General features: G+C 63.5%; 112 protein-coding genes (1 of these 112 cut by a window edge). 49 read left to right on the plus strand and 63 right to left on the minus strand.

Going from position 1 to position 112,267, the window contains the following annotated elements; genetic code table 11:
• Positions 1-106 precede the first annotated feature (106 nt).
• Positions 107-619 (plus strand): hypothetical protein, encoded by a 513-nt coding sequence (locus tag GC1_RS12710; RefSeq protein WP_152612388.1) that lies wholly within the window; start codon positions 107-109, stop codon positions 617-619.
• A 92-nt stretch (positions 620-711) separates the two neighbouring features.
• On the opposite strand, the gene GC1_RS12715 is transcribed toward GC1_RS12710, so the two are convergent.
• Positions 712-1,281: a hypothetical protein gene (locus GC1_RS12715; protein WP_019295917.1), complete on the minus strand. Its 570-nt coding sequence runs from the start codon at positions 1,279-1,281 to the stop codon at positions 712-714.
• 455 nt (positions 1,282-1,736) lie between these two features.
• Here GC1_RS12715 and infC point away from each other — a divergent pair, with 455 nt between their 5' ends.
• Together infC and GC1_RS22965 are read left to right on the plus strand one after the other, a co-directional pair.
• Complete coding sequence (gene infC, locus GC1_RS12720; protein ID WP_337589023.1) at positions 1,737-2,198, plus strand: translation initiation factor IF-3; 462 nt, start codon at positions 1,737-1,739, stop codon at positions 2,196-2,198.
• A gap of 130 nt (positions 2,199-2,328) precedes the next feature.
• Entirely contained in the window at positions 2,329-2,967 is a 639-nt protein-coding gene (locus GC1_RS22965) for a methyl-accepting chemotaxis protein (protein WP_019295919.1), read from the plus strand.
• A 55-nt stretch (positions 2,968-3,022) separates the two neighbouring features.
• Here the strand turns inward: GC1_RS22965 and GC1_RS12730 are convergent, their stop codons facing one another.
• From GC1_RS12730 to GC1_RS12760, 7 genes are all read right to left on the minus strand, one after another.
• The gene (locus GC1_RS12730) at positions 3,023-3,811 is read right to left on the minus strand and encodes an FAD binding domain-containing protein (RefSeq protein ID WP_019295920.1); all 789 of its coding nucleotides are present in this window, start codon (positions 3,809-3,811) and stop codon (positions 3,023-3,025) included.
• 86 nt (positions 3,812-3,897) lie between these two features.
• The gene (locus GC1_RS12735; RefSeq protein WP_019295921.1) at positions 3,898-6,261 is read right to left on the minus strand and encodes a xanthine dehydrogenase family protein molybdopterin-binding subunit; all 2,364 of its coding nucleotides are present in this window, start codon (positions 6,259-6,261) and stop codon (positions 3,898-3,900) included.
• 97 nt (positions 6,262-6,358) lie between these two features.
• Positions 6,359-6,844, minus strand: a complete 486-nt coding sequence (locus GC1_RS12740; protein ID WP_019295922.1) for a (2Fe-2S)-binding protein — start codon at positions 6,842-6,844, stop codon at positions 6,359-6,361.
• A gap of 163 nt (positions 6,845-7,007) precedes the next feature.
• Positions 7,008-8,009: a molybdopterin-binding protein gene (locus GC1_RS12745; protein ID WP_019295923.1), complete on the minus strand. Its 1,002-nt coding sequence runs from the start codon at positions 8,007-8,009 to the stop codon at positions 7,008-7,010.
• Positions 8,006-8,986, minus strand: coding sequence for an XdhC family protein (locus GC1_RS12750; RefSeq protein WP_019295924.1), 981 nt, complete (start codon positions 8,984-8,986; stop codon positions 8,006-8,008). The genes GC1_RS12745 and GC1_RS12750 overlap by 4 nt, the downstream gene beginning before the upstream one ends.
• A 77-nt stretch (positions 8,987-9,063) precedes the next feature.
• Positions 9,064-10,314 (minus strand): vWA domain-containing protein, encoded by a 1,251-nt coding sequence (locus tag GC1_RS12755; RefSeq protein WP_019295925.1) that lies wholly within the window; start codon positions 10,312-10,314, stop codon positions 9,064-9,066.
• Positions 10,315-10,375: 61 nt separating this feature from the next.
• Positions 10,376-11,281, minus strand: a complete 906-nt coding sequence (locus GC1_RS12760; RefSeq protein WP_019295926.1) for an AAA family ATPase — start codon at positions 11,279-11,281, stop codon at positions 10,376-10,378.
• Positions 11,282-11,498: 217 nt separating this feature from the next.
• Here GC1_RS12760 and GC1_RS12765 point away from each other — a divergent pair, with 217 nt between their 5' ends.
• The 9 genes from GC1_RS12765 to GC1_RS12805 all read left to right on the plus strand — a co-directional run bounded on the left by GC1_RS12765 (position 11,499) and on the right by GC1_RS12805 (position 21,143).
• On the plus strand, positions 11,499-12,560 hold the full coding sequence (locus GC1_RS12765; protein ID WP_019295927.1) for a glycosyltransferase family 2 protein: 1,062 nt from the start codon (positions 11,499-11,501) through the stop codon (positions 12,558-12,560).
• A gap of 161 nt (positions 12,561-12,721) precedes the next feature.
• A complete protein-coding gene (locus tag GC1_RS12770; protein ID WP_019295928.1) occupies positions 12,722-13,678 on the plus strand; it encodes a hypothetical protein in 957 nt (318 codons plus the stop codon).
• Between the two features lie 64 nt (positions 13,679-13,742).
• On the plus strand, positions 13,743-14,786 hold the full coding sequence (gene pyrC / locus GC1_RS12775) for a dihydroorotase (protein ID WP_019295929.1): 1,044 nt from the start codon (positions 13,743-13,745) through the stop codon (positions 14,784-14,786).
• A gap of 69 nt (positions 14,787-14,855) precedes the next feature.
• Positions 14,856-15,533, plus strand: coding sequence for an orotate phosphoribosyltransferase (locus tag GC1_RS12780; protein WP_019295930.1), 678 nt, complete (start codon positions 14,856-14,858; stop codon positions 15,531-15,533).
• Between the two features lie 334 nt (positions 15,534-15,867).
• Positions 15,868-17,406 carry a replicative DNA helicase gene (locus tag GC1_RS12785; RefSeq protein ID WP_019295931.1) on the plus strand — a complete coding sequence of 513 codons (1,539 nt, stop codon included), beginning with the start codon at positions 15,868-15,870 and terminating at the stop codon, positions 17,404-17,406.
• Positions 17,407-17,482: 76 nt separating this feature from the next.
• Positions 17,483-18,475 carry an agmatine deiminase family protein gene (locus GC1_RS12790; RefSeq protein ID WP_237754594.1) on the plus strand — a complete coding sequence of 331 codons (993 nt, stop codon included), beginning with the start codon at positions 17,483-17,485 and terminating at the stop codon, positions 18,473-18,475.
• A 108-nt stretch (positions 18,476-18,583) separates the two neighbouring features.
• A complete protein-coding gene (gene alr, locus GC1_RS12795; RefSeq protein ID WP_019295933.1) occupies positions 18,584-19,621 on the plus strand; it encodes an alanine racemase in 1,038 nt (345 codons plus the stop codon).
• Complete coding sequence (locus GC1_RS12800; protein WP_019295934.1) at positions 19,618-20,400, plus strand: MlaE family ABC transporter permease; 783 nt, start codon at positions 19,618-19,620, stop codon at positions 20,398-20,400. Before alr ends, GC1_RS12800 begins: the two co-directional genes overlap by 4 nt.
• Positions 20,397-21,143 carry an ABC transporter ATP-binding protein gene (locus tag GC1_RS12805; RefSeq protein WP_019295935.1) on the plus strand — a complete coding sequence of 249 codons (747 nt, stop codon included), beginning with the start codon at positions 20,397-20,399 and terminating at the stop codon, positions 21,141-21,143. The genes GC1_RS12800 and GC1_RS12805 overlap by 4 nt, the downstream gene beginning before the upstream one ends.
• Positions 21,144-21,151: 8 nt before the next feature.
• Here the strand turns inward: GC1_RS12805 and GC1_RS22465 are convergent, their stop codons facing one another.
• Positions 21,152-21,775: a hypothetical protein gene (locus GC1_RS22465; protein WP_152612387.1), complete on the minus strand. Its 624-nt coding sequence runs from the start codon at positions 21,773-21,775 to the stop codon at positions 21,152-21,154.
• A gap of 151 nt (positions 21,776-21,926) precedes the next feature.
• Between GC1_RS22465 and GC1_RS12810 the strand changes: the two genes are divergently transcribed.
• From GC1_RS12810 to GC1_RS12830, 5 genes are all read left to right on the plus strand, one after another.
• Positions 21,927-22,376: a paraquat-inducible protein A gene (locus GC1_RS12810; protein WP_019295937.1), complete on the plus strand. Its 450-nt coding sequence runs from the start codon at positions 21,927-21,929 to the stop codon at positions 22,374-22,376.
• Between the two features lie 146 nt (positions 22,377-22,522).
• Positions 22,523-23,305 (plus strand): hypothetical protein, encoded by a 783-nt coding sequence (locus tag GC1_RS12815; RefSeq protein ID WP_019295938.1) that lies wholly within the window; start codon positions 22,523-22,525, stop codon positions 23,303-23,305.
• Between the two features lie 162 nt (positions 23,306-23,467).
• Positions 23,468-24,829, plus strand: coding sequence for a DNA repair protein RadA (radA, locus tag GC1_RS12820; RefSeq protein WP_019295939.1), 1,362 nt, complete (start codon positions 23,468-23,470; stop codon positions 24,827-24,829).
• 42 nt (positions 24,830-24,871) lie between these two features.
• Positions 24,872-25,426 (plus strand): CvpA family protein, encoded by a 555-nt coding sequence (locus GC1_RS12825; protein ID WP_019295940.1) that lies wholly within the window; start codon positions 24,872-24,874, stop codon positions 25,424-25,426.
• 387 nt (positions 25,427-25,813) lie between these two features.
• On the plus strand, positions 25,814-26,494 hold the full coding sequence (locus GC1_RS12830) for a Hint domain-containing protein (RefSeq protein WP_019295941.1): 681 nt from the start codon (positions 25,814-25,816) through the stop codon (positions 26,492-26,494).
• A gap of 135 nt (positions 26,495-26,629) precedes the next feature.
• Here GC1_RS12830 and GC1_RS12835 read toward each other — a convergent pair whose 3' ends face one another.
• Positions 26,630-27,046, minus strand: coding sequence for a VOC family protein (locus tag GC1_RS12835; RefSeq protein WP_029204790.1), 417 nt, complete (start codon positions 27,044-27,046; stop codon positions 26,630-26,632).
• A 450-nt stretch (positions 27,047-27,496) separates the two neighbouring features.
• Here GC1_RS12835 and purF point away from each other — a divergent pair, with 450 nt between their 5' ends.
• From purF to GC1_RS12870, 7 genes are all read left to right on the plus strand, one after another.
• Positions 27,497-29,017, plus strand: a complete 1,521-nt coding sequence (purF, locus tag GC1_RS12840; RefSeq protein ID WP_019295943.1) for an amidophosphoribosyltransferase — start codon at positions 27,497-27,499, stop codon at positions 29,015-29,017.
• Positions 29,018-29,171: 154 nt separating this feature from the next.
• A complete protein-coding gene (locus tag GC1_RS12845; RefSeq protein WP_036761944.1) occupies positions 29,172-29,714 on the plus strand; it encodes a DUF2199 domain-containing protein in 543 nt (180 codons plus the stop codon).
• A 156-nt stretch (positions 29,715-29,870) separates the two neighbouring features.
• Positions 29,871-30,131, plus strand: a complete 261-nt coding sequence (locus GC1_RS12850) for a hypothetical protein (protein WP_019295945.1) — start codon at positions 29,871-29,873, stop codon at positions 30,129-30,131.
• A gap of 112 nt (positions 30,132-30,243) precedes the next feature.
• Positions 30,244-30,891, plus strand: a complete 648-nt coding sequence (locus tag GC1_RS12855; protein WP_019295946.1) for an SDR family NAD(P)-dependent oxidoreductase — start codon at positions 30,244-30,246, stop codon at positions 30,889-30,891.
• 237 nt (positions 30,892-31,128) lie between these two features.
• Complete coding sequence (gene surE / locus GC1_RS12860; RefSeq protein WP_019295947.1) at positions 31,129-31,923, plus strand: 5'/3'-nucleotidase SurE; 795 nt, start codon at positions 31,129-31,131, stop codon at positions 31,921-31,923.
• A complete protein-coding gene (locus GC1_RS12865; protein WP_019295948.1) occupies positions 31,920-32,567 on the plus strand; it encodes a protein-L-isoaspartate(D-aspartate) O-methyltransferase in 648 nt (215 codons plus the stop codon). Before surE ends, GC1_RS12865 begins: the two co-directional genes overlap by 4 nt.
• A 102-nt stretch (positions 32,568-32,669) precedes the next feature.
• Positions 32,670-33,920, plus strand: coding sequence for a M23 family metallopeptidase (locus GC1_RS12870; protein WP_019295949.1), 1,251 nt, complete (start codon positions 32,670-32,672; stop codon positions 33,918-33,920).
• Between the two features lie 269 nt (positions 33,921-34,189).
• On the opposite strand, the gene GC1_RS12875 is transcribed toward GC1_RS12870, so the two are convergent.
• Positions 34,190-35,032, minus strand: a complete 843-nt coding sequence (locus GC1_RS12875) for an ATP-binding protein (protein ID WP_019295950.1) — start codon at positions 35,030-35,032, stop codon at positions 34,190-34,192.
• Positions 35,033-35,159: 127 nt separating this feature from the next.
• Between GC1_RS12875 and GC1_RS12880 the strand changes: the two genes are divergently transcribed.
• Positions 35,160-36,323: an adenylate/guanylate cyclase domain-containing protein gene (locus tag GC1_RS12880; protein ID WP_152612386.1), complete on the plus strand. Its 1,164-nt coding sequence runs from the start codon at positions 35,160-35,162 to the stop codon at positions 36,321-36,323.
• A gap of 67 nt (positions 36,324-36,390) precedes the next feature.
• Here GC1_RS12880 and GC1_RS12885 read toward each other — a convergent pair whose 3' ends face one another.
• The 5 genes from GC1_RS12885 to GC1_RS12900 all read right to left on the minus strand — a co-directional run bounded on the left by GC1_RS12885 (position 36,391) and on the right by GC1_RS12900 (position 39,583).
• Complete coding sequence (locus GC1_RS12885) at positions 36,391-37,032, minus strand: hypothetical protein (RefSeq protein ID WP_019295952.1); 642 nt, start codon at positions 37,030-37,032, stop codon at positions 36,391-36,393.
• 288 nt (positions 37,033-37,320) lie between these two features.
• On the minus strand, positions 37,321-37,557 hold the full coding sequence (locus GC1_RS22470) for a hypothetical protein (protein WP_152614073.1): 237 nt from the start codon (positions 37,555-37,557) through the stop codon (positions 37,321-37,323).
• Positions 37,558-37,997: 440 nt separating this feature from the next.
• A complete protein-coding gene (tatC, locus tag GC1_RS12890; RefSeq protein WP_019295953.1) occupies positions 37,998-38,888 on the minus strand; it encodes a twin-arginine translocase subunit TatC in 891 nt (296 codons plus the stop codon).
• Positions 38,885-39,361, minus strand: coding sequence for a Sec-independent protein translocase protein TatB (gene tatB, locus GC1_RS12895; protein ID WP_019295954.1), 477 nt, complete (start codon positions 39,359-39,361; stop codon positions 38,885-38,887). Before tatB ends, tatC begins: the two co-directional genes overlap by 4 nt.
• A 6-nt stretch (positions 39,362-39,367) precedes the next feature.
• Positions 39,368-39,583, minus strand: a complete 216-nt coding sequence (locus GC1_RS12900; protein WP_019295955.1) for a twin-arginine translocase TatA/TatE family subunit — start codon at positions 39,581-39,583, stop codon at positions 39,368-39,370.
• 226 nt (positions 39,584-39,809) lie between these two features.
• Between GC1_RS12900 and GC1_RS12905 the strand changes: the two genes are divergently transcribed.
• Entirely contained in the window at positions 39,810-40,118 is a 309-nt protein-coding gene (locus GC1_RS12905) for a hypothetical protein (protein ID WP_019295956.1), read from the plus strand.
• Positions 40,119-40,219: 101 nt separating this feature from the next.
• Positions 40,220-40,894 carry a helix-turn-helix transcriptional regulator gene (locus tag GC1_RS12910; RefSeq protein ID WP_019295957.1) on the plus strand — a complete coding sequence of 225 codons (675 nt, stop codon included), beginning with the start codon at positions 40,220-40,222 and terminating at the stop codon, positions 40,892-40,894.
• Positions 40,895-40,958: 64 nt separating this feature from the next.
• Here the strand turns inward: GC1_RS12910 and GC1_RS12915 are convergent, their stop codons facing one another.
• The 5 genes from GC1_RS12915 to GC1_RS12935 form a co-directional block, all read right to left on the minus strand.
• The gene (locus GC1_RS12915; protein WP_019295958.1) at positions 40,959-41,810 is read right to left on the minus strand and encodes a GNAT family N-acetyltransferase; all 852 of its coding nucleotides are present in this window, start codon (positions 41,808-41,810) and stop codon (positions 40,959-40,961) included.
• Positions 41,811-41,852: 42 nt separating this feature from the next.
• Positions 41,853-42,959 (minus strand): ABC transporter ATP-binding protein, encoded by a 1,107-nt coding sequence (locus GC1_RS12920; RefSeq protein WP_019295959.1) that lies wholly within the window; start codon positions 42,957-42,959, stop codon positions 41,853-41,855.
• Positions 42,960-43,180: 221 nt separating this feature from the next.
• Positions 43,181-44,230, minus strand: a complete 1,050-nt coding sequence (locus GC1_RS12925) for a methyltransferase domain-containing protein (protein ID WP_019295960.1) — start codon at positions 44,228-44,230, stop codon at positions 43,181-43,183.
• Positions 44,231-44,433: 203 nt separating this feature from the next.
• Positions 44,434-45,558, minus strand: coding sequence for a hypothetical protein (locus GC1_RS12930; RefSeq protein WP_019295961.1), 1,125 nt, complete (start codon positions 45,556-45,558; stop codon positions 44,434-44,436).
• Positions 45,559-45,571: 13 nt separating this feature from the next.
• Positions 45,572-46,351 carry an SDR family oxidoreductase gene (locus tag GC1_RS12935; protein WP_019295962.1) on the minus strand — a complete coding sequence of 260 codons (780 nt, stop codon included), beginning with the start codon at positions 46,349-46,351 and terminating at the stop codon, positions 45,572-45,574.
• 205 nt (positions 46,352-46,556) lie between these two features.
• Here GC1_RS12935 and GC1_RS12940 point away from each other — a divergent pair, with 205 nt between their 5' ends.
• The 4 genes from GC1_RS12940 (at position 46,557) to GC1_RS12955 (ending at position 51,038) form a co-directional block, all read left to right on the plus strand.
• Entirely contained in the window at positions 46,557-47,570 is a 1,014-nt protein-coding gene (locus GC1_RS12940; protein WP_029204793.1) for a Hint domain-containing protein, read from the plus strand.
• A gap of 151 nt (positions 47,571-47,721) precedes the next feature.
• Positions 47,722-48,561 (plus strand): glycosyl hydrolase, encoded by an 840-nt coding sequence (locus GC1_RS12945; protein WP_152612385.1) that lies wholly within the window; start codon positions 47,722-47,724, stop codon positions 48,559-48,561.
• A gap of 236 nt (positions 48,562-48,797) precedes the next feature.
• Positions 48,798-50,600: a CHASE domain-containing protein gene (locus GC1_RS12950; protein WP_019295965.1), complete on the plus strand. Its 1,803-nt coding sequence runs from the start codon at positions 48,798-48,800 to the stop codon at positions 50,598-50,600.
• A 15-nt stretch (positions 50,601-50,615) separates the two neighbouring features.
• Complete coding sequence (locus GC1_RS12955) at positions 50,616-51,038, plus strand: response regulator (RefSeq protein ID WP_019295966.1); 423 nt, start codon at positions 50,616-50,618, stop codon at positions 51,036-51,038.
• Positions 51,039-51,208: 170 nt separating this feature from the next.
• Here GC1_RS12955 and GC1_RS12960 read toward each other — a convergent pair whose 3' ends face one another.
• The gene (locus tag GC1_RS12960) at positions 51,209-51,751 is read right to left on the minus strand and encodes a winged helix-turn-helix transcriptional regulator (RefSeq protein WP_019295967.1); all 543 of its coding nucleotides are present in this window, start codon (positions 51,749-51,751) and stop codon (positions 51,209-51,211) included.
• Between the two features lie 39 nt (positions 51,752-51,790).
• Here GC1_RS12960 and GC1_RS12965 point away from each other — a divergent pair, with 39 nt between their 5' ends.
• Positions 51,791-52,171: a VOC family protein gene (locus tag GC1_RS12965; RefSeq protein ID WP_019295968.1), complete on the plus strand. Its 381-nt coding sequence runs from the start codon at positions 51,791-51,793 to the stop codon at positions 52,169-52,171.
• Between the two features lie 263 nt (positions 52,172-52,434).
• Here GC1_RS12965 and GC1_RS21955 read toward each other — a convergent pair whose 3' ends face one another.
• Both GC1_RS21955 and GC1_RS12975 read right to left on the minus strand, forming a co-directional pair.
• On the minus strand, positions 52,435-52,770 hold the full coding sequence (locus GC1_RS21955; protein WP_019295969.1) for a BrnA antitoxin family protein: 336 nt from the start codon (positions 52,768-52,770) through the stop codon (positions 52,435-52,437).
• A 240-nt stretch (positions 52,771-53,010) separates the two neighbouring features.
• On the minus strand, positions 53,011-54,618 hold the full coding sequence (locus GC1_RS12975) for an ATP-binding protein (protein ID WP_019295970.1): 1,608 nt from the start codon (positions 54,616-54,618) through the stop codon (positions 53,011-53,013).
• A gap of 186 nt (positions 54,619-54,804) precedes the next feature.
• On the opposite strand from GC1_RS12975, the gene GC1_RS12980 reads away from it, so the two are divergent.
• From GC1_RS12980 to GC1_RS13000, 5 genes are all read left to right on the plus strand, one after another.
• The gene (locus GC1_RS12980) at positions 54,805-56,412 is read left to right on the plus strand and encodes a peptide chain release factor 3 (RefSeq protein WP_029204794.1); all 1,608 of its coding nucleotides are present in this window, start codon (positions 54,805-54,807) and stop codon (positions 56,410-56,412) included.
• Positions 56,413-56,450: 38 nt separating this feature from the next.
• A complete protein-coding gene (locus tag GC1_RS12985) occupies positions 56,451-57,206 on the plus strand; it encodes a hypothetical protein (RefSeq protein WP_019295972.1) in 756 nt (251 codons plus the stop codon).
• Positions 57,196-58,137, plus strand: coding sequence for a glycosyltransferase family 2 protein (locus GC1_RS12990; RefSeq protein ID WP_019295973.1), 942 nt, complete (start codon positions 57,196-57,198; stop codon positions 58,135-58,137). The genes GC1_RS12985 and GC1_RS12990 overlap by 11 nt, the downstream gene beginning before the upstream one ends.
• 183 nt (positions 58,138-58,320) lie before the next feature.
• Entirely contained in the window at positions 58,321-59,724 is a 1,404-nt protein-coding gene (locus tag GC1_RS12995) for a DEAD/DEAH box helicase (protein WP_029204795.1), read from the plus strand.
• A 204-nt stretch (positions 59,725-59,928) separates the two neighbouring features.
• The gene (locus tag GC1_RS13000; protein WP_029204796.1) at positions 59,929-60,108 is read left to right on the plus strand and encodes an RSP_7527 family protein; all 180 of its coding nucleotides are present in this window, start codon (positions 59,929-59,931) and stop codon (positions 60,106-60,108) included.
• A gap of 207 nt (positions 60,109-60,315) precedes the next feature.
• Here the strand turns inward: GC1_RS13000 and GC1_RS13005 are convergent, their stop codons facing one another.
• The 30 genes from GC1_RS13005 to GC1_RS13150 form a co-directional block, all read right to left on the minus strand.
• Entirely contained in the window at positions 60,316-61,983 is a 1,668-nt protein-coding gene (locus tag GC1_RS13005; protein WP_019295976.1) for a ribonuclease J, read from the minus strand.
• Positions 61,980-62,762 (minus strand): type III pantothenate kinase, encoded by a 783-nt coding sequence (locus GC1_RS13010; protein WP_019295977.1) that lies wholly within the window; start codon positions 62,760-62,762, stop codon positions 61,980-61,982. Before GC1_RS13010 ends, GC1_RS13005 begins: the two co-directional genes overlap by 4 nt.
• Before the next feature lie 12 nt (positions 62,763-62,774).
• Positions 62,775-63,521 carry a biotin--[acetyl-CoA-carboxylase] ligase gene (locus GC1_RS13015; protein ID WP_019295978.1) on the minus strand — a complete coding sequence of 249 codons (747 nt, stop codon included), beginning with the start codon at positions 63,519-63,521 and terminating at the stop codon, positions 62,775-62,777.
• A gap of 68 nt (positions 63,522-63,589) precedes the next feature.
• A complete protein-coding gene (gene nuoN, locus GC1_RS13020; protein WP_019295979.1) occupies positions 63,590-65,029 on the minus strand; it encodes an NADH-quinone oxidoreductase subunit NuoN in 1,440 nt (479 codons plus the stop codon).
• 15 nt (positions 65,030-65,044) lie between these two features.
• The gene (locus GC1_RS13025) at positions 65,045-66,595 is read right to left on the minus strand and encodes an NADH-quinone oxidoreductase subunit M (protein WP_019295980.1); all 1,551 of its coding nucleotides are present in this window, start codon (positions 66,593-66,595) and stop codon (positions 65,045-65,047) included.
• On the minus strand, positions 66,595-68,727 hold the full coding sequence (gene nuoL / locus GC1_RS13030) for an NADH-quinone oxidoreductase subunit L (protein WP_019295981.1): 2,133 nt from the start codon (positions 68,725-68,727) through the stop codon (positions 66,595-66,597). The genes GC1_RS13025 and nuoL overlap by 1 nt, the downstream gene beginning before the upstream one ends.
• 6 nt (positions 68,728-68,733) lie before the next feature.
• Positions 68,734-69,039 carry an NADH-quinone oxidoreductase subunit NuoK gene (gene nuoK / locus GC1_RS13035; protein ID WP_008553673.1) on the minus strand — a complete coding sequence of 102 codons (306 nt, stop codon included), beginning with the start codon at positions 69,037-69,039 and terminating at the stop codon, positions 68,734-68,736.
• On the minus strand, positions 69,036-69,476 hold the full coding sequence (locus GC1_RS22475; protein ID WP_152612384.1) for a hypothetical protein: 441 nt from the start codon (positions 69,474-69,476) through the stop codon (positions 69,036-69,038). Before GC1_RS22475 ends, nuoK begins: the two co-directional genes overlap by 4 nt.
• 5 nt (positions 69,477-69,481) lie before the next feature.
• Entirely contained in the window at positions 69,482-70,084 is a 603-nt protein-coding gene (locus GC1_RS13045) for an NADH-quinone oxidoreductase subunit J (RefSeq protein WP_019295983.1), read from the minus strand.
• Positions 70,081-70,512, minus strand: coding sequence for a carboxymuconolactone decarboxylase family protein (locus tag GC1_RS13050; RefSeq protein WP_019295984.1), 432 nt, complete (start codon positions 70,510-70,512; stop codon positions 70,081-70,083). Before GC1_RS13050 ends, GC1_RS13045 begins: the two co-directional genes overlap by 4 nt.
• On the minus strand, positions 70,509-71,003 hold the full coding sequence (nuoI, locus tag GC1_RS13055) for an NADH-quinone oxidoreductase subunit NuoI (RefSeq protein ID WP_019295985.1): 495 nt from the start codon (positions 71,001-71,003) through the stop codon (positions 70,509-70,511). Before nuoI ends, GC1_RS13050 begins: the two co-directional genes overlap by 4 nt.
• Positions 71,004-71,006: 3 nt before the next feature.
• Positions 71,007-72,044: an NADH-quinone oxidoreductase subunit NuoH gene (gene nuoH, locus GC1_RS13060; protein ID WP_019295986.1), complete on the minus strand. Its 1,038-nt coding sequence runs from the start codon at positions 72,042-72,044 to the stop codon at positions 71,007-71,009.
• Positions 72,045-72,050: 6 nt separating this feature from the next.
• Positions 72,051-72,437 carry a hypothetical protein gene (locus GC1_RS13065; protein WP_019295987.1) on the minus strand — a complete coding sequence of 129 codons (387 nt, stop codon included), beginning with the start codon at positions 72,435-72,437 and terminating at the stop codon, positions 72,051-72,053.
• On the minus strand, positions 72,434-74,458 hold the full coding sequence (gene nuoG, locus GC1_RS13070; RefSeq protein WP_019295988.1) for an NADH-quinone oxidoreductase subunit NuoG: 2,025 nt from the start codon (positions 74,456-74,458) through the stop codon (positions 72,434-72,436). The genes GC1_RS13065 and nuoG overlap by 4 nt, the downstream gene beginning before the upstream one ends.
• Positions 74,459-74,461: 3 nt before the next feature.
• A complete protein-coding gene (locus tag GC1_RS13075) occupies positions 74,462-74,866 on the minus strand; it encodes a DUF5333 domain-containing protein (protein WP_029204797.1) in 405 nt (134 codons plus the stop codon).
• Positions 74,867-74,967: 101 nt separating this feature from the next.
• Positions 74,968-75,327, minus strand: coding sequence for a hypothetical protein (locus tag GC1_RS13080; protein WP_237754595.1), 360 nt, complete (start codon positions 75,325-75,327; stop codon positions 74,968-74,970).
• Positions 75,328-75,329: 2 nt separating this feature from the next.
• A complete protein-coding gene (locus tag GC1_RS13085; RefSeq protein ID WP_019295991.1) occupies positions 75,330-75,746 on the minus strand; it encodes an MAPEG family protein in 417 nt (138 codons plus the stop codon).
• 3 nt (positions 75,747-75,749) lie between these two features.
• The gene (gene nuoF / locus GC1_RS13090) at positions 75,750-77,048 is read right to left on the minus strand and encodes an NADH-quinone oxidoreductase subunit NuoF (protein ID WP_019295992.1); all 1,299 of its coding nucleotides are present in this window, start codon (positions 77,046-77,048) and stop codon (positions 75,750-75,752) included.
• Between the two features lie 6 nt (positions 77,049-77,054).
• Positions 77,055-77,282 (minus strand): DUF5337 domain-containing protein, encoded by a 228-nt coding sequence (locus GC1_RS13095; protein ID WP_019295993.1) that lies wholly within the window; start codon positions 77,280-77,282, stop codon positions 77,055-77,057.
• A gap of 44 nt (positions 77,283-77,326) precedes the next feature.
• Positions 77,327-78,508 (minus strand): NADH-quinone oxidoreductase subunit E, encoded by a 1,182-nt coding sequence (locus GC1_RS13100; RefSeq protein ID WP_019295994.1) that lies wholly within the window; start codon positions 78,506-78,508, stop codon positions 77,327-77,329.
• A complete protein-coding gene (locus GC1_RS13105; RefSeq protein WP_193386823.1) occupies positions 78,508-79,731 on the minus strand; it encodes an NADH-quinone oxidoreductase subunit D in 1,224 nt (407 codons plus the stop codon). The genes GC1_RS13100 and GC1_RS13105 overlap by 1 nt, the downstream gene beginning before the upstream one ends.
• Positions 79,731-80,336: an NADH-quinone oxidoreductase subunit C gene (locus tag GC1_RS13110; protein ID WP_019295996.1), complete on the minus strand. Its 606-nt coding sequence runs from the start codon at positions 80,334-80,336 to the stop codon at positions 79,731-79,733. Before GC1_RS13110 ends, GC1_RS13105 begins: the two co-directional genes overlap by 1 nt.
• Positions 80,337-80,354: 18 nt before the next feature.
• Positions 80,355-80,888, minus strand: a complete 534-nt coding sequence (locus tag GC1_RS13115) for a NuoB/complex I 20 kDa subunit family protein (protein ID WP_019295997.1) — start codon at positions 80,886-80,888, stop codon at positions 80,355-80,357.
• On the minus strand, positions 80,879-81,244 hold the full coding sequence (locus GC1_RS13120; protein ID WP_019295998.1) for an NADH-quinone oxidoreductase subunit A: 366 nt from the start codon (positions 81,242-81,244) through the stop codon (positions 80,879-80,881). The genes GC1_RS13115 and GC1_RS13120 overlap by 10 nt, the downstream gene beginning before the upstream one ends.
• 233 nt (positions 81,245-81,477) lie before the next feature.
• Positions 81,478-82,260, minus strand: coding sequence for a crotonase/enoyl-CoA hydratase family protein (locus GC1_RS13125; RefSeq protein ID WP_019295999.1), 783 nt, complete (start codon positions 82,258-82,260; stop codon positions 81,478-81,480).
• A gap of 20 nt (positions 82,261-82,280) precedes the next feature.
• A complete protein-coding gene (locus tag GC1_RS13130) occupies positions 82,281-83,138 on the minus strand; it encodes a hydroxymethylglutaryl-CoA lyase (protein WP_019296000.1) in 858 nt (285 codons plus the stop codon).
• 78 nt (positions 83,139-83,216) lie between these two features.
• Positions 83,217-85,154 (minus strand): acetyl-CoA carboxylase biotin carboxylase subunit, encoded by a 1,938-nt coding sequence (locus tag GC1_RS13135; RefSeq protein WP_019296001.1) that lies wholly within the window; start codon positions 85,152-85,154, stop codon positions 83,217-83,219.
• A 9-nt stretch (positions 85,155-85,163) separates the two neighbouring features.
• Positions 85,164-86,768: a carboxyl transferase domain-containing protein gene (locus GC1_RS13140; RefSeq protein WP_019296002.1), complete on the minus strand. Its 1,605-nt coding sequence runs from the start codon at positions 86,766-86,768 to the stop codon at positions 85,164-85,166.
• A 100-nt stretch (positions 86,769-86,868) separates the two neighbouring features.
• Positions 86,869-87,372 carry a hypothetical protein gene (locus tag GC1_RS13145; RefSeq protein WP_019296003.1) on the minus strand — a complete coding sequence of 168 codons (504 nt, stop codon included), beginning with the start codon at positions 87,370-87,372 and terminating at the stop codon, positions 86,869-86,871.
• Positions 87,372-88,898: an AMP-binding protein gene (locus tag GC1_RS13150; RefSeq protein ID WP_029204799.1), complete on the minus strand. Its 1,527-nt coding sequence runs from the start codon at positions 88,896-88,898 to the stop codon at positions 87,372-87,374. The genes GC1_RS13145 and GC1_RS13150 overlap by 1 nt, the downstream gene beginning before the upstream one ends.
• A gap of 149 nt (positions 88,899-89,047) precedes the next feature.
• Between GC1_RS13150 and GC1_RS13155 the strand changes: the two genes are divergently transcribed.
• On the plus strand, positions 89,048-89,650 hold the full coding sequence (locus GC1_RS13155; RefSeq protein WP_019296005.1) for an OmpW/AlkL family protein: 603 nt from the start codon (positions 89,048-89,050) through the stop codon (positions 89,648-89,650).
• A gap of 96 nt (positions 89,651-89,746) precedes the next feature.
• Here GC1_RS13155 and GC1_RS13160 read toward each other — a convergent pair whose 3' ends face one another.
• The gene (locus GC1_RS13160) at positions 89,747-90,907 is read right to left on the minus strand and encodes an isovaleryl-CoA dehydrogenase (RefSeq protein ID WP_019296006.1); all 1,161 of its coding nucleotides are present in this window, start codon (positions 90,905-90,907) and stop codon (positions 89,747-89,749) included.
• Positions 90,908-91,211: 304 nt separating this feature from the next.
• On the opposite strand from GC1_RS13160, the gene GC1_RS13165 reads away from it, so the two are divergent.
• A complete protein-coding gene (locus GC1_RS13165; protein WP_019296007.1) occupies positions 91,212-91,670 on the plus strand; it encodes a CreA family protein in 459 nt (152 codons plus the stop codon).
• On the opposite strand, the gene GC1_RS13170 is transcribed toward GC1_RS13165, so the two are convergent.
• Together GC1_RS13170 and GC1_RS13175 are read right to left on the minus strand one after the other, a co-directional pair.
• The gene (locus GC1_RS13170) at positions 91,658-92,851 is read right to left on the minus strand and encodes a DegT/DnrJ/EryC1/StrS family aminotransferase (protein ID WP_019296008.1); all 1,194 of its coding nucleotides are present in this window, start codon (positions 92,849-92,851) and stop codon (positions 91,658-91,660) included. The two genes, GC1_RS13165 and GC1_RS13170, sit on opposite strands and share 13 nt — an antisense overlap.
• Before the next feature lie 79 nt (positions 92,852-92,930).
• Complete coding sequence (locus GC1_RS13175; protein ID WP_019296009.1) at positions 92,931-93,593, minus strand: HAD-IA family hydrolase; 663 nt, start codon at positions 93,591-93,593, stop codon at positions 92,931-92,933.
• Positions 93,594-93,724: 131 nt separating this feature from the next.
• Between GC1_RS13175 and glmU the strand changes: the two genes are divergently transcribed.
• The 4 genes from glmU to GC1_RS13195 are packed head-to-tail and all read left to right on the plus strand — an operon-like array spanning position 93,725 to position 98,147.
• On the plus strand, positions 93,725-95,080 hold the full coding sequence (glmU, locus tag GC1_RS13180) for a bifunctional UDP-N-acetylglucosamine diphosphorylase/glucosamine-1-phosphate N-acetyltransferase GlmU (RefSeq protein ID WP_019296010.1): 1,356 nt from the start codon (positions 93,725-93,727) through the stop codon (positions 95,078-95,080).
• Positions 95,080-96,903 carry a glutamine--fructose-6-phosphate transaminase (isomerizing) gene (glmS, locus tag GC1_RS13185; protein ID WP_019296011.1) on the plus strand — a complete coding sequence of 608 codons (1,824 nt, stop codon included), beginning with the start codon at positions 95,080-95,082 and terminating at the stop codon, positions 96,901-96,903. Before glmU ends, glmS begins: the two co-directional genes overlap by 1 nt.
• A 3-nt stretch (positions 96,904-96,906) precedes the next feature.
• Positions 96,907-97,449 (plus strand): pyridoxamine 5'-phosphate oxidase family protein, encoded by a 543-nt coding sequence (locus GC1_RS13190; protein ID WP_019296012.1) that lies wholly within the window; start codon positions 96,907-96,909, stop codon positions 97,447-97,449.
• 17 nt (positions 97,450-97,466) lie between these two features.
• Positions 97,467-98,147 carry a DNA alkylation repair protein gene (locus GC1_RS13195; protein WP_019296013.1) on the plus strand — a complete coding sequence of 227 codons (681 nt, stop codon included), beginning with the start codon at positions 97,467-97,469 and terminating at the stop codon, positions 98,145-98,147.
• Positions 98,148-98,231: 84 nt separating this feature from the next.
• Here the strand turns inward: GC1_RS13195 and GC1_RS13200 are convergent, their stop codons facing one another.
• A complete protein-coding gene (locus GC1_RS13200; protein ID WP_019296014.1) occupies positions 98,232-98,684 on the minus strand; it encodes a hypothetical protein in 453 nt (150 codons plus the stop codon).
• Between the two features lie 91 nt (positions 98,685-98,775).
• Between GC1_RS13200 and moaA the strand changes: the two genes are divergently transcribed.
• From moaA to GC1_RS13215, 3 genes are read left to right on the plus strand one after another with little or no spacing between them, the layout of a single operon-like run.
• Positions 98,776-99,786, plus strand: a complete 1,011-nt coding sequence (gene moaA, locus GC1_RS13205) for a GTP 3',8-cyclase MoaA (RefSeq protein ID WP_019296015.1) — start codon at positions 98,776-98,778, stop codon at positions 99,784-99,786.
• Position 99,787: 1 nt separating this feature from the next.
• Entirely contained in the window at positions 99,788-101,095 is a 1,308-nt protein-coding gene (locus tag GC1_RS13210) for a 3-deoxy-D-manno-octulosonic acid transferase (protein ID WP_019296016.1), read from the plus strand.
• Positions 101,095-102,153, plus strand: coding sequence for a glycosyltransferase family 4 protein (locus GC1_RS13215; protein ID WP_019296017.1), 1,059 nt, complete (start codon positions 101,095-101,097; stop codon positions 102,151-102,153). The genes GC1_RS13210 and GC1_RS13215 overlap by 1 nt, the downstream gene beginning before the upstream one ends.
• Before the next feature lie 95 nt (positions 102,154-102,248).
• Here GC1_RS13215 and GC1_RS13220 read toward each other — a convergent pair whose 3' ends face one another.
• The 4 genes from GC1_RS13220 to GC1_RS13235 form a co-directional block, all read right to left on the minus strand.
• Entirely contained in the window at positions 102,249-103,412 is a 1,164-nt protein-coding gene (locus GC1_RS13220) for a M20 aminoacylase family protein (RefSeq protein ID WP_019296018.1), read from the minus strand.
• A 33-nt stretch (positions 103,413-103,445) separates the two neighbouring features.
• Positions 103,446-104,612, minus strand: a complete 1,167-nt coding sequence (locus GC1_RS13225; RefSeq protein WP_019296019.1) for a M20 aminoacylase family protein — start codon at positions 104,610-104,612, stop codon at positions 103,446-103,448.
• A gap of 196 nt (positions 104,613-104,808) precedes the next feature.
• A complete protein-coding gene (gene argE / locus GC1_RS13230; RefSeq protein WP_019296020.1) occupies positions 104,809-105,990 on the minus strand; it encodes an acetylornithine deacetylase in 1,182 nt (393 codons plus the stop codon).
• Positions 105,991-105,992: 2 nt separating this feature from the next.
• Complete coding sequence (locus GC1_RS13235) at positions 105,993-107,813, minus strand: ABC transporter ATP-binding protein (protein WP_019296021.1); 1,821 nt, start codon at positions 107,811-107,813, stop codon at positions 105,993-105,995.
• Positions 107,814-108,151: 338 nt separating this feature from the next.
• On the opposite strand from GC1_RS13235, the gene GC1_RS13240 reads away from it, so the two are divergent.
• The 3 genes from GC1_RS13240 to GC1_RS13250 all read left to right on the plus strand — a co-directional run bounded on the left by GC1_RS13240 (position 108,152) and on the right by GC1_RS13250 (position 111,973).
• Positions 108,152-109,855, plus strand: a complete 1,704-nt coding sequence (locus tag GC1_RS13240; protein ID WP_019296022.1) for a peptide ABC transporter substrate-binding protein — start codon at positions 108,152-108,154, stop codon at positions 109,853-109,855.
• Between the two features lie 146 nt (positions 109,856-110,001).
• Positions 110,002-111,009 carry an ABC transporter permease gene (locus GC1_RS13245; RefSeq protein WP_019296023.1) on the plus strand — a complete coding sequence of 336 codons (1,008 nt, stop codon included), beginning with the start codon at positions 110,002-110,004 and terminating at the stop codon, positions 111,007-111,009.
• Positions 111,002-111,973, plus strand: coding sequence for an ABC transporter permease (locus tag GC1_RS13250; RefSeq protein ID WP_019296024.1), 972 nt, complete (start codon positions 111,002-111,004; stop codon positions 111,971-111,973). The genes GC1_RS13245 and GC1_RS13250 overlap by 8 nt, the downstream gene beginning before the upstream one ends.
• 70 nt (positions 111,974-112,043) lie before the next feature.
• Here the strand turns inward: GC1_RS13250 and GC1_RS13255 are convergent, their stop codons facing one another.
• Positions 112,044-112,267, minus strand: partial view of a DUF3422 family protein gene (locus GC1_RS13255; RefSeq protein WP_019296025.1) — the 3' portion only. The gene runs 1,057 nt beyond the window's last position; only the last 224 of its 1,281 coding nucleotides appear in the window; its start codon lies off the right edge, out of view — the gene reads right to left on this strand; its stop codon occupies positions 112,044-112,046.

A 112,267-nucleotide genomic window follows, 5' to 3' on the forward strand; every position in this document is an offset into this window, starting at 1 on the left:
CCGAATTTTGACACTGTTTTGACGGGAGGCTGCCGCCTCCCGTTTATCTTTTGTTGGTGATGAATCGGTAATTCTGCTGCTGAGATCCAGAATGGAGCAACAGCAGATGCACAACGAAACGGCCCCCGGGCAGGCGCCCGTCTTCCAGTCCGTCAGAACCGAAGCAGGCAAGGCCCGCGTCCGCGCCGCGCTGTCCGGCTTCCAGAACCGCCCCGACCCGGTGCAGCCGCCGCTGCAGGACAGGATTGCCGCCATCAAGGCCCGGTTTGATCTGCGTGCCATGACACCGCAGGACATCGACCTGATGTTCGAAGCGCTGGTGCAGGAAGGCCAGCCGATGACCGCGCCGATGCTGCTTTTGAATTCGATGGGCGACCGTTTCCGCAGCCATCTGGCCGGCCTCACCGGCAAGGACTACGACGGCGGCAAGGCGCTGGACCTGATCGCGGTGGCGCAGCTGCAGATCCAGCGCGCCCGCAAGCAAGGCGGCGCCAGCGGCGGCTGGGAGAGCTTCCTGACGTTCCTGGTGCCGCAATCGCCCTCTGAACAGCCCGCAGCCCAAGCCCCGCTGGAGCACATGGCGCGCCTTGCCCAGCAGGCGCAGGCGCGGCCGCACTGACCGGCCGCCGCGGCGCGGTTGAACCGGACAATCAAAAAAGGCGGCCCGGGTTCCCCAGCCGCCTGTTTTTGTCCCCGCCTTGGCGGAGGCTATCAGTCGCTGCCGGTTGCCGTGGTGTCAGCCGCACCGGTTTCGCCAGCGCCGGACTGGTTCAGCAGTTCCTCAGCGGCAGTGTTTGCGCTGTCCAGCGCTCCGGTGGCAGTGTCCTGTGCCGCCTCAGCAGCATCTGCAGCCGCATCCGCCGCGCTGTCTGCCGCGCCTGTTGCAGTTTCTGCAGCGCTGTCAACCGCTGTGGCTGCTGCATCTGCTGCGGTGCCGGTGGCCTCGCCAGCCGCATCGGACGCGCTGTCCAGCGCATCGCCGACGGTTTCCGTCACCGCGCCGGCGGCCTCGTTTACCGCATCCTGCGCCGCTTCAACCGCGTCGCCTGCTGCCTCGGCGCCAGACTCGACGGCTTCTTCCACTGCCTCAGCCGCGTCCTGGGCGGCGTCTTCTGCCGCTGCCGCCGGTTCTTCCGAAGTCACCGGGTCGGTGCTGCTTTGCTCTTCCTGCACCGCAGGCGCCTCAGCCGGGGCGGGCTCCTGCGCGTCCTGGCCGCTCACCAGCAGATAGGCAACCACCGCTGCGGCACCCAGGCCCAGCACGATCAACAACTGTTTCATAGGTCTCTCCTCACTCCTGCCGGCCCGTCCGGGGCCGGGCCGCGCCACGCGCGGCATCTGCCTGCCAGATGGCAATGCACGGGGCACAGCTCAAGGGGGAAGTTTGGCACATATGCATCACGGGCGGCGCCGCGCCGCCCGGCCGCGCCAAACTGGCGGAACCCCGCCGCAATTGCGGTTTTTCAGACGGTTGCGCCGCCCGCTTCACCTGCAATCCGGACCAGTTTCGCTTCTGTTTTCCGGGCCTTTTGCAACATGCGGCCTTGAAATGCGGCTTTCCTGCCGCCATACCGCCCATAACGCTTGAATCACAGACGCGGGGGCAGTAGCGTTCCCGCACTTTTTGCAATGACAGAAGGATCGCAGTCATAGCCCGCAGACCTCATAACGCGCCGCCGCAACGAGACACCGGCCCGCGCGTCAACGAAAAAATCCGCGCCCCCGAAATCCGCCTGATCGGCGCCGATGGCGAAAACGTCGGGGTTGTGCACCCGGCAAAAGCCATGGACATGGCGGCAGAGGCCGGACTTGATCTGGTTGAAATCTCGCCCAACGCCAATCCGCCCGTGTGCAAGATCATGGACTTTGGCAAGTTCAAATACGAACAGCAGAAGCGCGAGAGCGAAGCCCGCAAGAAGCAGAAGATCATCGAGGTCAAAGAGGTCAAGTTCCGTCCCAACACGGACACCCATGACTACGATGTGAAGATGCGCAATGTCGTGAAGTTCCTGGAGAACGGCGACAAGGTTAAAGTCACCCTGCGTTTCCGCGGCCGCGAAATGGCGCACCAGAACCTCGGCCGCGAGCTTCTGGAGCGGGTTGCCGAGGACACCAAGGAGATCGGCAAGGTCGAGAACTTCCCCAAGATGGAAGGCCGCCAGATGATCATGCTGATCGGGCCGCTCGCCAAGAAATAAGCCGGTGCACCGCTGACGCCAGGCACAGCCCCGCAGGCCGCCGCCTGCGGGGCTTTTTTTGTCTGCTTCGGTTAGCGCTGCCTTAACGCCTGCCCGCTATACAGGTGCCATCTCCAGTGAAGGCAGACGCATGACCAGCTTGACCGACGTTCAGAACACCGCCTTCATGGCCATTGGCCCCAGCCGGATTGCCGCGCTGTCGCTGCTGGCGCTGGCGCAGGCGCCGGAGGGTGCGGACAGCTCCAATGCAGAGGATGTGCTGGACCTGTCGGTGCGGCGTATCTGCGCCGCTTGCGATATGCTCGGCGGCGGGCTGGATGCCCTGCTGGCGGACTGCGCCTATACTCTTCCGGCGGAGCTTGAGGGCAAGCGCCAGTCCTGCCTGGAGTTGCTGGAACCGCTCCACAGTGCGGCCGGCCAGGCTGACGGCGCCGTACTGGCGCACGTTCGCAATGTGCCGGATCTGGCCGCCCTTTGCCTTTACCGGCTGGAACCGGCGGTCTCGGACTTTCTCAAGGACATGGTGCAGACCCTGCGCGAGGCGCAGCAGCAGCGCGAGGAAGAGCGTGACGCACAGATGCGCGCGACCATCGCCACTGCCGAAGGGGTTGGCAAGAACATCAAGTTCATCTCCTTCAACGCCTCGATCGAGGCGGCGCGGATCGGCGAAATGGGCAAGGGCTTTGCCGTCATTGCCACCGAGATCCGCGAACTGTCCGGCAAGACTCAGAACCTGCTGGAAGAAATGTCCGGCTATCTGAAGCACTGACACGGGAACAGGCACCGGTAACCGGCGCCTGCGCATGTCTTTAGCTTGCGGCGGTTCAGCCCGCTGCGGCCACCGCGCGTTTTGCCATCACCCCAACCAGATGGGCGCGGTATTCCTTGGTGCCATGCAGATCACCGATCATGCCGCCGGCATCCACACTCAGCCCGTCCAGCGCGTCCGGTGCGAAATTGGCATCCAGCGCCGCCTCGGCCTCATGCCAGCGGAACACGCCCTCCTCTGACGCGCCGGTGACAGCCACCCGGACGCCCGCCGCATATTTCGCCGCAAAGACGCCCACCAGGGCAAACCGCGATGCGGGCTGCAGGAACTTCTGGTAATTGGCCTTTTCCGGCACCGGGAAGCGCACTGCGGTGATGATCTCGCCGTCTTCCAGCGCAGTCTCGAACAGGCCGCGGAAATAGTCATCGGCAGTGATCTCGCGGGCGTTGGTGACGATGGTCGCACCGCTGCCCAGCGCCGCCGCCGGATAACAGGCCGCCGGGTCGTTGTTGGCCAGCGAACCGCCGATGGTGCCGCGGTTCCTGACCGCCGGGTCCCCAATATGGCTGGCCAGTTCCGCCAGCGCCGGATAGCTGTCCGCCGCGGCAGCGGCCACTTCTGCATGGGTGACTGCGCCGCCAATGGTCAGCATGCCGCCATTGTCACTCAGCTCCTTCAGCTGCGGAATGCCGCTGAGGGAGACCAGTTTCGACGGCATCGCCAGCCGCTGTTTCAGCGTCGGGATCAGCGTCTGCCCGCCGCCCAGCGCCTGCGCGTCCTCATCCGCCAGCGCGGCAACCGCCTCTGCAACGGTTGAGGGCTTCTCGAATTCGAATTCATACATTTCGTATCCTTTCTGAAAACCGGCCCGCCGGCTTTCATCTTTCCGAAAATACTCCGGGGGTATGGGGGCAGCGCCCCCATGAGCCCTTACCCGTTCATCGCCGCCCAGACCCGAGCAGGCGACAGCGGCATGTCAATGTGGGCCACGTTCTTGCCGCCCGACTGCAGCGCGTCGATCACCGCGTTGACCACCGCTGGCGGTGATCCGATGGCGCCGGCCTCACCGCAGCCCTTCACGCCCAATGGGTTATGGGTGCAGGGGGTCTGGCAGGAATGGTCCACCTGGTAGAACGGCACGTCATCGGCCCGGGGCATGGCGTAATCCATGAAGGAGGCCGACAAGAGCTGGCCGTCCTCGTCATAGGCGGCGTTCTCCAGCAGCGCCTGGCCAATGCCCTGCCCCAGCCCGCCATGGACCTGACCGTCAACGATCATCGGGTTGATGATATTGCCGAAATCGTCCGCCGCCGCGAACCGTTCGATGCTGACCTTGCCGGTGTCGGGGTCCACCTCCACCTCGCAGGCATAGGCGCCAGCCGGATAGGTGAAGTTCGCCGGGTCATAGAACGCGGTCTCCTCCAGCCCCGGCTCCAGCTCCTCCAGCGGGTAGTTGTGAGGGACATAGGCGGTCAAGCAGACATCGCCCCAGGCCACCGACTTGTCGGTACCTGCAACGGTGAACTGGCCGTCCTTCAGCTCGATATCGGCGTCCGAGGCCTCCATCAGATGGGCAGCGATCTTCTTGGCCTTACTGATGATCTTCTCGGTCGCCCGCACCATGGCCGAGCCGCAAACCGCAATGGAGCGCGAGCCGTAGGTGCCCATGCCGAACGGCACCCGGCCGGTGTCGCCATGCACGATATCGACCATGCTCTCATCAATGCCGATCATGTCGGCGACAACCTGCGGGAAGGAGGTTTCATGCCCCTGCCCGTGGGAATGCGCGCCGACCATGACACTGATGGAGCCGGTAGCGTTCACCCGCACGGTAGCGGCATCATAAAGCCCCGCCCGGGCGCCCAGCATGCCCACGATGTTGGAGGGAGCGATGCCGCAGGCCTCAATATAGCAGTTGATGCCAAAGCCGCGCAGCTTGCCGTTTTTCTCGCTTTCGGCGCGGCGGGCGGCGAAGCCTGCCACATCGGCGACCTGCTCCAGCTTGTCCATCGTCGCCGCGTAATCGCCGGTGTCGTAGGTCAGCGCCACCGGGGTTTCATAGGGGAACTCGGTGATGAAGTTCTGGCGGCGCAGGGCAATCGGGTCGGCGCCCAGCTCGCGCGCGGCCTTGTCGATCACCCGCTCCAGCTGATAGGTCGCCTCCGGCCGGCCGGCACCGCGGTAGGCATCCACCGGCACCGTGTTTGTGAAGACCGTTTTCACGTTCACCTGCACGATGGGCGTCTTGTAGTTTCCGGCCATCAGGGTGCCATGCAGGTAGCTGGGCACCGAGGTGGAGAAGGTCGAGAGATACGCGCCCATATTGGCCATCGTGTTGGTGCGCAGCGCGGTGAAGTTGTTGTCAGCATCCAGCGCCAGCTCAATCTTCGTCACATGATCGCGGCCATGGGCGTCGGAGATGAACGCCTCTGCCCGGGTCGAGGTCCATTTCACTGCCCGGCCGCAGGCCTTGGCGGCAAAGGTGCAGAAGGCTTCCTCGGCATAGTGGAAGATCTTGGAGCCGAAGCCGCCGCCCACGTCCGGCGCGATCACCCGCACCTTGTGCTCCGGCAAGCCCAGCACAAAGGCGCACATCAGCAGGCGGATCACATGCGGGTTCTGGCTGGTGGTGTAGAGCGTGTGCTCATCCGTGGCGCGGCTGTAATCGCCGATGGCCACGCGCGGCTCCATCGGGTTGGCGACCAGACGGTTGTTGACCAGTTCCAGCGTGGTCACATGGGCGGCACTGTCAAAGGCCGCCTGCACCGCGTCGTCGTCGGGATTGCCGAACACCCAGTCATAACAGAGGTTTGAGGTCAGGTCCTCATGCACCTTAGGGGCATCTTCTGCCAAGGCCGCCGCCATGTTGACCACCGCGGGCTTGTCGCTCAGATCCAGCTCAATCGCTTCCGCCGCATCGCGGGCCTGTTCCAGCGTGCCGGCAACCACTGCGGCAACAATCTCACCCACGTGGCGGATCGTATCATGCGCGATGATCGGGTGGCGCGGCTCCTGCTGCGGGTTGCCGTGGCGGTCGGTCACGCCCCAGCCGCAGGGGATGCCGCCCACCTCGGCGAAATCGGCGCCGGTGAAGATCTTCACCACGCCGGGCATCGCCTCAGCCGCGGATGTGTCGATGGAATTGATGGTCGCATGGGCCACATCGGCGCGCAGGAAATGCACATGGGCCTGGCCGTTCACGTTGATGTCGTCGGTATAGTTCCCGGCTCCTGTCAGGAACCGCACGTCCTCGCGCCGCTTGGGGCTGGCGCCGATGCCGTTATCCTTGGGCATGTCTGGTCTTCCTCCCTGGAGGGTGCTGCCGTGGCGCACCTCTTTGTCAGTCACTCCTTGTTCAGCTCAGGCCGGGTACCGGCCTGGGGTCGTCCGGTTATTCCGCCGCTATGCTTGAGACATCCTGTCCCGAGGCCGCCATGATCGCCTTGACGATATTATGGTAGCCGGTGCAGCGGCACAGGTTGCCTTCCAAGTAGTCGCGGATCTCCGCCTCTGTGGGCTTGGGGTTGTCCTTCAGGAGCGCTGCTGCCGACATCACCATGCCCGGCGTGCAGAAGCCGCATTGCAGCCCGTGATGGTCCTGAAACGCCTGCTGGATGGTGTTCAAAGAGCCGTCGGCATTGGCCTGGCCTTCGATGGTGGCAACCTCGGCGCCTTCGGCCTCTTGCGCCAGCATGGTGCAGGCTTTCACCGCCTTGCCATCCACATGCACCACGCAGGCGCCGCACTGGCTGGTGTCGCAGCCCACGTGGGTGCCCGTGAGCCCCAGCTGCTCGCGCAGGAATGATGACAGCAGCGTGCGCCCTTCAACGTCGCCGCTGGCAGCCTTGCCGTTCACGGTCATGGAGACCTTGGCCATAGTACCCTCCCTTTAGCTTGTTTTTGTCTGGCTGGGGGGAGTTAAGCACGCCGCCAGCCTTCCGCGAAGTGTTTTCCGGCGGGGGAACTACGCAAATTCGCGTCAGCAGGGCTTACCCATGGTTGTGACCTTGCGTCACAAATCCCGCGCCGCAGCGCCGCATTCAGCCTTCTGCATCGCGGCGCGGCATCGGGCGGGTGGGAATTTCCTTGAGCAGCCCGCCGACGCCCATGGCGGCGATATCGGCGGAGCTGACAGGCAGTCCGCAGACGATCCGCTCAAGCACCCAATCGGCACCATTCAGCGCCGGCGAACGTGCACAGCCCGGCAGGCCGATCACCGGCTTGTCCTCGTATGCGCCCAGGAACAGCAGGTTGCCGGGGTCCACGGGCATGCCGAAACGAGTCACCGTGCCGCCTGCCTGCCGCAGCCCCTGCGGCGCGACGTCGTGAGGGTCGGAGGTGGCGGAGCCGGTGAGGATCAGCACCAGTTGCCCAGGTGCCTGGGTGATGGCCTCCGCCAGCGTGTCCTCCTGGTGCGGCACCACTACGCGCGGCGACAGGGAGATCCCCATCCGGTGCAGGCGGCCCGCCATCGCGGCGCGGCCCTTATCCGGCGGGGTGTCTTCCGTGACTGCCGTTTCTATCAGCGTGGCGGAAGACAGGACCGGCGGCAGCACCCGGATCGCATCCCCTGCCCCCTCGCTGGCACGGCGGATGGCGTCGGCCGGCACGCCATAAGAGATGATCTTGATCGTGGCCAGCATGCCGCGCGCATCGGCCCGGTGATAGTCCGGTACGGTGGCAACGGTGATCATCGGATCAACTGCGTTGACCCCCTCCAGCTTGTCCCGGTTCAGCCGCACCAGCCCGGCGCCAGTGGCATAGAGGTTCACCCTCCCCGTGCCGGCGCCGGAAATCCGGATGCCCTGCGCGGACGGGTCCGGCACCAGTGCGTTTGCCAGCGCCTCTGCTGCCGCATCCTCGTGCAGGTCGGCAGGGTCGAGCCGGGCAACGGTCAGGGTGTCATGTCCCGCGGCAGAAAGGTCCGCGAGGTCGTCTGCGCTCAGCACCGTGCCCTTGGCGATCTTGCCGTTGGCGCCCTGCAGGGAATGCGCGAGGATGGCGCCCTGCGCGTCATCCAAGGGGACCGGGCCAAACCTCATGGCTGCTTGCCGCGCAGAACGGCGGTCATTTCCGACAGGATCGAAACGGCAATTTCCGCCGGGCTGGCGGCACCGATGTCGAGGCCGATGGGGCCGTGGATGCGGTTGATCTGGTCTTCATTGAACCCGGCCTCCTGCATCCGCGCCACACGGGCGGCATGGGTCTTCTTGCTGCCCAGCGCGCCGATATAGAACACATCAGCGCTGAGAGCTGCCTCCAGCGCCGGGTCGTCCAGTTTCGGGTCGTGGGTCAGGAGCACCAGCGCGGTGCGGGTGTCCAGCCCCAGCTTTGCGACCGCCTCATCCGGCCAGTCGTCCATCAGGGTTTCGCCGGGGAAACGCTCAGGAGAAGCGAAGGCCGCGCGGGGGTCGATGATAACCGGATCATAACCTGCAATCCGCGCCATCGGCACCAGCGCCTGGGTGATGTGGACTGCGCCCACTGCCACCAGCCGCAGGGGCGGGTTGTGGACCGCCACGAAGGTCTCGCCTTCGTCTTCCAGCCCGGAGCGGTCCATGCGCATGCGGTCCGGGTATTCTGTGCGGGTGAGATGGCGGGCGCCGGAGGCGAGGTTCACCTCATAGGCAACAGGGGTGCGGCTGGCGCGGGCCGCCACCAGCTCCTCCAGAATTTCCACCGGCAGGGCAGAGCCCACCGGCTCCACCAGCACCTTGATGGTGCCGCCGCAGGCGAGGCCGACGGCAAAGGCGTCCTCGTCGCTGACGCCGAATTCCAAGAGCCGGTGCTGGCCGTCCTGCAGCGCCTCCAGCGCCTCAACCACCACCGCGCCCTCGACGCAGCCGCCGGAGACCGAGCCCTCGATCTGCCCCTCCCCGGACACAACCAGCTGCGACCCGGTGCGCCGCGGGGCAGAACCCCAGGTCTGCACCACGGTGGCCAGCGCAGCGCCGGTGCCGGAACGGTGCCAGTCCAGCGCGGTTTCCGGGGCGTGCTCAAAGGGGGTCATGATCTGCATCGGCGGGCCTTCCGGTGTCGGGTGGGTTTGCGTTCAAACATCGGCGCTTGCGGCGCTGGTTTCAAGCGGCATGCGTCTCAGAGCATCCCCATCAGCCGCGCCTTTTCACCCGCATCAGAGGGGCTGGAGATCACCTGCGCCAGATCCTGCAGCGAGGCGATGGAATGGCCGGCGCGGAAGCTGTCCGTGTAGGGCAGCATCGCACGGATGCCCTGCGCCTTGGGGGCAAAGCCGTCCCAGCGCAGCAAAGGGTTCAGCCAGATCAGGCGGCGCGACGACAGCTGCAGGCGCTGCATTTCGCGTGAAAGGCCCTCGGGGTCGCCGCGGTCCAGCCCGTCGGTGATCAGCAGCACCACTGCGCCCTGCCCCATGACGCGCCGCGACCAGTCGCGGTTGAAGGCATGCAGGCAATCGCCGATCCGAGTGCCGCCCTCCCAGTCCTGCGCCTCTGCCCCCGCTGCGGCCAGCGCCGCGTCCACATCGCGCTGCTGCAGATGCCGGGTGATGTTGGTCAGGCGGGTGCCGAAGGTGAAGCCGTGTACCCGTGCCCAGCCCTGCCCCTTTGCATTTGCCGCGGCGTGCAGGAAATGCAGGATGATGCGGCTGTACTGGCTCATCGAGCCGGAGATGTCGCAGAGCACCACCAGATTGGGCCAGCGGATGCGGCGCTTGGCGCGGGCGATCTGCTGCAGATCGCCGCCCTGCCGCGCCGCATTGCGTAAGGTGCGGCGCCAGTCGGCCCGCTGCCCGCGCGGCGCGGCCATCAGGCGGCGGGACTGGATCGGCGTCACCGGCAATTTCAGCTGCGCCAGAATGCGCTTGGCGGCGGCAATCTCTGCCGTGCTCATCTGTTCGAAGTCCAGCGCCCTGAGGCGTTCCTCCGCCGACATGGTGCGGGAGGCGTCGATCTCAATCTCCGTTCCTTCCGGCTCTGCTTCCGGGAGGTCCGGCTGCTCCAGCATGCCGTCCAGCAGCGCCTCGGCGGCGCGTTTTTCGGCGGGCTTTGCGGGCCGCTCCTCCTGCACGCCGCGGATGGCGGGCAGCATCGCGGCCATCATCTGCTCCAGATACCGCGGATCACGCCAGAACAGGCGGAAGACCTGGGCAAACACCACCCGCTGTTCCGGCTTGGTGACGAAACAGGCGTGCAAGGCCCAGTAGAAGTCCTGGCGGCTGGTGAAGCCCGCAGCCGCCACCGCGCGCACCGCATCCAGCACCCGGCCTGGACCAACAGGCAGCCCGGCCTTACGCAGGGCGCGGGCGAAATGGGTGATGTTGCGGAGCAGCTTGGGGTCGTCCGGCAGGGTGAGCGGCGGGTAGTCAGGCACTAGCGCGTTTCATGGGGGCGCTGCCCCCATACCCCCGGAGTATTTCCGCAAAGATGAAGCATCAGGCCGCGTCCAGGCTGGCCTTGGCCTCATCAAGGATGCGCTTGGCCTCGGAGCCGTGCAGGCGGGCGATGTCGTCCTGGTATTTCAGGATGGCGCCGAGGGTGTCGGCGATCACCTCGGGGCTGAGGGCGATGACGTCGAGCGCCAGGAGGCAATTGGCCCAGTCGATGGTTTCCGCGACGCCCGGTTTCTTGAACAGATCTTCGGTGCGCAGCGATTGCACGAAGGCGACGATCTCGCGGCTGAGCTGTTCGCTGGCCTCGGGCGCGCGGGCGTACAGGATGTCAAGCTCGCGCTGGAAATCGGGGTAGTCGACCCAATGGTAGAGGCAGCGGCGTTTGAGGGCGTCATGCACCTCGCGCGTGCGGTTTGAGGTGAGGATGACGATCGGCGGCTCCGGCGCCTGGATGGTGCCGAGTTCCGGGATAGTAACCTGAAAGTCGCTGAGCGCCTCCAGAAGGAAAGCCTCGAACGGTTCGTCAGTGCGGTCCAGCTCGTCGATCAGCAGGACGGGGGCGCCGTGTTCGTCCGGGCGCATCGCCTGCAACAGCGGGCGTTCGATCAGGTAATCGGCGGAGAACAACTCATTCTGAAGCGCGGCGCGGTCGGCGCTGCCAGCGGCCTCGGCGGTGCGGATGGCGACCATCTGGGCGGCGAAGTTCCATTCATAGACGGCGCTGGCGGCATCCAGACCTTCGTAGCATTGCAGGCGGATCAGACGGCGGCCGAGGCTGGCGGCCAGCGCCTTGGCGATCTCGGTCTTGCCGGTGCCGGCCTCACCCTCCAGGAACAGCGGGCGGCCCAGTTTCAGCGACAGGAAGACCACGGTGGCCAGCGCCCGGCCGCAAACGTAGCCCTGCTGCGACAGCAGCTCTTGCACCTGTTCGATGGATTGTGCCTGCATGCGGAGCCTCCCCTAACCCCGCCCAACAGGCCATGGGCGGGCGCATCGGTCAAGCGGTGGCTGGCCGCGACGCTGCGGCCCTGCAGTGGCACGCAAAGGTTTGTATCGCTGCCGCCTTCGGGTAAGACTGGCGGCAAAGCAAAGAAGGCTGAGGCATGAGCAAGACCCCCTACATGCGGTTTCAACCGGCAGCGCTGCGCTGCGGGCGGGTGTGACGATGCGGGTGCTCGCGGTCCTTTGCGTGCGCAACGAGGGTGCGTTCCTGCTGGAATGGCTGGCCCATTACCGCGCCGCCGGCTTCACCGATTTCCTGGTGTTTTCCAACGATTGCCAGGACGGCACGGATCACATGCTGGACCGTCTGGAGGCAATGGGTCAGCTGGCGCATGTGCGCAACGAAGGGCCATATGGCCGCGAGGGCATTCAGTTCACTGCGCTGAAGATGGCCGATAAGCATCCGCTGATGAAGGCCGCGGATTGGGTGCTGGTCGCGGATATTGACGAGTTTCCCTGCATCAGGACCGGCGATGGCACGGTGGCGGACCTGCTGGCGGCGCTGCCGGATGCGGATGCCATCACCCTCACGTGGCGGCTGTTCGGCAATGGCGGTGTGGTGCAGTTCGAGGACCGACCGGTGACGGAGCAGTTCACGTGCTGCGCACCCGAGGTGATCCACTGGCCCTGGCGGGCGGTGATGTTCAAGACGCTTTACCGCAACAACGGCACCTATGGAAAATGCGGTGTGCACCGGCCCCGCAGCATCCGCGACAAGGCGCGGCTGGAGCGTTACCGCTGGTTCGATTGCGAAGGGCGCGAGCTGGGCGGGGACTTCAAGACCAAGCGGCTGTTTTCCGATTACGGCCAGCCGAATTACCGCCTGGCGCAGCTGAACCATTACCCTTTGGGTGCGATGGAGAGTTATGTGCTGAAGGCGGACCGCGGCCGGGTGAACCGGCAGGCGCGGCTGGGCATGGATTACTGGGTGGAGCGCAACTATGCGGCCTGTGAAGACCACTCGATAGCCCGTTATGCGCCCGCACGCGCGGCACTGCAGGCGGAGCTGATGGCAGACGCGGACCTGGCCCGGTTGCACGGCGCTGCGGTGGCCTGGCGCAAGGCCCGGTTCAAGGAACTGATGCTGGCGGAGGAAAACCGGGCGCTGTTTGCCCGCCTGCTGATGACACCGCCTGCGCGGGTGCTGACGGCGGCGGAGGGCGCGGAGATGCGCCGCTTTGCGATGCTGGGGCTGGCGGCGGAAAGCGGAAAACTGCAGGATTGAGGTCGCAGTTACGGGCCAGGCAAGCGGGCAAATGCCCGCCGATAGCCCGGTCCCAGACAGCAAAGCGGCCCTAGTTTTTCCAATTTTAGCCTTATTTGTCACCTAACCGTAAATTAACAAATCCGCCGTTAGGCGTACCGGGGGTATCAAAGGTGGCTGTAATGCAGGACGGACTCGAAAATCTGGATGAGGACCTCTCCGGTCTGAAACCGCCGCAATGGAAGGCCCGGATGGCGGCGCTGGCGGAAGAGCATGGCATGTATCAGCCGCTGGGCGACAAGCATTTCGCCACCTTCATCGACCAGGGCAACACCCTTCTGGTGACGTTTGAGACCATGCAGGGCATCCACAACCTGTCGGATCAGGCGCAGCCCTTGGGCTTTGATCTGGTGAAGAACCTGGGCTGGTCGCATATGTGCGTGGTCTCTGACGGCGACACCTGGTTCCGCGAGGGGCGCATTTACGGCTTTTTCGACCAGCTGATCGACGACGGGTTCTTTGATGAATTCGACAATGTGATCTTCTACGGCGCAGGCCCCTGCGGCTATGCGGCGGCGGCCTATTCGGTGGCTTCGCCCGGTGCCACCGTGGTGGCGGTTCAGCCGCAGGCGACGCTGGATCCGCGGATGACCGAATGGGACGACCGTTTCACCGAGAACCGGCGGCTGTCCTTCACCGACCGCTACGGCTATGCGCCGGACATGCTGGATGCGGCGGGCCAGGCCTTTGTGATCTATGACCCTTATGAGCGGCTGGACGCGATGCATGGGGCGCTGTTTGCCCGCAAGAACGTGACCCGGCTGCGGGCCACCAATATGGGCGGCGCGGTGCAGACCCGGCTGATCGAGATGGAGATGCTTTATCACATCCTGTCGCTGGCGGGCAGCGGCAAGCTGACGGACGCCGCTTTCTACAAGCTGTTCAGAAGCCGCCGCAACAACTCCTTCTTCCTGCGCAACCTCCTGGGGCGGCTGGAGCGGGAGGACCGCGGGGTGCTGATGGCGCTGCTGTGCCGCAATGTGACTGAGCGGATGCGGGCACCGCGGTTCCGCCGCCGCCTGGAAGAGATGAAGAAGCGCGCCGAGAGCGGTGAATTCAGGATCCCGGAAAAACGCTGAGCGGGCGGCGGGCGGGCGCATTCAGCCGCTTTGTTTCCCCGCCGCCATGTGCTAACGCACGCGCATGACCCAGACGCTGACCATCCCCCGCCCCGATGACTGGCACCTGCACCTGCGCGACGGCGCCATGCTGCAGGCCGTGCTGCCCGAAACCGCCCGCCATTTCGGCCGCGCGATCATCATGCCGAATCTGGTGCCGCCGGTGGTGACCGGGGACCAGGCCGCGGCCTACCGCGACCGCATTCTGGCAGCGCTGCCGGAAGGCATGGCGTTTGAACCGCTGATGACGCTGTACCTGACCGAGGACACCGACCCGGCGGATGTCGCCGCGGCCCATGCCAGCGGGCTGGTGAAGGCGGTGAAGCTCTATCCGGCGGGCGCGACCACCAATTCGGCCTCCGGCGTGACCAATTTCGACAATGTCCGCGCGGTGCTGGAGAAAATGGCCGAGATCGGCCTGCCGCTGTGCACCCACGGCGAGGTGACCGACCACGACATCGACATCTTCGACCGCGAGGCGGTGTTCATCGACCGGGTGCTGGACCCGATCCGCACCTCCACCCCCGGCCTGCGCGTGGTGATGGAGCATATCACCACCAAGAACGCTGCTGATTACGTGGCAAGCCAGGACAAGGACCTGGGCGCGACGATCACCACGCACCACCTGATCATCAACCGCAACCACATCCTGGTGGGCGGCATCAAGCCGCATTACTACTGTCTGCCGGTGGCCAAGCGCGAGGAGCACCGTTTGGCGCTGCGGGCCGCTGCGACCTCGGGCGACAAACGCTATTTCCTCGGCACCGACTCGGCGCCGCACACCGACCCCAACAAGGAAAGCGCCTGCGGCTGTGCCGGCTGTTTCACCGCCACCAACACCATGTCCCTCTTGGCGCATGTGTTCGAGGAAGAGGGCGCGCTGGACAAGCTGGCGGGCTTTGCCTCGGAAAACGGTCCGGCGTTCTATGGCCTGCCGGTGAGCGGCGAGACGCTGACGCTGACCAAGGGTGAGGCGCCGGTGGCTTTCCCGGAGAAAATCGAGAGCGGCGACGGGCCGGTTACGGTGTTTGATCCGGGCTTCCCGGTCTATTGGACCGCCGGCGGCTGAGCCGTAAATTTCTTCGAAGAAATTTGCTAGGAAAATTCGAATTTTCCTGGCGCCTGAAAGGACCCGACCATGATCCCCACCTCATACCCCTCCCGTGAAGAAATCGCCCGCCTGTCGGCCCGGATGCTGCTGGAAATCGGCGCGGTGAACTTCAATACGGATGAGCCTTACACGCTGGCCTCCGGCCTGCCCTCGCCCAGCTACATTGACTGCCGCAAGCTGATCTCCTTTCCGCGCATCCGCACCACGCTGATGGATTTCCTCACCGTGACCGTGATGCGCAACGCAGGGTTCGAGGCGTTTGATAATATTGCGGGCGGTGAGACGGCCGGCATTCCCTTTGGCGCGCTGGTGGCCGAGCGCATGGCGCTGCCGATGACCTATGTGCGCAAGAAACCCAAGGGGTATGGCCGCAATGCCCGCATCGAAGGGGTGATGACCGAGGACCAGCGCGTGCTGCTGGTGGAGGACATGACCACCGACGGCGGTTCCAAACTGTCCTTTGTCGATGCGATCCGCGAAACCGGCGCCTCCTGCGGCCATACCGCGGTGATCTTCTATTACGACATCTTCCCCGAAACCACCAAACGCCTGGGCGACCACGGTGTTGAGCTGCACTACCTGTGCACCTGGTGGGATGTTCTGGCCGAAGCCAAGGCGCAGAAGAGCTTCAGCGAGGAGACGCTGGCCGAAGTGGAGAAGTTCTTGAAAGACCCGCGCGCCTGGCAGGAAGCCCATAAAGCGTAAAGCAGATCAACGGCTTCGGTGGGCGGGCAGTTTGCCCTGCATTCCGAGGCCGGATGCCGCACAGGCGGACATTCGCCTTACGCAAGGGAAAGCGTTACAGGCCGGGCTGTGGACAAGCCCGGCTCGAATCGCTTCCCGCGCAGGTTGAAGCGCAGATCTTGGGGCCTTCCCAGGCAGCACCGCATCATGTAGCCTGGATAGGACAGGCTTACTGGCCTTTTATGGTAAACGGCCCACAAACCCTGCGGCTTTATCCACAGGGAATCCACAGAGATTCCCAGATAGGAGAACCCCGCGCGGCACCGTATAAGCGGGCCGAGTGACGAGAGCAGTGATGAACGAGATTACCCCTTTCGACGGCGATATGCCGCCCCCCGCCCCGATGCCGGAGCATCTGCCGGCCCCCGCGCAAGCGGACCAGGCGATGCCGGACAACGAGCTGCCGCATTCGGTGGAGGCGGAACAGCAGCTCTTGGGCGCGATCCTGACCAACAACGAGGTCTACGACAAGATCGCACTGATCATCGACTCGTCGCATTTCTATGACCCGGTCCATGCCCGCATCTATGAGGTTGCGGCTGCGCGGATCTCCAAGAACGCGCTGGCCTCGCCAGTGACGCTGAAGGCGTTTCTGGAGGACCACGAGGGGCTGAAGGAACTGGGCGGGCCGGCCTATCTGGCCAAGCTTGCGGGCGCGTCGATCTCTGCCTTTGCGGTGCGGGATTACGCGCAGATGATTTACGACCTGGCAATCCGGCGCGAGCTGATTGCCCTGGGTCAGTCGATTGCAGAAAAGGCGCGCCGCGTTGACGTGGCATCAGAACCTAAAGAGCAGATCGTTGAGGCAGAGCAGTCGCTTTACCAGCTGGCAGAGCAGGGCCAGACGGAAAGCGGTTTCAAGTCATTCCTGAAGGCCGTCACAGAAGCGGTCAATGTGACCAACGAGGCGTATCAGCGGGGTGGCGGAATGGCCGGCATCTCGACGGGCCTGATGGACCTCGATAAGCAACTTGGCGGCCTGCATCCCTCGGACCTTCTTATCCTCGCAGGCCGCCCCTCTATGGGGAAAACGTCGCTGGCGACCAACATCGCCTTCAACGTTGCCAAGGCCTATAAACGCGGGGTGAAACCCGACGGATCGGAAGGCGCGCTGGACGGCGGCGTGGTGGGGTTCTTCAGCCTCGAGATGAGCGCCGAGCAGCTGGCCGGGCGTATTCTGGCGGAAGCGTCTGAGATCTCATCGCACAAGATCCGCCAGGGCGACATGACCGAAAGCGAATTCCGCCGCTTTGTGCAGGCGGCCAAGGATCTGGAAAGCTGCCCGCTGTTCATTGATGACACGCCCGCGATCCCGATCTCGCAGCTGGCCGCGCGCGCCCGCCGCCTGAAGCGGACCCACGGGCTGGACCTGCTGGTGATCGACTATCTGCAGCTCTGCCGCGGCATGTCGGACAACCGGGTGAACGAGATCGCCGAAATCTCGATGGGGATGAAGGCGATTGCCAAGGAATTGAACATCCCGGTGATCGCGCTGTCGCAGCTGTCGCGTCAGGTGGAAAACCGCGAAGACAAACGCCCGCAGCTGTCGGACCTGCGGGAATCGGGCTCGATCGAACAGGACGCCGACGTGGTGATGTTCGTGTTCCGCGAGGAATACTACAAGGAACGGGAAAAGCCCGGCGACCACGAGCTGGAAAAGATGGAAGAGTGGAAGCAGGCGATGGAACGGCTGCACGCCAAGGCCGAGGTCATCGTCGGCAAGCAGCGTCACGGTCCAATCGGCACGGTGGAGCTGTCGTTTGAGGCGCAATTCACCCGCTTCGGCAACCTCGCCAAGGCCTGGCAGCAGGGGCATGAGGACGGCGGCTATTGACCGCCGCCGGTTTCTGGCCGGTTCAATGGCCGGTGCGGCGGGCGCCGGCGTACTGACCATTGCGGGAGGTCCGGGTATGGCACAGGACGGGTTCCGGGTGCCGCCCGAAGAAGCGCCGCATCAGCTGACCTTCATGCAATGGCCGGTGACGCCGCAGGTCTATGGCACCGGGCGCTACCGCAAGCAGGTGCAGAAGCAGATCGCGCGGATTGCCAATTCGGTGGCGGCGTTTGAGCCGGTGGTGATGCTGGCCGCGCCAGAGGAACACGCACGCGCCCGGCGCAAGCTGTCCAGCAATGTGGAGTTGTGGGACATTCCGGCAGACGACCTGTGGTGCCGCGACTCCGGGCCGCTGTTCGCGCGCGACGGGCGCGGGCAGCTCTCTTTGCGGCAGCTGAATTTCAACGGCTGGGGCCGCTACCATCTGCCCAATGACGAACGCATCGCTGCACGGGTGGCGGAACGGCTGGGCTTGCCGCTGTTTGACAGCGGCATCAGGGGCGAGGCCGGCGGGGCGGAGGCGGACGGCCATGGCCTGTTGATGGCGAACGAAAGCAGCTGGGTGAACAAGAACCGCAATCCCGGTCTGAGCCGCGATCAGATCGAACGGGCGCTGCTGGCCGCCTATGGCGCCGACCGGATGATCTGGGGCAAGGGCGTCAAGGGCCAGGATGTGACCGATGACCACATCGACGGACTGGCCCGCTTTTCCGGCGGGGGCCGCGTGCTGATGATGCTGGCAGAGGCACCTGTGCCGGATGATCCCTTTGATGCCTCGGCCCGGCGGTTGCAGCAGCGCTTGCAGGAGGCGGGCCTTCAGGTGGACACCCTGCCCTGGCCCGAGGCCGGGCGGATCAGGGACGTGAACAGCCAGTGCAGTTACGTGAACTATTACGTCTGCAACGGCGGAGTGATTGCTCCTGAAAGCGGCGACAAACGCACCGATGCGCTGGCGGCAGAGATGCTGCGCCGCCACTACCCCGGGCGTGAGCTGGTGATGCTGGACGCCGATCTGCTGGCAGAGCTGGGCGGCGGCATCCACTGCGCCACTCAGCAGATGCCTGCCTGAGCTGCTCGGAGCCCTTTGTTCCGGTGAATGCGGCACGCTGCTGCCGGTTTGCCCCTTTGCGGCAGATTTCCCCCTTGACGTGCAGCCTGCCCATGTCATGAACACGCCATGAGCACGGCAAAACTGACAATCAACCTGGATGCGCTGGTCACCAACTGGCGGAATCTGGATGCGCTGACGGGCTGCGAGACTGCAGCCGTGGTGAAGGCGAACGGGTACGGCCTGGATGCAGGCCGGGTGGGCAAGGCGCTGGCCAAGGCGGGCGCCCGCAACTTCTTTGTGGCGGCAGCCGAGGAAGGCGGCGCGCTGCGCCGTGCGCTGGGGCCTGGCCCCGGCATCTCGGTGTTCTCTGGCCACATGGAGGGCGATGCGAAGCTGCTCAAAGATTTCCAGCTGACGCCGATGCTGAACTCGCTGGATCAGATGCTGCGCCATTTCGAGACGCTGCCGGGCCATCCCTTTGGCGTGCAGCTGGACAGCGGCATGAACCGGCTGGGGATGGAGCATGGCGAATGGGCTGCGGTGGCAGAGATCGCCCTGGGCCAGAACCCGGTGCTGTTGATGTCGCATCTGGCCTGCGCCGATGAGCCTTCGCACGAAATGAACGCGCAGCAGCTCACGGCCTTCCGCGAGATGACCGACGGGCTGGAGGTGCCGCGCTCGCTGGCCGCCACTGGCGGTATGCTGCTCGGCAAGGACTATCACTTTGACCTCTGCCGCCCCGGCGTCGGGCTTTATGGCGGGCTGCCGTTCTCGGACGCGGTGCCGGTGGTGCAACTGGATCTGCCTGTCATTCAGGTGCGCGATATGGAAGTGGGCGAAAGCGCGGGCTACGGCAATGCCTGGACTGCCCAGCGCCCCAGCCGGATCGCCACTGTGGCCGCCGGCTATGCCGACGGGCTGCACCGGGCGATGGGCAAGGGCGGCATTCATGTCTATGCGGGCGAGACCCCCTGCCCCGTTGTGGGCCGCGTCTCAATGGATCTGATCACCGTGGATGTGACTGACCTGGCCGAAGTGCCGGACGCGCTGGCAATCCTCAACGAGCATCAGACCGTGGACATGCTGGCCGATGCGGCCGGCACAATCGGATATGAGATCCTGACGTCTTCGGGCCACCGTTCGGCGAGGACTTACCTGGGATGAATCCAATAGCACTCCTGGCCCGGCTGGGCCGCACCGCTTTGGCCGGGATGTCAGCGGTTGGCCGCGCGGCGCTGTTTGCGCTGTCTGCCTTCAGCCACATGATCCGCCCGCCCTATTACCCGCGCGAGTTCTTTCAGGCGCTGCTGAACGTCGGCTGGCTGTCGCTGCCGGTTGTGGGCCTGACCGCGATTTTCACCGGCGGTGCGCTGGCGCTGCAGATTTACGCGGGCGGCGCCCGTTTCAATGCTGAGGCCGTGGTGCCGCAGATCGTCGCCATCGGCATGGTGCGCGAGCTTGGCCCGGTACTGGTCGGGCTGATGATCGCAGCACGGGTGACCTCCTCCATCGCCGCCGAGATCGCCACTATGAAGGTGACCGAACAGATCGACGCGCTGGTGACGCTCTCCACCCATCCGATGAAATACCTGGTGGCGCCGCGGGTGCTGGCGGCGCTGATCACGGTGCCGGTGCTGGTCGGTGTCGGCGACATCATCGGCATCATGGGCGGCTACACCGTGGCGGTGCAGAACCTCGGCTTCAACCCGGCGGCCTACCTCAAGAACACGGTCGACTTCCTGGAAGCGCTCGACATCATCTCCTCGCTGGTCAAGGGTGCCGCCTTTGGCACCATCGCGGCGATGATGGGCTGCTATTACGGCATGCAGTCAGGCCGCGGCGCCCAAGGCGTGGGCCGCGCCACCAAGGGGTCGGTGGAATCCGCTGCCGTCCTGATCCTGGCCGCCAACTTTGTCCTCACAGGGGTGTTCTTCTCGCTATGATCCGCATGGAAAACGTCCACAAGGCCTTTGGCGACAACCGCGTGCTGAACGGCATGAACCTGGAAATCGCCAAGGGCACCTCGATGGTGATCATCGGCGGCTCCGGCACCGGCAAATCGGTGGCGCTGAAAAGCATTCTGGGGCTGATCCAGCCGGACTCAGGCCAGATCTATGTCGATGGCAAGCCTGCCGGATCGGGCGACCGGGATAAGTTCCTGGCCCGCTTTGGCATGCTGTTTCAGGGCGGCGCGCTGTTTGACAGCTTGCCGGTCTGGCAGAACGTCGCCTTCCGCCTGTTGCGCGGCGCGCTGAAACGCCCGCAGGAGGAAGCCCGCGAGATCGCCATCGAGAAGCTGCGCCGGGTGGGTCTGCGCTCCGCAGTGGCCGACCTCTTCCCCTCGGAACTGTCGGGCGGCATGCAGAAACGCGTCGGCCTCGCCCGCGCGATTGCGGCAGAGCCTGAGATCATCTTTTTCGATGAGCCGACCACCGGCCTCGACCCGATCATGTCGGGCGTCATCAACGACCTGATCCGCGAGATCGTGGTGGAGATGGGTGCCACAGCCATGACCATCACCCACGACATGACCTCGGTCCGTGCCATCGCCGACAATGTGGCGATGCTGCACGGCGGAGTGATCCAATGGACCGGCCCGGTGGCCGAGATGGACGCCTCGGGCGATCCCTACATGGAGCAGTTCATCCACGGCCGCGCGGAGGGACCGATCGAGGCGGTGCGGTGAAGGAGATTTTAGTTTGGACAACTATAGGTGATCGAAGCATCTGTGCCGTAATTCGTTCCAGTCAGAATCAAAGAACAGGTATTCTCACCGCTCATAAATGGCAGCGATTGCCCTAATTGCAATTGCTGATTGGTTGCTCCTCCAGTCACCGTGAGCCTCGCATAGTCTGTACTAACGGTACCGACTGCCACAAACACTTTCCCAGGCACTAGAGCCTTCGATGTGTATTGAGGAATGAGAACTTCTCCAAGTTTTTCAAAGTCGCTAGAAATTATTGCGGACAACTCTTCACGCTCTGATCTCACCTGTGCAAGCTCTGCCTGAACTTCGCTAAGTTGCTGTCTAAGGTCGGCCGCGGCCCCCTGTTGGTGCGCGACTTCTTCTTCCAGTGTGCGCAAAGACACCAGCAACTCTTCTTTCTCGCCAAGGGAACTATCGAGTTCCAACAAGCGAGAAAGAAATGATCTGCTATCAATACCGTTAGCCTTCTTTTCGGCGTCCAACAGTTTTTCAAGGGCGGAAACTTTCGAAGACGACGTGTCTTGGCCTAGCTTATACCCTCCAGCTAAAGCTGCTGGGATCACGACAACAAGTGTCGCTATGAATGTCCCGACCCAGAATTTTGTATCCACTGTAGCCTTCCTCTTTCAAACTTGGTTGCGATGAGTACTATCTTCAAACATTTCAAAACAACATGCCGCACCGCAAATCCAGGCCGTTTCCCCTTTCAAATCCGGCACTAAACACACAAGTCTTGGCGGAACCGCATAAAACCGAGCCGCCATGACCCTCCGCCTCCTCACCCTGTCGCTCCTGATCCTCTACCCTGTCGCCTGGTTTGCGCCCCTGATGCGGGCGGGGCTGCTGCCCATTTTCGGCCTCAGCGAGATCTCGGTGATCACGGGCCTGCAAAGCCTTTGGGGCAGCGACGCGGTGCTGGCGCTGATCGTCACCTTCTTTGCGATCTTCGCCCCCTACCTCAAGACCATCGGCACCGCGCTGGTGCAGTGGGATCTGATGGACGCGCGGGTGCAGAAGGTGCTGCATGTGCTGGGCAAGCTGGCGATGGCCGATATCTTCCTGATCGCGCTTTACATCACCCTGGCCAAGGGCATTGGCCTGGCGACCATCGAGACCGCCTGGGGGCTTTACATGTTCACCGCCTGCATTCTGGCCTCGATCGTGCTGGGGATGCTGACAGAGCGTGCCGCCAAGGGGCAGCAGGCCGGGTAAGCGCTTGATCCGGCGGCAAACCGCCCCATTTCATAAAGCCGGATAAGTGAAACCATTTCGATGGGACCGGCACGCTGCGCCCTGACCGGGCATTCCCCCTGCCCCGCCGGCCCCGCGTCTGCACGTGTATCTGCTGGAGGGGGCCCATGGCCGGCATTCAATCCATCCTGTTCACCGCTCAGACCGCCTTGATGCGGCTTTCGTTCCTGATGATCTGCCTGGGGGCCGCGGCGGCGCTGACGGCCACGGTACTGGCCGCTCTGGGCATATGGCCCTGGCTGTCGCTGCAGGCGGGCCTCGGCGCGGACATCCATCCGCAGGCCGGCATGATGGCGCAGATCGCGCTGACCGCACTGGCGGTGATGCTGGTGTTCTTTCTGCCCGCCAACGGGCGGGTCCTGGCGCTGGAGCACTCGCACCGGCGCTTTGCCCTGAATATGGAGGACGTCAAGCAGGCCTATCAGCTGGCCCACGCGGGCGACCGTGCCGGGGTGTTCACCCTGGCCTCCGAATTTGACGCGGTGAAGGAACGGCTGGCGTTTCTGCGCGACCACCCGGATCTGCAGGGGCTGGAGCCGGATGTGCTGGAGACAGCCGCGCAGATGAGCCAGGTGAGCCGTGAACTGGCAGAGACCTATTCCGATGCCAAGGTGGCCCGCGCCCGCATGTTCCTGAAACAGCGGCAGGAGGAGCTGGAAACCTTCAAGGCGCGGCTGGAGGATGCCCAGATCATCATGCATGAGCTGCGCCAGTGGACCCGCGACGTGGAGATCGAGGAAAGCATCGCCAAGTCGCATCTGGGCCGGCTGCGCGGCGAGCTGTTCGAACTGCTGCCGGAACTGTCGGCGCAATTGCAGGGGCAGCCCGACGGATCGGACCCCGAAGGCGGCAGCGTGGTGCCGATCCAGCCGCCGCGGCGTGCCGATTGACGCGCCGCTAAGGGCTCTGCCCCCGGTGTATAATGGGCCAGAAAGAAACCGCTTCTTTCTGGTTGCAAATCCCCCGGAGCGCGAGGCAGCGCCTCGCATCCTGCCAGAGCCACGCGCGACACCTCTTGAACAAAAGGGAAACATCTGCCACTGGTCAGAGCCATGGCAAAAACATCTTTCTCCTGCTCCGCCTGCGGGGCCAGCTTTTCGAAATGGTCGGGCCGCTGCGAGGGCTGCGGCGAGTGGAACACCATCAGCGAGGATCAGGGACTGTCCTCCGGCCCCGCCAAGAAGTCGCTGGGCGTCAAGCGCGGCCGCACCATCCAGCTGACCGATCTGTCCACCCGGGAAACCCCGCCGCCGCGCGCCTGCTGCGGCGTCGGTGAGCTGGACCGGGTGCTGGGCGGCGGGCTTGTTGCGGCCTCGGCCATTCTGGTGGGCGGCGATCCGGGCATCGGCAAATCCACCCTGCTGCTGCAGGCGGCGGCGCGGTTTGCCCAGGCCGGCGTCAAGACCGTCTATGTCAGCGGCGAGGAGGCCTCTGCCCAGGTGCGGATGCGGGCGCAGCGGCTGGGGCTGGCGGATGCGCCGGTGCAGCTGGCGGCGGAAACCAACCTGCGCGACATCCTCACCACGCTGGAAGCGGAAAGGCCGCAGCTGGCCATTATCGATTCCATCCAGACCATGTGGGCGGATCATGTGGACAGCGCGCCCGGCTCCGTCAGCCAGGTGCGCGCCGCCGCGCATGAGCTGACAACCTTTGCCAAGCGGCACGGGATTTCCATTATTATGGTTGGCCATGTCACCAAGGAGGGCCAGATCGCAGGCCCCCGTGTGGTGGAGCATATGGTCGACACCGTGCTGTATTTCGAGGGTGAGCGCGGCCATCAGTTCCGCATCCTGCGCGCGGTCAAGAACCGCTTTGGCCCGGCGGATGAGATCGGCGTCTTCGAGATGACCGGCAGCGGTCTCAGCGAGGTGATCAACCCCTCTGCCCTGTTCCTTTCGGAACGCGGCGAGCCCTCGCCCGGGTCGGTGGTCTTTGCGGGGATCGAAGGAACCCGGCCGGTGCTGGTGGAGATGCAGGCGCTGATTGCGCCCTCACCGCATTCGCAGCCCCGCCGCGCTGTGGTCGGCTGGGACTCGTCGCGTCTGGCGATGATACTGGCCGTTCTGGAAGCGCGCTGCGGCATCCCCTTTGCCGGGCTGGACGTCTATCTGAACGTGGCGGGCGGCATGAAGATCTCCGAACCCGCCGCCGACCTTGCGGTGGCGGCAGCGCTGCTGAGTGCGCGGGAAGACGTCGCCCTGCCCGCCGATACGGTGGTTTTCGGAGAAATTTCGCTATCCGGCGCCCTTCGCCCGGCGCCGCAGACCGAAAACAGGTTGAAAGAGGCGCAAAAACTTGGTTTCACGGCGGCGATTGCCCCCGGCGGCAGCAAAACCGTGTCCGTGAACGGCCTGAATTTGCGAAAATCAGGCGATCTGGCAGGTTTTGTTGGCGAATTCTTCGGGGCCGGTTAAAGATGCAAAAAATTTGAGATCGCAGGCAAACGGGCGAGGGACATGGAAGGTTTCACAATTATCGACGGGGTCGTGGCCCTGGTCATCGTGGTATCGGCACTGCTGGCCTATTCGCGCGGTTTTGTGCGCGAGGCGATGGCGATTGCCGGCTGGATCGCCGCGGGTGTGCTGGCCTTCATCTTTGCGCCGCAGGTCGAGCCGCTGATGGCAGAGATCCCGGTGGTGGGCGAATTCATCGCCGACAGCTGCGAATTGTCGATCATCGCCGCCTTTGCCGCAGTCTTTGCACTGGCGCTGATTGTGGTCTCCTTCTTCACGCCGCTGTTCTCCACCCTGGTGCAGCGCTCTGCGCTTGGCGGGTTGGACCAGGGCGCGGGCTTCTTCTTCGGCGTGCTGCGCGGCATTCTTCTGATTGCGATTGCCTTCTTCCTCTATGACGTGGTGATGACCGGGCAGTCCTTTACCATTGTTGACGAAAGCCGCTCTGCCGAGGTGTTCGCGCGCATGACCGGCAAGATCGAGGAGCGCAATCCGGAGCAGGCTCTGGGCTGGGTGACCGAGCAATATGAAGCGCTGATCGGTACTTGCGGCCAGTAATTCCAAGGGATTACCACCATCAGGCAGAAACGCGGGCGCCCAAGGGGCGCCCGTTTTGCTTGAATTTCAATGCGTTCACACAGTTATCCACAGGATGACGGGTTCAGCCGTTAACACCGCAAATTCACATTAACACTTTGTTAACCAAAGAGAATCGGGCTCCGGAGGCCGTTTGAGCGCGTCTCAAAAATTGCGTCAAACCTTAATAAATCCTCAGCCTGCACCGTGAAAAGGTTAACAATACCCCTGAAAAAGCGGCTTTTGTCCCCAAAAAATCGCGTCATCCCGAAATGCGACGCAAGCCTGCCCCAATTTGGTCCCAATTCGGGGGCCACATGGCTTCAACGGCAAAACGCCGGGACGAAGACGCTCAGAAGGGACACCAAAATGCAGCTGGATCACACCACAGATTTCGCCGACTACCTGCCGGTTGATGTTCTGCTGCTGACCAATCCCCTGCCGCAGTCCGTGAAGCCGGCGCCCAAGCGCGCCCGCATCCGCAGCGGCGGCTTCCTGCCTGATACGCTGGTGGAGACCGAAGAGGGCTTCAAGCAGGCCCGCGACGTCAAGCCCGGCGACATGGTGTTCACCTTTGACGGCGGCGCCCAGGAAGTGAAAGCGGTGAAGCACGCGGTGCCGCGCCTGACCACCCTGATGCACATCCCGGCTGGCGCCCTGGGCAATGACACCGACCTGATGCTGCCGTCGGACCAGAAAGTGGCGCTGGAGATGGACACCGCGGAACGCCTGTTCGGCCTGCCGGTTGTCGTCGCCAAGCTGATCGCCCTGGCCGGCTACAAGGGTATTACCGCAGCCGCGCCGGAACGCCTGGGCCGCATCCATTTCGAATTCGCAGAAGAAGAGCTGGTCTGGGCCGAAAGCGGCATGCTGCTGCCCGCCGGTGACGCCGCTGAGGACTCCGCCTTCCACCAGCTGTCGCTGACCGAGACCCGCCAGGTGCTGGCCAGCGATGACGGCCGCGCGCTGTCGCAGACCGGCATGGGCGAGATTGACGCCCGCCTGCCCAGCCCGCTGGACAACCTTCTGGACCGCATCCTCGCGGCCTGATCACACCCAACGATATTCCTCCCCCCCTCGGGCCCGCCATCGTGCGGGCCTATTCTTTGGTTTCGGATTGGGGCTGGAACTGCCGCATATGCTCCGACTATTCCACGCAGCACATGCTACTTGAAAGAATTTTCCCTACCCGTCCCGTCCCGGTTCGTCCGGGTTGCTGGAGAACAAAGCGATCTTGTTGCCTTGAGGGTCGCGAAGATAGCCGACATAGAAACGAGGCCCATAGGAGGCGCGAAAGCCCGGCTGGCCCTCGTCGGAGCCGCCAGCGGCAAGCGCGGCGGCGTGAAGCTTGCGGACCTGGTTCTGACTGCGGGCTTCAAAGGCGACCATGGATCCGTTGCCAGCGGAGGCCCGACGCCCATCGAAGGGCGGTTTGACGTAGTAATCAGGTTGGGCCGGGGGCCGGCCCGGCTTTGCTGGCAGCGTGTAGCTCAGCCCGGCAGGCCCCTCCTCCAGCGCGTAGCCAAGGGCTGGCAGGATGGCCGAATAAAACTCTTTTGCGCGCGCGATGTCATCCGCGCCAACTGTGACATAAGCAATCATGACTTGAGTGTCCTTCGGGAAACCGGTCCATTCAAGCAGTATTCCCGCCGTTTTGCCGCCCGCCTTTGATCCGGCGCGATGAATTGCCTGGTGCTCACCCGGCAGCCGCAACTCCCCATTGGCAACAGCCTTCAAGGCGAGCCGCCGCGCCATTTGTGATCCTGTGATGACAGCAGCCGCGAAAGCCTCTATGTGAGGGCGCGAACAGGAAACGGATTCGGAGCCACACCGCCTTGCCGCTGCTGCAGACGCTGCCCGCCTGCCCTTGTGGACCTGACCCGATGCGCGCGGCGCCGGGGAGCAGGGCTGCAACCGGCCATCAGGCTCCGGACGTTTTGCCGGCAAGCTGCTTTGGTGTCTCCGGAATGGCGCGGGCGCGGAAAAATGCGCTAGACTGCCGGCCAAGCCGCTTCCATCAGCCATCGGACTAATCGGGATTGGAGCCAGCCAATGTGCGGGATTTTGGGGATCGCAAGCCGGGACACAGAAGTCTTTGCAGAGATATATGACGGGCTTCTGATGCTGCAGCACCGCGGCCAAGACGCCTCGGGCATCGTGACCTACACCGGCGAGTTCTTCCGCGAGCGCAAGGCAAACGGTCTGGTCAAGGATGTGTTCGGGCCGTCAGATGCGGAAACCCTGACCGGACGCGTCGGCATGGGCCATGTGCGCTACCCCACCGCAGGTTCCCTCAGCGCGGCAGAGGCTCAGCCGTTCTTTGTGAACGCGCCTTATGGCATCTACCTGGTCCACAACGGCAATATCACCAACACCGCCGAGCAGCGCGAGAAGGTGACCGGCAAATACAGCCGCCATTTGCGCACGACTTCCGATTCCGAAATCCTGCTGAACGTCCTGGCCGACAAGGTCGCAGATGCGATCAAGGTCAACGGCAACGCCGAGCCGATCCGCAACATCTTTGCCGGCGTGAAGATGACCATGGAGCGGGTGCAGGGTGCCTATTCGGTGCTGTGCATGATTGCCGGTGTCGGCATGCTGGCCTTCCGCGACCCCCACGGCATCCGGCCGCTGTCGCTGGGCAAACGCCCGGCACAGGGCGATGGTGACGACTACTGCATTGCTTCCGAAGATGTGGCCTTTGGCATCAACGGCTTCGAGAAAGTCCGCGATGTGAAAGCCGGCGAGGCGGTGCTGATCGACCTCGATGGCAACCTGCATACCTTCCAGGCGGTTGAGGGCAAGCTGACCCCCTGCATCTTTGAATACGTTTACCTGGCGCGCCCCGACTCGATGATGGACGGCGTCTCGGTCTACAAGACCCAGCTGCGCATGGGCCAGGCGCTGGCAAAGCAAATTCAGGACTCGGGGCTGGAAATCGACAGCATCATCCCGGTACCTGATTCGGCACGGCCCGTGGCGCTGGAAGTCGCCAACTCCACCGGCATCCGCTACCGCGAGGGGCTGGTGAAGAACCGCTACGTCGGCCGCACCTTTATCATGCCGGGCCAGGCCGAGCGGCAGAAATCGGTGCGCCGCAAGCTCAACGCGATCCCGCTGGAGTTCAAGGACCGCAACGTGCTGCTGATCGACGATTCCATCGTGCGCGGCAACACCATCAAGAAGATCGTGCAGATGTGCCGCGAGGCCGGCGCCAAGAAGGTCTATATCGCCTCCGCCTCGCCGCCGGTGGTTTACCCGAATGTCTATGGCATCGACATGCCGACCAAGCATGAGCTGATCGCAAACGGCCTCAGCATCGAGGAAATCCGCGAGGAACTGGGCGCCGACGCGCTGTTCTACCAGAAGCTCGAAGACCTGATCTGGGCGGCGCAGGAAGGCAACCCGGACATCCAGGGCTTTGACTGCTCCTGCTTTGACGGCAACTACATCACCGGCGTCACCGACGAATATCTGGACGCGCTGGAAGGCAGCAGCCGGGTCAGTGCCAAGATCAAGGACATGCCCGCACCGGGCGCGTCGTGGAACGCCTCCAAGCTGGCCACCGGCTGAGGCGAGCACCCTGCCCCACCAGGGGTTTGAACTTTGGCCCGCATCCGTCTATGAGGGCCCGGAACTTTGCGTGGGGAGGCGCTGGCCATGACGGCCCGCGCCTTTTCCTATGCTCCTGACGAAAGGCCGCCCCTTGGACGCGCATCTTGCCCGCATGCTGACCTCCCCGCGCCAGTGCCGCTGCTGCGGCGCGACGTTTGCGCAGCTGCTCAGCCTCAGCTGCGACCGGCCCGATATCTGTTCCGAGGATCTGGAGGTGGAGGACAACTCTGCCGTCCTCGCCACCCGCGGCGATATCCTGACCGAGGATTTCTGCCGCCTTGGCGATCTGCGCTTTGTCCGCGCAGTGCTGGCAATCCCGCTGTCCGGCACAAGGGGCGAGGAGTTCATCCTGGGCACCTGGGCCAGCATCAGCCGCGATGACTTTGACGCCTATCTCGACCTTTTTGAGATGCGCGAGACCGACAAGCTGGGCGACCGGCCGGCCTGGCTGGCCAATGCGATCCCGCCGGATATGCCGATGCCCGCGGGCTGCATGCTGGAAATGCGCCCCGGCGGCCAGTACCCGGAACTGAAGGTCACCGAGCAGAACCACCCGCTCTACCCGCTGCAGAAGGACGGCGCGGAGCTGGAGGAGCTGCTGGAGCTGCTCTATGCCTACGGGCACGACCTGCCGTCGCTGGTTTATGACGCCTGAGGCATGACGAAGGGGCCGCTGCAAGCAGCCTGACGCGGGGTCATCGGCGGTCCTCCTCTCAGCCGGCTGCAGCTTTCCGCCGAGGACCGTTTTGCCTGCTTGAAACACCTGCGCCGGCACGCCAGATGCCATCCGGATCAATTAAGGACGGACAAAATGGCGAACGAGCAGACTTCCGCCAAAGTGGCGGGGCTGGCAACCCAGCCCAATGCGGTGAACCGCAGCAACCTGAGCCTGCTGGGCGTTTACGGGCCGGAAAACAGCATGAGCGCGCTGATCCGCCTGCCCTCTGGCCGCACCCGCGAAGTCAAGCGCGGCACCAAGCTGTCGCAGGGCCAGATCATTGCCATCGACGCCCACGGCCTGGTGCTGAACCAGCGCGGCGAAACCAGGCGCCTGGTGATGCCGGGCAGCTAGGCCAGCGGCCCGCCCAAATTTCTTCCAAGAAATTTGCCAAGGATTTTCGAAAATCCCTGGCGCTGCCTTCCGCCTCTTGACCTGCCCGCGCGGGCGGCCCAAGAAGGCGGCCATGACAGACAAAATCGCTCTCATCACCGGTGCATCGCGCGGCTTGGGCAATGCCCTCGCCGAGGCGCTTGCGCCCACCCATCACATCGTTGCCGTCGCCCGCACCACCGGCGCGCTGGAAGAGCTGGATGACCGCATCAAGGCGGCAGGCGGCTCTGCCACCCTGGCGCCGATGGACATCACCGTACCGGAGGCGATGGCGACGCTCTGCCGCGGCATCCATGACCGCTGGGGCAAGCTGGACCTGTGGCTGCACACCGCAATCCATGCCACCGCCCTGTGCCCGGCGCCCTCGGTTGCCGCCAAGGACTGGACCAAGGCCCTCGCGATCAATGCCACGGCCACCTCGGTTCTGATCCCCTATGTGGCGCCGCTCCTGGGCCAATCGGGCCGCGCGGTGTTCTTTGACGACCCTAAGGCGGGCGAGAAGTTCTACGGCACCTACGGCGCCACCAAGGCGGCGCAGATGGCGCTGGCCCGCAGCTGGCAGGCCGAGACGGAGCGCACCGGCCCCAAGGTCAAGATCCTGGAGCCGCAGCCGATGGCCACAGCCCTGCGCGCCCGTTTCCATCCGGGCGAGGACCGCGATGCGCTGACCCCGATCCAGGACGAGGCCGCACGCCTGCTGCCGCTGATCCTGGCGGACTGACCTCCGAGACCGGCCCGCGCCGCGCATCCGCGCGGCGCTTGGCCCAAGGCTTTGGACGGCATCTTTGATGCAGCCCAAGGGCGCGGGAGCCCGCCGAGCCCCGCCCGGCCATCCCGCCTGTTGCCTCCCTGCCCCGCTTTGCCGCGGATCCGGCTTCTCCCTGCGAAAACCTTGCTCCGTTCGGATGCAGGTCCTATTCAATCGAAAACCCGGTTGAAGACGGCAGGCAGGCTTTTCATGCGCATTCTGATCACCAACGACGACGGCATCAGTGCCGAGGGGCTCAAGGTTCTGGACGCCATTGCCCATGAGGTCGCAGGCCCCGAAGGCGAGGTCTGGACCGTGGCGCCCGCGTTTGAACAGTCCGGCGTCGGCCATTGCATCAGCTACACCCGCCCCACCATGCTGAGCCAGCTGGGCGCGCGCCGCTTTGCCGCCGAAGGCTCGCCCGCCGACTGCGTGCTGGCGGGCATTCATGTGGCGATGCAGGGGGCAAGGCCGGATCTGGTGCTGTCAGGCGTGAACCGCGGCAACAACTCCGCTGAAAACGCGCTGTATTCCGGCACTCTGGGCGGCGCGATGGAAGCGGCGCTGCAGGGCATCCCGGCAATGGCGCTGTCGCAGTATTACGGCCCAGCCAACCGCGAGACAGACAATCCGTTTGAGGCCTCTGCCGTGCATGGCGCTGCATTGGTGAAAAAGATCCTGGCAGCCCAGCCGCAGGACAATCAGGATTACCGGCTGTTTTACAACATCAACTTCCCGCCGGTCCCGGCCGCGGACGTGAAGGGCGCCCGCGTCGCACCGCAGGGAGTCCGCCCTGGCACCCATTTCTCCGCCGAGGAGCAGCTGTCGCCCACCGGGCGGCGGTACCTGTGGATCCGCGGCGGCAACCAGCATGTGGAGACCGCACCCGGCTCTGATGCGGCAGTGAACCTGGACGGCTACATCTCCGTCACTCCGATGCGCGCCGATCTGACCGCGCGGGACGCTATGGAGGCGCTGAAAGCGATCGAGGGCCCCGGCGCATGAGCGGGCCCGACGCGCAAACCAAGATGCAGTTCGTCTACTCCGTGCGCTCGCGCGGGGTGACCGACCAGAAGGTGCTGGAGGCGATCGAACAGATCGACCGCGGGCTTTTCGTGCGCGGCATCTTCTCGGAACGCGCCTATGAGGACGTACCGCTGCCGATTGCCTGCGGCCAGACCATTTCGCAGCCCTCGGTGGTGGGCATGATGACACAGGCGCTGCAGATCTCCCCCCGCGACACCGTGCTGGAGGTCGGCACCGGTTCCGGCTACCAGGCGGCGATCCTGTCGAAACTGGCGCGCCGGGTCTATACCATCGACCGCCACGCCCGGCTTGTGCGCGAAGCGCGGGCGGTGTTTGAGCAGCTGCAGCTGGCCAATGTGACCTCGCTGGTGGGCGACGGCAGCCACGGGCTCAGCGAACAGGCACCCTTTGACCGCATCATCGTGACGGCGGCTGCCGAAGATCCGCCCGGACCGCTTCTGGCGCAGCTCAAGACGGGCGGCATCATGGTGCTGCCGGTGGGCCAGTCTGACCACGTCCAGACCCTGATCCGGGTGCGTAAGACCGAGGACGGGCTGGAGTATGACGAATTGCGCCCGGTGCGCTTTGTTCCGCTGCTTGAGGGCCTGGGGAAAGACACGTAAACTGGCGGCGGATTTCAGCCGAGCCGCAAATGGCATCGGCTATAGTGATTGACGCGAGAGAATCCCCGCGAAAAAGGGGATGCGTGTTTTGAGGAGAGCGAAATGACCCGGATCCCCCCCGCCCGGACCATGTTCCGCGGCCTGTCCCATACGGTACTGCCCCGGGCCCGGATGCTGGCCCTGCTGCCGCTGGCCGGTGTGCTGGCGGCCTGCCAGAGCCCGCTGGACTACGACCTGCGCGGCCAGATCGGTGCCTTCAACACCGCAGGTGCCGCGCAATCAGCCACGGCGAACCGCCCCGCGCCCGACTCCCGCGGGCTGATCTCCTACCCGTCTTACCAGGTGGCCGTCGCCCAGCGCGGCGACACTGTGGGGGATGTGGCTGCCCGCATCGGCCTGCCTGCCGACGAGGTTGCACGCTTTAACGGCATGGAGACTGGCGACAAGATGCGCCAGGGCGAGGTTCTGGCGCTGCCGCGCCGCGCGCCGGGCAGCGTGCCGGGAAATGCCACGCCGGGTTCGGTCGATATCGCCAGCCTTGCAGGCCAGGCCATCGACACCGCGCCGCTGACCTCCCCCAATGCAGGCTCGGTGACCACCACCGAAATCCAGCCCGCCCCCAAACCGCAGCCCGCCGCGGTGCAGGCCGGCCCGGAACCGGTGCGCCACAAGGTGAAGCGCGGCGAAACCGCTTATACCATTTCGCGGCTCTATCAGGTGCCGGTGAAGTCGCTGGCAGAGTGGAACGGCCTCGGCAGCGATTTTGCAGTGCGTGAGGGCCAGTACCTGCTGATCCCCCTGAAAGAGCAGCCCGCCGCCGAGGTGACGCCTGCCGCTGCAGCAGCCCCCGTGGTGGTGACTGAGCCGGGCGCCGGATCGGAGACTCCGGTACCGCCCAGCGCCAGCAAGCCGCTGCCGGAGGAAAAGGTCGAGCCCGCCGCAGTGAAGCCCGCCGCGGAAACCCTGCCCAAGCCGGAACTGCCTGAACCGACCCGCAGCAGCAGCGCGGCGATGGCCTATCCGGTGCAGGGCAAGATCATCAAGACCTATTCCAAGGGCCGCAATGACGGCATCGACATTGCGGCCGCCGCTGGTGCGCCAGTCAACGCGGCCGAGGCCGGCACGGTGGCGGCGATCACCAAGGATTCCAACAATGTGCCGATCGTGGTTATCCGGCACAGCCAGAAGCTGCTGACGGTCTATCAGAACGTCGGCAACATCACCGTCAAGAAAGGCGACAGTGTGGTCCGCGGCCAGCGCATCGCCTCGCTGCGCGGCGGCGACGATGCCTATGTGCATTTCGAAGTGCGTGACGGGTTCGAGAGCATCGACCCGCTGAGCTACCTGAACTAACATCATTAACACGTTGTTAACAAACAAAAGCCCGGCTGATTGGCCGGGCTTTTCTGTTTCAGGGAGGTCCAAAGCCCGGAGACAAGGCGAAGCCGCCGGGCCAGCGCCTGCCCGCCCCATCGGGCTGGCGCTTTGAAGAGGTCAGTGTTCCCTAGGTAACTTTTACGGAGGTTGCAGGCATAAACTGCCCTGCACAGGCGTTGCAGCGCCACCCCGCGGGCAGTCGCTGGCCCGGCTTCCGCATGTGCTTGCAGAGGCGTTTCAGAGCCTCAGCGCAGGCTTACCCCGTGCCGTCCGGCCAAATCGGTGAAGAACTGCCAGGCCACCCGGCCCGAGCGCGCGCCGCGGGTGGCCTGCCATTCAACCGCCTCGGCACGCAACTCCTCTGCCTCCACCTCAACGCCATAGGCCGCGCAATAGCCCTCGATCATCGCCAGGTATTCGTCCTGATCGCAGGGGTGGAAGCCCAGCCAAAGCCCGAAGCGGTCCGACAGAGAGACCTTCTCCTCCACCGCTTCCGACGGGTTGATGGCGCTGGAGCGCTCGTTTTCGATCATGTCCCGCGGCATCAGGTGGCGGCGGTTGGAAGTGGCATAGAACACCACGTTTTCCGGCCGCCCCTCGATGCCGCCGTCCAGCACCGCCTTGAGGCTCTTGTAGTGCTGATCGTCATGGCTGAACGACAGGTCATCGCAGAACAGGATGAACCGGTGCTCAGAGCCGCGCAGGTGCCCCAGCAGCCGCGCCACCGAGGGCAGATCCTCGCGCTGCAGCTCCACCAGTTTCAACTGCGGGTGGTCCCCTGCCAGCGCCCCGTGCACGGCTTTCACCAGGCTCGACTTGCCCATCCCCCGCGCGCCCCACAGCAGCGCGTTGTTGGCGGCAAAGCCCTGCGCAAACCGGCGTGTGTTCTCCAAGAGCGTATCGCGGGAGCGGTTGATGCCGACCAGCAGGTTCAGATCAACCCGGTTCACCGCCTCCACCGGCTCCAGCCGCTCCGGCCCCACATGCCAGACAAAGGCGGCGGCCGCGTTGAAATCAGGGGTTTCCAACGGCGCGGGCGACATCCGCTCCAGCGCCTCGGCAATGCGGGTCAATGCGATCTGGTCCATGTGGTGCCTCCCTTCGTCATCGGGCCGTCTTTGCCGGGTTTCAAAGCATGTTCAGGGGCAAGCGGCAAGGGGAAGCCAGCACCTGTTCTGCTGCGAGCCTTAAGTATACCCTGTCCCTATGGACGCCATGGATGCTCTCTCCCGCTGGATGATGACCGAAGGCCGCTGTTGCGGCGATCCGGTCAAGGTTGTCTCGCACTTCTGCACAACGCTGATCGAGGCCGGGGTGCCGCTGTGGCGGGTCAACATCGGCCAGCGCTTCGCTAACCCGCTGCTGATTGCCTGGGGCGTTGTCTGGACGCCGGAGAGCACGGAGAGCTACGACGTCACCCATGATGTGATGCTGACGGACAGCTATGTCGGCAGCTCCTTTGAGTACATTCTGGCTCATCGCCGCCCGCTGCACAAAAGCCTGCGCGGCCTAGACCCTGAGGCCGACCACATTTCCTATCATGAGTTCGCGGAGGCTGGCGGCACCGACTACTATGCCACGCTCTTGTATTACGGCGACGGATCCATGCACGGCTGCACCTTTGTCACTCAGGCTGACAGCGGCTTCACGGCGGAGAACCTGGCAATGATCGAGGCCTCCCTGCCCGGCCTCTCCTCAGCCCTGGAACCCGTCACCATGCGCAAGTCCTCGCGCAGCCTGCTGCGGACCTATCTCGGCGATGGGCCGTCGGACGCGGTCTGGAATGGTTCCATCAAGCGCGGCGAGCGCACGGCGCTGGACGCTGTTGTCATGTTCACCGATCTGCGCGGCTTCACGGCCCTCTCGGACAGTGCCAGCGAAGAGGACGTGTTCGACGCCCTGAACACCTATTTCGACGTGGTGGTGCAGGCGGTTGAGGAAGCAGGCGGTGACGTGCTGAAGTTCATGGGCGACGGCATTCTGTCGATCTTCCCCGCCGCTGACGGAAGCAGCCACGCGGAACAGTGCCGTCAAGCCGCACAGGCCGCGCAAACGGCGCTCGCCGGGCTTGCCACGGTGAACACCTCCCGCACGGAAGCAGGCAAACCGCCGCTGGAAATCGGTATCGGCTTAAACGCGGGCCGCGTCAGCTATGGTAATATCGGCAGCCCCGGCAGGCTGGATTTCACCGTGCTCGGCGCCGCGGTGAACCTGGCGAGCCGGATCGAAGGCCTGACGAAATCCACCGGGCATCCCGTTCTGGCATCCGCCTCGGTCGCTGCGGCCGCCCCGGATCTGTTTGCCAGCTGCGGCCATCACAATGTGCGCGGGGTTGCCGATCCGGTAGAGGTCTTTTTCCTGCGCGGTGCCGCCGCATAGAAAGGCGCGCCGGATCCGGCGCGCCTTTGCGGTTCCAGCGCTCTCAGATCAGCGCGGCCTTACCGCCTCAATCCGCCGCGAAGCAGTAGAAATAACCGTTGCCGCCGGTCCCGCGCAGGTCGTCAGCGCTGCAGCCGCGCGAATTATGCGCCGCGTTCCACGACGTATTGCCGCCGCCGTGGCGGTCGTGGTGGCCGACCGTGGCTGAGCCTTCACCGTTGGAGGTCCAGTTCGAACAAGTCTTGTCTCCCTCCTGCCAGGGGAAATAGGCGGTGCCGTCTTCCTGGGTGCCGGTCAGGATGTCATGCTCATTCGGATCATCGCCGCGGCCCTTGATGCGGTTGCCGTTCTCATCCACCGCGGTGCGGGCATAGATATTGGGCATGATGTGCAGCTGGTCCAGATCAACCGCGATCAGCTCGCCGTTGGCGTTGTACCAGGGGCCGGTGCCGATGCGGGAGCGGGCGGAGATGCCGCGTTTGCCCTCTTCCTGCGTGCTGAGATAGGCGCGCCAGGTGCGCCCCGCAGCGCCCGCCGCCTCTGCCAGGCTGGCGCAATGGGCATCCGCCCCCTCCAGCCCGCCAAGATTGCCGCCGTCGCCAAGGCCAACGGATGTAACAAAGAACCCCATCGGCGGGTCTTCGGCGTAGGACGCAGAGGCCAGCGCGCAGGCCGCAGAGCAGGTCAGGACAGCAAGAAACTTGTTCATGGAAACCTCCCTTATTCCAGGACTGGCCGCAGGATGCCTCATGGGGCGGGGCATGGATACGCCAGAGGGCGGGGTTTCACGAAAGAGTGTTGGGAGTGTGGACGTCCTTCCTGCGGCTTGGCCTTACACTTATACGGAGATCGACTGAATAGCCTGAAACCGCGAAGGGCAATTGAGCGGGACGAAGTGTGAATTCGCTGCGGTTGTGCGAATGTCAGTTATGCGTTCCGACACCAGAACGAGGGATAGCAGTTTGCAGCGGTTCGTTGACCTGCAGTACGGCATAGTTCAGGAGTTGGAATCCGTTTCTTTGTCCTCAACATCTGGTGAGGCCGCAATGCGGACGATTTCAAATCGCCTCAGCAAACTCACACTAATGTAGATGGCAGCGCAGATCAGAAGAAAACCTACAAAGTTTGGTTCGTAGGCTTCCCTAGCTTCACGGTATATGTTCAATCCGTCGACATTTCTAAGAAGAGCAAATCCAAAGTTGCCGACTACAAGAAATGTCGGCAAATCCAGCAAGAAAAACCTCCTGAGACGCCGCTCGCCAGTCAAATAGAGCAGTGAGCCGCACCCACCGCACTTATGAAAATCAGTTCGATTGTGTCCGCGCTAAGGGTTGGTTGAACCCATCTTTCTTGGAGACTGCGGGCGACCACATTCCGGGCATTTGATGCCGACAATTTTTGACCAAAGAGTTGGTAACTCACCAAGTCTCGGTTTGCTCACTTTGGGCGGGTTGCTAACACTTCGTGCCAATGGTCTAGAACGTGCCTTTCTGCAAAATCCGAAGGCTCAGCCAGTGTATCAGCAGCCGATGACTGTCGAGACTTATCCCATAAAGCGGCCCTTCGAACAATGCGCCGCATATGTGATTTTGGGCTCAATGCAGACCAGCACTTCCTATAAAAAAAGCGCGCCCTCTCAGGCGCGCTTTTCCATTTCAAACTCTCTCCGGCCCGTCAGCCCTTGCCGTCCTCGGCTTCGGCAGGCACCGGTTCATCCGGATGCGCCTCCATTTCCTCGTCGTCATAGTAGCCCTCCGCGCGCAGCTTCGCCTCGCGCTTGGCCTCTACCCGGCGGACCAGGAAAATCGAGATCTCATAGAGCCCGTAAACCACCACAAACAGGATGATCTGGGTGATCACATCCGGCGGCGTCACCAGCGCCGCCAGCACCAGGATCGCCACCACCGCGTATTTGCGGACAGAGCCAAGTCCCTCGGCGCTTACCAGACCGGCCTTGCCCATCAGCGTCAGCAGAACCGGCAGCTGGAAACACAGGCCAAAGGCCACGATGAACTTGATCGTCAGGTTCAGATACTCCTGGGCGGAGCCCTGGAACACCACGCTGAGGCCCTGATTGACCTGCTCGCCAACCACCGCCTCGCCGCCGGAACCGAACTGCTGGAACCCCAGGAAGAAGTCATAGGCCAGCGGCGTGACCACATAGAAGGCAAAGCTGGCGCCCAAGAGGAACATGAAGGGCGAGGCGATCAGGAAGGGCAGGAACGCCCCCTTCTCGGACTTATACAGCCCCGGCGCCACGAACCGCCACATTTGGAACCCAATATAGGGGAACGCCAGGATGAAGCCGCCCAGGAAGGAGATTTTGATTGCGACAAAGAAGCCTTCCTGCGGGCTGATGAAGATAAGCGCACAGTCCTGGCCGCCCTCGGCCAGCACCTGGCACAGCGGTGCGGTCAGGAAGTTGAACACCGGCGTTGCCACGGTGAAACAGATCACCATGCCGACGATAAAGGCGGCGACCGAATGGATCAGCCGGTTGCGCAGTTCGGCCAGATGCTCGATCAGCGGCGCGGTTGAGTCGTCGATCTCATCCGTCTTGCTCATGACTTGGCCTCTTCTTCCTTCGCTGCCGCAGGCTTCAGCGCCGCCTCAGCCGCTTCCGCCTTGGCCAGCGCCTCCTCGGCCTCGCGCGCCTTGCGCTCCGCCGCGGCGCGGGCGGTTGAAGCCTGGATCTTCTTGGCATCCTCAGCGCGTTCCGCCGCCAGCTTGCCGGTCTCGCTTTCGGGGTCGTATTTGGTCGGGTCGATCGACGTCGCCATCTCCTGCGCCGCCTGCTTGACCCCGTCCATGGCGGTGCTCATCGGGTTCGACGCAGCCTTCAGCCCCTTGGCGACCTCATTGACCCCGGCCTCATCCGCCGCGTCATGCATCGCCCGGCTGAACTCGCGCGCCATCCCCTTGGCCTTGCCGACAAACCGCCCCACGTTGCGGAACAGCACCGGCAGGTCCTTGGGGCCGACGACGATCAGCGCGACAACGCCGATGACCAGCAGTTCGGTCCACCCAAGATCGAACATCCGCGCTTAGGCCTTGTCTTTTTCGGACTCGGGGGTCACGTCTTTGGCCACGTCCGCGGCGTCCTGCTCCAGTTCCTTGCTGCCTTCGTTGATGCCCTTCTTGAACGAGGTGATGCCCTTGCCGACCTCACCCATCAGCGAGGAAATCTTGCCGCGGCCGAACAGGACCAGCACCACGACAGCGATGAGCAGCAGGCCAGGCAGGCCGATGTTGTTGAGCATGTGAGTCTCTCCTTACTTGATCCGGCGCGGATTGGCGGCGCCGGTAGAATTGTTCGCTACGGGTTTAGCGCGGGCGCGGCTTTGAGCGAAAGCAACTCCGCACGCAGAAAGCGCCTGCAAGCGCGGGAATCCGAAGTTTTTGACACCCGCTTGCACCCAACTGACAGGTTTATGTCAGTTGGAGGGCGGTAAATCCAGCCCATCACATGAACAAAGGAGAAACGTGATGAGCAAACATGTCGCCGAAATCGTAACCTTCAAACTGGCCGATGGCGTGAGTCCCGCGGATTTCACCGCCCTGATGCAGCGCACCGAGGGCTTCGTGCGCGCGCAGGACGGCTTTGTCACCCGCCAGCTGAGCCAGAGCGAGGATGGCAGCTGGACCGACTATGTGGTCTGGAAGGACATGGCGACGGCGCAGAAAGTGGCGCAGGAATTCATGCAACAGGACTTCACGCCGGAGGTAATGGCGGCCATTGCCCCGGACAGCGCCAGCATGCGCCATGAAGAGGTGCTGTGGCAGATGGCGCCCTAAGCCTCCCGGGCTGCGCCTGAAGGCCCGAAACACTGCAGGCTGCGCCTGCGGGCCGGGCGCAGCCCTTGACCTCCTGACGCCACCGCGCAAAGGCTAACCCCATGCGCCGCACCGACCGCCTTTTCGAAATCATCCAGATCCTGCGCGACGGGAAACTGCACCGCGCCCAGGACATCGCCGAACGGCTGGAGGTTTCCACCCGCACCATCTACCGCGACATGGACACGCTGGTGGCCTCCGGCGTGCCGGTGGAGGGGGAGCGCGGCGTCGGCTACATGGTGCGCGAGCAGATCAGCCTGCCGCCGCTGACATTGACGCCAGAGGAGCTGGAGGCGCTGAACCTCGGCATGGCCATTGTTGCTGAGGCCGCCGACCCGGACCTGAAGGCCGCCGCCCTGTCGCTGGCCGCCAAGGTGGACACAGTGCTGCCGGAACAGACCATCGCCGAGGCAGACGCCTGGAAATTCGCGGTCTACCCCTTCTCCGACGCCGCCCGCGCCCTGGCCCATATGCCGACACTGCGGGCCGCCATCAAGGCGCGGCAGAAACTGCAGCTCAGCTACCGCCGCATCGACGGCACCCTGACAGAGCGGAAGATCCGCCCGCTGCACATGGAATACTGGGGCCGGGTCTGGACCCTGACCGCCTGGTGCGAGACGCGCGGAGACTTCCGGGTGTTCCGCGTCGACCTCATCGAGGACACCTCCGCCCTGCCCGAGCTGTTCGTGGACGAACCCGGCAAGCGGCTGCAGGACTATGATCCCTACAGCTCCTGAGATCCTTCATTCATCTGGCTGAAAGTATCCCGGGGGAGGCCCGGCGGGCCGGGGTCAGCGCCCCCTACCCCAGTTCAAACGAGGTCACCCCGTAAATCAGGTCCGTCTCCAACTGCGGAGCAGGCCCGCGGTACATCCGGGCGGTTTCAAACACCGGCTCCAGCCCCAGCGAGCGCGCCAGTTCAACCGCCGCAGCATGGGGCTCCGGCACATCCAGAAACACCTCCTGTCCCGCAGGCAGGTCCTGCAGCAGCCGCGCCAGAACCGCCTCGGCCGCCACGCGGGAGACCGCAACCAGCGGCCCGATCTTGCAGCCGCTGCCGCACGGCCGCAGCGTGCCGAAGCCAATCAGCTTGTCATCCTTGTAAGCGGCAAAGGAGTGATGCCCCTCCGCCCCCAGCCACTGCTGCCAGAACCCCCGGCGCGGCGCCGGAAAGACGCGGGCATCCATCGCTTCCAGCTCCGCCGTTGGGGCAGTCACCTGTTGCAGATTGAACTCGGTGGAAACCGCCAGCCCGGCCGACGGCACCCCGCCAAAACGGATGTTGCGGTACGCCAGCTCAAAGCCGGAGCGGCGGTAGTTCGTTTGCTGGTCCACCACACCATCCAGACCAACAACCCAGCTCCCGGCGTGTTCCAGCGCCCGCTGCCAAAGCGCATAGCCGAAGCCCTTCCCGCGATGCTCCGGTGCCACGATGTAAAAGCCGAGGAAGGCAAACGCCGCGCCGTAGTTCACTACAGAGATGCAGGCGATCATCTTCCCGTCCAGGAACCCGCCCCAGAAGCCTTTCGGATCAACGCTCGCAAAGCAGGCCGTATCCCGGTGGCCCGGGTTCCAGCCCTCACGCGCGGCCCAGTCCACAGCAGTCTGGATTTCCACGCCCGCCAACGGCCTGATCTGATAGCTGCCCTGCATCTGCACCTCCGGTTTCCTCAGTTGCAGAATGCCCGCTAACGCTCAGGCAGGAAAGACAAAACAGCGGTTGCGGCGCACTGTCAGCCACATCACCCGGCCAGCCTCTGGCAGGAACACGTTGGGCACCGTGGCTTTCAGAACCGAGCCGTCAAAATCCATCCGGAACTCCACCAGGCTCTCGCTGCCCAGGAAACGCGCCCGCTCAACAGTTGCGCGGGCCGGCACCCCGTCGCTGGGGGTCGGCAGCGGCCCCTGGCCGCCGCGGTCGAAGTCGATGCGCAGATGCTGCGGGCGGAACACGATTTCCACCGCGGTGCCATCCGCCACGCCGGGCGCCAGGAACTCGCCAAAGGCCGTCTTGGCCAGCGCGCCGTTCACCTCCGCCTTCAGCACGTTCACGTCACTGAAGAAGGAGACCGCGGCCTTGTCCGCAGGGTGGGTATAGACGTTGTAGGGCGCGCCCTGCTGCACGATCCGGCCGCCGCGCATCAGCGCGATCTCATCGGCCATCCGCATCGCCTCTTCCGGCTCATGCGTCACCAGCAGAACGGCGGTGTCTTCTTCTTTCAAGAGGCTCAGCGTCTCATCGCGGATGCCGTCGCGCAGCCGGTTGTCGAGGCCGGAGAACGGCTCATCCATCAGCATGATGCGCGGGCGCGGCGCAATCGCCCGGGCCAGCGCCACCCGCTGCTGCTCGCCGCCCGACAGCTGGTGCGGGTAGCCGTCGATGAAGCGCTTGAGCGAGACCCGGTTCAAAAGCTCCTCGACCCGTGCGCGTTTCTCGTCCTTGCTGCCCTTCAGGCCAAAGCCCACGTTGTCGGCGACGCTCAGGTGCGGGAACAGGGCGAAGTCCTGGAACATCAGCCCGATCTCGCGCCGTTCGGGGGGCACCCTGAACACGGTGTCGCAGATCAGCTTGCCATCGACATAGATCTCGCCGCTGTCCTGCATCTCCACGCCCGCGATCATCCGCAGCGTCGTGGATTTGCCGCAGCCCGACGGCCCCAGCAGGCAGGTTACCTGCCCCGCCTGGATCTGCAGCGAGACATCGTCGACGACCGCGCGCCCTTCGAAGAAGCGCCGGAGGTTGCGGATTTCCAGCCGCGGCGGGGCAATCGTGCGGCTGATGCCGGCGGGGGCAGTGTTCATGAGGCCTCTGGCTGTTTCCGATGAAAACGCTTGGGTTCACGCCGGGATAGCAACCCAGCGGCAGGGCCGCAAGCGGTCAGAAAAGCAGCGGTCGGCCATGAAATCGCGCTGAGGGCAACGTCCGTCCGAGGGCGGGTAAGCGAAGCGTCCGCCCGTGGGGGCGGACGGACGCTGCCCGGCGGCACCGCCGGGCGGTTGGATTCAGTGGCAAATTGACCGTGTTAACAGCACCCCGACGCCGCACCGTCCTGCTCCAGCCCGTTGAAGGGCGAACTGCCGCCGCAGCCGGCAAAGATCCCGTAGTGGGTCTCAAAATCGCCGATGAACTCGAAATGCGGGGCAAAGCGGCTGTCCTGCAGCATCATCCAGGTGTTGCCGCAGACCGGGAACACCTTGCCCGCTTCAATCACATGGTGGCCGTCCAGCATGAACCGGTGCGGCGCATGATCAATGGTGCCCTTGTAGATCACCGCTTGCCCGTAATCCTCGCATGCCGGCTCCAAGGCGGACAGCTTGAACAGCCGGTAAGTGGCCGACAGGAACTTCAGCGGCTGCACCCGCTTCTCCAGCACCGGGTTCTCAATGGTCAGGAGGCGTGAGGTCACCATCCGCGGGTCCTTGAACCCCGACTCTTTCGCGATTGTCAGAAAATCGTTCCAATAGAGCGCCCCGGACAGGCATTCGCCATAAAGCACCTCATCCTGCGCCATCTCTTCCGGCACCCGCCGGTCGGCGTAAACGTCGGAGAAATACATCTCCCCGCCCTCTTTCAGCAGATGATGCGCCCCGCGCAGCACCGCGCCCTTGTCGGTGGCCAGGTTGATCACGCAGTTGGAGACGATGATGTCAAAGGAGCCGGGCTCCAGGTCCAGTTCCTCCAGCGTCTCGATAAACCCGTGGTGAAACTCGACGTTGGACTTGGCATAGCCAAATGCCTCAGCATGGTAGTCCTGATGGCGGCGCGCCACCTCCAGCTGGGCAGGCGTCATGTCGACGCCGACGACCCTGCCGTGTTCGCCCACCAGTGCCGATAGCGCATAGACGTCACGGCCCGCACCGCAGCCGAGATCAAGGATGCGCGCGCCCTCCAGCGCCTCCGGCGCAATCAGCCCGCAGCCGTAATAGCGGGTCAGCACCTCATCGTGAATCTTTGAAAGCACCGCCTTCACATGATCCGGCATGTCGCCCGGCGTGCAGCAGGCATTGGTCTGGAGATCCTCGCTGCCCTGCAGCACCTCGCCGTAATAAGCCTGCACGTTTTCATGTTTCATGGGAGCGCCCTTCCTGATGGTTCCGGACCATCGGGATAGCGCCCCTCAGGCACTCCGGCAATCGGGCCGGCGGGAGGCTTGACGCAACTGTGATGGCACGTGCGGACAAGTCACTGAGGGCAGCGCCCGCCCCGGTGAGGGCGGGACGGGCGCTGCCCGGCCTTCGGCCAGGCGGAACGAACATTCAGTTGCTGGTGTAAATCTCACCCCTCCGGCAGCAGCTCAAACGCCGCCTCGGCCCGCACTCTGCCGTTCACCATCAGCTCAATCCGGTGCGGCCCCGGCACCAGTTTGAAGGTCGTGGCGTTGCCTTTCAGCTTGTGGCGCTTGTCCAATCGCAACAATTTGCCTGAAATTTTCGATTGCTTCAATTTGAACACCTTGGCGGACACTTTCCCGCCAGGCCGCTGGAAATGCAGGATATAATCGACCAGAACCGGCGACCCCGCCTGCCCCTGCAGCTGCGCGGAGAACTCCAGCGCGTCACCAATCCTTACATTTTGCGATTTCAGCACGATTTCGGCGCCCAGCTCCAGATCCGGATCATAGCCCAGCATCTTCATCGCCCTCGGGTGGCCCGCCTTGACCAATCCGCGCAGCGCGTGGGAGGTCATCCAGCCCAGTTCCTTGGCCGACTGCGCCCCGGCGGCCTGCCACGCCTCCAAACGGTCCATCACCAGATCCGGATCTTTCTTGGCGACGTCGTTCAGATGGTTGGCGATCGAGCGGGTGACATAGCGGGTCGGATCGGAATGCAGGCGGTCCAGCAGCGGCAGCGGCTCATCCAACTGCAATCCCACCGCTTCGCCCCAGGGCAGCCGCGGCCGGGTGCCCTCGCTGACCAGACGGCGGACGTGATAGCTGGAGTGGCTGGCCCACACCTCCATCCGCGCCAGCACCTCCGTCGGCCACCGGTTCAGGAAAGGGCGGATCGCCCATTCCATGGAGAATCGCTGGGTGATTTCCTCCAGCAGGTCCAGCGACAGCTCCGGGTGCGCCTCGATGCCCCTGGCGGCCACATATTCCCCCAATGGCGCATAGATGAAGTCGCCGAAATCATCGTCGGTCCTGGACGGATCCAGCGGCGGCGGCAGCGCCTTCAACAGAACCGGCGCGGCGTCGGGCAGATCCGCCGGCAGATGGTCTGCCAGCACATCTGCAATCAGCGCCATCCGCTGCTTCAGCTCCAGCGCCGGCAGATCGGCCATAACCCGCGCCTCGAAGCCTTCGGCATCAAACCCGCCGTCCGCAGCCGCGAACAGGCCCGCCAGATGGCGAACCTTTTCCCGGTTAAATAACTGGTCTTTCAGGGAAAACCCGCCATCCATGCGCCCTGCCCCCTTACATCGTGGTATTGGTGGCGCCGCCGTCCAGCAGGATGTTCTGCCCGACGATGAAACCCGCGTGCTGCGAGCACAGGAAGGCACAGGCGGCCCCGAATTCCTGGCGGGTGCCGTAACGGCCGGCGGGAATGGTGGCAAACCGCTGCTTCTGCGCTTCTTCGGGGGTGATCCCCTGCGCCTTGGCCGCGCCGCCGTCCAGCGCCACCGCGCGGTCGGTGGCATGGATGCCCGGCTGCAGGTTGTTGATGGTAACCCCGTGGCCCGCCACCTGCCGCGAGGTGCCCGCGACATAGCCGGTCAGCCCCGCACGGGCCGAGTTCGACAGCCCCAGCACCGACACCGGCGATTTGACAGAGACCGAGGTGATGTTGACCACCCTGCCCCAGCCGCGCTCCATCATGCCGGGCAGCAGCGCCTTCATCAGCGCAATCGGCGCCAGCATGTTGGCATCCAGCGCCTTGATGAAATCCTCGCGGTCCCAGTCGGTCCACATGCCCGGCGGCGGCCCGCCCGCGTTGGTCACCAGGATATCGACGCCCTCCGCCGCATCCAGCACCTGCTTCTGCCCCTCCGGCGTCGCCACATCCGCAGCCACAGTCACCACATCGACCCCGTACTGATCGCGAATGGCCTGCGCCGAGGCCTCCAGCGCCTCAGCCCCGCGGGCGTTCATCACCAGGTTCACACCGGCCTCCGCCAGTGCCTCGGCGCAGCCAAGACCCAGCCCCTTGCTGCTGGCACAGACCAGCGCGCGCTTGCCCGAAATACCCAAGTCCATTGCTCATCTCCCTCCGGATTCTCCACCGTTTGCCGGAGCTTGCACCGCGTGGCTGGCAAAGACCAGCCCCGCCCGGCGGCTGACGCAATCGTGAAGCTGCCGGAAAAACAGCCCCGTTCCACCGCCATTGTGCCACATTCCGCAGGCATTTCTGTTGGACAGCGCCCTGCGCGCGCTCGCATTATGGACCAAGACAGACCCGCAGATGGGACAGACAGTGACCGCCAGCCTTTCCTCCGTTCAGGCCTACCCGGCCGAGCGTTTCCGCGTTGAATACGGCGCCAACGCGGGCGATCCGCTTGGCGTGCTCGAGGATCTGGTGCTCGATGACATCTACCTGCTCGACAGCCCGGCCCCGCCGCAGCGCCTCGGGATCGCTGCCCACCATGACGGCAGCTTCACCATTGCCGACGGCACCGCCATCGGCACCCCGGGCGCGGTGCTGCATCTGGATTGCCTGCTGACCCTGATGCCCGACCGCGGCCCCAACACCGAGATTCTGGTGATGGTGGAGGCAGACGCCGAGGGCTACATTGCCGCCATCTTCCTGGTGCCGCTGGCGCCCCTGCAGGTGCAAACCCCCTATACCTTGGTCAAGGCAGAGCGTGAGCCGGCCCGGCGCAAGCTGGCGCAATCGGCCTGTGTGTCCTTTACCCGCGGCACCCGCATCACGCTGTCGACCGGCGAACAGCGCGCGATTGAGGACATGCGCGCCGGCGACCGTGTGCTGACCCGCGACGACGGCATCCAGGAAGTGCGCTGGGTCGGCCAGTCCACCCTGCGGGCAGTGGGCGACATGGCCCCGATCCTGATCCGCAAAGGCGCCCTCAACAACTCAAACGACCTGATCGTCAGCCCCGGCCACCGGCTGATGGTCTACCAGCGCCGCGACGAGATCGGCGCCGGCGCGCCGGAACTGCTGGTGCGCGCCCGCGATCTGGTCAACGGCAGCAGCGTGGTGGTGCTGGACGGCGGCTTCACCGACTACTTCCAGATCCTGTTCGACCAGCACCATATCATCTATGCCGAGGGCATTGCGGCTGAGAGCACCTTCCTCGACCCGGTCACCCGGCAGGTGCTGCCCGAGGATTTCTGGGCCTCCCGCCCCGGCACCCTGCCCGACTCGCACCAGCACGGCGCCCACGGGCTGGACGTGAGCCGCTCCCTGCTGGACCGGCCCGACGCGGTGCGGCTGCTGAAACGGTCCTCCCTGCGCTAAGCTGCGGGCCGAAGGCCGAACCGTTTTCCTTTGCTCTCAACCGGTTGCAGGGATGCGGGCAATTTGCTGCCAATTACACCTGTATTTAGTGGTTTCAGACTGACTCCCACACCAGATCCTGCTATCTTGCTGCCAATAATAAGAGAGCAGCATGATCAGGCACATCTTCCTCACCTTGGGGCTTATGCTATTGGCATGGCCGGCCGCGGCGCAGAAAGCAGGCGTCGGTGCGTGGGAGAACTCCAGCCACAACATCCTGGCCTGGATCGAGGAAACCCCTGGCCTCGGCTGGTACTACAACTGGCGCCCGGATCAGATGTACCACAAGGGCCGCCAAAGCCGCTCTGTCGAATTTGTGCCGATGATCCATGGCGCAAGCGATGTGAACAAGCGCATCCGCTCCGACCAAAGGGCCACCGCGCTTCTGGGGTTCAACGAACCGGACGGGCACACCGGCGGCCATCAGGCCGGGATGAGCGTGCAGCAAGCCATAAAACTTTGGCCGAAACTGGAACGCCACGGGCTGCGCCTGGGCAGCCCGGCCACCACCCAGCACGGCACCCTGGGGCCCGGTTCTTGGCTGCGCCGTTTCATGGATCAGGCAGAGGCCAAAGGGCTGCGCGTCGATTTCATGGCCGTCCACTATTATTCCACGGATGGCAACGTGAAGGAGTTTGAGCGCTGGCTGCGTGCCGTTCACCGCGAATACGGCCGCCCCGTCTGGGTGACGGAGTTCGCCCATATCGACTGGAACCGCCCCGCCGCCGCCAGCCACGCGCAGAACGCTGCCTTTGCCCGCAAGGCGATTGCAATGATGGAGCGCCTGCCCTTTGTCGAGCGCCACGCCTGGTTCGCCGCCAACCCCTACCCCTGGCAGGGCCGTGCGCCGCAGATCAATCTGCTGCGCGATGACCTGACCCCGACCCAGGCTGGGGACGCCTTTGCCCGCGCCGTCAGCCGCGCGGCCGGCCTGCAGGTGGCCAGCAACTGAAGCAGCGCTTCGGGTGCCGGACCGGCAAACCCGCTGCTTGGGAGCTCTTCCAGCACAGCAGGCGCACGGCCATGCCAGCCGCTCTTAAATGCGGGCAGCTGCCGCATTTCCCCTGCAGGCCAGTTCAAATTTGCCTCTGCTTCCCTAAAAAACAATCACAACCAAAGAGAATGTTTATGTATTGTTAAGTCACTTAAAAGCAGAATGAAGCGAACGCGCAAAGGGTTGTGATTTCCATGCCGAATACATTGTCCAAACTGGAAAGCTGGCGCCGCTTCATTAAAGACAGCCACCTGTCCCTGATCCATGCCCTGGTGATTGCCCTGTCGCTGATGATGACCTTCGGCGCTTGGTACTATGCCAATGCGCAGACGGAAAACCGCATCGAAAATGCCTTCAAGGAAGCCCGCGATCAGGCCACCGGCCTGATTTCCGCACGGATGGCAAAATATGAGGATGCCTTGTGGGCCGGTGTTTCAGCCGTCCAGTCCCATGGCGGCGACATGACCTACCAGCAGTGGAAGGCCTTTGCGCAGACCCTCCGGCTGGACAAACGCTACCCCGGCATCAACGGCATCGGCATCATCCACCATGTCGAGCCCGGCCAGTTCGGCGCCTACATGCAGGCCCGGCGCGGTGAACGGCCGGATTTTTCGGTCTACCCGGCGCATGATAACAGCATCCGCCTGCCGATCTCCTTCATCGAACCCGAACAGCTGAACGCTGCCGCCGTTGGCCTGGACGTTGCCCACGAAACCAACCGCCGCGAGGCCGCCCTGGCCAGCAGCGCATCCGGCGAGGCCCGGATCACCGGCCCGATCGTGCTGGTGCAGGATGAAAACAGCACCCCCGGTTTCCTGTTCTACGCGCCTTTTTACTCGGATGGCCGCAACGGTGCACAGACCGATGGCAAGCGGCATCTGGACGGCATGGTCTACGCGCCGTTTGTGGTCCGCAAGCTGATGGCAGGCCTGCTGTCCAAGGAGCTCCGGAATGTGCGCTTCAGCATCAGCGACAGCGGCGAAATGATCTATGACGAGCATGATCCGGCAGACCCCCAGTTCGACCCCTCCCCCAAGTTTGCAGAGACCGTCCAGCTGGACATCTACGGGCGCAACTGGACCATTGATTTCCGCACCAGCCTGGGCTTCCGGCAGGCGCATTCCTACTCGCAGCCGACACTCATTCTCATCGGCGGCCTGGTGATCGAGGCGCTGGTCATTTCGCTTCTGTTCTTCATGGCCCGCTCCAATCAGCGCGCCCGCGCCTACGCAGACAGGGTCACGGCAGACCTCAAGGCAGAAACCGCAAAGCTCGAAAAAGCCAACGAGGAGCTGGAACAGTTCGTCTATATCACCTCCCATGACCTCAAGACGCCGGTGCGCGGCATCGGCTCGCTGACGGAAATGATCCAGGAGGATCTTGAGGGCTACTTCAACTCAGCAGATGCGGACCCGGAAGTGGCCGCCAACCTGCAGCGGATCGCGGAACGGGTGCGCCGGATGAATGACCTGACCCAAGGGGTGATGGAATACGCACGCACCGGCAACCATGCGGTCGAGGACAAGGTGATCAGCCTGCCCGACGTGATGGACACGCTCCGCTCCGACCTCGGCCTGTCCGCCAGCCAGCTGGAGCTGTGCGGGAACGTGACGCATATTGCCGCGGACACATTCAACTTTGTCCGGGTGCTGGAGAACCTGGCCGGCAATGCGGTCAAATACCATCCCGAGCCGGAGCGCGCGAAAATCACCGTCAGCGTGGTGGAGGCGGACGGCCGCTACGATGTCTCAGTCCGCGACAACGGCGGCGGCATCGCGCCGGAGCACCACAGCCGGGTCTTCGACGTCTTTCAGACCCTGCGGCGCGCTGGCCAGCCGGAAAGCACCGGGATTGGCCTGGCCATCGTCAAGAAATCGGTGGAACGCCACGGATTTAAGGTGACCCTGCAATCAGAGGTTGGACAAGGCGCCGATTTCCGGTTTAGCTGGCCCGGCCAGGGGGCCGCCGCCGCCCGGCATCAAGACAAGGCCGCCTGACGTGGAGAAGACTGAATGAATATCCTTCTGGTTGAGGACAATGACGTGGACGCTCTCATTCTGGAGCGCACGCTGAAAAAGCATTCCCCGGCAGCCAGGATCGTGCGGGCCTGCGACGGCCTGGAAGCGCTTGACATCCTCACCACCGAACGCGCGCGGGATCTGCCGCGCCCTTTCTTCATTCTGCTGGACATCAACATGCCGCGCATGAACGGGCATGAGTTCCTCGATGCGTTGCGCGCCAAGGAAGAGATTTCCGGCAACATCGTCTTCATGTTCACCACCTCGGACAACCCCAAGGACATTGCCCGCGCCTACCACCGCAACGTCAGCGGCTACATCGTCAAGCCGAGCTCCTCCGCGGGCACCAAAAAAGTGCTGAGCGCGCTGCAGGACATGTGGGAGGTCTGCACCCCGCCGCTCTGCGCCAGCGCCTGACCCCGGCGCGGCCAGCCCGGACCAGCCGAAACCGATGCGGCATCCGTCCTCATTCCCGTGGTCTGCAAGACAAGAGTTTGCAGCCATCCAGACAAAGGCTGCGGAAAATCAATTTGGGAAAAGCGGGGCTCTCCTGACTTTCGCCACCTTCCGGCTAACGGCCGATTTTTCTAAGCGAAGCTAATTTCAGGTGCAATGACCTGGCTGATCAGGCCACCAGTGTTCACCGCATAATAGATAGACCTCGGCGGGCGGGCGGCGCCATCTACGCTGCGGCACACCCAGCTTCTTGCCTCCATGGATTTCAATGATTGCGACAACGCCCGGTCTGTTATCGCCGGCAGGTTTCGCTTGATCTCGCTGAAATGGCTTGGTGTGTGGAGCGATGTCAGGATCGGCAATGTCCACGACCGGCGCAGCAACGGTTGATCTTCCTCTGCCGAAACATCGCGGATCTTGTGGGCAATGGCCGCCGCTGCAATCCCCAACTGTGTAAGGCGGAACTCCGGGCGCAGCGGATGACCATACCCAGGATTTCGTTCAATCAATCCAATTTCAATCAGGTGATCCATGCTTTGGGCGAAGGCGGTTCTGCCTGCACCGGTCGCAGCCAACAGGGGCGCTTGCCGTCCGGCGACGCCCGAATGCAGGCACGAGAGTATGGGCAGCGCCCAAGCCTTTGATGTGATATTGACAAACGCCTTAATGTCCATAAAGTATAGTTAGTATATTTAAAGTCATAAGGAAAGCCCATGTCACTTGTCGCAGTCGATCAAACCATCACCATCGCAATGTCGGTCAGGGATCGCCATGCGAGCGCGAAGTGGTACGAAGCCATGCTGGGATTTGAGCTGCTCTATCATGCCGATGAGGCGGGCTGGTCCGAGATTCGGACGAACACGCCCGGTGTCGTCATTGGCCTTGGCGAGCACACCAAACCAGCACCCGGCAACTGCGTGCCAGTCTTTGGGATCGCTGATCTGGATTCAGCCCGGCAGAAACTGGAGCAGGCCAAAGTCAGATTTGACGGCGAGACGGATGTCGTCGAGGGCATGGTCAAAACCGCGACGTTCTACGACCCCGACGGCAATGCGCTGATGCTTGCGCAGGATTTGACCGGCGGGATTGAGTAACACGCGGATTTCTTGCGGCCACTGCAGTGTGTCTGCTTCTGGCAGGCACGGTTTCAGCTCCAGCTCACAGCACTTCTTCGGGGCTGCACGTTCAGCCGCAGTCGCCAAACATGTCCCCAAAGCGGCCGCCTAAAGCCTCCGCAGCATTAGCCGGAATGGGCTCTCAGCGGCCGAATGCCTTGATCGGTGTGGAACGTTGCTTCCCAACCGGAAGGCAAAATTCACAATGGGAGGTTTGCCAAACGCAGCCCCCCCTTTCCTCCTCACCTCTTCTCCGTCCCGTCCGCGTTCCGGCCCATGGCGATGTAGCGTGCTTGCAGGCTCAGGCGCAGGATCGTGTTGTCCTTGTCATGAGCCTGGATGTAGCCCGCCATTAGCGCCATCCAGTAGGTTCGCAGCACGGAGTTGATCCGGCGGCTGTAGTTCGGGCCCAGCTTTCGGAACCATTTCACCATGTCCGCGTCCAGCCGGATCGTGACCCGGGTCTTCGGCTTGTCGATCCGTTCCCAGCTGTCCATGCCGTCCCATTCGCGGGGCAGGCTCTTGTCCAGCCAGTCGCGGCGCAGGTCCTGCTGCAGCGCGTCCAGCTCCAGCTGCATTTCATTGTCGTAGTATCACTTGCTGGGCATCGCTCTCTCCCTTGGCGGCGGCGGTTGCGGTGCGCGGCGGCACTCCCGCGCTTTGCACCACCCTGCCCCAGTCCGGTTAATTCCGCGCCAGCGGTGCGTACGGTGCCCGCGCAACACCTCCGGGCACGCCCCTGGCCCCGCCGTCCGGCACCAGGGGGTGCACAGAGGGTGCACGGGGGGTGCACGCCTGGCACCCCCGGCTTCTGGGGCTTACTTTCCCTGCCGCAGGATCCTGGCCAGCAGCTCATTCTTGCGGAAGGGCTTGGCCAGAAAATCATTCATCCCGGCGGCCAGGCAGGCCTCGACATCGCTGGGCTGGGCATTGGCGGTCAGGGCGATGATCGGGCATTCCGGCAGCCCTGCCTCCCGTTCATGCGCACGGATCCGGCGGGTGGCGTCCAGCCCGCCCAGAACCGGCATCGACAGGTCCATCAGGATCAGATCGGCGCCTTCGGCGGTGAAAATCTCCTGCGCCATCAAGCCATTAGCGGCAAACCGCAAATCGGCGCCGGTGGATTTCAGCATCTTGCGGACCAGCAGCTGGTTGGTCCTGTTGTCTTCCGCCACCAGGATGCGCATGCCATTCAGCGCCTCCGGCGGCAGCTCCGGGACCGCCATGCCGGGCGGAGCGTTCAGCGCCCGCCTGCTGTCCTGAAACGGTGCCATGTCCGGGCCGTCCGGCGCAGCTTCTCCCGCCTGCGGCAGGTTCAGGCCAACTGTGAACACCGACCCTTCGCCGGGCACAGAAGAGGCCGTGACCGTGCCCCCCATCCGCTCCACCAGGGCACGGGTGATGGCCAGTCCCAGACCGGTGCCCTCGATCACACGGACCGCCTGCCGGTCGACCTGCTCAAAGGCGGAGAAGATCCATTTCATTTGCGAGGGCTCGATCCCGATACCGGAATCCGAGACCTGAATGCGCAGGGGAAATTTGGCGGCCCGGGGGTCATAGGCGGCGCTAACGGTAACATGGCCGTCTTCGGTGAACTTGATCGCGTTTCCCAGCAGGTTCATCAGGATCTGGCGGATCTTGCTCGCATCGCCCACAAACTCATGCGGCACATCTTCGGGATATTCGGTGCGAAGGTCGATCCCCTTGTAGGCAGCCCTGGCCCACAGAAGGGTGCCCACGTCCTGAACCACGTCCCGCAGTGAAAACGGCGCATCGTGCAGGGAGATCTTGTCGGCCTGGATTTTGGAGAAATCGAGCACATCGTTGATGACTGTCAGCAGGGCGTTTGCGGAGTTGAAAATCGTGTCGGCAAACAGCTGCTGCTGTTCGTCCAGATCCGTCTCCTTGAGCAGCTCGCACATGCCGATGATGCCGTTCATCGGCGTCCTGATCTCGTGGCTCATGTTGGCTAGAAACCGTTCCTTGGCCTGGCTGGCCTCCTCGGCCTTGTCCAGCGCCATCCGGGTCAGCTCCAGCGCCTCATCGCGTTCCCGCTCAGTCGTGACGTCAGTCGAAGAGCCGACGAGATAGGTCAGCCGCCCCTCTTCATTGAACACGGGGCGAAGCGTGGTGCTGAGGTATTTTTCCCTGTTCTGGGTAGGAAGGACAATATCGTAGGTGGCTTCCTTGCCGCTGCTGATGACCGCCAGATGGTGGTTCAAGGCACGGCGGCCGGTTGCCCCGCCATAGAGTTCAAGCGCAGTCTTGCCTGCATAATCACTGCGCTGGAACTTGGTGAACTCCCGCGACCTGGTGTTCATGGCGACGTAGCGCGGCAGGCCGTCGTCGCCCACCTTCAGAACGATCACCGCGATTTCGACTGCGTCGAGAACGCCAAAATGATCTGAGAATTCATCCTGCTGCACGTATCATTCCTGAAACGGGTGGGCCATTGAAATCCTGTAACACACAGGTGCGGCGCAAGTGTTACAGGAAAAGCGTTAGCGAATTATAGGCAAAACATTCGATGTCTTTGCGGAATGCTGGTCCAGCGCGCCCTCCAGCCTCCGTTTTCCTTGCCTCTGACGCGGTTTGTGGATACAGCCACCCGCATGTTGGACACCGCTGCAAACCGCCCCGAACTGCCCGCCGAAATTGCGCGGCGCCGGACCTTTGCGATCATCTCGCACCCGGACGCCGGCAAGACCACGCTGACTGAAAAGTTCCTGCTCTATGGCGGTGCTATTCAGATGGCCGGCCAGGTGCGGGCCAAGGGTGAGGCGCGGCGCACGCGGTCGGACTTCATGCAGATGGAGAAGGATCGCGGGATCTCTGTCTCGGCGTCTGCAATGTCCTTTGATTTCAGCGGTTTCCGCTTCAACCTGGTGGACACGCCCGGCCACTCGGACTTTTCCGAGGACACCTACCGCACGCTGACGGCGGTGGATGCGGCGGTGATGGTGATCGACGGTGCCAAGGGTGTGGAAAGCCAGACGCAGAAGCTGTTTGAGGTCTGCCGCCTGCGCGACCTGCCGATCCTGACCTTCTGTAACAAGATGGACCGCGAAAGCCGCGACACCTTTGAGATCATCGACGAGATCCAGGAGATGCTGGCGATCGACGTGACCCCGGCCAGCTGGCCCATCGGTGTCGGGCGCGATTTCATCGGCTGCTACGACATGCTGCGCGACCGGCTGGAGCTGATGGACCGCGCCGACCGCAACAAGGTGGCGGAAAGCATTGCGATTGAGGGCCTGGACGACCCCAAGCTGGCCGAACATGTGCCAGCGCATCTGCTGGACAAGCTGCTGGAAGAGGTCGAGATGGCGCGCGAACTGCTGCCCGCCCTGGACCCGCAATCGGTGCTTGAGGGGCATATGACCCCGATCTGGTTCGGCTCCGCGATCAACTCTTTCGGCGTCAAGGAGTTGATGGACGGCATTGGCGCGTACGGCCCCGAGCCGCAGCCGCAGTCCGCTGAACCCCGCCAAGTCAGCCCGGAGGAAAAGAAAGTCTCGGGGTTTGTTTTCAAGGTTCAGGCAAACATGGACCCCAAGCACCGCGACCGGGTGGCCTTTGTGCGGATGGCCTCCGGCCACTTCAAACGCGGCATGAAGCTGACGCACGTGCGCACCAAGAAACCGATGGCAGTATCCAACCCGGTGCTGTTTCTGGCGTCCGACCGGGAGCTGGCGGAGGAAGCCTGGGCCGGTGACATCATCGGCATCCCAAACCACGGCCAGCTGCGCATCGGCGACACCTTGACCGAGGGCGAGGCGATCCGGGTGACCGGCATCCCATCCTTTGCCCCGGAACTGCTGCAGGGTGTGCGAGCGGGCGACCCGATGAAGGCCAAGCACCTGGAAAAGGCGCTGATGCAGTTTGCCGAGGAAGGTGCCGCCAAGGTCTTCAAACCCTCGATCGGCTCCGGTTTCATCGTCGGCGTCGTGGGCCAGCTGCAGTTCGAAGTTCTGGCCAGCCGGATCGAGATGGAATACGGCCTGCCGGTGCGGTTCGAGGCAAGCCAGTTCACCTCCGCCCGCTGGGTCAGCGGTGACAAGGCCGCGGTGGAGAAATTCACCAACGCCAACAAACAGCACATCGCCCATGACCACGACGGCGACATCGTTTATCTGACCCGCCTGCAATGGGACATCGACCGGGTGGTGCGCGATTATCCGGACTTGAATCTGACAGCGACCAAGGAAATGATGGTGTAACCGCGCAGTCATTGGACCCGAAATTATTGAAACCCGCCATGGACCTGGATCAAGAAAACTACCCTGGCGGGTTCTTCACCCTGATGCGCCGGCTGGAAAAGCGGGAGCGGCCGTTTGACAATCCGCTTGCAGCCTTGCCGCCCGCAGATTGCGACCTGAAGGCGCTCCTCGAACAGCGGATTTCTGAGGCTCCCGACACGTCGGAAATGGCTGAGGACCGCTGCAATGCTCTGCGCAAGCAAGCTCTGCTGCGGACTGAATTCATCGGCCAGCCGGAGCTGTGGGCGCTGCACGCGTTATGCATCGCAATACTGCGTCGGCAGCCGCCGCACCCGCTGGCCCGGCAGCTGTTCCTGCGCATCTGGACAGAGCATGGCAAAGACCTGGCCGCCGGGCTGCCGGTGCGCTGGCTTATCGCCGCCGCAACCACCTTTGCCGATCACGGGGAAACCATCGACCAGCGTCTGGGCGGCCAGGGGCTGATGCTGCTGTTCGACCTGATCAAGCTGCACGACAGCGAACGCCGCGAAAGCCGCCGCAAGAACAGCGACGGGTTTCCCAGGCAGCGCGGCGGCCCGAAACCGGACGATCTGGCCTTTGGCATGGTCCCCTACGCGCTGGAGCGGGGCGACCTGGATATGAACCTGCTCGCCCGGCTATGGCGCCATGCCGAGAATGACGCGGTTCTGCGCCCCTTGGGTGTGCAAATGCTGCGGATGGTGATGAGCGACCCGCGCAGCATCTTTGGCCGTATCCAGCGCTACAAGAACAGGACAGGTCGCGATGACGGCTGAGCCTGTCAAATGGGGCATCGTCAGCACCATCAAGGCTGACACCAGGGCCATTCTGGATTTTGCCGCCTATCACCTCGACCTGGGCGCCCACCGGCTGCACATCTATCTGGATGAGCCGAACCCGGAGGCCTATACGCACCTGAAACAGCATCCCAAGGTCAGGGTCACCACCTGTGACGCCAGCCATTGGAAGCGGCTCAAAAAGCACCGTCCGGTCAAGCACCAGGTCCGCCAGACACTGAATGCAACCCACGTTTATGAGCGAATCCAGACGGAATGGATCGCACATATTGACGTGGATGAATTCCTGTGGCCGTCCTTCGATCTGGGGCAGATGCTGGCTGCACTGCCGCAGGGCGTCCTAAGCGCCCGGGTGCGTCCGCTGGAGGCCTTGGCGGGACGCGAGGGCGAATTCAAGGCGATGATCCCCAAGGGACCGGAGCGGGAGGCGGAAGTCCGGGCGGTTTACCCGGCCTTTGGCGGTTTTCTCAAAGGCGGTTTCCTGAGCCATACCGCGGGCAAGGTCATAGCAAGAACAGGCCTGCCCAACGCTGAACTGCGGATTCATAACCTGTTTCAGGAGGGTGGGACCCTTGCTGAAAGCCACGAACTGGTTCAGGCCGACCTGTGCCATTGCCATGCGGCCAGCTGGGAGCATTGGCAATCCGTCTACCGGTACCGCCTGGAACGCGGCTCCTACCGGCCAGAGCTTGGTCCGGGTTATGCCCGGATCATGGGCGGGCTCAACACGCATGAGCTGCTGTCGCTGATCGAGGAGGAACACGGTGAAAACGGCCTGCGCAGTTTCTTTGACGAAATCAGCGCCAAGGACCCGGCGGTCTACCGCAAGCTGCAGGAGCGCGGCCTTTTGAGGAATCGCCCCCTTGGCCTGGAGGAGAAACGGCAAAAACACTTCCCCGGTTTCGGCTGATTTGTTTCCATTTTGCCGATCCTGGCAACGAAAACCTTGCAAAATCCGGCATTAATTGACCTCAGCATGGGATTTTGCTATGCCCCGCCACGAGCCGGCAGCTGCCACACCGCATGACCTTTTGCGGAGCCGGCTGCAACACACACGCGCGGGCCAGGTCAGTGTCCGCAATGACGGATGCATATGACAAAATTCACCGATCTGAACCTTAATCCCAAGGTCCTCAAAGCTATTGAGGAAGCCGGGTACGAAACCCCCACCCCGATTCAGGCAGGAGCCATTCCGCCTGCGCTGGAGGGGCGCGATGTTCTGGGAATCGCCCAGACCGGCACCGGCAAGACCGCGTCGTTCACGCTGCCGATGATCACGCTTCTGGCCCGCGGCCGCGCCCGCGCCCGGATGCCGCGCAGCTTGGTCTTGTGCCCCACCCGCGAGCTGGCTGCCCAGGTGGCGGAAAACTTCGACACCTATGCCAAGCATGTGAAGCTCACCAAGGCGCTGCTCATTGGCGGGGTCTCCTTCAAGGAGCAGGACGCGCTGATCGACAAAGGCGTCGACGTGCTGATCGCAACCCCGGGCCGCCTGCTGGACCATTTCGAGCGCGGCAAGCTGCTGCTCACCGGTGTGCAGATCATGGTGGTGGACGAGGCCGACCGGATGCTCGACATGGGCTTCATCCCGGATATCGAGCGCATCTTCTCGCTGACGCCGTTTACCCGCCAGACCCTGTTCTTCTCCGCCACCATGGCACCGGAGATCGAACGGATCACCAACACATTCCTGTCCGGTCCGGCCCGTATCGAGGTGGCCCGCCAGGCCACCGCGTCGGAAACCATCGAGCAGGCCGTGGTGCAGTTCAAGGCGTCGCGCCGCGACCGCGAGGGCAGCGAGAAACGCAAGGTGCTGCGCGCCCTGATCGACGCTGAGGGCGACAAGCTGACCAACGGCATCATCTTCTGCAACCGCAAGACGGATGTGGATATCTGCGCGAAATCGCTCAAGAAATACGGTTATGACGCGGCTGCCATCCATGGCGACCTGGATCAGAGCCAGCGCACCAAAACCCTGGACGCCTTCCGCGAAGGCAATCTGCGCATTCTGGTAGCCTCTGATGTGGCCGCACGCGGTCTGGACGTGCCGAGCGTCAGCCATGTGTTCAACTTCGACGTTCCTGGCCACGCAGAGGACTACGTCCATCGCATCGGCCGCACCGGCCGTGCCGGCCGCGAGGGCAAGGCGATCACCATCTGCATCCCGCGCGACGACAAGGCGCTGGCGGCAGTGGAAGGCCTGATCCAGAAGGAAATTCCGCGGCTGGAGAACCCGGTCAAGCCGGAGCCCAAGAAAGAAAAACCTGCCCGCCCTGCCAAAGCAGAAAAGGCAGACAAGGCAGACGCGGAAACACGTGAAAGCCGCAAGGACGAGAGCCGCGAGCGCCGCAGGGATGAAAAGCCCGCGCAGAAGCAGGAGCGTTCCTCTGGCCGCGGCGGCAAACACGGCAAGCGTGACGACAAGGCTGTGGTTGGCATGGGCGACCACCTGCCGAGCTTTATCGCGCTCAGCTTTGCCGAGCGCCGCGCCAGCTGATCCTTGAGCAGCAGGCAGAAAGATCAGGCCGCCCCCGGGGCGGCCTTTTTTTGTGGCATTCAGGCCTGCCCGCAATGCACATGCAGCATGGTTACCTTTGCGCTTGCAGCATAACGGGTCTTCGATCTTGTGTGGCGTCAATCCGCTCAAACCGGCGTATTGCATCCATCAACACGAAACGCGCCATTGATGATGGGCTACGCCATGAAAACCAACGACACCAAAACTCTGACCATTTCCCAGTTCCAGGCCATTGAGGCCCGCGCGCATGAGCTGCGCGCGCAAGCCTTTGCCGCCATGGTGCGCCGCCTGTTCGGCGCCCTGTTCAGCGCTCCGCGCAAAGTGGTCTCCTGCCCCAGCTGCGCCCGTCCGCTGCACGGCTGAGGTTGTCACGGCTTCTTGCGAAGCTGCACCCTGAATTGAAAACGCCGCGTGCCCCAGGGGCCGCGGCGTTTCTGTTTTTTAAGCCTTACCGGCCCGCGCCCGCGCCGAAGGCCCGTCAGGGGCTGCGGTGCCAGGCCCAACGGGGCCTGCTGCATCCTTGATGCCGCATGGGCCGGGCGGGAGATCCGCCCTGCCCGTTCGGCAGAATCAGCGCATGCGGCTGACCACCACTGTCACCTCGGGTTTCTTGCCGATCTCGGCCTGCGCGGTCTGGCGGGTGATGCGGCGCAGCTCCTGCTCCAGCCTGTCGTCATCGCGCAGGGTCTTGGCGCCGGCGCGCATCAGGAACTGGTTCAGGTCCTCCTCCAGCACCTCGACCAGCGCCGCGTTGGAGGTGCCGGTCTCGGGCAGCCCCTTGAGATCGCACCAGGGTTCGCCCAGCGGCTCGTCTTCTTCATCCAGGATCACCGTCACCAGCACATGGCCGTTCAGCGCCATGCGGATACGGTCGCGCACGATGCCGTCCATCGCGCCGTATTTGACCGAGCCGTCCAAATAGGTGCGGCCGGTCTCGATCCACTCTGTCACAGCCGGCGCATCGCCGGTCAGGTCCATCATCATGCCGTTCACGGCAACGGCGCTGGCGATGCCCTTTTCCTCGCCCAGGCGGGCGTGCTGGCGCAGGTGGCGGTGCTCGCCATGCATCGGGATCAGCATCTTGGGCTTCAGCAGGTTGTGAACAACCTCCAGGTCCGGGCCGTTGGCGTGGCCGGAGACGTGGTAGAGGCCGGAGCTGTCATCGACCACATCCACACCCATTTCGGAGAACTGGTTGATGATGCGGATGACACCCTTCTCATTGCCCGGGATGGTCTTGGAGGAGAACAGGAACAGGTCGCCCTCTTTCAGCTCCAGCCCGCGGTATTTGCCGCGCGCCAGCTGCGCGGTGGCGGCACGGCGCTCGCCCTGGCTGCCGGTGGTGATCAGCATCAGGTTGTCGCGCGGCACGTTGGCGGCGTCCTCCGGGCTGATCACCTTGGGGAAGTCGACCAGCACGCCGGTTTCCACAGCCGCCTCAATCATCCGGCGCATGGCACGGCCCAGCAGCACCACGGAGCGGCCCGCCTTCACCCCGGCCTCAGCCAGAGTTTTCACCCGTGCGACGTTGGACGCAAATGTGGTGGCGGCGACCAGCCCCTTGGCCTCGGAGAACAGCTTGGTGATCTCTTCCGGAAGTTCAGATTCCGAACGGCCCGGATGCTGCGAGAACACATTGGTGGAATCGCAGACCAGCGCCTGGATGCCATCCTTGGCGATCTCCGCCCACATCTCCGGATCAAAGGGCTCGCCCACCAGCGGGTTTGAGTCCAGCTTGAAGTCGCCGGTATGCACCACGCGGCCTGCCGGGCTGTCGATCACCAGCGCGCCGCTTTCGGGGATTGAGTGGCTCATCGGCGCAACGCCGATGGTAAAGGGGCCAAGCTTGGTTGTCTCCGGCCAGGCCTGAACGGTGTGCACATTGGCCGGGTCGTGGCCTGCTTCTTCCATCTTGCGGCGCGCCAGGTTGGCGGTGAAGGCGCGGGCATAGACCGGCACATTCAGATGCGCATAAAGATGGGCAATGGCGCCGATGTGGTCCTCGTGCCCGTGGGTGATGAAGATGCCTTCCAGCCGGTCGGCGCGCTCCTTCAGCCAGGTGATGTCGGGCATGATCAGGTCGACGCCCGGTGTGGTGTCCATGTCCGGGAATGTCACGCCCAGGTCGACCAGGATCAGCCGTTCCTTGCCCTGCGGGCCGTAGCCGTAAACATAGGCGTTCATGCCGATTTCACCCGCCCCGCCGAGGGGCAGGTAGATCAATCTATCACTGCTCATGCGTCAGTACCGTTTTCCTTGTTGTATTTATGGATGATCTGCAGCCCATGCATGGTGAGATCATCCTCATATGCGTCAAACAGATCGGCAGATTGCTGGAACAATGGCGCCAGCCCGCCGGTTGAGATTACTTTCATCGGCACCGCGCGTTCCGCCTTGATGCGTTCGCAGATCTCGCGCACGAGGCCGACATAGCCCCAGAACACACCGGACTGCATACAGGCAACGGTATTGGTGCCGATCACATTCTGCGGCTTGGAAATATCCACATGGGGCAGCGCAGCTGCGGCCTGGTGCAGCGCCTCAAGGCTCAGGTTCACGCCGGGCGCGATCACCCCGCCGACATATGCGCCGTCCTCGGCCACCACGTCAAAGGTGGTGGCGGTGCCAAAGTCCACCACGATCAGGTTGCCGCCATAGGTGTCAAACCCTGAAACCGTGTTGACCAGCCGGTCGGGGCCGACCGCGGTGCCCTCGTCCACCCGCACCGCAACGGGCAGCAAGCATTCGGGTTTGCCCACCACTAGGGGACGTGTGTTGAAATAGCGGTCCGCCAGCACACGCAGGTTGAACACCACCCGCGGCACGGTGGAAGAGATGATCATGTCGGTGATATCCGCCTCGATCCCCTGCAGCCGCATCAGCGTGCTGAGCCAGACGTAGTACTGGTCCGCCGTGCGCTGCCATTCGGTGGCGGTGCGCCACATACCGATGAACTTCTCGCCGTCATAGATCGAGAAGACGGTGTTGGTATTGCCGCAATCAACTGCCAGAAGCATTGCTGCTCCTTCCTAGAAATAGATGTCTGCCGCGGGAATGCTGACGCGGCCCTTGGCGGTGTTTAGGACAAGGTTGCCGCTGGCGTCCACCGTTTCAAAGGTGCCTTCGGTCTCTGACGACGCAGTCTTGGCCGTGATCACCTCGCCCAGCTTGGCTGCGCGCGCGAGCCATTCGGTGCGGATCGGCTCGAACCCGTAGGTTGCGAACTGCTGCTCGTAGCGGGCAAAGGCCTCGGCCACGGCCTCCAGGAATTCCTCCGGCGTGACCTGCACGCCGGTCTCCGACAACAGCGACACCGGCCAAACGGCGCCGGGTTCCAGCCATTCCTTCATCGGGGTTTCCACCAGGTTGACGCCGATGCCGACAAACAGGTGGTTCACGCCTTTGCCGTTGCCCGCGCTTTCCAAAAGGATGCCTGCCAGCTTACCGCCCTTCAGCAGCACATCGTTCGGCCATTTCAGGGACAGGCCCTCGCTGCGGCCAGTGACCGCGACACAGGCGTCATAGACCGCCAAGGCAGCGACAAAGCTGCGCAGCGCCGCCTGATCCGGGGCGCCTTCGGGGCGCATCACCAAGGTGGCTGCAAAGTTGCCCTTGGGATCCTTCCAGTCGCGGCCGCGGCGGCCCCGCCCTTGCGTCTGGCGCAGGGCCAGGATCCATTCAGGACCTGCCAGTTCCCCGGCGATGCGGGCGGCCTCGTTCAGGGTGCTGTCCACCTCATCAAGCACCCGTTTTCCATATCCTGCTGGCCAGCTCATGTGCGCTCCTTAGATGCGGAAAGGCCCGGTCACAAGACCGGGCCTCTTTAGCCTGCCTGAAAAGCAGATCAATTTACAAGGGTTGCTGCGGCAGCAGCGGCAGCGCCGTCGATGCCGAACTGGTAGACCACGCCCACCAGCATCAGCGCCGCAGAAGCCATCAGCGCCACACCCAGGACCGGAGAGCCCTTCGCTTCCACATCATCCTCGCCAGTGCCGAAGTACATGTAAAACACGATGCGCAGGTAGTAGAAAGCACCGATGACGGAAGCGACGGCAGAGGCGATCACCAGCGTCATCAGGCCCGCATCAACACCCGCCTGCCACACGCCGAACTTGGCAAAGAAGCCCAGCATCGGCGGCACGCCTGCCAGGGAGAACATCAGGATCAGCACCGCCAGCGCCTTGCCCGGCTCGCGTGCAGCAAACTGGTTCAGGGCCAGGATGTCTGTGACCGGCTTGCCGTCCTTCTCCAGCATCAGGATGAAGGAGAAGGTGCCGATGTTCATGGTGACGTAGATCGCCAGGTACACCAGCATCGCGGTGATGCCGGCTTCAGTGCCGGCCGCCAGGCCGATCATTGCATAGCCCATGTGGGCGATGGAGGAGAAGGCCATCAGCCGTTTGATGTCGCGCTGGCCGATTGCCGCAATGGCGCCCAGGAACATCGACAGCACCGACAGCACCACGATGATCTGCTGCCAGTCAGCGATTGCGCCGCCGAAGGCGTCAAACAGCACCCGGGCAAAGAGGCCCATGGCCGCAACTTTCGGCGCAGTGGCAAAGAAGGCAGTCACCGGCGTCGGCGAGCCCTCATAGACATCCGGGGTCCACATGTGGAATGGAACCGCCGAAACCTTGAACGCAAGCCCCGAGATCATGAAGACCAGGCCGAACAGCATGCCGATGGACATATGGCCCTGCTCTGCCACCTGGATGATGCCCGCGAACTGGGTGGTGCCGGCAAAGCCGTAGACCAGCGAGGCGCCATAAAGCAGCAGGCCGGAGGACAATGCGCCCAGCACGAAGTACTTGAGGCCCGCCTCGGTCGACCTGACGCTGTCGCGGCGCATCGCGGCCACGACGTAGAGCGACAGCGACTGCAGCTCAAGCCCCATGTAGAGGGACATCAGATCACCGGCGGAGACCATCATCATCATACCGACAGCGGCGAGCGCCACCAGGACCGGGTATTCGAACCGCAGGATGCCGCGGCGCGCCATGTACTCCTGGCCGATCAGCAGCACGGCGGAGGCGCCCAAGAGCAGCGCCACTTTGGCAAAGCGCGAGAAGCCGTCGTCGATGAACATGCCGTTGAACGCGGTCTGGGTGCCTTCCGGGCTGGAAGCAATCCAGAAGGCGACCAGCGCCAGCAAAGCCGCCGTGGCCCAGACCATCGGCACCGCCAGCTTGTCCTTGCCGGTGTAGACGGCGCCGATCAGCGCCGCCATGGCGTAAAGCGCCAGAACGATCTCTGGCAGGATTACAGTAAGATCAGCTTGGATCATCTGCCTGATGCTCCCTTAGTGCGAAGCAATCTGGGTCGCGGCGGGCGCAGTGTCCGCAGCAGCCAGAGACTGGTTGAAGTTTGCAATCAGCGCCTCGGTCGAGGGGCTGATGATGTCGGTGACCAGCGACGGATAGACACCCAGCAGCAGGGTCATGACGACCAGCGGCGCAAAGACGAAACGCTCGCGTGCGGACATGTCCTTGATGCCCATCAGGCTACCCTTGATCAGGTCGCCGAACACCACGCGGCGGTAGAGCCACAATGCGTAGCCGGCCGAGAAGATCACGCCGGTTGCCGCCACGGCGGTCACCCAGGTGTTCTTCTGGAAGGTGCCCATCAGGGTCAGGAACTCGCCGACAAAGCCCGAGGTGCCCGGCAGGCCGACGTTGCCCATGGTGAAGAACATGAACACCAGCGCATAAGCCGGCATCCGGATCACCAGGCCGCCGTAGGCGTCGATGTCGCGGGTGTGCATGCGGTCATAGATCACGCCGACGCAAAGGAAGAGCGCGGCGGAGATGAACCCGTGCGACAGCATCTGGAAGATGGCGCCGTCAACGCCCTGCTGGTTGGCGGCAAAGATGCCCATGGTGACAAAGCCCATGTGCGCAACCGAAGAATAGGCGATCAGCTTCTTCATGTCCTCTTGCACCATCGCCACCAGCGAGGTGTAGACCACCGCAATCGCGGACATCCACAGGACCACATCGGTCATCACGTCCGCGCCAACCGGGAACATCGGCAGGGAGAAGCGCAGGAAGCCATAGCCGCCCATCTTCAGCAGGATCGCCGCCAGCACCACGGAGCCCGCGGTCGGCGCCTGCACGTGGGCGTCCGGCAGCCAGGTGTGCACCGGCCACATCGGCATCTTCACCGCGAAGGAGGCAAAGAACGCCAGGAACATCAGTGTCTGCGCGCCGCCCACGATGTGCAGCCCCAGCACGTCAAAGGACGCCGCCGAGAAGCTGTGGGTCAGCAGGGTTTCGATATCGGTGGTGCCCGCATCCACATACATGAAGACCATTGCCACCAGCATCAGCACCGAGCCGAAGAAGGTGTAGAGGAAGAACTTGAAGGAGGCGTAGATCCGCTCCTTGCCGCCCCAGATGCCAATGATCAGGAACATCGGAATGAGGCCTGCTTCGAAGAACAGGTAGAACAGCACCAGGTCCAGCGCCATGAAGACACCCAGCATCAGGGTCTCCAGCAGCAGGAAGGCGATCATGTATTCCTTCACCCGGTCAGTGACCGACCAGCTGGCCAGGATGGTCAGCGGCATGATGAAGGTGGTCAGCATCACGAAAAGAACCGAGATGCCGTCAACGCCCATCTTGTACTTGAGCCCGAAGATCCACTCCCGGTCCTCGACGAACTGGAAGCCGGTGTTGGCCGGGTCGAACTGGGAATAGATTCCAAGGCTCACCAGGAAAGTGATCGTAGTGGCAAAGAGCGCAACAAACTTGGCGTTGCGCTGCGCCGCCTTATCCTCGCCGCGCAGGAACAGGGCCAGGATGGCCGCCGCGAGCGCCGGGATGAAGGTGACAATAGAAAGGAGATTGTCCATCAGTGCGCTCCTCCGCCGATCGACATCCAGGTGACCAGGGCTGCAATGCCCAGCACCATCCAGAAGGCATAAGTGAAGATGTAACCAGACTGTGCGCGTCCAGCGAGACGGGTGAAGAAGGGAACAACGCCCATGGCCAGACCGTTCAGGAAACCGTCGATGGTGTTGCCATCGCCGCGTTTCCAGAAGAAGCGGCCGAGCGCCACGGCCGGCTTGACGAAGATCACGTTGTAGATCTCGTCAAAGTACCATTTGTTCAGCAGGAACAGGTACAGCGGGCGCTGCTGCTTGGCCAGGCGTGCGGGCAACGACGGGTTCCAGATGTAGAACCACAGCGCCAGCACCAGGCCGCCCAGCATCGCGGCGAAGGGGGACAGTTTCACCCATTTCGGTGCCGCGTGGGCATCCTCCAGGATGTGGTTGTCCTTGCCGATATACAACGCGCCCTCGCCCGGCTTGCCGGCAAACACATAGTGGTGCTCACCGCCGTGTGCGGCGTCTTCGCCATGGGCAGCCTCTTCACCGTGCGCAGCGTCGTCGCCATGCGCGGCCTCTTCGCCGTGACCACCTTCTTCGCCATGCGCGGCAGCAGACGCTTCCGCCACCGGGATGCCATAGAACTTGCCGACTTGATCAGCGTGGCCGAAGAAGCTGCTGTACCACAGCATGCCCGAGAAGATCGCGCCGAGGGCCAGCACGCCCAGCGGCACCAGCATGGTCCAGGGGCTTTCATGGGCATGGTCATGGGTGTGCTTGTCGCCGCGTGCCTCGCCGTAGAAGGTGAGGAAGATCAGGCGCCACGAGTAGAAAGAGGTCATGAAGGCCGCGATCACCAGCGCCCAGAAGCCAAACATGGACCCGCCCGCATAGGCGCTTTCGATGATCGCATCCTTGGAGACAAAGCCCGCAAAGCCAACCCAGCCGCTCAGCGGGATGCCAACGCCGGTGATGGCCAGCGTGCCGATCATCATCGCCCAGAAGGTATAGGGGATTTTCTTACGCAGCGCGCCGTAGTTCCGCATGTCCTGCTCGTGATGCATGGCGTGGATCACCGAACCGGCGCCAAGGAACAGCATCGCCTTGAAGAAAGCGTGGGTGAACAGGTGGAACATCGCCGCCGAGTACATGCCAACGCCGGCAGCCACGAACATGTAGCCCAGCTGAGAGCAGGTCGAATAGGCGATCACGCGTTTGATGTCGTTCTGAACCAAACCGACCGTGGCCGCAAAGAAGGCAGTTGCCGCACCAAGAGCGGTGATGAAGGCCGCGGCCTCAGGCGCGAACTCGATCAGCGGCGACATGCGGCAGACCAGGAACACGCCCGCGGTCACCATGGTTGCGGCGTGGATCAGCGCCGACACCGGGGTCGGGCCTTCCATCGCGTCCGGCAGCCAGGTGTGCAGGATCAGCTGCGCCGATTTGCCCATCGCGCCGACAAACAGCAGGAAGGCAAGCAGGTTTGCCGCGTTCCACTCAGACCACAGGAAGGAGACCTGGGTTTCCGCCAGCGTGGGCGCAGATGCAAAGATGTCAGACAGGTTGATGCTGTCGGTCAGGAAGAACAGGCCAAAGATTCCCAGCGCAAAGCCGAAGTCGCCGACGCGGTTCACGATAAAGGCCTTCATCGCCGCCGCATTAGCCGAAGGCTTGCGGTAGTAGAAGCCGATCAGCAGGTAGGAAGCCACACCGACGCCTTCCCAGCCGAAGAACATCTGCACCAGGTTGTCGGAGGTCACCAGCATCAGCATCGCAAAGGTGAAGAACGACAGGTAGGCAAAGAAGCGCGGCTTGTAGCTCTCGCCCTCTTTCCACTGCGGGTCATGGTCCATGTAGCCGAAGGAATAGAGGTGCACGAGCGAGGAGACCGTGGTGATCACGATCAGCATGATCGCGGTCAGCCGGTCGAGGCGGATCGCCCAGGAGGTCGACAGCGAGCCGCTTTCGATCCAGCGGAAAATCTCGATGTTCTGGGTCACCCCGTCAAACGACAGGAAGGTGATCCAGCTGAGCAGCGCCGCCAGAAACAGCAGCGCGGTGGCGGTCACGGTGGCGGCTTTCTCGCCGATCATCTTGTGGCCGAAGCCGCAGATGAGGGCGCCAACCAGCGGGGCAAAGAGAAGGATGGTTTCCATGTGTCTTCAGCCCTTCATCACGTTGACGTCTTCGACGGCGATGGTGCCGCGGTTGCGGAAGAAGCAGACCAGGATCGCCAGGCCGATGGCGGCCTCAGCCGCGGCCACGGTCAGCACGAACAGGGTAAAGACCTGCCCCACCAGATCGCCCAGGAAGCTGGAGAAGGCGACCAGGTTGATGTTCACCGCCAGGAGCATCAGTTCGATGCTCATCAGGAGGATGATCACGTTCTTGCGGTTCAGGAAGAGCCCGAAGATGCCGATGACGAACAGCGTCGCCGCGACGGTCAGATAATGTTCTAGTCCGATCATTTATTGGCTCCTGCCGTTTCCGGATAGAGTTCTTTGCAGCTGCAAGCTGCCGATTTTTCGTGGTCAAGCTGGACGGCAGCACCGAGGCTTTCAAGTTCACGCCCCAACACATCCAATGTGACCCGCTCGGTCAGATTGGCAGCATTCAAGATCATCTTCTCCACGTCATCACGCGGAACATCGATAGAGGCGCCACCATGCTGATTGAACCGGTAAGTAACAGCGAGCCGGCTATTTGTAGGACAGTGACGCAAATCGAAGTACGATCTGCCTTCCCCTTCATACCAAAAACTCGCCTCATCAAGGACCGTGCCGTTTCCGAGATCCCTCGGCTTCCGTTGATCCAGATGGTGCATATCTGGCTGCACCAAACATTCCTCCGAACCAAAAGCTAGCGCAGGAGAGACGGCACAGCTTGTTGCTATTACCAAAGCCATCTGCCTCAAAGCCCCTGCCCCGGTTTCACGTCCCTAAGCTCCATTGCCTTGGCCGGGTCGCGCATCATCTGCGCAACCACGTCCTGGCGCTTGACATCGGTGCGGTGGCGCAGGGTCAGCACGATCGCGCCGATCATCGCCACCAGCAGGATCAGGCCCGCCAGCTGGAACAGAAGGAAATATTGATCATAGATGATGAGGCCGAGCGCCTCGGTGTTGTGGCGGTCCGCAGGCACCGGATTGGCCAGCAGTTCCGGCGCCTTGTGGGCGGTTTCCCAGACGCCGAAGGCCATCACGAACTGCATCAGGATCACCAGGCCGATCAGCAGCGCCAGCGGCATGTAGCGCGCCATCTCCGCCTTCAGTTCGGCAAAGTCCACGTCCAGCATCATCACCACAAACAGGAACAGCACAGCGACTGCGCCCACGTAGACGATGACCAGCAGCATGGCGACGAACTCCGCCCCCAGCAGCACAAACAGCCCGGCCGAGGAAAGGAAGGCCAGGATCAGCCAAAGCACCGAATGCACCGGCTGGCGGCTGATCACGGTGAACAGCCCGCCGGTGATGGCGCTGATGGCGAAGAGGTAGAAGGCAAAAACGCTCATGTCTCATCGTCCCTTTTGTCGTCCATGACTCCTTGCGCCAGATCCAGCGCCCGGTTCATGGCCGGAATGCCGGCAAACACCGACATCTGTCCGATCGTTTCCACGATCTCTTGTTTCTTGGCGCCGGCCGCGAGGGCGTGGCGCACGGTCTGGCGCACGGCACTGTCGGCCTGCGCGCCCTGCATTGTCAGCCCGGCCAGTGTCAGCAGCAGCCGGGTCTTGGCATCCAGCCCGTCCTTGTTGACGGTGTTGCCGAACATCATTTCCATGACCTCTTTGGGCATGGTGGGCCACAGCGCCTCGAACTCCTTGAAAGCCTCGGAAGGCGAGAAGTTCTCCAGCGCCGGGTTGAACGCCTTGGCCATCTGCTGGGCCTGAGCCTGCATCTGTTCCATCATGGCCTCGAAAGGGTTCTTGGGATCAGTCATCGGTACGGCGCGTCGATTTCCAGGTTGCGGGCGATCTCGGCTTCCCAGCGCTCCCCGTTCGAAAGCAGCTTCTCCTTGTCGTAGAACAGCTCCTCGCGGGTCTCGGTGGCGAACTCGAAGTTCGGGCCTTCGACAATCGCATCCACCGGGCAGGCTTCCTGACAGAAGCCGCAGTAGATGCATTTGGTCATGTCGATGTCATAGCGCGTGGTGCGGCGGCTGCCGTCCTCGCGCGGCTCCGCGTCGATGGTGATCGCCTGCGCCGGGCAGACCGCCTCGCAAAGTTTGCAGGCAATACAGCGCTCTTCGCCGTTCGGGTAGCGGCGCAGCGCGTGCTCACCGCGGAAGCGGGGCGACAGCGGGCCCTTCTCATGCGGGTAGTTCAGGGTGGCCTTGGGGGCGAAGAAATACTTCAGCCCCAGTTTGAAGCCGACCCAGAAATCCTGCAGCAGGAAGTATTTGGCGGCGCGGGTGTAGTCGATGTTCGCCATCAGTTAGCCTCCCACGGTCCAGCGGGCAAAGATGCCCCAGAACCAGTCAAATTTTGCAGCAAAGGACACGAAGACCACCCAGGCCAGCGAGAACGGCAGGAACACTTTCCAGCCCAGACGCATCAGCTGGTCGTAGCGGTAGCGCGGGGTGATCGCCTTCACCATCGCGAAGAGGAAGAAGAAGAACGCCATCTTGCCGACCATCCACAGGACGCCATCAGGCAGGCCCGGGATCGGGGACAGCCAGCCGCCGAAGAACAACAGGGATGTCAGCGCGCACATCAGGAAGATGGCGATGTATTCACCGGCCATGAACAAGAGGAACGGCGTTGCCGAGTATTCCACCTGATAGCCCGCAACCAATTCTGATTCCGCTTCCGGCAGGTCGAACGGCGGGCGGTTGGTTTCTGCCAGCGCCGAGATGAAGAACAGGAAGACCATCGGGAAGTGCGGGATCCAGTACCAGTTCAACAGGCCCAGATCGCCGTCCTGCGCGCGCACGATGTCACCGAAGTTCATGGAACCCGTGGAGATGATCACGCCGATGATAATCAGGCCGATGGAGACCTCGTAGGAGATCATCTGCGCCGCGGACCGCAGCGAGCCCAGGAACGGGTATTTCGAGTTCGACGCCCAGCCGCCCATGATCACGCCGTAGACCTCAAGCGAGGAGACCGCGAAGACATAGAGGATGGCGACGTTGATGTCCGAGAGCACCCAGCCGTCGTTGAAGGGGATCACCGCCCAGGCGATCATCGCCAGCACGAAGGAGGTCATCGGCGCCAGGATAAAGACGGTGCGGTCGGCACCCGCCGGGATCACCACTTCCTTGACCACGTATTTCAGTGCGTCGGCCACCGATTGCAGCAGGCCGTAGACGCCCACCACATTCGGGCCCCGGCGCATCTGGACCGCGGCCCAGATCTTGCGGTCCCCGTAGACGAGGAACAGGAGCGAGATCATCACAAAGGCAACAACTGCAAGCACTTGCGCCAGGATCAGAACAGCGATGCCGCCTGGAGTGTTAAAGAAATCAGCCATAGGTCCTCACACCGTGGGTATTCCGTTCGCCGCGCAATCCGCGACCACGACTTCGGCGTCGATGGTGCGCAATCCGCGCGGCAGAGAGGGCGAAATCAGGTAAACCGCGTCAGCGGTCCGGCTGCCCCCTGCCTGTTTCGTTGTTGTGCGCACATGGCGCGCAAACCCGTAGTCCCGGATCAGCGCATATTGCGCGGCGGCGCATTCCGCATAATTGTCGAGGTCGCCAGGCACGGCAGCGCCGCGCATGGAGACGTGAAATTGCACCAGATCGCCCTCCAGCAGGCTGGTTTCCACCCCTTCGTACACCGGGGCGGGCCGCTCTCCTTCGCTGCCGGGCGCCATTGCGCAGGCGGCCAGCAGGAAAGGCGTTATGAGGGCGAAGCGGATCATTCGGCGGCCATTGCCTCGTTTCCGCGGGCTTTCACACCTGCCGACAGCTCCGCCATCAGCTGGGATGCGCGGGCAATCGGGTTGGTCAGGTAGAAATCCTTGATCGCGGGCAGGAAGTCGGCGTTGCCGAGTTTGTCCTGCTCCAGCGGCTCGCCGTCTTTGTCGGCCACTTCGTCGATCTGCGCCAGGTGCGGTACTTCCGCGACCAGGGCCTGACGCAGCTGCGCCAGCGAGTCATAGCCCAGCTTGGCATCTGCTTCGGCGCTGAGCGCGCGCAGGATGGCCCAGTTTTCCTTGGCCTCACCCGGCGCAAAGGCAGCGCGCATTGCCAGCTGCGGGCGGCCCTCGGTGTTCACGAACAAGCCGTTTTCTTCGGTATAGGCGGCGCCCGGCAGGATCACATCAGCGCGGTGCGCGCCGCGGTCGCCGTGGCTGCCCTGGTAGATCACGAATGCACCGGCGTCGATTTCCACCTCATCAGCGCCGAGGTTATAGATCACCTCCGCCCCGTCGATAGCAGCTGCCATGCCGCCTTCGGTTACCGCACCGATGTCCATCGCGCCAACGCGGGAGGCAGCGGTGTGCAGCACCATCAGCTTGGAACCGGACAGTTCCGCCATCTTCTGGGCCGCCGCCATCACCGCCAGGCCGTCGGCCTCGCGCAGGGCGCCCTGCCCCACGATGATCACGGTTTTCTTGTTGTCGCGGGTCTCTTCCGAGACACCCTTGGCGATCATGTCGCTGAGGGCGTCGCGACCGGTGCCAGCGTGGTAGTACTCATAAGTCAGATCCGCCGCCGGGCCGATCAGCGCCACTTCGGCGCCATTGGCCCAGGCCTTGCGGATGCGGGCATTCAGCACCGGCGCTTCATCGCGCGGGTTGGTGCCGATCAGCAGGATCATTTCCGCGTCATCGAGGTCTTCGATGGTGGCGGTGCCGGCATAGCCTGCCCGGTTGCCGATCGGTAAACGGGCATTGTCAGTGCGGCATTCGACCTTGCCGCCCAGCCCCTCAACCAGCTGCTTCAGCGCAAAGGCTGCCTCAACCGGGGCCAGATCGCCAATCAGGCCTGCAATCTTCCTGCCCTTCATGGCAGTGGCCGCGGCAGACAGCGCCTCGGCCCAGGTGGCGGGCTTCAGCTTACCGTCAACACGCACATACGGACGGTCCAGGCGCTGGCGGCGCAGCCCGTCCCAGACAAAGCGGGTCTTGTCGCTGATCCACTCCTCGTTCACGCCGTCGTGGTTGCGCGGCAGGATCCGCATCACTTCGCGGCCTTTGGTGTCGACACGGATGTTCGACCCCAGCGCGTCCATCACGTCGATGGTTTCGGTCTTGGTCAGCTCCCACGGACGGGCGGTAAAGGCGTAAGGCTTCGACGTCAGCGCGCCCACCGGGCACAGGTCGATGATGTTGCCCTGCAAGTTCGATTGAAGCGTCTGGTTCAGGTAGGAGGTAATCTCCGCATCCTCGCCGCGGCCGGTCTGGCCCATCTGGGTGATGCCCGCGACCTCAGTGGTGAAGCGCACGCAGCGGGTGCAGCTGATGCAGCGGGTCATGGTGGTGGCAACCAGCGGGCCGAGGTCCAGATCGTCCACCGCGCGCTTGGCTTCCTTGAAGCGGCTGCCCGACAGGCCGTAGGCCATCGCCTGGTCCTGCAGGTCGCATTCGCCGCCCTGGTCGCAGATCGGGCAATCCAGCGGGTGGTTGATCAGCATGAATTCCATCACGCCTTCCCGGGCCTTTTTGACCATCGGCGAATTGGTCTTCACCTGCGGCGCCTGGCCTTCGGGGCCGGGGCGCAGATCGCGCACCTGCATCGCGCAGGAGGCAGCGGGCTTGGGCGGGCCGCCGACAACTTCAACCAGGCACATGCGGCAGTTGCCGGCAATCGACAGCCGCTCATGGTAGCAGAAGCGCGGGATCTCGACGCCGGCCTCCTCACAGGCCTGGATCAGGGTCATTGCCCCATCCACCTCGATCTCGGTTCCGTCAATGTTGATCTTGCGGAGGTCAGACATGGTCTATTTCGCCCTCAGTAACACGCCGATCGCGCTGTTTTTCTCAATCTCTGCGCGGCCATAGGCGCAGAATGTTTCAGGTTTGCCGTAGATGACCCCGTTCTGCGCCAGGAGCTTCTCTCCCTTGGCGCGCATCCGGGCCTTTTCGGCATCAGATTCGATGTAATCGCGGATTTCCGCGTCCGTGTACCCCAGCGCATTTGCCCGCGCTTTGAGCCGGCGCAACTCGCCCAGCCCTTTCAGGTAGCGCGGGGAAATATCGCCGCAGATGTCCGAGACTTCCTTGGCGACGGCAACGGCAAACAGCGGGTCCTCGATTTCCTGCACGTCGCGCAGCGACGGTTTCGCCAGCGCGGCGGCAGGCAGGGCAACAAAAGCGGACAGAACAGCGGCAATCAGGGCACGCATGGCAGGGGACTCCTTCAGTTTCGAAGCCCCCATGCGCAGGCGCACGCTGCTGCTATGCAATAGCAGCCGGGCCGCAAGGCCCTGATATGCCGGAAATCCGCTCACGGGGTGCAAGTCCCCTGGAACACAGCGCGGCCATCGGTGATGGTCAACGGAACGTCCTCATTGCGCGGATCATTTGCCCATTCGATGTCAGACGAGCCATAGGTGGCCACGCAGTATTTGGTGCCACTGTGGGCCGCCGCTTCGCGCGCGCCTTTGACGGACCGGTCAACACCCTTGATGTCGATCTGGAACACTGCGGGGTTGGTTTTCTTGTCGATCGGCTTGGCCTTCGCCTTGAAGGGCACGCCGTCATACAATTCGCGGTTCTTGTTGGTGACGGAGGTGCCGCAGGCCGAAACCAGCGCCAGAGCCGCCAGGCAAGCCGCAGGCACGGCCATCCGGTATGTCTTCATCATGCTCAAAATACTGCCGCCAATGCCAGGATCGCCAGACCCGCCATGCAGGCCCAGCCGAGAACGTAGAAAACAGAGCGCGGGCCGCTGTGCGGTTTGCCGATGCCCTGCAGGTGAATGAAAATCATGATGACCCGGGACACCACCGCCAGCGAGGCCAGCAGGTTCACCCAGAACGGCGCCGCGCCCGTCAGGACTGCCACCAGTGTCACAGTCAGAAAGGCCGGCAGCGTCTCGCAGCCGTTCAGATAGGCCCGGTTCAGCCGGTAGGCCTTTTCCGCATAGTCCTCCCGCGGCGTGGCCCCCGGTGCGAGACCCGCCTTCTGCTTGGCCAGCGCCGAAAACGGCGACAGCGCCAGGGTGATCAGGGTAAAGATCACCAGCGCGGCCAGGGCGTGGGAATATGCGGCAAAGGCGTCCATCAGTTATTCCGCCGCCATCGCGCCCATGCGCCCGGTCTTCTGGGCCCGGATGCGGTCTTCGATTTCCTCGCGGAAGTTCTTGATCAGGCCCTGGATCGGCCAGGCCGCCGCATCGCCAAGCGCGCAGATGGTGTGGCCCTCGACCTGCTTGGTCACGTCCCACAGCATGTCGATCTCTTCCAGCTCGGCCTCGCCCTTCACCAGGCGGTCCATGACGCGCATCATCCAGCCGGTGCCTTCCCGGCAGGGGGTGCACTGGCCGCAGCTTTCGTGCTTGTAGAACTTGGACAGGCGCCAGATCGCCTTGATGATGTCGGTTTGCTTGTCCATCACGATGACCGCCGCGGTGCCAAGGCCCGAGCCCAGCTCGCCGCGCAGGTAGTCGAAGTCCATGATTGCGTCGCGCATGTTCTCGCCGCGCACGCAAGGAACAGAGGAGCCGCCGGGGATCACCGCCAGAAGGTTGTCCCAGCCGCCGCGGATGCCGCCGCAATGCTTCTCGATCAGTTCCTCGAACCCGATCGACATCGCTTCTTCGACAACACAGGGGTTGTTGACGTGGCCGGAGATCGCAAACAGCTTGGTGCCCGCGTTGTTCTGGCGCCCGAAGGAGGCAAACCAGTCGGCGCCGCGGCGCAGGATGGTCGGCACAACCGCGATGCTCTCCACGTTGTTCACAGTGGTCGGGCAGCCGTAAAGGCCCGCGCCTGCCGGGAACGGCGGCTTCATCCGGGGCATGCCCTTCTTGCCTTCAAGGCTTTCGATCAGCGCGGTTTCTTCGCCGCAGATATAGGCCCCTGCCCCGTGGTGCAGGAAAACGTCGAAGTCCCAGCCGGAACCGGCTGCGTTCTTGCCCAACAGGCCCTTGTCATAGCATTCGTCAATCGCCGCCTGCAGCGCCTCGCGCTCGCGGATGTATTCGCCGCGCAGGTAGATGTAGCAGGTATGCGCGTTCATCGCGAAGGAGGCGATCAGCGCGCCCTCGATCAGCGTGTGCGGATCGTGGCGCATGATTTCCCGGTCCTTGCAGGTGCCGGGCTCGGATTCATCGGCGTTGATCACCAGATATGCCGGGCGGCCATCGCTTTCCTTGGGCATGAAGGACCATTTGAGGCCGGTCGGGAAACCCGCGCCGCCGCGGCCGCGCAGACCGCTGTCCTTCATCGTCTGAATGATCCAGTCGCGGCCCTTTTCGATGATGCCCGCCGTGCCATCCCAATGGCCGCGCGCCTTGGCGCCCGCCAGGTTGCGGTCGTGCATCCCGTAAAGGTTGGTAAAGATCCGGTCCTGATCCTTCAGCATGTGTGCCTACCTTTGGCTGTCCCGGCGCATGCGCCAGAGTTGAAATATGTTGACCAGGGCATAGATCATGCCCGCCAGCGCGGCGAAGTCGAACAGCAGCGCATAGCGCCCCGGCAGCCCCAGCATGGGGCCAATGAACAGCGAAACCACGATCCACAGCGAAATCGTCCCGGCGATCACCAATGCGATGTGCCGGCCCTTTGCTGCAATGGCCTGGTCCTGTTCCTTGCTCATCTGTTCCCTATCGCCAGGAAGCGGCCCCGCCGGGCCGCCGCCCGTTACTCGTCGTCTTTGTAGATGCCTTCCGCCTTGGCGCGTTTGGCAAATTCAGTCTCATCGCCCACCTGCAGCCGCTTGGCCTGTTCGATCCAGCCGTCGCGGGTGATGCGGCCCTTGAACTTTAGCCGTGCATCGACCCAGGCGACTTCAGCCTCGGTCCAGTCGGCGATCTGCTCGAAGTGGAAGAACCCAAGGCTGTTAAGCTTCTCTTCCAGCTTCGGGCCAACACCCTTCAGCAGCTTCAGGTCATCCGGCAGGCCGCCCAGGGCCTCTTTCAGCACCAGCGGCTTGGTTTCCTCTCCCGCAGCGTCTTCAGGCTTAGCCGCAGCACCTTCCGGCGAAGCGGGCTCAGCCGCGGCAGACTTCTTCGGCGCGGCCTTGGCGGCTTCCTCCGCCTGCTTCACAGCAGGTTTGGGCGCCTCGGGGGCTTTCGGCGGCTGGCCTTCGGCAGCGCGGCCGGCAACTACGCCGTCCTTGCCGACCCAGGGGGTCAGCAGCGGCACTTCATCGCCCTGGATACGCTTGACGCCATCCTTGATATCCATCGCCAGCTGCGCGCTTGCGTTGTACTGCGTCTTGCCGCTGTCGAACTCGGTCAGCGAGGTGAGGCCGGATTTCGGCTCAGCTGCATAGCGGCCGTTCTGCGGGCCCGGTGCAACCACCTTGCCTGCGGCCAGATCGTCCAGCAGCCTGGTAAAGCTCTCGACGGTCAGGTCCTCGTAGTAATCCTTGCCGATCTGCGCCATCGGGGCGTTGGTGCAGGCGCCAAGGCACTCGACCTCTTCCCAGGTAAACTTGCCGTCCGCCGACAATGTGTGCGGCTTCTCGGCAATCTTTTCCTTGCAGACCGCAACCAGGTCCTCGGCGCCGCAGATCATGCAGGACGTGGTGCCACAGATCTGGATATTGGCAACGGAACCCGTCGGTTGCAGCTGGAACATGAAGTAGAAGGAGGCAACCTCCAGCACCCGGATATAAGCCATGCCGAGCATGTCGGCGACGGCCTCGATCGCGGGTTTGGTGACCCAGCCTTCCTGCTCCTGCGCACGCCACAAAAGCGGAATGACCGCAGAGGCCTGGCGGCCCTCAGGATATTTGGTGATCTGCGCTTCGGCCCAGGCCTGGTTGGCCGGGGTGAAGGCAAAGCTGTCGGGTTGTTCGGAATGCAGACGGCGAAGCATTAGCGGTCAATCTCTCCAAATACGACGTCCATGGTGCCGATGATGGCGGCGACGTCGGCCAGCTGGTGGCCCTTGGCAACGTGGTCCATCGCCTGCAGGTGCAGGAAGCCCGGCGCGCGGATCTTGGAGCGGTAGGGCTTGTTGGACCCGTCCGCCACCAGATAGACGCCGAACTCGCCCTTGGGCGCCTCGACGGCGGCGTAAACCTCGCCCGCCGGGACGTGGAAACCTTCGGTGTACAGCTTGAAATGGTGGATCAGGCTTTCCATCGAGGTCTTCATGTCGCCGCGCTTGGGTGGGGTCAGCTTGCCGCGGGCCAGCACGTCGCCGGTGGCTTCGCGCAGCTTGGCAATCGCCTGGCGGATGATCGAGGTCGACTGGCGCATCTCTTCCATCCGGCAGAGATAACGGTCGTAGCAGTCGCCGTTCTTGCCGACGGGCACCTGGAATTCGAACTCGTCATAGCATTCATAGGGCTGCGCGCGGCGCAGATCCCAGGCGAGGCCGGAGCCGCGCACCATGACGCCGGAGAAGCCGTATTCCTGGATGTCCTTTTCGGTCACCACACCAATGTCGCAGTTGCGCTGCTTGAAGATGCGGTTTTCGGTCAGCAGGCCGTCGATGTCGTCCAGCACCTTGGGGAATTCCATCGCCCAAAGGTCGATATCGTCCAGCAGCTCGTCCGGCAGATCCTGATGCACACCGCCGGGGCGGAAATAGGCCGCGTGCAGGCGCGCGCCGCAGGCCCGCTCGTAGAAAATCATCAGCTTTTCGCGCTCTTCAAAGCCCCACAGCGGCGGGGTCAGCGCACCGACGTCCATCGCCTGCGTGGTGACGTTGAGCAGGTGGTTCAGCACCCGGCCGATTTCCGAATACAGCACCCGGATCAGCTGGCCGCGGCGCGGCACCTCGGTGCCGGTCAGCTTTTCGATGGCCAGGCACCAGGCGTGCTCCTGGTTCATCGGCGCCACGTAATCGAGGCGGTCGAAATACGGCAGGTTCTGCAGGTAGGTGCGGCTTTCCATCAGCTTTTCGGTGCCGCGGTGCAGCAGGCCGATATGCGGGTCGCAGCGCTCGACGATCTCGCCGTCAAGCTCCAGCACCAGACGCAGAACCCCGTGCGCCGCAGGGTGCTGCGGGCCGAAGTTGATGTTGAAGTTGCGGATCTTCTGCTCGCCGCTCAGCGCGTCGACGCTGCCGTCGTCAAATTTGGAGCCGTCCATCATTGCGCCCCCTCCTTCTCGTCACCGGGCAGGATGTATTCGGCACCTTCCCACGGGGACATGAAATCAAACTGACGGTATTCCTGCACCAGCTTCACCGGCTCATAGACCACGCGCTTCTGCGCCTCGTCATAGCGGACCTCGGTGTAACCGGTGGTCGGGAAATCCTTGCGCAGCGGGTAGCCGCGGAAGCCATAGTCGGTCAGCAGGCGGCGCAGGTCCGGGTGGCCGGAGAACAGGATGCCGAACATGTCGTAGACTTCCCGCTCGAACCAGTTGGCCGAGGGGTGCACGTCCACGATCGAGGGCACCATCTCATCCTCGCGCACCGCGGCGCGCAGGCGGATGCGCTGGTTCCGGTACATCGACAGGAAGTGGTAGACCACGTCGAACCGCTTGGCGCGGTCGGGGTAATCCACCGCGGTGATGTCCACCAGGGTCGAAAACTTGCAGTTGGCGTCCAGCTTCAGGAACTCCACCAGACCGGCGATGTTCGAGGGTGTAACGTCGATGTTCAGCTCATCAAAGGACACATCCCATGCCACCACGCAATCGGGGCGTTTGGCTTCGATCTGGGCGCCCAGTTCTTTCAGTGCTTCGCTCATGTTGTCTCCGCCCCCTCCTTAACGCACCAGGGTGCCGGTGCGGCGGATCTTGCGCTGCAGCTGCATCAGGCCATAAAGCAGCGCCTCAGCCGTCGGCGGGCAGCCGGGCACATAGACGTCGACCGGCACAACCCGGTCGCAGCCGCGCACCACGGAGTAGCTGTAGTGGTAATAGCCGCCGCCGTTGGCGCAGGAACCCATCGAGATCACGTAGCGCGGCTCGGGCATCTGGTCGTAGACCTTGCGCAAGGCCGGCGCCATCTTGTTGGTCAGGGTGCCCGCGACGATCATCACGTCCGACTGGCGCGGCGAGGCGCGCGGCGCGATGCCGAAACGTTCGGCATCATAACGCGGCATCGAAGTGTGCATCATCTCAACTGCGCAGCAGGCGAGACCAAAGGTCATCCAGTGCAGCGAGCCGGTGCGCGCCCAGTTGATGATGTCCTCAGCCGAGGTGAGCAGGAAACCCTTGTCCTGAAGCTCGGCATTGATGGCCCGGGTGACAACTTCCTTGTCCACGCCCGCCGTGTTGGGTCCGGTCATCACTGCCATTCCAGGGCCCCTTTCTTCCATTCATAGGCAAAGCCGATGGTCAGCACGCCCAGGAACACCATCATCGACCAGAAGCCGAGGTCGCTGATGTCCTTGAAACCGACAGCCCAAGGGAACAGGAAAGCGATTTCCAGGTCGAAAATGATGAAGAGAATCGAGACCAGGTAGAACCGGACATCGAATTTCATGCGGGCATCGTCAAAAGCGTTGAAACCGCATTCATAGGCGCTGACCTTTTCCGGGTCCGGGTTGCGGACCGCCAGGACGACGGCTGCCAGGATAAGGACAATCCCCAAACCTGCCGCGACGGCCAGGAAGACCAGAATAGGCAGGTATTCCCTCAACATCTCTTCCAAGAGCAGCTCCTTTCCCCGGGCGGATTTCCGCGCGGCGTCAATTGGCGTGTTGATTTGGACTGTGCATACCCCCGTGCCCGGGGAGCGTCAACTAAAGCGAGGTTAATCCACAGGGGTTTGGATAGAAAAAGCACTGTTGCAACACAGGGATAATTCCCTAGCGTTTTCATAAGAAAAGCGGCCGCAGAGGGAACTGCAGCCGCCATGAAAACGTGAGTCAGATATGCCGCTTTTCAGCTTTGCCATGCCGGTTTGCGTTTTTCAAAGAACGCCGCGATCCCCTCGCCTGCCTCCGGCCCTTCCCAGCGCTCCACAAGCGCCTTGATTGTATGGTCGATCACGCTGTCATCCAGCCGCGGGCCCAGATCGCGGGCCAGCTTCTTGGCCGCCGCCACCGCCCCGGGAGCACAGTTCAGGTAGGGCGCAACCTCTGCCTCGACTGCCTCACCCAGCTGCTCAGCGGGCACCGCCTTGGCCAGCAAACCCAGCTCCACGGCCTCTGCCGCACCGAACAGGCGCGCCGACATGAACACCCGGCGCGCCTTGGCTTCGCCCATGCGGGCGATGACATAGGGGCCGATGGTGGCGGGAATCAGCCCCAGCTTGGTCTCGGTCAGCCCCATCTTCAGATGATCCGCGCCAATGGCCACATCGCAAACCGACGCCATTCCGACACCTCCGCCGAATGCATTGCCCTGCACCGCGCCGATCAGCGGCTTCGGCAGGGTGTTGAGCGCCATCAGCATCTCCGCCAGCACCCGCGCCTCACGCGCACGGGTTTCGGCATCGGCATCCATCTGCGCCCGCATCCAGGCAAGGTCGCCGCCTGCGCAAAAGCTTTTGCCGGCCCCGGTCAGCACCACCACCCGGACCGTGTCATCCTCGGCCAGCCGCTTTGCCGCCAGGGTCAGTTCCTGCAGCATCTGGCCGGACATGGCGTTGTGCTTCTCGGCCCGGTTCAGGGTCAGGGTGCAGACGCCGCGGGCGTCGGTGTCCAGGGTGATTGTCTCGAACATCTTATGTCTCCGCTGAATTCTTACTGCAGGCCGCGCATGGCCCGGGCGAGTGCTGCGGCCTCTTCCAGCACATCTGCGTTCAGCCCAGTGTTATAGCCCAATTCCGTTAGGCGCTTGTGCACCGCTTCCGTTGCCACATTGCCCGCCGCGCCCGGCGCATAGGGGCAGCCGCCCAAGCCGCCCACGGCCGCATCAAACACCCGCACACCCTGCGCCAGCGACGCCTCGATATTGTCGAGCGCCCGGCCCGCGGTATCGTGGTAGTGGCCTGCCAGCTGTGCCGCGGGCACCCGCGCAGTGACTGCCTTGAGCATCGCAGTGATCGCCTCCGGTGTGCCCTGCCCGATGGTGTCGCCCAGCGAAATCTCGTAACAGCCAAGCGAGAACAGCCGTTCGGCCACCTCTGCCACCTTCTGGGGCGGGGTGGCCCCATCATAGGGGCAGTCGGTCACGCAGGAGACATAACCCCGGACCGGCAGGCCGATCTCCTTGGCGGCCTCCAGGATGGGAAGAAAGCGGGTGATGCTTTCCTCGATGGTGGCATTGATGTTGGCCTTGGAGAACCCTTCGGAAGCCGATGCAAAGACCGCAATCTCATCGGCCTTGGCAGCCACAGCGTCTTCGTAGCCGCGCATGTTGGGAGTGAGCGCCGCATAGCGCACACCGGGGGCGCGGTTGATGCCCGCCAGCACCTCTGCGCTGCCCGCCATCTGCGGCACCCATTTGGGCGACACGAAACTGGCCACTTCGATACGCTTGAACCCGGCGCGGCTCAGGCAGTCGGTCAGCGCCACCTTTTCCGCAACCGGTATCTCGCGCTTTTCATTCTGCAGCCCGTCGCGCGGACCGACCTCGAAGATTTCGGCAAATTCACCCATGGAATGCCCTCCGGCTTCATCTTTCCAAAAATACTCAAACCGCAGCGGGGGCGGCAGGCGTGCCGCCCCGAAACGGGGTCAGGTGTCGTCTTCTTCCAGCCGCACCAGCGCTGCGCCAGCCTCGACCTGGTCGCCGGCAGCAGCCAGAACCTCGGCCACCACGCCGTCGCGGGCCGCCAGCAGCGAGTGCTCCATCTTCATCGCTTCCAGAATGGCCAGCCGGTCGCCCTCCTTCACCGCCTGGCCGGCCTCGGCAAAGACTGCCTTGACCAGACCGGGCATCGGCGCCTCGATCACGTTGCTGTCGCCGCCCGCCGCTGCATCGCGGTCCAGCGGGTCTATCGCGGTGAACTCCAGCCCATAGGCATCATGCACGGTGATCAGCGTTCCCGACTGCGACACCGCGGGCATCCGGCGCTCATCAATGCGCCATTGGCCCTGGCTGCGTTCGGCCACGACGGTTTCGCCATCAATGGTCCAAAGCTGCCGGTCCGGCCCGTCCACCTGCACATCCGCCGTGAACTCCTCGCCCGCATGGGACAGGGTGACAGCCCGGTGCAATGGCGCCCAAAGGGTAAAGCCGGTGTCCACTGCGGCCTCCACCAGATCCAGCGCCACCATGCCGGCCGCCGCCTTGTGGCGCAGCTCCACCACCGGCGCCGCGGTCAGCGCGTCCAGATCGCGAGCAATCAGGCCGGTGTCCACTTCGCCGTTGGCAAAGCCCTCATGCGCCGCCAGTGCGCCGAGGAAGGCCAGGTTGGTAACGGTGCCGCCAACTTGAGTTTCCTCCAGCGCGCGGGCCAGCCGCGACAGCGCCACCTTGCGGGTGGAGCCATGCACGATCACCTTGGAGATCATCGGGTCGTACCAGGGGCTGATGGTGTCCCCTGCCCGCACACCGCTGTCGGCGCGGGCCTCTGCCGGGAAGGACAGATGGGTCAGCGTGCCGGTTGCAGGCAGGAAGCCCTTGGGCACGTCCTCCGCATAAAGCCGCGCCTCAAACGCGTGGCCGGTGATGGTGAGGTCTTCCTGCTTGGCAGGCAGGCTCTCGCCAGAGGCAACACGCAGCTGCCACTCCACCAGATCAACGCCGGTGATTAGCTCCGTCACCGGATGCTCCACCTGCAGGCGGGTGTTCATTTCCATGAACCAGAACCCGTCCGTGCGCAGCCCGTCCGAACCGTCAACGATGAATTCCACCGTGCCCGCGCCCTTGTAGCCGATGGCCTCAGCCGCGCGCACGCCGGCCTGGCCCATCGCCTCACGCATCTCCGCGGTCATGCCCGGCGCGGGGGCTTCCTCGATCACCTTCTGATGGCGGCGCTGCAGGGAGCAGTCCCGCTCAAACAGATGCACGGCTGTTTCGCCGTCGCCAAAAACCTGCACCTCGATGTGGCGCGGCTGCAGGATGTATTTCTCAATCAAGACATCCGGGTTGCCGAAGGCTGTGGTCGCTTCACCTTGCGCGCTTTTCAGGGCATCGGCAAATTCGGCAGGCTTTTCAACCAGCCGCATCCCCTTGCCGCCGCCGCCGGCAACCGCCTTGATCAGCACCGGATAGCCGATCTTCTCCGCCTCGCTCGCCAGGAACTCCGGGTCCTGATTGGTGCCGTGATAGCCCGGCACCACCGGCACGCCGGCCTCCTCCATCAGCGCCTTGGCTGCGTCCTTGAGACCCATCTTGCGGATCGCATCCGCCGAGGGGCCAATAAAGGTCAGGCCCGCGGCCTCCACCGCCTCGACGAATTTCGGGTTTTCCGACAGGAAGCCGTACCCCGGGTGGATCGCCTGGGCGCCGGTTTCCTGGGCCACACGGATGATCTCGTCGCCCTTCAGATAGCTGTCCGCCGGGGCCGGGCCGCCGATATGCACGGCCTCATCCGCCAGTGCCACATGTTTCGAAGCCGCATCGGCATCAGAGTAAACGGCCACGGTCCGCACCCCCATGGCGCGGGCGGTTTCCATCACGCGGCAGGCAATCTCTCCGCGGTTGGCAATCAGGATTTTGTCAAACATGGGAGATCCTCACATCCGGAAGACGCCGAAGCGCGTATCTTCGATCGGGGCGTTCAGCGCGGCGCTCAGCGACAGGGCCAGCACGTCGCGGGATTTGCGCGGGTCGATGATGCCGTCATCCCAGAGGCGGGCGGAGGCATAAAGCGGGTGGCTCTGCTCCTCGAACATCTCGATAGTGGGGCGCTTGAACTCAGCTTCTTCCTCGGTGCTCCAGCTGCCGCCCTGGCGTTCGATGGCGTCGCGTTTCACCGTCGCCAGCACGCCCGCGGCCTGCTCGCCGCCCATCACCGAGATCCGGGAGTTCGGCCAGGTCCACAGGAAGCGCGGGGAATAGGCGCGGCCCGACATGCCGTAGTTGCCGGCACCGAAGGAGCCGCCGACCAGCATCGTCACCTTCGGCACATTGGTGGTCGCCACCGCCGTCACCATCTTGGCGCCGTGACGCGCGATGCCCTCGTTTTCGTACTTCCGGCCGACCATGAAGCCAGTGATGTTCTGCAGGAACACCAGCGGGATCTTGCGCTGGCTGCACAGTTCCACGAAATGCGCGCCTTTCTGGGCGGCTTCCGAGAACAGTACGCCGTTGTTGGCGATGATGCCGATGGGGCAGCCCTTGAGGTGGGCAAAGCCGGTCACAAGAGTTTCGCCGAAGCGCGGCTTGAACTCGTCAAAGCGGGAGCCATCGACCAGCCGTGCGATCACCTCGCGGATGTCATAAGGCGTGCGCAGGTCGCCCGGCACCACGCCGAGGATTTCCTCAGGGTCATAGGCGGGCTCCTCGGGACTGGCCCAGTTCACAGTCAGCGGCTTGGTGATGTTCAGCGACTGCACCGCGCGCCGCGCCAGTGCCAGCGCGTGGGCGTCATCCTCGGCCAGGTAGTCGGCCACGCCTGAGAGGCGCGTGTGCACGTCGCCGCCGCCCAGATCCTCGGCGCTGACAACCTCGCCCGTGGCAGCCTTCACCAGCGGCGGGCCTGCCAGGAAGATGGTGCCCTGCTCCTTCACGATGATGGTGACGTCCGACATGGCCGGCACATAGGCGCCGCCCGCGGTGCAGGATCCCATGACGACAGCGATCTGCGGGATACCCTTGGCCGACATCCGCGCCTGGTTGTAGAAGATGCGCCCGAAATGGTCGCGGTCGGGGAAGACCTCATCCTGGTTGGGCAGGTTGGCACCGCCCGAGTCGACCAGATAGATGCAGGGGAGACGGTTTTCCTCGGCGATCTCCTGCGCGCGCAGGTGTTTCTTGACCGTCATCGGGTAATAGGTGCCGCCCTTCACGGTGGCGTCATTGCAGACCACCATGACCTCCTGCCCGTGCACCCGGCCGATGCCTGCAATCACACCCGCCGAGGGTGCAGCGCCGTCATACATGGCGTGCGCCGCGGTGGCACCGATTTCCAGAAACGGGGAGCCCGGGTCCAGCAGGTTCGCCACCCGGCGGCGCGGCAGCATCTTGCCGCGGCTTTCGTGGCGGGCGCGGGATTTCTCGCCGCCGCCCATGCGCGCGGCCTCAGCCGCCTCGCTGATCTGCGCAAGCGCGTCCAGATGCGCCTCGCGGTTCTGCTTGAAGCCGTCCGAGGAGGGCATCGCCTTGGATGTGAGTTTCATGTCCACTCTCCCATTGTAGGGGTTAGGCTGTGTCCCGTTATACGGGAAATGTCTTTCATTCCGGTTGGGGCAGCGTACGCCGGGTATGCAACACCCTGGATCATTGGCTTGCCTCCCCGTTCATATCCTCACTGCGCATCAGAACTCTTAGTTTGAGCCATTCCGAATGTGTCTCCGAATAGCGGCACACTAATTCGGAAGGCAAATTGGGGTCCGAAATCTTGGTACAATCGGGAGCGTCACCCAAAGCAGGCATGGGCAGGGACAGACCTGCAGGCCCGTTGCCATCAAGAACACTTTTGTCGAAGCCCGGCATCTGGCTAACGATGCGCGCTCCATCCGCCTCCAACCACGCCGCGGCGCTGTCAACGCAGTACTGTAAAGCTTTGTTTTCTTGGCTCATGTTACACATGCGGACGGCCTGCGAGACGCATTGAGTGTCCATGGGAACCGCAAAGCCGACATCGGGGACAAAGCTGGTGCAAGCGCTCAGAAAACCGGCTGTATCAAAAACGGGGGTCTCCTCACCTGCCGCAGTAAGAGGAAAGGACGCGCCCAAAGCGCAAGCACAGGCTGCAACAACGGAAAGGACCGGCTGTTTCATCAGTTCACCTCCCCCGCCGCCTGCGCCTTCAGCTCCTTGCGGATCACCTTGCCGGTCACCGTCATCGGCAGCGCATCCAGGAACGCCACTTCGCGCGGGTAGGAATAATGTGCGAGGCGGTCCTTGACGTAGTCCTGCAGTTCCCTCTCGGAGGCCGCGGCGCCGGGTTTCAGCACCACATAGGCCTTGACGATCTCGGTGCGCAGCTCATCCGGCTTGCCCACCACACCCACGGTCGCCACCGCCGGATGGGTCAGCAAGCAATCCTCGATCTCTGCCGGGCCGATACGGTAGCCGCCGGAGGTGATCACATCATCCTCGCGGCCGACAAAGCGCAGGTAGTCCCCCTCCCAGATGCCGCGGTCGCCGGTTACAAGCCAGTCCTTGCGGAACTTGGCCGCCGTCTCCTCGGGCCGGTTCCAGTATTCCAGCAGCATCGAGGCGGAGCCGCGGCGGATGGCAACATCGCCCTCATCCTCCGTGGGGTCGCCTGCCGCGTCAATTACCGCCAGATCATGCCCCAGCACCGCCTTGCCGATGCAGCCCGGGCGCGGCTCGAAATCGGCGGCACAGGAGGAGGCCACCATGTTGCATTCGGTCTGGCCGTAAAACTCGTTTATGGTCACGCCCAAGCGCCGCCGGCCCCAGGCGAGCATCTCCGCGCCCAGGGGCTCTCCGCCGCTGGCAACGGAACGCAGGCCGTCGAGCCCCTGCCCCGCCGCCTTGAGCATCCGCAGCGCGGTGGGCGGGAAGAAGATGTTGCGGACACCGGCCTTGGCGATCAGATCCGCGCAGGCTTCGGGTGTGAACTTTTCCAGCCGCGCGGCCACCACTGGTACACCCAGTGCCAGACCCGGCATCAGCACGTCGAACAGACCGCCGATCCAGGCCCAGTCCGCAGGGGTCCAGAGCACATCGCCGGGCTGGCCAAGATGGTCGTGGCTGATGGCAACCCCCGGCAGATGGCCGGTCAGCACCCGGTGTCCGTGCAGCGCGCCTTTGGGGCTGCCGGTGGTGCCGGAGGTGTAGATCAGAACAGCAGGGGTTTCCGGGGTGGTGTCGGCGAAAGGCACCGGGCCGCCGTCAATCCCGGCTGTGTCGGCCATCACGGCCTCGGCCAGATCCCCCAGCAGCTCTGCGCCCTCGGCATCGGTGAAAACAAACCGCACGCCCGCGTCGCCGGCGCGCGAGGCCAGCGCATCGTGTTTGAACAGCTTGAACAGCGGCACCGAAATGCCGCCAGCCTTCCACACCGCCAGATGCGCGGCGGCGCACCAGGGCGATTGGCTGAGAAGCACGCCCACGCGGTCGCCCGGCTGGATGCGGGTGAGCAGATAGCGCGCCAGCCCGTCTGTCATTGCCGCCAGTTCGCCATAAGTAATGTCCCGGCGCGCGGGGCCGGTCATGTCGATCAGCGCCACCGCATCATCCGGCTGCGCCAGGCATTGCGCCGCCATGTTGAGATGCTCTGGCATGTCCCAGCTGCCGTCTGCGCGAAACCCCGGAATGTTACGTTCAACATGCATATTTAGACATTCCTGAAACGCATAGCGGCCATGCGGCATTTTGCTGTGTTTTCAACAGGTAGCACCGGACAGTTTTGACTCAGATCAGAGTTTTCAGCCGCCTGCGGGTGCATCACAGCCGGGTAAACACAAGAAAAGGGACGCACCCCATGAAACGCATGGTTTCCGCGCTTGCGCTGACCTCCGCCCTGGCCACAATGGCCGCCCCTGCCCTTGCCCAGGAGCAGGGCGACTGGACCGTTGGCGTTGGTATCGCCAACGTGAATCCGAAGTCCGGCAACGGCACCCTGGCCGGCGCGCTGGCTGACATCGATGACGGCACCGCGCTGTCGCTGACCGTCGAATACTTCTTCCGCGACAACTGGGGTGTCGAGCTGCTGGCGGCCTCGCCGTTTGAGCATGACATCAACCTGAACGGCGCCTACGCGGCCTCGGCCAAGCAGCTGCCGCCGACCCTGTCGGTCAACTACCACTTCCCCACCCAAGGTGTGATCAAGCCGTTCCTCGGCCTTGGCCTGAACTACACCACTTTCTTCGAGGAAGAGACCGCGCTTGGCACGCTCAAGCTGGACGACAGCTTTGGCGTCGCGGTGAACGCCGGTGCCGACTACCAGATCTCCGACAATGGCGCGCTGCGGTTCAACGTCCGCTGGATGGACATCGACACCGACGCAACCCTGAACGGCGCCGGCATCGGCACCGCAGAGATTGACCCGGTTGTCGTGAACTTCGCTTACGTGCACCGCTTCTGATCCTTAGAGGGTCCGGTTACGGCCTGGCGGCTGGCCTCGTGCCGCCGGGCCTGTTTCAGCCCCGCGCGCCCCTTGGGATGCGCGGGTTTTTTGTTTTTACATGGTGCCCATCAGCTCGCGGCCGATCAGCATCCGGCGGATTTCGCTGGTGCCCGCGCCGATCTCCATCAGCTTGGCATCGCGGAAGATGCGGCCCACCGGGTTATCGGACAGGTAGCCCGCACCGCCAAAGGCCTGCACCGCCTGATGGGCCTGAGTCATCGCAACCTCAGACGCGTACAGGCAGCAGGCTGCGGCGTCCTGACGGGTCACGGTGCCCTTGTCGCAGGACTTGGCAACCTCATAGACATAAGCCCGGGCGGTGTTCATCGCCGTGTACATGTCAGCGATCTTGGCCTGCATCAGCTGGAAGTTCCCGATCGGCTGACCGAACTGCTTGCGCTCTTTCATGTAGGGCATCATCTCGTCCATGCAGGCGGCCATGATGCCGGTGCCGATGCCAGCAAGCACAACGCGTTCGTAATCCAAGCCGGACATCAGCACGCGCACGCCCTTGCCCTCTTCGCCCAGGATGTTTTCGAAAGGGACTTCCACGTCCTCGAACACCAGCTCAGCCGTGTTGGAGCCGCGCATACCCAGCTTGTCGAAGTGCTTGGAGGTGGAGAAGCCCTTGAATTCCTTTTCGATCAGGAAGGCTGTGATGCCCTTGGAGCCCGCTTCCGGATCGGTCTTGGCGTAGACCACCAGGGTATCGGCGTCGGGGCCGTTGGTGATCCAGTACTTGTTGCCGTTCAGGCGGAAGTGATCGTTGCGCTTTTCCGCGCGCAGGCTCATCGACACCACGTCGGAGCCCGCGCCCGCCTCGGACATTGCCAGCGCGCCGACGTGTTCGCCGGACAGCAGCCGCGGCAGGTATTTCGCCTTCTGCTCGGCGTTGCCGTTCAGCTTGATCTGGTTGACGCAGAGGTTGGAATGCGCGCCGTAGGACAGCGACACGGACGCGCTGGCACGGGCGATCTCCTCAATCGCGACGGTATGGGCCAGGTAGGACATGCCGGCGCCGCCAAATTCTTCCGGAACAGTGATTCCCAGGAGACCCAGCTCACCCATCTCTTTCCACAGCTCCGCCGGGAATTCGTTCTTCTGGTCGATTTCCTGCGCCATCGGCTTGACGCGCTCCTGCGCCCAGCGGTGAACTACATCGCGCAGCGCGTTCACGTCCTCACCAAGATCGAAAGTCATGCTTGCGTTGAACATCCCGCAGATCCTCCAGGCCAGAGCCGATTATATGAACAGTTGTTCAATTCAATAAAGGAGCCTTCGATTCGGGTCAATGGCGGTCCCGCTGCCCCGGACGCAGCGTCGAAAGCGGAAGACCGGCCGGAACGAGGAGGCACCGTTTTCCGGCACGGAAAACAGAACGGAAAACACGTGTCTTCCGGGCCGGAATTCTCGTAGAATTCCAGTTGGCATTTCAGTGGGTGGGGATCTTTTTCCGCGTGCGGGCGTTAACAGACAGACGCGGAAATCCTGCCCCGCCAGAAATCCAGAGGAGTTTCAAATGACACGAGCAACCCCCGTCCTGGCCGCAGCATTCTGCCTAGCAGGCCTGCCAGCTGCCGCCGAGGAGGTCGGGCAGATCGGTGTCGACTGGGTCGGAAACGACATCATTATTGAAGCCATCGCCGACCCCAAGGTCAAAGGCGTGACCTGTCATATCGCCTATTTCGAGCGCGGGCTGATCGACCGGCTGTCCAAGGGCAACTGGTTCGAGGATCCCTCAAATGCTTCCATCGCCTGCCGCCAGACCGGTCCCATTACTGTGGGCGAAATCGACCGCGGCCGCGATGGCGAGGACGTGTTCCGCGCATCGCGCTCCATTATCCTGAAGTCACTGCGGGTAAAACGGATCTTCGACGAGGCCAACCAGACCCTGATCTATGCCGCCCACGCGGCAGAGCTGACCGACGGGTCGGCCAAGGTCTCGATCTCGACAGTGCCGCTCTATCAGGCGGACTGATAGACGGCAGAGATCTCGGCCCGGATGATGCGGGTGATCTGGGCGCAGTCTTCCAGGCTGAAGGTCAGCGGCACGCGCATGTCGATGATACCCGCCAGGATGCGGTCGCTTTGCGGCAGCCGCGGGGTGTCCGCATAGCGCCAGCTGTCATAGCGGGAGGTGAAGGCAATAGGCTCCGGCGTGCCGAACCACTTCAACTCCACCCCGCGGGCGGCGCAGCGGCGGACAGCCTCCTGCACCGCCTCCTCGGACCAGTCCAGAAGCAGGAACTGGATTGAGGAGCCGACATAGACCTCCCGCGCAGGGCGCTCCACCACCGTCAGGCCGGGCGTGCCGCGCAGGCCCTCCTCCACCGCACGGTAGCGGTCGTTCCAGCGTTCCACCTGCGTATCCAGATCACGCAGCTGCGGCCGCAGGATGGCAGCACGCAGATTGTCCATCCGGCCCGAAATGTTGGGGGTCTCGTATTTCACCCGCTCGAACACCTCAGGTCCCGGCGCAGCCAAGTGGCGGCCATAGAGCATGTAGGAGCCAGACATCATGATGGCGCGGGCGGCGATTTCTTCGTCATCGGTGATGAGCAGCCCGCCCTCGCCCGAGTTCACATGCTTGTAGGTCTGGCAGGAGTAGCAGCCCACCGCACCATGGCGGCCCGACAGCACCCCGTTCCAGGAAGCACCCATGGTATGGGCGCAGTCCTCGATCACGGTGATACCGGCGGCATCGCAGATCTCCATCAGCCGATCCATGTCGCACAGGTGTCCGCGCATGTGCGACAGCATCAGCACCTTGGCCTGGCCCGCCTTAGCCGCCAGATCATCCAAATCAATTGTCAGGTCTTCAGTAACTTCGACAAACACCGGCTCCGCCCCGACAGAGGCAATGGATCCCGGCACCGGCGCCAGGGTGAAGGCGTTGGTCAGCACCTTGTCGCCAGGCTTCACCCCGACAGCGCGCAGCGAGGTTGCCAGCGCATAGCCGCCAGAGGCTACAGCCAGGCAGTATTTCGCCCCCATCTGCGCTGCGAACTCCCGCTCCAGCAGCGCGGTTTCGCCCGCCTCGCCCTCTGCGACGTTATAGCGGTGCAGCCGCCCGCTGCGGAGCACCGCCAGCGCGGCCTCAATGGCGACTTCGGGGATGGGTTCCTGCTGGGTGAATGACCCGGTAAACTTTTCGCTCATGCGGCGTTTGTGAGCCGCGGGCGGCCAGCGGTCAAGGGGGAAGCCGGACAGATGAATATCCCGAAACTAAGTTGCGGGATCACGCAATCAGCCGGTCTGCGACCTCCAGAAGGTCCTCGAACCGGTCGAGCAGCGCCTCCGGCTTCAGCGCGGCCATATCATCGCCCGAGGGACCGAAGGTGACCAGCACCGACGGCACACCGGCATTGGCCGAGGTGGTGCGGTCGGTATCGCTGTCGCCGACCAGCAGGGTACGGGCCGGGTCGCCGCCTGCGCGGCGGGCAGCCTCAAACAGCGGCTCCGGATCGGGTTTGCGCACCGGCAAAGTGTCGGCGCCAACCAGCGAGGCAAAGGCATCCCTGACACCCAGGCTGCGCATCAGCTGGTCCGCCAGCCCTTCCGGCTTGTTGGTGCAGATGCCGACGCCGTAGCCTGCAGTTTTCAGAACCTCCACGGCCTCCATTGCCCCTGGATAGAGCACGGTGTGGTGGTCGATGGCGTCGCGGTAGGCCTCCAGCAGCACCGGATAGAACTCATCAACTGTGGCCTGATCGAACTTGCCTGTCCGCTTCAGGCCGGTTGCCAGCATGTTGCGGCCGCCGCGCAGGGCAACAGCAGCATCCTCCGGCCGGTCCAGAACATCGCCCAGCCCCATCTGCCGGAAACAGGCGTTGGCCGCCGCCAGCAGATCGCCCGAGGTATCCGCCAGCGTGCCGTCCAGATCGAAGATAACCGTTCGCATGTCCTGCCCTTTCGGCACTTTTCCGCCGCCGCATGTTGCAGGCCGCAATCTTGTTTGATGGCGCTATCCCTTGCGCCCCGCCTGTTAGCGGATAAAACGGGAGCGCTAAAAAGACAAAGAGAAAAGCGATTATGAGCATTGCCCTTGTCATCCTGGCGGCCGGAAAAGGCACGCGGATGAACTCCGATCTTCCGAAAGTGCTGCACCCGATTGCCCAGGCGCCGATGCTGGAGCACGCGATGGCCGCGGGCCGCACACTGGCACCGGAGCGCACCATCATCGTGGCGGGCCACGGGGCGGATGAGGTGCGTGCGGCAGTTGCCGAAATCGACGAAGAGGCCGAAGTTGTCCTGCAGGAAGAACAGCTTGGCACCGCCCATGCGGTCGATCAGGCCCGCACTGCGCTGAACGGGTTCGCGGGCGATGTGGTTGTGCTTTATGGCGACACGCCCTTTGTCAGCGCCGAAACACTGGAGCGCATGGTGGAGGCCCGCCAGCGTGCCGACCTGGTGGTGCTGGGGTTCGAGGCCGCCGACCCGGGCCGCTATGGCCGCCTGGTGATGGACGGCGACTGCCTGGAGAAGATTGTCGAGTTCAAGGACGCCACTGAGGCAGAGCGCGCGATTTCCTTCTGCAACTCCGGCCTGATGGCGGGCAAGGCCAGCGCGATGTTCGATCTGATTGCCAAGGTCGGCAATGAAAACGCATCGGGCGAATACTACCTGACCGATCTGGTGGAACTGGCCCGGCGCGAGGGTCTGAACGTCACCGCCGTGTCCTGCGATGAGGCGGAAACGCTCGGCGTCAACTCGCGCGCCGAGCTGGCGCAGGCGGATGCGCTGTTTCAGGCGCAGGCGCGGGAAGACCTGATGGAGCTGGGTGTCACCCTGATGGCGCCGGAAACCGTCTATCTGGCCTTTGACACTTTCATCGGCCGCGACACCGTGATCGAACCTAACGTGGTGTTCGGCCCCGGCGTCACCGTGGAAAGCGGCGCGCTTATCCGGGCGTTTTCGCATCTGGAGGGCTGCCACGTCAGCCGCGGCGCCAAGGTCGGGCCGTATGCACGCCTGCGCCCCGGTGCGGAGCTGGCGGAAAACACCCACATCGGAAACTTCGTCGAGATCAAGAACGCCGAGATTGCCGAGGGCGCCAAGGTCAATCACCTCAGCTACATCGGCGATGCCTCTGTCGGCGAGGCCACGAATATTGGCGCAGGCACGATTACCTGCAACTATGACGGGGTGATGAAGCACCGCACCGAGATCGGCGCCCGCGCCTTCATCGGGTCGAACACCATGCTGGTGGCTCCGGTCCGGGTCGGCAACGAGGCGATGACCGCAACCGGCGCAGTGGTGACCAAGAATGTGGAAGACGGCGACCTGGCCATTGCCCGCGCCGAACAGAGCAACAAACCGGGCCGTGCGCGCAAGCTGATGGATATGCTGCGCGCCAAGAAGGCCCGCCTGCAGAAGGGAGCCAAGTGATGTGCGGAATTGTCGGCGTACTGGGCAATCACGAGGCCGCCCCGATCCTGGTCGAGGCGCTGAAACGGCTGGAGTACCGCGGTTATGACAGCGCTGGGATCGCCACGGTGAACAACGGCGCCCTGCGCCGCCGCCGTGCAGTGGGCAAACTGGTGAACCTTTCCGACCTTCTGGTGCACGAACCGCTGGCCGGCAAGGCTGGCATTGGCCACACCCGCTGGGCCACCCATGGCGCGCCGTCTGTCAGCAACGCCCACCCCCACCGCGCCGGTTCCGTCGCAGTGGTGCACAACGGCATTATCGAGAACTACAAGGAACTCCGCGCAGAGCTTCTGAACTGCGGCATGGAGTTCCGCACCGAGACCGATACCGAAACCGTCGCCCTGATGACGGAGCGCTACTTGAAAGAGGGGTACACCCCCGTCGATGCCGCCTTCAAAACGCTGGACCAGTTGGAGGGCGCCTTTGCCCTGGCCTTCCTGTTTGATGGCGAAGAGGACCTGATCGTCGCCGCCCGCAAGGGCTCGCCGCTGGCAATCGGCCATGGCGACGGCGAGATGTTCGTGGGCTCCGACGCCATCGCATTGGCGCCGCTGACCGACCGGATCACCTATCTGGAAGAAGGCGACCGGGCTGTTGTCACCCGCGCAGGCGCCGAAATCCGCAATGCCCATGGCGAGTTGGTGAACCGCGAAACCAAGACCATCCAGATCGACTCCTCGCAGGTCGACAAGGGCGGACACAAGCATTTCATGGCCAAGGAAATCGCCGAGCAGCCGCATGTGATTGCTGAGGCGATCCGTCATTACCTGCCGGTCGAGGAAAACGCCGTGCGCCTGCCCGGCGAAGGCGTGGATTTTTCGCAAGTCGAGCGGCTGACCATGGTTGCCTGCGGCACCGCATTCTATGCCTGCCTCACCGCCAAATACTGGTTCGAGCAAATCGCCCGCCTGCCGGTCGAGGTCGATATCGCCTCTGAGTTCCGCTACCGCGAACCGCCGATCCCCGGCAAAACGCTGGCGCTGTTCGTGTCGCAATCGGGTGAGACTGCCGACACTCTGGCCGCGCTGCGCTACTGCCAGGAGAAGGCGGACAAGATCCTGTCGGTGGTGAACGTCCCCGAAAGCTCCATCGCGCGTGAAAGCGATCTGGCGCTGCCGATCTTTGCCGGGCCGGAAATCGGCGTCGCCTCCACCAAGGCGTTCACCTGCCAGCTGACGGTGCTGCTGGCGCTGGCGCTCAAGGCCGCTTGCGACCGCGGGCATCTGACTGCCGATGAAATGGCGGAGTACGCCACCGCAATCCGCGGGTTGCCCAATGTGCTGTCCTCAGCGCTGGAGCAGAACGAGGCGATCCGCCTAGCGGCGCAGAAGGTCAGCGAAGCCCGTGACGTCTTGTTCCTGGGCCGCGGCCTGATGTTCCCGCTGGCGCTGGAAGGCGCCTTGAAGCTGAAGGAAATCAGCTACATCCACGCCGAAGCTTATGCCTCCGGCGAGCTGAAGCACGGCCCCATCGCGCTTATCGACAAGAACATGCCGGTGGTGGTGCTGACGCCCAAGGACTCGCTGTTCGACAAGTCCGTGTCCAACATGCAGGAAGTACTGGCCCGCAAGGGCAAGGTGCTGATGATCTCCGATCAGGGCGGCATTGACGAAGCCGGCGACGACGTCTGGTGCGCGATCCGGATGCCAAAGGTCAAAGAGGCGCTGTCACCGATCTTATATGCCATTCCGGCGCAGCTCCTAGCCTATCACACGGCGGTTGCCAAAGGCACCGATGTGGACCAGCCGCGCAACCTGGCGAAATCGGTGACGGTGGAGTGAGCCATGGCCAAGCAGTTTCCGCAGATCGACGACGCCCACCGCAAGTTCATTGAAGAGCAGCACATGTTCTTCACCGGTTCGGCCGGACCGGAGGGGCGCGTGAACATCTCCCCCAAGGGAATGGACTCGCTACGGGTACTGGGGCCGGACCGGATTGTCTGGATGAACCTGACCGGCAGCGGCAATGAAACCGCGGGCCACCTCATGGAGGTGAACCGGATGACCCTGATGTGGTGCTCCTTCACCACCCGCCCGATGATCCTGCGCACCTATGGCACCGCCAAGGTTCTGCATGCCGGGGACAACGGCTGGGAAGACCTCGCCGCCCTGTTTCCTGCCCACCGCAGCGCCCGGCAGATCTTTGATGTTTCGGTCGATCTGGTGCAGACTTCCTGCGGCTATGCGGTGCCTTTCATGGAATACCAGTCCGACCGCGACACCATGCAGAAATGGGTGGACGGGAAGTCGGACGCGGAAATCCGCGCCTATTGGGCGGAGAAGAACCAGTCTACCATCGACGGCAAGCCGACCGGCGTGCCGGTGTAAAGCGGCGAACCGGGAAAATGCTGGAAACCTATCTTGATGCGCTCAAAGCCCAGGCCGAACCCGGCCGGGCAGAGCAAATGGCGGCCTATCACAAGCAGGCGCGCGAAGTTCTGGGGGTGCCGAACCCGGCCACCAACAACCTGACCAAATCCTGGCGTCAGTCCCTAAGCGTGGCGGAGCGCGTCGATCTGGCCCGCGCCCTGTGGCACACCGACATCTTCGAGGCCCGCATCGCCGCGGGCAAGCTGCTCACACAAGCGCGGATCAAGGAGGATCAGGCGGTCTGGGAGCTGCTGCAGTCCTGGGTGCCGCAGTTTGACAGCTGGGCGATTGCCGACCATGCCTGCTCTGCCATTTCTAAACGGCTGCTGGCGGATCCGGCGCGTCTGGACGCGGTAGAAAGCTGGTGCCAATCGGACCACATGTGGACCCGCCGCGCGGCGCTGGTCGCAACCCTGCCCTGGGCCAAGATGAACAATCTGAAGCCCGCTGATCAACAAGCCCGCGAACGCATCCTGGGCTGGGCCGCAGCTTATGTGCCCGACCGCGACTGGTTCATGCAGAAAGCAGTGGCTTGGTGGCTGCGCGACCTCAGTAAGCACGACGCAGACCGCACCCGCGCGTTCCTGGCGGAACATGGGCAAGACATGAAGGGGTTTGCCCGCAAGGAAGCGGCGAAATACCTGAAAGATATCTAGGCCAGCAAAAGGTCCCGCCCGGCACCCGCCGGGCAGCGCCCGCCCCGCCGAAGCAAGCGGGCGCTTTCCCTATTGATTAGAGGCTCAACCTGCGGGGGGCAGCACCTGCACCTCAGCCAGTTCTGTCAGCGGCAGGCCCAGCGCCCGCATTGCGCCAATCGACAGGCGGCTGCCGCCGGAAGCCTCGCCCGGGATCGGTTTCAGCGTCAACACCACTTGGGTATTTCGGTTGGAACGGATCAGCGCCTGCTGCTCTGCTGCCACCAGCGGCGTTTCCATCCACAACCCCGGCAGCGACGGATCGCCCAGCGAGGCCACTGTGGTGGCGGAACCGAGGAACGAAGGCGCGGAAGGCGACGTTGGCGCCAGCGGCTCCGCCGGAGCAACATCAACGCCAGGTGAGGGCTGCAGCACCGGGTCCTGCGGCTCAGCCGCCGCTGGTCCGCCGGAACCGTTCAGAATGGAGGAATTCAGCTGGATCCCGTTACAGGCCGCCAGCAGGGAAATCGAAGCAAGGGAAATGACTGTCATACGCATGAGGCGACCCTAGCCAGCTGCGAAACTCTTTGCCAGTCACAAATGCCGTCTCCCCCTTGCCGCGGGCGGTGCCCCGCTTTACCTAGGAGGCATGACGGCTCCGCTTATTGATCCCTTCGCCCGCGCAATCACTTACCTGCGCGTCTCGGTCACCGACCGCTGCGATTTCCGCTGCGTTTACTGCATGTCGGAAAACATGACCTTTTTGCCCAAGAAGGATCTGCTGACGCTGGAGGAACTGGACCGCCTCTGCTCCACCTTCATCCGGCTGGGCGTCGAGAAGCTGCGGATCACCGGCGGCGAGCCATTGGTGCGGCGCGGCATCATGACCTTCTTCCAGTCGATGAGCCGCCATCTGGACACCGGCGCCCTCAAGGAGCTGACGCTGACCACCAACGGCTCGCAGCTGGTGAAGTACGCAGATGATCTCTATGCCGCAGGGGTGCGCCGGGTGAATATCTCGCTCGACACGCTGGACGAACAGAAGTTTGCCGATGTCACCCGCTGGGGCCGCCTGCCCCAAGTGATGAAGGGCATCGATGCGGCGCAGAAAGCAGGCCTCAAGGTCAAGATCAACGCGGTGGCGCTTAAGGGCTTCAACGAAGAGGAACTGCCCCGCATCACCGAATGGTGCGCCGGACGCGGCCTCGACCTCACCTGGATCGAGGTGATGCCGATGGGCGAGGATATCGGCGCCATGGAGCGCATCGGACAGTACTGGTCGCTGAAGGATGTGCGCAAGGAATACGAAAGCCACTACACCGTCACCGATCTGGCCGAACGCACCGGCGGCCCGGCCCGTTATGTGCGGCTGGAGGAAACCGGCCAGAAGATCGGTTTCATCACCCCGCTGTCCCATAATTTCTGCGAAAGCTGCAACCGGGTGCGGGTGACCTGCACCGGCGAGATCTACACCTGCCTCGGCCAGGAGGGCAAATCCGACCTGCGGGCGCCCCTGCGCGCCAATGAGGAAGGCGCCGGCGTGCTGGAGGCTGCGATCCGCGCCGCCATCGGCGACAAGCCCCGCGGCCATGATTTTGATTATTCGCGGCAAGAGGCCGGCGGCCAGATGTCCCGCCACATGAGCCATACCGGCGGCTGACATGCCCGGGACCGCTCCAGCGCAACGGACGCTGCTCTACTCCCTGTACTGCGGCGTCAGCGCGCTGATTGCCCCCCTCGCCTGGCGCAAGGTCGCGGGCAAGCTGCGCGACTACGGCCTGCCAGAGGAACGGGTGCGTGAACGCCTCGGCCACGCCTCCCTGCCCCGCCCGGCCGGGCAGCTGATCTGGTTTCATGCGGCTTCGGTCGGCGAAAGCCTGTCGGTGCTGACCCTGATTGCCCGTTTGGGCGAACAGATGCCGGATGCGGAGTTCCTGATCACCTCCGGCACCCCCACCTCGGCTGAGCTGATCGCCAAGCGGATGCCGCCGCGCTGCCGCCACCAATTCCCGCCGCTGGACACCGCCGCCGCCGTGGACCGCTTCCTGGCCCATTGGAAACCTGATCTGGGGGTATTTGTCGAAAGCGAGCTGTGGCCGCAGATGCTGGTGCGCGCCCGCAAGACCGGCTGCCCGCTGGTGCTGCTGAACGCGCGCCTCTCGGACAAATCGGTGCAGGGCTGGACAAAGCGCCCGGATACCGCGCGGTATATCCTCGACCAGTTCACTCTGCTGGTGACCCAGAACCAGAAAACCGCCGCCAACCTGCAGGCGATGGGCGCCGCACCGGAGCGCATCCGCCCCGGCAGCAATCTCAAGGCCGTTTCCGCGCCGCTGCCGGTGGATCAGGACACCCTCGCCAAGGTGCGCAGCAGCATTGGCGAGCGGCCTGTCTGGGTCGCCTCCTCGACTCATGAAGGCGAAGAGGAAACCGTGCTGGACGCCTATAAGGCGCTGCTGAAACAGCACCCGGACCTCTGCCTGCTGCTCGCCCCCCGCCACCCGGAACGCGGCGATGCGGTTGAAACGCTGATCAAGGACACGGGCCTCAGCTGCGCTCGGCGCAGCAAGGGCGTGCTGCCCGGCACCCAAACCCAGGTCTTTCTGGCAGACACGCTGGGCGAGGTCGGCACATGGTACGCGCTCTGCCCGCTGGTGTTCCTGGGCGGCTCCTTGCGCGAAATCGGCGGCCACAACCCGTTTGAACCGATGCAGGCAGGTGCGGCGGTGATCACCGGCACGGGACACTACAATTTCGCCGAGACCTATGCCGAACTGTCCGCCCTAGGTGCCGCGGCAGAAGTGCGCTCAGCGGCGGAACTATCAGATCAGGTTGCCAAATGGCTGGAGCAGCCGGAGGTCTTTCAGGCCGCCCGTGAAGCCGCCGGGCAATTCATATCCCGCCAATCGGATCAACTGGACAAGACGGTGGACGCCCTGCTGGCACTGCTGTCCGATAGGAGGCCGTGATGGCACAAGTTGACGCCAAAAAAATCGAAGTCATTGCGCCGAACTTCAAGCGCCGCCTGTCCGGCGTCACCTCCACTATCGTGCGACTGGTGCCGCTGCAGCGCCAGCAGATCGCCATCGCCACCGCGGGCAGTGGCCTGCCGGGGGACATGCCGCATCTGTCGGTGTCCCAGCTCATCCTGATGAACCGCAACGGCCCCGCAGGCGCCCGCGTCTGGCACGCCCGCCGCAATCTGGAAATGCTAGGCGGCCTGGCGCTGAAATACCTGCTGGGCAAGCGGCTGAAACTCTTGTTCACTTCCGCCTCGCAGCGCCATCACTCCGGCTACACCAAGTGGCTGATCTCGCAGATGGACCGGGTAATTGCCACCTCCGCCAAAGGCGCGGCTTACCTGGAGAAACCTGCGCAGGTGGTGCACCACGGGATCAACACCGAAGAGTTCGCTCCACCTGCTGACAAGGCGGCGCTGCGCCGCGAACTGGGCCTGCCGGAGGATGCGATCCTGATCGGCTGCTACGGCCGTATCCGGGCGCAGAAAGGCACTGATGTTTTCGTCGACGCCATGCTGGAGGTGCTGAAAGCACACCCCAAGGCGGTTGGCATCGTGATGGGCCGCGCCACCGAAAAACACGTTGCTTTCGAGAAGGAACTGCGCGCCAAGGTGGAAGCCTCTGGCCTATCGGACCGCCTGCTGTTCCCGCCGGAAGTGCCGGTTTGGGAGGTGTCCCGCTGGTATCAGGCGCTGGACCTCTACGTGGCGCCGCAGCGATGGGAGGGGTTCGGCCTCACCCCGCTCGAAGCGATGTCCTGCGGCGTGCCTGCGGTAGCCACCCGCGTCGGTGCTTTTGAGGAACTGATTGCGCCAGGGGAAACCGGCCTGCTGATCGACCCGGGCGAAACCACCCAGATGGTGGACGCGATCAACGAGGTGCTGTCTACCGAAGGCCGGCTGGCGCGATGGTCAGAGGCCGCGCGCAAACACGCCATGACCAACTTCGCGCTGGAGAAAGAAGCGGAAACGCTCGTCACTATCTACCGCGAATTGCTGGAGCACTGACGCCCGCCGCCGCTTCTTTCTGGTCAAAAATATTCTCGGGGGTGAATTGAGCCGCAGGTTCAAGAGGGGGCAGACAGCCCCCTCTCCAATATCATTCAGGCAGCCGGCATCCGCTGTTCAACGATCTCCGCCCACCAGCTGCAGCCTGCAGGAATGGCGTCGTCGTTGAAGTTGTACTCCGGGTGATGCACCATCGCGGTGTCGCCGTTGCCCATCAGGATATAGGCGCCGGGGCGCTCTTCCAGCATGAAGGCAAAGTCTTCGCCGCCCATCACCAGCGGCGCATCCCCGCAGGAGCCGGACACGCTGGCGGCCACTTTGGCGGCAAACTCGGTCTGCTCCTCGTGGTTCACCATCACCGGATAGCCGCGGTGATAGGTGATGTCCGCGGTGCCGCCAAAGGTCGCGGCAATGCCGGTGCAAACCTCGTTGATGCGCTTTTCTGCCAGATCGCGCATCTCCCGCGACATGGTGCGCACGGTACCCTTGATCTGCACCTTCTGCGGGATCACGTTGAACGCCTTGGAGGAGGTCTCGAAGGAGGTCACGGATACCACGATCTGATGCACCGGATCGGCATTGCGCGAGGCGATGGTCTGCAGCGCCAGCACGGCCTGGGCCGCCAGAACGGTGGTGTCGATGGTCTCATGCGGCTTGGCAGCGTGGCCGCCGCGGCCCTCAAAGGTGATGTCGAACTGGTCGGTCGCGGCAAAGAAGGATCCCGGACGGATGGCAAAGGAGCCCAGCGGCTGGCCCGGCCAGTTGTGCAGGCCGTAAACCTCCTGCACGCCCCAGCGGTCCATCAGACCATCGTCGCACATTACCTTGGCACCGCCGCCGCCTTCCTCAGCCGGCTGGAAGATCACCACCACGGTGCCGTCGAAATTGCGGGTTTCCGACAGGTACTTGGCAGCGCCCAGCAGCATCGCGGTATGGCCGTCATGGCCGCAGGCATGCATCGCGCCGGGGGTCTTGGAGGCATAGTCCAGACCGGTCTGCTCATGGATCGGCAGCGCGTCCATGTCGGCGCGCAGGCCGATCACCTTGCCGGAGGTGTCCGCCTTGCCCTTGATGACGCCCACCACGCCGGTGCGGCCGATGCCGGTCACCACCTCGTCGCAGCCGAACTCCTGCAGCTTCTCCGCCACCAGCGCGCTGGTGCGGTGGGTTTCGAACAGGATTTCCGGGTTTTCGTGGATGTCACGGCGCCAGGCGGTGATTTCATCCTGCAGTTCGGCAAAGCGGTTCTTGACCGGCATTTCTCACTCCTTTGGTTGTCTTTTCCCGCAGCCTCAGGCCGCGGGCATTCTTCGTTCCACCAGCTCGGCAAACCAGCTGCATCCCAGCGGGATCGCTTCGTCGTCAAAGACATAAGCCGGGTGGTGGCACATCTGGGTGTCGCCGTTGCCGAGGAAGATATATGCGCCGGGGCGCTGCTCCAGCATGTAGGAGAAATCCTCGGACGGCATGATCGGCGGGGTCTCGGCATCGACCTTTGCAGAGACCGCCTGCGCCGCCTCCACTGCATGTGCAGTGCCGTTTTCATCATTGATTGTAACGGGATAGCCAGGAACCCATTCGACATCAGCCGTGGCTCCAAACGCGGCAGCAGTGCTTTCGGCAACCCGGCGCACCCATTCCTCGGCCTGGGTGCGGTACTCGGGATCCAGCGTACGCACAGTGCCCTGCAGCTTGGCGGTGTGAGCAATCACGTTCGACGCTGTGCTGTCGGTTTCAAAGGTGCCGACGGTCAGCACCACGCGTTTGATCGGGTCCACGTTGCGCGACACGATCGAGTGCAGCGAGACCACGATCTGGGAGGCAACTAGCGTCGTATCAATCGCCTCGTGCGGGGCCGCGGCGTGGCCGCCCTTGCCGGTGACGGTGATGATGAATTCATCCGAGGACGCCATCAATGGACCCGGACGGATGGCAAATTCGCCCACCGGAAGGCCGGGCATGTTGTGCAGGCCATAGACCTCCTGGATGCCCCAGCGGTCCATCAGGCCGTCGTCACACATCGCCTTGCCGCCCGCGCCGCCTTCTTCGGCCGGCTGGAAGATCAGCACAGCCTTACCGTCGAAATTCCGTGTCTCTGCAAGGTACTTAGCCGCGCCCAGCAGGATCGAGGTGTGGCCGTCGTGGCCGCAGGCGTGCATCACGCCGGGCGTCTTGGAGGCATAGTCCACGCCGGAGGCCTCGGGGATTGGCAGCGCGTCCATGTCGGCGCGCAGGCCGATGGCGCGGCCTGAGGTGTTGGTCTTGCCTTCGATCACCGCGACCACGCCGGTCTGGCCGACGCCGGTGGTGATATCGGTGATGCCGAACTCCTTGAGCCGCTCCACCACAAAGGCAGCGGTTTCATGCACCTCGTACATCAGTTCGGGGTTCTCGTGCAGGTGATGGCGCCAGGCTGTGATCTCCTGGTGCATCTCGGCAAAGCGGTTCTTGGCCGGCATTTTCCCCTCCCCTTTACTGTTTCAGGTTCCGTTGCGGCAAACTGTCCGCGAAAAAACTTAGCTTCGCAAGTATCCGGCCCCGCCGGGACGTGGCGGAACGCGCCAGAGCGGGGGTGCCATGCGTGCACCCCCTGTGCACCGTCTGTGCACCACCTGATACACCTTCAGCACCAATCTGAGCACGAAACGCGCGGTTTCAAGGCAGCGGGAAGTAGCCGCGCAGTTTCTCCACCAGCTTGCGCATGAAGTCATGGCCCGCCTCGAACTGGGCCACCGTGATATACTCGTTGGGCTGATGCGCCTGGGCGATGTCGCCGGGACCGCAGATCACCGCCGAGTAACCGGCCTGCTGGAACTGGCCCGCCTCGGTGCCGTAGCTGACCACATGAGAGCCGTTGTCGCCGGTCACTCGGCGCACCAGCGCCTCAGCCTCGCCGTTCTGTTCCGGCACCAGTCCGGGCACGTCGAAGTGCTTGGACACATCAATGCGGGCCTCCGGATGGATGGCCTGCATTTCTGCCTCGACCTCGCGCACCTTGGCCAGATAGGCCGCCTCCCAATCGCTGGCATGCTCGCCCGGCACTACCCGGAAATCCATCAGAAAGCGGCAGTCCTTGGCGGTGATGTTGTGGGCGGTGCCGCCCTCGATCATGCCGACGTGGCAGGTGGTCCAGGGCGGAGTGAACATCGCCTGCATCTCACCCGGCTCCCTGGCCATGTTCGCGGCGTTCTGCTGGTTGGCCCAGTCGATCAGTTTCGCACCCTGCATAATGGCGCTGACACCGGTGTGCATGAGTGAAGAGTGCACCTCAAAGCCCACCAGATGGGTGTCGTAGCCGGTGCCGCCCTTGTGGCCGGTGACGGCTTGCATCATCGAAGGCTCGCCCACGATCACCGCCGAGCCCTTGGGCAGCACTTTCTGCATCGCTTCGATCATCGGCGGGGCGCCGGTGCAGCCGATCTCCTCGTCAAAGCTCAGCGCCAGTTGCAGCGGGCGTGTGACACCCTGAGTGTGCGCCTCCACCAGTGCCCAAATCGCCACTGCATCAAAGCCCTTCATGTCGCAGGTGCCGCGGCCGAAGTATTTGCCGTCCTTCTCCACCACGGTGAAGGGATCAGTCTCCCAAGGCTGGCCGTCGACCGGCACCACATCAGTATGGCCCGACAGCACCACGGCGCCCTCTTCCCACGGGCCAACATGGGCAAAGACGGCGGCCTTGTGGGGCTGATCCGGGTCTGTCCAGCGGTGGCTTTCGATGCCGTGGGACGACAGATAGTCCTGCACCCAATCGACCAGCGGCAGGTTGGTGTCGCGGCTCACCGTCGGGAAGGAGACCAGCTGCGCCATGATCTCCAGCGGGGTCAGTTTTTCCGCCATGCTCAGTAGCCGCTGTCAGTGGTCAGCACGAAATGGCCGGGTTCCAGTTCCAGATACTCCGACGGCTCCGGCTGATAGCCGACCTCGTGGATCGGCGACGGGATCGGTTTGAAGTTCAGTTCCTTCTCAGACTTGCGCTGGCGCGGATCGGCGATCGGGACCGCCTTCATCAGCGCCTGGGTATAGGCGTGCAGCGGGTTTTCAAACACGCGCTCGCGCGGGCCGATTTCGACGATGCGGCCCAGGTACATGACGCCGACCTGATGGGAGACCCGTTCGACCACCGCCATGTCGTGGCTGATGAACAGGAACGACAGCCCCAGTTCCGCCTGCAGCTCCATCATCAGATTGAGGACCTGCGCCTGCACCGAGACGTCGAGTGCGGAGACAGCCTCGTCCGCGACAATGAGCTTGGGGTTCAGAGCCAGCGCGCGGGCGATGGCGATCCGCTGGCGCTGGCCGCCGGACATCTCATGCGGGTAGCGGCGCATGAAGCTGCGCGGCAGATGGACGCGGTCAAACAGGCTGGCAACCCGGTCGTGCAACTCGGAGCCGGAGGCGAGGCCATAGTTCCGGATCGGTTCCGCCACCTGGTCGATCAGCTGCATCTGCGGATTGAGGGAGGCAAAGGGATCCTGGAAGATCATTTGCATGTCCTGGCGCGCCTTGTGCATCTGGGACGGGCTGAACTGCAGCACATCGCGGCCTTCGAAGTTCACTTGGCCGGATTGCGGCTCCACCAGGCGCAGGATCGAGCGGCCGGCAGAGGATTTGCCACAGCCGGATTCGCCGACCAGCGACAGGGTCTGGCCCTTGAACACCTTGAAAGACACATCCTCCACCGCGTGCACGTTGGAAATGGTGCGGCGCAGCAGGCCGCCCTTGACCGGAAAGCGCGTTGTCAGGTGCTTTACATCCAGCAGCACCTCGTCGGTGCCCTTGATCGGCTCGATCTTCTGGTTCTCGACGCCCATCAGCTTCATCGGTTCGGGGTAATGCTTGCCGCGCATCTCGCCCAGTTTCGGAACCGCCGCCAGCAGCGCCTTGGTGTAGTCATGCTTGGGGTTTTCGAAAATCTCCTCGACGGTGCCTTCCTCAACCTTGTTGCCGCGGAACATGACGACGACGCGGTCGGCCATTTGGGCCACCACCGCCATGTCATGGGTGATGAACATCACCGCGGTGCCGGTCTCGCGCTTCAGCCGGTCCATCAGCGCCAGGATTTCCGCCTGAATGGTCACGTCGAGCGCAGTGGTGGGCTCGTCCGCGATCAGCAGCCGCGGCTCGCAGGCCATCGCCATGGCGATTACCACCCGCTGGCGCATGCCGCCCGAGAGTTCATGCGGATACTGCTTCAGGCGGCGTTCCGGTTCCGGGATGCGGACCTGGCGCAAGAGCTCCAGCGCCCGTTCCTCTGCCTGGGACTGCGACATCTTCTTGTGGATGCGCAGGCCCTCGGTCAGCTGGCGGCCGACGGTGAACACCGGGTTGAGCGCGGTCATCGGCTCCTGGAAGATCATGCCGATCTCGTTGCCGCGAATCTGCTTCATCATCTCCTGTTCGGAGGTGGCAAGGTTGGTATCGCCGCCCTCGCGGCGGTTGAACAGCAGCTCGCCGCCGGCGATCTCGCCGCCGCCAAACTCCACCAGCCGCATCAGCGACAGCGAGGACACCGACTTGCCGGAGCCGGATTCGCCAACGATACAAACGGTTTCGCCGGGGCTCACGTCAAAGGAGACATCCTCCACCCCGACCACGGGGCCGTCCTTGGTCTGAAACTCCACCCGCAGATTTCTGATGGATGCAATGGCGTTGTCCAGCATGACGGCTCCCTGTTTTTCTTGCCTGGCCCGCCTGAAAAGACGGCCTCAGGTTCCGGAGTTAACTCTACTTTGCACAAAAATGCTCATGCAAATAATGCATGGCCCCTTCGAAATTGGAATTTGCAATTTCCCGGCAAAAGCGTTTCGATACCCCTGTGGTTGCCTGCAGGCTGTCACGTGCCGGTGCGTCCGGCAAGGTGTTAAGAGGTTATAGTCTCAAGGTTTTCCCTTTGCTTGCAGGCCCAGAGCTACACTTCCGCAGCAATGCGGCAACCCTCCGGGCCTGATCGGGCCCGGGCAACAAAAAGACACGAAACGTGTCCGACAAGGAGTGTGTGATGAAATTGAAATCCCTATTGATGGGTGCCGTTGCCGCGGTCTCTCTGGCACCTGCAGCCTTTGCTGAGCGCGGGTCCGACGGCCAGGTCAACATCATTTACTGGCAGGCGCCGTCGATCCTGAACCCGTTCCTGTCGAGCGGCACCAAGGATGTGCAATCGGCCTCGCTGGTGATCGAGCCGCTGGCGCGCTATGACCCGCAGGGCAACATGATCCCCTATCTGGCGTCGGAAATCCCGACCGTGGAAAACGGCGGCGTCAGCGAAGACCTGACCTCGATCACCTGGAAAGTTGCACCGGGCATCAAATGGTCCGACGGCACCGACTTCACCGCCCATGACGTGAAGTTCACCGCCGACTACTGCATGCATCCCGAAGGCGGCTGTGCCCAGCTGACCAAGTTCCAGGGTGTCACCAATGTTGAGGTCGTGGACGATCTGACCGTCAAGGTCACCTTCGACAAGCCGACCCCCTTCCCCTACGGCCCGTTTGTCGGCGGCGAGAGCCCGATCCTGCAGAAGGCCCAGTTCGAGAACTGCATGGGCGCCAAGGCGCCGGAGTGCACTGAGGCCAACTTTGGCCCGATCGGCACAGGCCCGTTTGTGGTGGATGAGTTCAAGCCGAACGACGTGATCACCATGTCCGCCAACCAGAACTACCGCGACCCGGCCAAGCCGGCGTTTGCCAAGGTGCTGTTCAAGGGCGGCGGGGATGCAACCGCGGCTGGCCGCGCAGTGATGGAGACCGGCGAGTTCGACTATGCCTGGAACCTGCAGCTGGCGCCGGAAGTGATTGCGCAGATGGAAGCAGGCGGCAAAGGCAAGCCGGTTGCGGGCTTCGGTTCGCTGGTTGAACGCATCATGCTGAATCAGACCGACCCGTCGCCGGAGCTGCCGGAAGGCGAGCGCGCCACCGCCAAGCATCCGCACCCGTTCCTGAAGGACCCGGCGGTCTACAAGGCGATGTCGATGGCCATCGACCGTCCGCTGCTGGTGGAAATCGGTTACGGCAAGGCCGGCAAGGTCAGCTGCAACTGGGTGCCTGCGCCTGCGGCATTTGCCTCTGACACCTTCCAGTGCGACACGCAGGACATCGAAGGTGCCAAGGCAATGCTGGAAGAGGCAGGCTACAAGGACACCAATGGCGACGGCGTGCGGGAGACCCCGGACGGCAAGCCGATGAAGATCCTGTACCAGACCTCGACCAACGCTGTCCGCCAGGATTTCCAGGCGCTGATCAAAGAGTGGTGGAGCCAGATCGGCATCGAGACCGAGCTGCGCAACGTGAACGCCTCCGTCTTCTTTGGCGGCGACCCGGGCTCGCCCGACACCTTCCAACGCTTCTATGCTGACGTTGAAATGTACGCCAACAACTTCGACGGCACCGACCCGCAGTCCTACCTGGGCAACGGTCTGTGCGACAAGGCGCCGAAGCCGGAATCCCAGTGGCAGGGTGAGAACATCTCGCGCTTCTGCAACGAGGAGTTCGACCAGCTGCATGCCGAGCTGAGCAAGACCGCCGGTCTGGAAGCGCGCGCCGAGATCGGCCGCCGCCTGAACGACATCATGGTCGAAAACGGCGGTATGATCCCGCTGGTTCACCGCGGCCGCCTGTCGGCGCATTCCAACACCCTGGGCGGTGTCGACCTGAACGTCTGGGACAGCGAGCTGTGGAACGCAGCTGACTGGTACCGCATCAAGTAAGCTCGGGCTTGCTTCCCGGGGCCCCGGCAGATGCCGGGGCCTCTTGCCATCTGCCAGAGCTGCCGTGCAGCGCTGCGCGAGGCTGGACGCGGGGCCTTCTCCCCGCCTGTTCCGAATTCAATACAAGTTGCAAAGGCGCTTAGCAGATGCTGACCTTTACAATCCGGCGGCTGATCCTGGCAGTTCCGACACTGCTGTTCATCAGCCTCGTGATCTTCCTGCTCCTGGAGCTCGCCCCCGGCGACCCGATGGCGCAGGTTCCCCTGACCGTCCCCGCCGAAGTCAAAGAAAAGATGCGCCTGGCCCTGGGCCTGGGCGAGCCGATGCATATCCGGTTCTGGAAATGGCTGGTGCAGTTCTTCTGGATCGAGCCGCAGGTGCTGATCGACAATATCTTCGGTACCAGCCTCGCCGAAGGGCAGCTGCGGGTGATCTCCTGGCAGACCCGCTCGCCGGTGATGGACATCGTGGTCCAGCGTATCCCGCAGACCCTGTGGGTGGTTGGCACTGCCTATGTGGTTGCGATCCTGATCGCGCTGCCGATCGGCATCTACTCCGCCTACCGCCAGTACAGCTGGTTCGACCAGATGGGCACCTTCGTGTCGATGGTCGGCTTCTCGGTGCCGCCGTTCTTCTCGGGCGTGCTGGTCATCGTGATTTTCTCGGTGCAGCTGGGCTGGTTCCCGTCGATCTATGACACCACCCATGTGGTCGACAGCTGGGACAGCTTTGTCTACCAGCTGAAGCAGATGATCATGCCTGTGATGGTGCTGGCGTTGCAGATCACCGCGCAGCTAAGCCGCTTCATGCGCGCCTCGATGCTGGACAACCTCAATCAGGATTATGTCCGCACCGCCCGCGCCAAGGGCCTCAGCGAATATGTGGTGGTGATGGTTCACGTCCTGCGCAATTCGATGATCCCGGTGGTCACGGTGATTGCGCTGGGGATCCCGTCGATCTTTGGCGGCGCCATCATCACCGAGCAGGTGTTCAAGGTGAACGGCATCGGCCAGCTGCTGATCGGCGCCATCCAGGCCAACGATCTGCCGATGGTGCAGACGCTCACTTTCATCTTTGCGGTGCTGATCGTGCTGTTCAACCTGATCGCCGACGTGCTGTACGGCATTCTTGACCCGAGGATCCGCTATGACTGACAAGGAACGCTTTGTGCCGGATGAAGGCATGGCTCCGGCCTCGACCGCGGTTCCGGCCGCCGGGCAGATGGAAGAGCTGCACCAGCCGCCGCGCAGCCAGTGGCTGGACGTCTGGGACCAGTTCAAGTCCCACCGCGGCGCGCTGATGGGCGGGGCGCTGTTCCTGCTGATCATCCTGGCGGTCTATGCCGGTCCGCTGGTGTGGGACCTTGAGGCCACCCAGATCGACATCCGCGCCCGCAATCAGGGCCCGAGCTGGGCGCATCCCTTCGGCACCGACCAGCTGGGCCGCGACATGCTGGCCCGGATGATGGCAGGCGGGGCAACCTCGGTCTCAGTCGGGCTGACGGCGATGCTGCTGGCGCTGTTCCTAGGCTCCTTCATCGGGGTGATGGCCGGTTTCTTCAAGAAACTGGACGGACCGCTGATGCGCCTGACCGACCTGTTCCTGGCGTTGCCGCTGCTGCCGCTGCTCTTGGTCATGATGCTGCTGTTCCGTGAGCCGCTGAACGCCGCCTTCGGGCCGGAACAGGGGATTTTCATCCTGATCGTGATCTCAATCGGAGTGACCAGCTGGATGCCCACCGCACGGATTGTGCGCGGCGATGTGCTGGCGCTGAAAGAGCGCGAGTTCGTGATGGCGGCGCGCTCCATCGGCACCACCAACAGCGGGCTGATCACACGGCACATCCTGCCCAACGTGCTGTCGCCGATCATGGTCTCGGCCACCCTGGGCATTGCCACCGCGATCATCACCGAGTCGTCCTTGTCGTTCCTCGGTCTCGGCTTCCCGCCGGACTTCCCGACCTGGGGACGGCTGCTGTTTGATGCCACCGACTACCTGCAGCAGTATCCTGAGCGGGTGTTCTGGCCCGGCATGGCGATCTCGCTGACGGTGCTGAGCGTGAACTACCTGGGCGATGGTCTGCGCGACGCGCTGGACCCGCGGATCCGGGGCCGTTGAACAGACACGTAGAAAGGCAAAGGGCCGTCCCATCGGGCGGCCCTTTTCTTTTGCGCGGATGCAGCAGCGCTTAGTGCAGCTTCTTGCGGATCCGCTGGATGCCAAGCCACACCAGGCCAATGACCGGCAGGGTAACAGCTGCGATCAGCACCTTCTTGGTCAGCCCGTAGCGTTCGGCCAGCGGCAGCAGGAAGTCGGAAACCAGCGACACCGCGTAATAGCTGACTGCCACCACTGACAATCCCTCGACCGTGTGCTGCAGGCGCAGGGCAATGTCGGCGCGGCGGTCCATGC

The organism is Leisingera sp. ANG1 (assembly GCF_000203975.2).
Lineage (GTDB): Bacteria > Pseudomonadota > Alphaproteobacteria > Rhodobacterales > Rhodobacteraceae > Leisingera.

Excerpts from the sequence above, each read along its gene's own strand:
- GC1_RS13220 (WP_019296018.1), bottom strand. The coding sequence starts at position 103,412 with ATGCCGGTCAAGAACCGCTTTGCCGAACTGCAGGATGAAATCACCGCC.
- GC1_RS12935 (WP_019295962.1), bottom strand. The coding sequence starts at position 46,351 with ATGGACTTGGGTATTTCGGGCAAGCGCGCGCTGGTCTGTGCCAGCAGC.
- GC1_RS12985 (WP_019295972.1), top strand. The coding sequence starts at position 56,451 with ATGGACCTGGATCAAGAAAACTACCCTGGCGGGTTCTTCACCCTGATG.
- GC1_RS12990 (WP_019295973.1), top strand. The coding sequence starts at position 57,196 with ATGACGGCTGAGCCTGTCAAATGGGGCATCGTCAGCACCATCAAGGCT.
- GC1_RS13200 (WP_019296014.1), bottom strand. The coding sequence starts at position 98,684 with ATGCGTATGACAGTCATTTCCCTTGCTTCGATTTCCCTGCTGGCGGCC.
- GC1_RS12925 (WP_019295960.1), bottom strand. The coding sequence starts at position 44,230 with ATGAAACATGAAAACGTGCAGGCTTATTACGGCGAGGTGCTGCAGGGC.
- GC1_RS13050 (WP_019295984.1), bottom strand. The coding sequence starts at position 70,512 with ATGACTGATCCCAAGAACCCTTTCGAGGCCATGATGGAACAGATGCAG.
- moaA (WP_019296015.1), top strand. The coding sequence starts at position 98,776 with ATGACGGCTCCGCTTATTGATCCCTTCGCCCGCGCAATCACTTACCTG.
- nuoF (WP_019295992.1), bottom strand. The coding sequence starts at position 77,048 with ATGCTGAAGGATCAGGACCGGATCTTTACCAACCTTTACGGGATGCAC.
- GC1_RS12980 (WP_029204794.1), top strand. The coding sequence starts at position 54,805 with ATGTTGGACACCGCTGCAAACCGCCCCGAACTGCCCGCCGAAATTGCG.
- GC1_RS12735 (WP_019295921.1), bottom strand. The coding sequence starts at position 6,261 with ATGCCCAAGGATAACGGCATCGGCGCCAGCCCCAAGCGGCGCGAGGAC.
- nuoG (WP_019295988.1), bottom strand. The coding sequence starts at position 74,458 with ATGTCTGACCTCCGCAAGATCAACATTGACGGAACCGAGATCGAGGTG.
- GC1_RS12915 (WP_019295958.1), bottom strand. The coding sequence starts at position 41,810 with ATGCAGGGCAGCTATCAGATCAGGCCGTTGGCGGGCGTGGAAATCCAG.
- GC1_RS13080 (WP_237754595.1), bottom strand. The coding sequence starts at position 75,327 with ATGATGAAGACATACCGGATGGCCGTGCCTGCGGCTTGCCTGGCGGCT.
- GC1_RS13215 (WP_019296017.1), top strand. The coding sequence starts at position 101,095 with ATGGCACAAGTTGACGCCAAAAAAATCGAAGTCATTGCGCCGAACTTC.
- GC1_RS13190 (WP_019296012.1), top strand. The coding sequence starts at position 96,907 with ATGGCCAAGCAGTTTCCGCAGATCGACGACGCCCACCGCAAGTTCATT.
- GC1_RS12845 (WP_036761944.1), top strand. The coding sequence starts at position 29,172 with ATGCTGACCTCCCCGCGCCAGTGCCGCTGCTGCGGCGCGACGTTTGCG.
- GC1_RS13165 (WP_019296007.1), top strand. The coding sequence starts at position 91,212 with ATGACACGAGCAACCCCCGTCCTGGCCGCAGCATTCTGCCTAGCAGGC.
- GC1_RS12905 (WP_019295956.1), top strand. The coding sequence starts at position 39,810 with ATGAGCAAACATGTCGCCGAAATCGTAACCTTCAAACTGGCCGATGGC.
- GC1_RS13000 (WP_029204796.1), top strand. The coding sequence starts at position 59,929 with ATGAAAACCAACGACACCAAAACTCTGACCATTTCCCAGTTCCAGGCC.
- GC1_RS13210 (WP_019296016.1), top strand. The coding sequence starts at position 99,788 with ATGCCCGGGACCGCTCCAGCGCAACGGACGCTGCTCTACTCCCTGTAC.
- GC1_RS13130 (WP_019296000.1), bottom strand. The coding sequence starts at position 83,138 with ATGGGTGAATTTGCCGAAATCTTCGAGGTCGGTCCGCGCGACGGGCTG.
- tatB (WP_019295954.1), bottom strand. The coding sequence starts at position 39,361 with ATGTTCGATCTTGGGTGGACCGAACTGCTGGTCATCGGCGTTGTCGCG.
- GC1_RS13005 (WP_019295976.1), bottom strand. The coding sequence starts at position 61,983 with ATGAGCAGTGATAGATTGATCTACCTGCCCCTCGGCGGGGCGGGTGAA.
- GC1_RS13015 (WP_019295978.1), bottom strand. The coding sequence starts at position 63,521 with ATGAGCTGGCCAGCAGGATATGGAAAACGGGTGCTTGATGAGGTGGAC.
- GC1_RS12805 (WP_019295935.1), top strand. The coding sequence starts at position 20,397 with ATGATCCGCATGGAAAACGTCCACAAGGCCTTTGGCGACAACCGCGTG.
- GC1_RS13135 (WP_019296001.1), bottom strand. The coding sequence starts at position 85,154 with ATGTTTGACAAAATCCTGATTGCCAACCGCGGAGAGATTGCCTGCCGC.
- GC1_RS13085 (WP_019295991.1), bottom strand. The coding sequence starts at position 75,746 with ATGGACGCCTTTGCCGCATATTCCCACGCCCTGGCCGCGCTGGTGATC.
- GC1_RS12995 (WP_029204795.1), top strand. The coding sequence starts at position 58,321 with ATGACAAAATTCACCGATCTGAACCTTAATCCCAAGGTCCTCAAAGCT.
- GC1_RS12730 (WP_019295920.1), bottom strand. The coding sequence starts at position 3,811 with ATGTATGAATTCGAATTCGAGAAGCCCTCAACCGTTGCAGAGGCGGTT.
- purF (WP_019295943.1), top strand. The coding sequence starts at position 27,497 with ATGTGCGGGATTTTGGGGATCGCAAGCCGGGACACAGAAGTCTTTGCA.
- GC1_RS12950 (WP_019295965.1), top strand. The coding sequence starts at position 48,798 with ATGCCGAATACATTGTCCAAACTGGAAAGCTGGCGCCGCTTCATTAAA.
- GC1_RS12910 (WP_019295957.1), top strand. The coding sequence starts at position 40,220 with ATGCGCCGCACCGACCGCCTTTTCGAAATCATCCAGATCCTGCGCGAC.
- GC1_RS12870 (WP_019295949.1), top strand. The coding sequence starts at position 32,670 with ATGACCCGGATCCCCCCCGCCCGGACCATGTTCCGCGGCCTGTCCCAT.
- GC1_RS12740 (WP_019295922.1), bottom strand. The coding sequence starts at position 6,844 with ATGGCCAAGGTCTCCATGACCGTGAACGGCAAGGCTGCCAGCGGCGAC.
- nuoL (WP_019295981.1), bottom strand. The coding sequence starts at position 68,727 with ATGGAAACCATCCTTCTCTTTGCCCCGCTGGTTGGCGCCCTCATCTGC.
- GC1_RS12770 (WP_019295928.1), top strand. The coding sequence starts at position 12,722 with ATGCAGGACGGACTCGAAAATCTGGATGAGGACCTCTCCGGTCTGAAA.
- nuoN (WP_019295979.1), bottom strand. The coding sequence starts at position 65,029 with ATGATCCAAGCTGATCTTACTGTAATCCTGCCAGAGATCGTTCTGGCG.
- GC1_RS13155 (WP_019296005.1), top strand. The coding sequence starts at position 89,048 with ATGAAACGCATGGTTTCCGCGCTTGCGCTGACCTCCGCCCTGGCCACA.
- GC1_RS12835 (WP_029204790.1), bottom strand. The coding sequence starts at position 27,046 with ATGATTGCTTATGTCACAGTTGGCGCGGATGACATCGCGCGCGCAAAA.
- GC1_RS21955 (WP_019295969.1), bottom strand. The coding sequence starts at position 52,770 with ATGCAGCTGGAGCTGGACGCGCTGCAGCAGGACCTGCGCCGCGACTGG.
- GC1_RS12875 (WP_019295950.1), bottom strand. The coding sequence starts at position 35,032 with ATGGACCAGATCGCATTGACCCGCATTGCCGAGGCGCTGGAGCGGATG.
- GC1_RS12745 (WP_019295923.1), bottom strand. The coding sequence starts at position 8,009 with ATGAGGTTTGGCCCGGTCCCCTTGGATGACGCGCAGGGCGCCATCCTC.
- GC1_RS13145 (WP_019296003.1), bottom strand. The coding sequence starts at position 87,372 with ATGAAACAGCCGGTCCTTTCCGTTGTTGCAGCCTGTGCTTGCGCTTTG.
- GC1_RS13025 (WP_019295980.1), bottom strand. The coding sequence starts at position 66,595 with ATGGACAATCTCCTTTCTATTGTCACCTTCATCCCGGCGCTCGCGGCG.
- nuoI (WP_019295985.1), bottom strand. The coding sequence starts at position 71,003 with ATGGCGAACATCGACTACACCCGCGCCGCCAAATACTTCCTGCTGCAG.
- alr (WP_019295933.1), top strand. The coding sequence starts at position 18,584 with ATGAGCACGGCAAAACTGACAATCAACCTGGATGCGCTGGTCACCAAC.
- GC1_RS13235 (WP_019296021.1), bottom strand. The coding sequence starts at position 107,813 with ATGCTGGACAACGCCATTGCATCCATCAGAAATCTGCGGGTGGAGTTT.
- GC1_RS13010 (WP_019295977.1), bottom strand. The coding sequence starts at position 62,762 with ATGCTTCTGGCAGTTGATTGCGGCAATACCAACACCGTCTTCTCGATC.
- GC1_RS12920 (WP_019295959.1), bottom strand. The coding sequence starts at position 42,959 with ATGAACACTGCCCCCGCCGGCATCAGCCGCACGATTGCCCCGCCGCGG.
- GC1_RS22965 (WP_019295919.1), top strand. The coding sequence starts at position 2,329 with ATGACCAGCTTGACCGACGTTCAGAACACCGCCTTCATGGCCATTGGC.
- GC1_RS12785 (WP_019295931.1), top strand. The coding sequence starts at position 15,868 with ATGAACGAGATTACCCCTTTCGACGGCGATATGCCGCCCCCCGCCCCG.
- GC1_RS13170 (WP_019296008.1), bottom strand. The coding sequence starts at position 92,851 with ATGAGCGAAAAGTTTACCGGGTCATTCACCCAGCAGGAACCCATCCCC.
- GC1_RS13075 (WP_029204797.1), bottom strand. The coding sequence starts at position 74,866 with ATGCGTGCCCTGATTGCCGCTGTTCTGTCCGCTTTTGTTGCCCTGCCT.
- surE (WP_019295947.1), top strand. The coding sequence starts at position 31,129 with ATGCGCATTCTGATCACCAACGACGACGGCATCAGTGCCGAGGGGCTC.
- GC1_RS12960 (WP_019295967.1), bottom strand. The coding sequence starts at position 51,751 with ATGGACATTAAGGCGTTTGTCAATATCACATCAAAGGCTTGGGCGCTG.
- GC1_RS13095 (WP_019295993.1), bottom strand. The coding sequence starts at position 77,282 with ATGAGCAAGGAACAGGACCAGGCCATTGCAGCAAAGGGCCGGCACATC.
- GC1_RS12965 (WP_019295968.1), top strand. The coding sequence starts at position 51,791 with ATGTCACTTGTCGCAGTCGATCAAACCATCACCATCGCAATGTCGGTC.
- GC1_RS12945 (WP_152612385.1), top strand. The coding sequence starts at position 47,722 with ATGATCAGGCACATCTTCCTCACCTTGGGGCTTATGCTATTGGCATGG.
- GC1_RS12825 (WP_019295940.1), top strand. The coding sequence starts at position 24,872 with ATGGAAGGTTTCACAATTATCGACGGGGTCGTGGCCCTGGTCATCGTG.
- GC1_RS12855 (WP_019295946.1), top strand. The coding sequence starts at position 30,244 with ATGACAGACAAAATCGCTCTCATCACCGGTGCATCGCGCGGCTTGGGC.
- GC1_RS13125 (WP_019295999.1), bottom strand. The coding sequence starts at position 82,260 with ATGTTCGAGACAATCACCCTGGACACCGACGCCCGCGGCGTCTGCACC.
- GC1_RS13225 (WP_019296019.1), bottom strand. The coding sequence starts at position 104,612 with ATGCCGGCCAAGAACCGCTTTGCCGAGATGCACCAGGAGATCACAGCC.
- GC1_RS13115 (WP_019295997.1), bottom strand. The coding sequence starts at position 80,888 with ATGGCAGTGATGACCGGACCCAACACGGCGGGCGTGGACAAGGAAGTT.
- GC1_RS12940 (WP_029204793.1), top strand. The coding sequence starts at position 46,557 with ATGGGACAGACAGTGACCGCCAGCCTTTCCTCCGTTCAGGCCTACCCG.
- GC1_RS12885 (WP_019295952.1), bottom strand. The coding sequence starts at position 37,032 with ATGAACAAGTTTCTTGCTGTCCTGACCTGCTCTGCGGCCTGCGCGCTG.
- GC1_RS13140 (WP_019296002.1), bottom strand. The coding sequence starts at position 86,768 with ATGAAACTCACATCCAAGGCGATGCCCTCCTCGGACGGCTTCAAGCAG.
- GC1_RS12790 (WP_237754594.1), top strand. The coding sequence starts at position 17,483 with ATGGCACAGGACGGGTTCCGGGTGCCGCCCGAAGAAGCGCCGCATCAG.
- nuoH (WP_019295986.1), bottom strand. The coding sequence starts at position 72,044 with ATGGCTGATTTCTTTAACACTCCAGGCGGCATCGCTGTTCTGATCCTG.
- GC1_RS13065 (WP_019295987.1), bottom strand. The coding sequence starts at position 72,437 with ATGATCCGCTTCGCCCTCATAACGCCTTTCCTGCTGGCCGCCTGCGCA.
- GC1_RS13160 (WP_019296006.1), bottom strand. The coding sequence starts at position 90,907 with ATGTTCAACGCAAGCATGACTTTCGATCTTGGTGAGGACGTGAACGCG.
- GC1_RS13240 (WP_019296022.1), top strand. The coding sequence starts at position 108,152 with ATGAAATTGAAATCCCTATTGATGGGTGCCGTTGCCGCGGTCTCTCTG.
- radA (WP_019295939.1), top strand. The coding sequence starts at position 23,468 with ATGGCAAAAACATCTTTCTCCTGCTCCGCCTGCGGGGCCAGCTTTTCG.
- GC1_RS13045 (WP_019295983.1), bottom strand. The coding sequence starts at position 70,084 with ATGAGCGTTTTTGCCTTCTACCTCTTCGCCATCAGCGCCATCACCGGC.
- GC1_RS13250 (WP_019296024.1), top strand. The coding sequence starts at position 111,002 with ATGACTGACAAGGAACGCTTTGTGCCGGATGAAGGCATGGCTCCGGCC.
- tatC (WP_019295953.1), bottom strand. The coding sequence starts at position 38,888 with ATGAGCAAGACGGATGAGATCGACGACTCAACCGCGCCGCTGATCGAG.
- glmU (WP_019296010.1), top strand. The coding sequence starts at position 93,725 with ATGAGCATTGCCCTTGTCATCCTGGCGGCCGGAAAAGGCACGCGGATG.
- GC1_RS12850 (WP_019295945.1), top strand. The coding sequence starts at position 29,871 with ATGGCGAACGAGCAGACTTCCGCCAAAGTGGCGGGGCTGGCAACCCAG.
- GC1_RS12810 (WP_019295937.1), top strand. The coding sequence starts at position 21,927 with ATGACCCTCCGCCTCCTCACCCTGTCGCTCCTGATCCTCTACCCTGTC.
- GC1_RS12815 (WP_019295938.1), top strand. The coding sequence starts at position 22,523 with ATGGCCGGCATTCAATCCATCCTGTTCACCGCTCAGACCGCCTTGATG.
- GC1_RS12715 (WP_019295917.1), bottom strand. The coding sequence starts at position 1,281 with ATGAAACAGTTGTTGATCGTGCTGGGCCTGGGTGCCGCAGCGGTGGTT.
- GC1_RS13105 (WP_193386823.1), bottom strand. The coding sequence starts at position 79,731 with ATGGACGGCTCCAAATTTGACGACGGCAGCGTCGACGCGCTGAGCGGC.
- GC1_RS12765 (WP_019295927.1), top strand. The coding sequence starts at position 11,499 with ATGCGGGTGCTCGCGGTCCTTTGCGTGCGCAACGAGGGTGCGTTCCTG.
- GC1_RS12865 (WP_019295948.1), top strand. The coding sequence starts at position 31,920 with ATGAGCGGGCCCGACGCGCAAACCAAGATGCAGTTCGTCTACTCCGTG.
- GC1_RS12900 (WP_019295955.1), bottom strand. The coding sequence starts at position 39,583 with ATGCTCAACAACATCGGCCTGCCTGGCCTGCTGCTCATCGCTGTCGTG.
- GC1_RS13100 (WP_019295994.1), bottom strand. The coding sequence starts at position 78,508 with ATGCTTCGCCGTCTGCATTCCGAACAACCCGACAGCTTTGCCTTCACC.
- GC1_RS12830 (WP_019295941.1), top strand. The coding sequence starts at position 25,814 with ATGCAGCTGGATCACACCACAGATTTCGCCGACTACCTGCCGGTTGAT.
- GC1_RS22475 (WP_152612384.1), bottom strand. The coding sequence starts at position 69,476 with ATGGCTTTGGTAATAGCAACAAGCTGTGCCGTCTCTCCTGCGCTAGCT.
- GC1_RS12710 (WP_152612388.1), top strand. The coding sequence starts at position 107 with ATGCACAACGAAACGGCCCCCGGGCAGGCGCCCGTCTTCCAGTCCGTC.
- GC1_RS13245 (WP_019296023.1), top strand. The coding sequence starts at position 110,002 with ATGCTGACCTTTACAATCCGGCGGCTGATCCTGGCAGTTCCGACACTG.
- GC1_RS12930 (WP_019295961.1), bottom strand. The coding sequence starts at position 45,558 with ATGGATGGCGGGTTTTCCCTGAAAGACCAGTTATTTAACCGGGAAAAG.
- GC1_RS13110 (WP_019295996.1), bottom strand. The coding sequence starts at position 80,336 with ATGAGCGAAGCACTGAAAGAACTGGGCGCCCAGATCGAAGCCAAACGC.
- GC1_RS12800 (WP_019295934.1), top strand. The coding sequence starts at position 19,618 with ATGAATCCAATAGCACTCCTGGCCCGGCTGGGCCGCACCGCTTTGGCC.
- GC1_RS13175 (WP_019296009.1), bottom strand. The coding sequence starts at position 93,593 with ATGCGAACGGTTATCTTCGATCTGGACGGCACGCTGGCGGATACCTCG.
- GC1_RS12750 (WP_019295924.1), bottom strand. The coding sequence starts at position 8,986 with ATGCAGATCATGACCCCCTTTGAGCACGCCCCGGAAACCGCGCTGGAC.
- GC1_RS12955 (WP_019295966.1), top strand. The coding sequence starts at position 50,616 with ATGAATATCCTTCTGGTTGAGGACAATGACGTGGACGCTCTCATTCTG.
- GC1_RS13150 (WP_029204799.1), bottom strand. The coding sequence starts at position 88,898 with ATGCATGTTGAACGTAACATTCCGGGGTTTCGCGCAGACGGCAGCTGG.
- GC1_RS12880 (WP_152612386.1), top strand. The coding sequence starts at position 35,160 with ATGGATGCTCTCTCCCGCTGGATGATGACCGAAGGCCGCTGTTGCGGC.
- pyrC (WP_019295929.1), top strand. The coding sequence starts at position 13,743 with ATGACCCAGACGCTGACCATCCCCCGCCCCGATGACTGGCACCTGCAC.
- GC1_RS12760 (WP_019295926.1), bottom strand. The coding sequence starts at position 11,281 with ATGCAGGCACAATCCATCGAACAGGTGCAAGAGCTGCTGTCGCAGCAG.
- argE (WP_019296020.1), bottom strand. The coding sequence starts at position 105,990 with ATGGCGGAAAAACTGACCCCGCTGGAGATCATGGCGCAGCTGGTCTCC.
- glmS (WP_019296011.1), top strand. The coding sequence starts at position 95,080 with ATGTGCGGAATTGTCGGCGTACTGGGCAATCACGAGGCCGCCCCGATC.
- GC1_RS12780 (WP_019295930.1), top strand. The coding sequence starts at position 14,856 with ATGATCCCCACCTCATACCCCTCCCGTGAAGAAATCGCCCGCCTGTCG.
- nuoK (WP_008553673.1), bottom strand. The coding sequence starts at position 69,039 with ATGATCGGACTAGAACATTATCTGACCGTCGCGGCGACGCTGTTCGTC.
- GC1_RS13195 (WP_019296013.1), top strand. The coding sequence starts at position 97,467 with ATGCTGGAAACCTATCTTGATGCGCTCAAAGCCCAGGCCGAACCCGGC.